The organism is Pseudoxanthomonas suwonensis, assembly GCF_000972865.1.
Lineage (GTDB): Bacteria > Pseudomonadota > Gammaproteobacteria > Xanthomonadales > Xanthomonadaceae > Pseudoxanthomonas > Pseudoxanthomonas suwonensis_B.
In genome coordinates this window covers 1537440-1651203 of the sequence record NZ_CP011144.1, presented here as the reverse complement: position 1 = coordinate 1651203, position 113764 = coordinate 1537440, and the positions used below count along the sequence as shown (strand labels likewise).

The 113764-nt window shown below is 71.1% G+C and carries 99 protein-coding genes (2 of these 99 only partly in view); 59 read left to right on the top strand and 40 right to left on the bottom strand.

Translation table 11 applies throughout. The features are described 5' to 3' along the window. Both putA and WQ53_RS06945 read right to left on the bottom strand, forming a co-directional pair. On the bottom strand, positions 1–736 hold the beginning of the coding sequence (gene putA, locus WQ53_RS06950) for a bifunctional proline dehydrogenase/L-glutamate gamma-semialdehyde dehydrogenase PutA (RefSeq protein WP_052631439.1). The gene continues 2477 nt to the left of window position 1, outside the view; the window shows 736 of its 3213 coding nt (coding positions 1–736); it begins with the start codon at positions 734–736; its stop codon lies beyond the left edge, outside the window. Positions 737–1154: 418 nt separating this feature from the next. Further along, on the bottom strand, positions 1155–1868 hold the full coding sequence (locus tag WQ53_RS06945) for an AraC family transcriptional regulator (RefSeq protein ID WP_052631437.1): 714 nt from the start codon (positions 1866–1868) through the stop codon (positions 1155–1157). Between the two features lie 314 nt (positions 1869–2182). Here WQ53_RS06945 and WQ53_RS06940 point away from each other — a divergent pair, with 314 nt between their 5' ends. The 6 genes from WQ53_RS06940 (at position 2183) to WQ53_RS06920 (ending at position 6979) form a co-directional block, all read left to right on the top strand. Next, on the top strand, positions 2183–2665 hold the full coding sequence (locus WQ53_RS06940) for a DUF2244 domain-containing protein (RefSeq protein ID WP_052631435.1): 483 nt from the start codon (positions 2183–2185) through the stop codon (positions 2663–2665). Positions 2666–2685: 20 nt separating this feature from the next. Continuing rightward, the gene (coxB, locus tag WQ53_RS06935; RefSeq protein ID WP_052631433.1) at positions 2686–3597 is read left to right on the top strand and encodes a cytochrome c oxidase subunit II; all 912 of its coding nucleotides are present in this window, start codon (positions 2686–2688) and stop codon (positions 3595–3597) included. A gap of 78 nt (positions 3598–3675) precedes the next feature. Then, positions 3676–5289 (top strand): cytochrome c oxidase subunit I, encoded by a 1614-nt coding sequence (ctaD, locus tag WQ53_RS06930; protein WP_052631431.1) that lies wholly within the window; start codon positions 3676–3678, stop codon positions 5287–5289. Positions 5290–5361: 72 nt separating this feature from the next. After that, positions 5362–5493 carry a hypothetical protein gene (locus tag WQ53_RS17325; RefSeq protein WP_269078962.1) on the top strand — a complete coding sequence of 44 codons (132 nt, stop codon included), beginning with the start codon at positions 5362–5364 and terminating at the stop codon, positions 5491–5493. Further along, positions 5490–6089, top strand: coding sequence for a cytochrome c oxidase assembly protein (locus WQ53_RS06925; protein WP_052631429.1), 600 nt, complete (start codon positions 5490–5492; stop codon positions 6087–6089). Before WQ53_RS17325 ends, WQ53_RS06925 begins: the two co-directional genes overlap by 4 nt. Before the next feature lie 20 nt (positions 6090–6109). Beyond that, positions 6110–6979, top strand: a complete 870-nt coding sequence (locus WQ53_RS06920) for a cytochrome c oxidase subunit 3 (RefSeq protein WP_052631427.1) — start codon at positions 6110–6112, stop codon at positions 6977–6979. A gap of 85 nt (positions 6980–7064) precedes the next feature. Here the strand turns inward: WQ53_RS06920 and WQ53_RS06915 are convergent, their stop codons facing one another. Beyond that, on the bottom strand, positions 7065–7283 hold the full coding sequence (locus tag WQ53_RS06915; RefSeq protein WP_052631425.1) for a twin transmembrane helix small protein: 219 nt from the start codon (positions 7281–7283) through the stop codon (positions 7065–7067). A 69-nt stretch (positions 7284–7352) separates the two neighbouring features. Between WQ53_RS06915 and WQ53_RS06910 the strand changes: the two genes are divergently transcribed. Genes WQ53_RS06910 through cyoE form a run of 4 tightly spaced genes read left to right on the top strand, consistent with a single transcriptional unit; the run spans position 7353 to position 10799 of the window. Next, positions 7353–8078 (top strand): SURF1 family protein, encoded by a 726-nt coding sequence (locus WQ53_RS06910; protein ID WP_052631423.1) that lies wholly within the window; start codon positions 7353–7355, stop codon positions 8076–8078. A gap of 51 nt (positions 8079–8129) precedes the next feature. Continuing rightward, on the top strand, positions 8130–8702 hold the full coding sequence (locus tag WQ53_RS06905; protein WP_052631422.1) for a hypothetical protein: 573 nt from the start codon (positions 8130–8132) through the stop codon (positions 8700–8702). Between the two features lie 13 nt (positions 8703–8715). Further along, positions 8716–9903 (top strand): COX15/CtaA family protein, encoded by a 1188-nt coding sequence (locus WQ53_RS06900; RefSeq protein ID WP_052631420.1) that lies wholly within the window; start codon positions 8716–8718, stop codon positions 9901–9903. Then, positions 9900–10799 carry a heme o synthase gene (cyoE, locus tag WQ53_RS06895; RefSeq protein ID WP_052631418.1) on the top strand — a complete coding sequence of 300 codons (900 nt, stop codon included), beginning with the start codon at positions 9900–9902 and terminating at the stop codon, positions 10797–10799. The genes WQ53_RS06900 and cyoE overlap by 4 nt, the downstream gene beginning before the upstream one ends. A 223-nt stretch (positions 10800–11022) precedes the next feature. Here cyoE and WQ53_RS06890 read toward each other — a convergent pair whose 3' ends face one another. From WQ53_RS06890 to rpsU, 12 genes are all read right to left on the bottom strand, one after another. Continuing rightward, a complete protein-coding gene (locus WQ53_RS06890) occupies positions 11023–11757 on the bottom strand; it encodes a TerC family protein (protein ID WP_052631416.1) in 735 nt (244 codons plus the stop codon). 87 nt (positions 11758–11844) lie between these two features. Continuing rightward, positions 11845–12099 carry a hypothetical protein gene (locus WQ53_RS06885; RefSeq protein WP_144409256.1) on the bottom strand — a complete coding sequence of 85 codons (255 nt, stop codon included), beginning with the start codon at positions 12097–12099 and terminating at the stop codon, positions 11845–11847. 228 nt (positions 12100–12327) lie between these two features. Further along, entirely contained in the window at positions 12328–14745 is a 2418-nt protein-coding gene (locus WQ53_RS06880; RefSeq protein WP_052631412.1) for a prolyl oligopeptidase family serine peptidase, read from the bottom strand. A gap of 41 nt (positions 14746–14786) precedes the next feature. Then, positions 14787–16508 (bottom strand): DNA primase, encoded by a 1722-nt coding sequence (gene dnaG / locus WQ53_RS06875; protein ID WP_052631410.1) that lies wholly within the window; start codon positions 16506–16508, stop codon positions 14787–14789. A gap of 750 nt (positions 16509–17258) precedes the next feature. After that, positions 17259–18194, bottom strand: coding sequence for a YihY/virulence factor BrkB family protein (locus WQ53_RS06870; protein WP_052631408.1), 936 nt, complete (start codon positions 18192–18194; stop codon positions 17259–17261). 201 nt (positions 18195–18395) lie between these two features. Next, entirely contained in the window at positions 18396–18887 is a 492-nt protein-coding gene (locus WQ53_RS06865) for a GNAT family N-acetyltransferase (RefSeq protein WP_052631406.1), read from the bottom strand. 230 nt (positions 18888–19117) lie between these two features. Continuing rightward, complete coding sequence (locus WQ53_RS06860) at positions 19118–20233, bottom strand: serine hydrolase (RefSeq protein WP_052631404.1); 1116 nt, start codon at positions 20231–20233, stop codon at positions 19118–19120. Continuing rightward, positions 20230–21426 (bottom strand): serine hydrolase, encoded by a 1197-nt coding sequence (locus tag WQ53_RS06855; RefSeq protein WP_236685919.1) that lies wholly within the window; start codon positions 21424–21426, stop codon positions 20230–20232. The genes WQ53_RS06860 and WQ53_RS06855 overlap by 4 nt, the downstream gene beginning before the upstream one ends. Beyond that, complete coding sequence (locus tag WQ53_RS06850) at positions 21423–22574, bottom strand: acyltransferase family protein (protein ID WP_052631401.1); 1152 nt, start codon at positions 22572–22574, stop codon at positions 21423–21425. Before WQ53_RS06850 ends, WQ53_RS06855 begins: the two co-directional genes overlap by 4 nt. After that, positions 22571–24016 (bottom strand): PQQ-dependent sugar dehydrogenase, encoded by a 1446-nt coding sequence (locus WQ53_RS06845; RefSeq protein ID WP_052631399.1) that lies wholly within the window; start codon positions 24014–24016, stop codon positions 22571–22573. Before WQ53_RS06845 ends, WQ53_RS06850 begins: the two co-directional genes overlap by 4 nt. A 511-nt stretch (positions 24017–24527) precedes the next feature. Further along, positions 24528–24974 (bottom strand): GatB/YqeY domain-containing protein, encoded by a 447-nt coding sequence (locus WQ53_RS06840; RefSeq protein WP_052631397.1) that lies wholly within the window; start codon positions 24972–24974, stop codon positions 24528–24530. A gap of 173 nt (positions 24975–25147) precedes the next feature. Beyond that, entirely contained in the window at positions 25148–25363 is a 216-nt protein-coding gene (gene rpsU / locus WQ53_RS06835; protein ID WP_052631395.1) for a 30S ribosomal protein S21, read from the bottom strand. Positions 25364–25483: 120 nt separating this feature from the next. On the opposite strand from rpsU, the gene tsaD reads away from it, so the two are divergent. From tsaD to folK, 6 genes are all read left to right on the top strand, one after another. Further along, positions 25484–26548 carry a tRNA (adenosine(37)-N6)-threonylcarbamoyltransferase complex transferase subunit TsaD gene (gene tsaD / locus WQ53_RS06830; RefSeq protein WP_052631393.1) on the top strand — a complete coding sequence of 355 codons (1065 nt, stop codon included), beginning with the start codon at positions 25484–25486 and terminating at the stop codon, positions 26546–26548. 220 nt (positions 26549–26768) lie between these two features. Then, a complete protein-coding gene (folB, locus tag WQ53_RS06825; protein ID WP_052631390.1) occupies positions 26769–27122 on the top strand; it encodes a dihydroneopterin aldolase in 354 nt (117 codons plus the stop codon). 143 nt (positions 27123–27265) lie between these two features. After that, positions 27266–28714, top strand: coding sequence for a circularly permuted type 2 ATP-grasp protein (locus tag WQ53_RS06820; protein ID WP_052631388.1), 1449 nt, complete (start codon positions 27266–27268; stop codon positions 28712–28714). Beyond that, positions 28714–29643: an alpha-E domain-containing protein gene (locus WQ53_RS06815; RefSeq protein WP_052631387.1), complete on the top strand. Its 930-nt coding sequence runs from the start codon at positions 28714–28716 to the stop codon at positions 29641–29643. The genes WQ53_RS06820 and WQ53_RS06815 overlap by 1 nt, the downstream gene beginning before the upstream one ends. Positions 29644–29728: 85 nt before the next feature. After that, positions 29729–30559, top strand: a complete 831-nt coding sequence (locus WQ53_RS06810; protein ID WP_052631385.1) for a 20S proteasome subunit A/B — start codon at positions 29729–29731, stop codon at positions 30557–30559. A gap of 11 nt (positions 30560–30570) precedes the next feature. After that, positions 30571–31089 carry a 2-amino-4-hydroxy-6-hydroxymethyldihydropteridine diphosphokinase gene (gene folK / locus WQ53_RS06805; RefSeq protein WP_052631383.1) on the top strand — a complete coding sequence of 173 codons (519 nt, stop codon included), beginning with the start codon at positions 30571–30573 and terminating at the stop codon, positions 31087–31089. A gap of 235 nt (positions 31090–31324) precedes the next feature. Here folK and WQ53_RS06800 read toward each other — a convergent pair whose 3' ends face one another. Then, a complete protein-coding gene (locus tag WQ53_RS06800) occupies positions 31325–32077 on the bottom strand; it encodes a pteridine reductase (protein ID WP_052633960.1) in 753 nt (250 codons plus the stop codon). A 50-nt stretch (positions 32078–32127) separates the two neighbouring features. Between WQ53_RS06800 and WQ53_RS06795 the strand changes: the two genes are divergently transcribed. Together WQ53_RS06795 and WQ53_RS06790 are read left to right on the top strand one after the other, a co-directional pair. Then, positions 32128–33312, top strand: coding sequence for a class I SAM-dependent methyltransferase (locus WQ53_RS06795; RefSeq protein ID WP_052631382.1), 1185 nt, complete (start codon positions 32128–32130; stop codon positions 33310–33312). Continuing rightward, entirely contained in the window at positions 33309–33701 is a 393-nt protein-coding gene (locus tag WQ53_RS06790) for a hypothetical protein (protein WP_052631380.1), read from the top strand. Before WQ53_RS06795 ends, WQ53_RS06790 begins: the two co-directional genes overlap by 4 nt. 706 nt (positions 33702–34407) lie before the next feature. On the opposite strand, the gene WQ53_RS06785 is transcribed toward WQ53_RS06790, so the two are convergent. The 3 genes from WQ53_RS06785 to WQ53_RS06775 all read right to left on the bottom strand — a co-directional run bounded on the left by WQ53_RS06785 (position 34408) and on the right by WQ53_RS06775 (position 40825). After that, on the bottom strand, positions 34408–36765 hold the full coding sequence (locus WQ53_RS06785; protein WP_052631378.1) for a family 20 glycosylhydrolase: 2358 nt from the start codon (positions 36763–36765) through the stop codon (positions 34408–34410). Between the two features lie 120 nt (positions 36766–36885). Beyond that, positions 36886–39708, bottom strand: coding sequence for a TonB-dependent receptor (locus WQ53_RS06780; protein WP_052631376.1), 2823 nt, complete (start codon positions 39706–39708; stop codon positions 36886–36888). Between the two features lie 139 nt (positions 39709–39847). Continuing rightward, complete coding sequence (locus WQ53_RS06775; RefSeq protein ID WP_236685918.1) at positions 39848–40825, bottom strand: glucokinase; 978 nt, start codon at positions 40823–40825, stop codon at positions 39848–39850. A gap of 453 nt (positions 40826–41278) precedes the next feature. On the opposite strand from WQ53_RS06775, the gene WQ53_RS06770 reads away from it, so the two are divergent. The 5 genes from WQ53_RS06770 to WQ53_RS06750 are packed head-to-tail and all read left to right on the top strand — an operon-like array spanning position 41279 to position 46984. Next, positions 41279–42565: a sugar MFS transporter gene (locus WQ53_RS06770; RefSeq protein ID WP_052631372.1), complete on the top strand. Its 1287-nt coding sequence runs from the start codon at positions 41279–41281 to the stop codon at positions 42563–42565. Positions 42566–42611: 46 nt separating this feature from the next. Continuing rightward, positions 42612–43682, top strand: a complete 1071-nt coding sequence (locus WQ53_RS06765; RefSeq protein WP_052631370.1) for a LacI family DNA-binding transcriptional regulator — start codon at positions 42612–42614, stop codon at positions 43680–43682. Positions 43683–43684: 2 nt separating this feature from the next. Next, positions 43685–44731, top strand: a complete 1047-nt coding sequence (locus WQ53_RS06760) for an SIS domain-containing protein (RefSeq protein WP_052631368.1) — start codon at positions 43685–43687, stop codon at positions 44729–44731. After that, entirely contained in the window at positions 44731–45885 is a 1155-nt protein-coding gene (nagA, locus tag WQ53_RS06755; protein ID WP_052631366.1) for an N-acetylglucosamine-6-phosphate deacetylase, read from the top strand. The genes WQ53_RS06760 and nagA overlap by 1 nt, the downstream gene beginning before the upstream one ends. A gap of 19 nt (positions 45886–45904) precedes the next feature. Next, positions 45905–46984 carry an acyltransferase family protein gene (locus WQ53_RS06750; RefSeq protein ID WP_052631364.1) on the top strand — a complete coding sequence of 360 codons (1080 nt, stop codon included), beginning with the start codon at positions 45905–45907 and terminating at the stop codon, positions 46982–46984. A gap of 552 nt (positions 46985–47536) precedes the next feature. On the opposite strand, the gene WQ53_RS06745 is transcribed toward WQ53_RS06750, so the two are convergent. From WQ53_RS06745 to WQ53_RS06730, 4 genes are read right to left on the bottom strand one after another with little or no spacing between them, the layout of a single operon-like run. Next, the gene (locus tag WQ53_RS06745) at positions 47537–48811 is read right to left on the bottom strand and encodes an RNA polymerase sigma factor (protein WP_052631362.1); all 1275 of its coding nucleotides are present in this window, start codon (positions 48809–48811) and stop codon (positions 47537–47539) included. Between the two features lie 49 nt (positions 48812–48860). Continuing rightward, complete coding sequence (locus WQ53_RS06740) at positions 48861–49271, bottom strand: VOC family protein (protein WP_052631360.1); 411 nt, start codon at positions 49269–49271, stop codon at positions 48861–48863. Between the two features lie 42 nt (positions 49272–49313). Then, positions 49314–49748: a VOC family protein gene (locus WQ53_RS06735; RefSeq protein WP_052631358.1), complete on the bottom strand. Its 435-nt coding sequence runs from the start codon at positions 49746–49748 to the stop codon at positions 49314–49316. 29 nt (positions 49749–49777) lie between these two features. After that, entirely contained in the window at positions 49778–50203 is a 426-nt protein-coding gene (locus WQ53_RS06730) for a YciI family protein (protein WP_052631356.1), read from the bottom strand. A 394-nt stretch (positions 50204–50597) separates the two neighbouring features. Between WQ53_RS06730 and WQ53_RS06725 the strand changes: the two genes are divergently transcribed. Then, positions 50598–50912, top strand: a complete 315-nt coding sequence (locus tag WQ53_RS06725; RefSeq protein ID WP_052631354.1) for a hypothetical protein — start codon at positions 50598–50600, stop codon at positions 50910–50912. A 9-nt stretch (positions 50913–50921) separates the two neighbouring features. On the opposite strand, the gene WQ53_RS06720 is transcribed toward WQ53_RS06725, so the two are convergent. Continuing rightward, positions 50922–52166 carry a multifunctional CCA addition/repair protein gene (locus tag WQ53_RS06720; protein ID WP_052631352.1) on the bottom strand — a complete coding sequence of 415 codons (1245 nt, stop codon included), beginning with the start codon at positions 52164–52166 and terminating at the stop codon, positions 50922–50924. A 288-nt stretch (positions 52167–52454) separates the two neighbouring features. Continuing rightward, positions 52455–54437: a transglycosylase SLT domain-containing protein gene (locus tag WQ53_RS06715; RefSeq protein ID WP_052631351.1), complete on the bottom strand. Its 1983-nt coding sequence runs from the start codon at positions 54435–54437 to the stop codon at positions 52455–52457. 215 nt (positions 54438–54652) lie between these two features. On the opposite strand from WQ53_RS06715, the gene WQ53_RS06710 reads away from it, so the two are divergent. Further along, positions 54653–55459 (top strand): sulfite exporter TauE/SafE family protein, encoded by an 807-nt coding sequence (locus WQ53_RS06710; RefSeq protein WP_236685917.1) that lies wholly within the window; start codon positions 54653–54655, stop codon positions 55457–55459. Positions 55460–55709: 250 nt separating this feature from the next. Here WQ53_RS06710 and WQ53_RS06705 read toward each other — a convergent pair whose 3' ends face one another. The 9 genes from WQ53_RS06705 to WQ53_RS06665 form a co-directional block, all read right to left on the bottom strand. Beyond that, entirely contained in the window at positions 55710–56405 is a 696-nt protein-coding gene (locus WQ53_RS06705; protein ID WP_158497818.1) for a DUF4124 domain-containing protein, read from the bottom strand. Between the two features lies 1 nt (position 56406). Next, positions 56407–57132, bottom strand: a complete 726-nt coding sequence (locus tag WQ53_RS06700) for a DUF4124 domain-containing protein (RefSeq protein ID WP_052631349.1) — start codon at positions 57130–57132, stop codon at positions 56407–56409. Positions 57133–57593: 461 nt separating this feature from the next. Further along, positions 57594–58157 (bottom strand): Sua5/YciO/YrdC/YwlC family protein, encoded by a 564-nt coding sequence (locus WQ53_RS06695; RefSeq protein ID WP_052631348.1) that lies wholly within the window; start codon positions 58155–58157, stop codon positions 57594–57596. 60 nt (positions 58158–58217) lie between these two features. Continuing rightward, on the bottom strand, positions 58218–60755 hold the full coding sequence (locus tag WQ53_RS06690; protein ID WP_052631347.1) for a DNA topoisomerase I: 2538 nt from the start codon (positions 60753–60755) through the stop codon (positions 58218–58220). A gap of 197 nt (positions 60756–60952) precedes the next feature. Then, complete coding sequence (locus tag WQ53_RS06685; protein ID WP_052631346.1) at positions 60953–61921, bottom strand: RDD family protein; 969 nt, start codon at positions 61919–61921, stop codon at positions 60953–60955. A gap of 44 nt (positions 61922–61965) precedes the next feature. Then, the gene (locus WQ53_RS06680) at positions 61966–62631 is read right to left on the bottom strand and encodes a GYF domain-containing protein (RefSeq protein ID WP_052631345.1); all 666 of its coding nucleotides are present in this window, start codon (positions 62629–62631) and stop codon (positions 61966–61968) included. A gap of 97 nt (positions 62632–62728) precedes the next feature. Beyond that, positions 62729–63202: a DUF494 family protein gene (locus WQ53_RS06675; protein WP_052631344.1), complete on the bottom strand. Its 474-nt coding sequence runs from the start codon at positions 63200–63202 to the stop codon at positions 62729–62731. Between the two features lie 77 nt (positions 63203–63279). Then, positions 63280–64392, bottom strand: coding sequence for a DNA-processing protein DprA (dprA, locus tag WQ53_RS06670; RefSeq protein ID WP_428992282.1), 1113 nt, complete (start codon positions 64390–64392; stop codon positions 63280–63282). An 83-nt stretch (positions 64393–64475) separates the two neighbouring features. Further along, positions 64476–65594 (bottom strand): LysM peptidoglycan-binding domain-containing protein, encoded by a 1119-nt coding sequence (locus tag WQ53_RS06665; protein ID WP_052631342.1) that lies wholly within the window; start codon positions 65592–65594, stop codon positions 64476–64478. Positions 65595–65725: 131 nt separating this feature from the next. Between WQ53_RS06665 and def the strand changes: the two genes are divergently transcribed. The 5 genes from def (at position 65726) to WQ53_RS06640 (ending at position 71626) form a co-directional block, all read left to right on the top strand. Further along, on the top strand, positions 65726–66238 hold the full coding sequence (def, locus tag WQ53_RS06660) for a peptide deformylase (RefSeq protein ID WP_052631341.1): 513 nt from the start codon (positions 65726–65728) through the stop codon (positions 66236–66238). A 31-nt stretch (positions 66239–66269) separates the two neighbouring features. Next, entirely contained in the window at positions 66270–67193 is a 924-nt protein-coding gene (gene fmt, locus WQ53_RS06655; protein ID WP_052631340.1) for a methionyl-tRNA formyltransferase, read from the top strand. Positions 67194–67196: 3 nt separating this feature from the next. After that, positions 67197–68561 carry a 16S rRNA (cytosine(967)-C(5))-methyltransferase RsmB gene (gene rsmB / locus WQ53_RS06650; protein ID WP_082112893.1) on the top strand — a complete coding sequence of 455 codons (1365 nt, stop codon included), beginning with the start codon at positions 67197–67199 and terminating at the stop codon, positions 68559–68561. Between the two features lie 23 nt (positions 68562–68584). Beyond that, a complete protein-coding gene (locus WQ53_RS06645) occupies positions 68585–70300 on the top strand; it encodes an ArnT family glycosyltransferase (protein ID WP_052631339.1) in 1716 nt (571 codons plus the stop codon). 81 nt (positions 70301–70381) lie between these two features. Next, positions 70382–71626 carry an O-antigen ligase family protein gene (locus tag WQ53_RS06640; protein ID WP_236685916.1) on the top strand — a complete coding sequence of 415 codons (1245 nt, stop codon included), beginning with the start codon at positions 70382–70384 and terminating at the stop codon, positions 71624–71626. Positions 71627–72534: 908 nt separating this feature from the next. Here the strand turns inward: WQ53_RS06640 and WQ53_RS06635 are convergent. Further along, positions 72535–74202, bottom strand: coding sequence for an MFS transporter (locus tag WQ53_RS06635; RefSeq protein ID WP_052631337.1), 1668 nt, complete (start codon positions 74200–74202; stop codon positions 72535–72537). A 14-nt stretch (positions 74203–74216) separates the two neighbouring features. After that, positions 74217–75623, bottom strand: a complete 1407-nt coding sequence (locus WQ53_RS06630) for a DcaP family trimeric outer membrane transporter (protein WP_052631336.1) — start codon at positions 75621–75623, stop codon at positions 74217–74219. A 307-nt stretch (positions 75624–75930) separates the two neighbouring features. Between WQ53_RS06630 and acs the strand changes: the two genes are divergently transcribed. The 7 genes from acs (at position 75931) to hemC (ending at position 84395) form a co-directional block, all read left to right on the top strand. Further along, positions 75931–77874: an acetate--CoA ligase gene (gene acs, locus WQ53_RS06625; RefSeq protein WP_052631335.1), complete on the top strand. Its 1944-nt coding sequence runs from the start codon at positions 75931–75933 to the stop codon at positions 77872–77874. A 12-nt stretch (positions 77875–77886) separates the two neighbouring features. Beyond that, positions 77887–78555, top strand: a complete 669-nt coding sequence (locus tag WQ53_RS06620; RefSeq protein WP_052631334.1) for a response regulator transcription factor — start codon at positions 77887–77889, stop codon at positions 78553–78555. Between the two features lie 222 nt (positions 78556–78777). After that, positions 78778–80694 carry a glucans biosynthesis glucosyltransferase MdoH gene (mdoH, locus tag WQ53_RS06615; RefSeq protein ID WP_052631333.1) on the top strand — a complete coding sequence of 639 codons (1917 nt, stop codon included), beginning with the start codon at positions 78778–78780 and terminating at the stop codon, positions 80692–80694. A gap of 35 nt (positions 80695–80729) precedes the next feature. After that, positions 80730–81395, top strand: coding sequence for an alpha/beta hydrolase (locus tag WQ53_RS06610; protein ID WP_052631332.1), 666 nt, complete (start codon positions 80730–80732; stop codon positions 81393–81395). A 33-nt stretch (positions 81396–81428) separates the two neighbouring features. After that, positions 81429–82445, top strand: a complete 1017-nt coding sequence (locus WQ53_RS06605) for a sensor histidine kinase (protein WP_052633957.1) — start codon at positions 81429–81431, stop codon at positions 82443–82445. A gap of 6 nt (positions 82446–82451) precedes the next feature. After that, positions 82452–83177, top strand: coding sequence for a LytR/AlgR family response regulator transcription factor (locus WQ53_RS06600; RefSeq protein WP_173427204.1), 726 nt, complete (start codon positions 82452–82454; stop codon positions 83175–83177). Positions 83178–83486: 309 nt separating this feature from the next. Next, a complete protein-coding gene (hemC, locus tag WQ53_RS06595) occupies positions 83487–84395 on the top strand; it encodes a hydroxymethylbilane synthase (RefSeq protein ID WP_052631331.1) in 909 nt (302 codons plus the stop codon). 704 nt (positions 84396–85099) lie between these two features. Here the strand turns inward: hemC and WQ53_RS17320 are convergent. Beyond that, positions 85100–85903, bottom strand: coding sequence for a hypothetical protein (locus WQ53_RS17320; protein WP_052631330.1), 804 nt, complete (start codon positions 85901–85903; stop codon positions 85100–85102). Positions 85904–86073: 170 nt separating this feature from the next. Between WQ53_RS17320 and WQ53_RS06585 the strand changes: the two genes are divergently transcribed. From WQ53_RS06585 to hslU, 11 genes are all read left to right on the top strand, one after another. Continuing rightward, the gene (locus tag WQ53_RS06585; RefSeq protein ID WP_052631329.1) at positions 86074–87042 is read left to right on the top strand and encodes a helix-turn-helix transcriptional regulator; all 969 of its coding nucleotides are present in this window, start codon (positions 86074–86076) and stop codon (positions 87040–87042) included. 516 nt (positions 87043–87558) lie between these two features. After that, entirely contained in the window at positions 87559–87891 is a 333-nt protein-coding gene (locus WQ53_RS06580) for a hypothetical protein (RefSeq protein ID WP_052631328.1), read from the top strand. A gap of 162 nt (positions 87892–88053) precedes the next feature. Beyond that, the gene (locus WQ53_RS06575; RefSeq protein ID WP_052631327.1) at positions 88054–90150 is read left to right on the top strand and encodes a prolyl oligopeptidase family serine peptidase; all 2097 of its coding nucleotides are present in this window, start codon (positions 88054–88056) and stop codon (positions 90148–90150) included. 83 nt (positions 90151–90233) lie between these two features. Beyond that, positions 90234–92474 carry a S9 family peptidase gene (locus WQ53_RS06570; protein WP_428992273.1) on the top strand — a complete coding sequence of 747 codons (2241 nt, stop codon included), beginning with the start codon at positions 90234–90236 and terminating at the stop codon, positions 92472–92474. Between the two features lie 265 nt (positions 92475–92739). Beyond that, complete coding sequence (locus WQ53_RS06565; protein WP_052631326.1) at positions 92740–93153, top strand: YbaN family protein; 414 nt, start codon at positions 92740–92742, stop codon at positions 93151–93153. A 266-nt stretch (positions 93154–93419) separates the two neighbouring features. Further along, a complete protein-coding gene (gene lptM / locus WQ53_RS06560; protein ID WP_052631325.1) occupies positions 93420–93635 on the top strand; it encodes an LPS translocon maturation chaperone LptM in 216 nt (71 codons plus the stop codon). After that, entirely contained in the window at positions 93628–94467 is an 840-nt protein-coding gene (gene dapF / locus WQ53_RS06555; protein WP_052631324.1) for a diaminopimelate epimerase, read from the top strand. The genes lptM and dapF overlap by 8 nt, the downstream gene beginning before the upstream one ends. Further along, positions 94464–95138: a DUF484 family protein gene (locus WQ53_RS06550; RefSeq protein WP_052631323.1), complete on the top strand. Its 675-nt coding sequence runs from the start codon at positions 94464–94466 to the stop codon at positions 95136–95138. The genes dapF and WQ53_RS06550 overlap by 4 nt, the downstream gene beginning before the upstream one ends. Positions 95139–95497: 359 nt before the next feature. Then, positions 95498–96385 carry a tyrosine recombinase XerC gene (gene xerC / locus WQ53_RS06545; protein ID WP_052631322.1) on the top strand — a complete coding sequence of 296 codons (888 nt, stop codon included), beginning with the start codon at positions 95498–95500 and terminating at the stop codon, positions 96383–96385. A 271-nt stretch (positions 96386–96656) separates the two neighbouring features. Then, positions 96657–97208 (top strand): ATP-dependent protease subunit HslV, encoded by a 552-nt coding sequence (hslV, locus tag WQ53_RS06540; protein WP_052631321.1) that lies wholly within the window; start codon positions 96657–96659, stop codon positions 97206–97208. Positions 97209–97289: 81 nt separating this feature from the next. Next, on the top strand, positions 97290–98654 hold the full coding sequence (gene hslU, locus WQ53_RS06535) for an ATP-dependent protease ATPase subunit HslU (RefSeq protein WP_052631320.1): 1365 nt from the start codon (positions 97290–97292) through the stop codon (positions 98652–98654). Positions 98655–98685: 31 nt separating this feature from the next. Here the strand turns inward: hslU and WQ53_RS06530 are convergent, their stop codons facing one another. Beyond that, complete coding sequence (locus tag WQ53_RS06530; protein WP_052631319.1) at positions 98686–99156, bottom strand: nucleoside deaminase; 471 nt, start codon at positions 99154–99156, stop codon at positions 98686–98688. Positions 99157–99244: 88 nt separating this feature from the next. Between WQ53_RS06530 and ubiE the strand changes: the two genes are divergently transcribed. From ubiE to WQ53_RS06510, 4 genes are all read left to right on the top strand, one after another. Beyond that, positions 99245–100006, top strand: coding sequence for a bifunctional demethylmenaquinone methyltransferase/2-methoxy-6-polyprenyl-1,4-benzoquinol methylase UbiE (gene ubiE / locus WQ53_RS06525; RefSeq protein WP_052631318.1), 762 nt, complete (start codon positions 99245–99247; stop codon positions 100004–100006). A gap of 332 nt (positions 100007–100338) precedes the next feature. Further along, complete coding sequence (locus tag WQ53_RS06520; RefSeq protein ID WP_052631317.1) at positions 100339–102309, top strand: M1 family metallopeptidase; 1971 nt, start codon at positions 100339–100341, stop codon at positions 102307–102309. A gap of 144 nt (positions 102310–102453) precedes the next feature. Continuing rightward, positions 102454–103194 (top strand): hypothetical protein, encoded by a 741-nt coding sequence (locus WQ53_RS06515; RefSeq protein WP_052633954.1) that lies wholly within the window; start codon positions 102454–102456, stop codon positions 103192–103194. 21 nt (positions 103195–103215) lie between these two features. Beyond that, positions 103216–103497, top strand: coding sequence for a hypothetical protein (locus WQ53_RS06510; RefSeq protein ID WP_236685915.1), 282 nt, complete (start codon positions 103216–103218; stop codon positions 103495–103497). Positions 103498–104484: 987 nt separating this feature from the next. On the opposite strand, the gene WQ53_RS06505 is transcribed toward WQ53_RS06510, so the two are convergent. Continuing rightward, positions 104485–106464: a tetratricopeptide repeat protein gene (locus WQ53_RS06505; RefSeq protein WP_052631316.1), complete on the bottom strand. Its 1980-nt coding sequence runs from the start codon at positions 106462–106464 to the stop codon at positions 104485–104487. Positions 106465–106702: 238 nt separating this feature from the next. Here WQ53_RS06505 and WQ53_RS06500 point away from each other — a divergent pair, with 238 nt between their 5' ends. The 3 genes from WQ53_RS06500 (at position 106703) to WQ53_RS16690 (ending at position 109017) form a co-directional block, all read left to right on the top strand. Then, entirely contained in the window at positions 106703–107413 is a 711-nt protein-coding gene (locus WQ53_RS06500; protein WP_052631315.1) for an outer membrane protein, read from the top strand. Positions 107414–107487: 74 nt separating this feature from the next. After that, positions 107488–107937: a hypothetical protein gene (locus tag WQ53_RS16695; RefSeq protein ID WP_144409254.1), complete on the top strand. Its 450-nt coding sequence runs from the start codon at positions 107488–107490 to the stop codon at positions 107935–107937. Between the two features lie 135 nt (positions 107938–108072). After that, positions 108073–109017: a hypothetical protein gene (locus WQ53_RS16690; RefSeq protein WP_144409253.1), complete on the top strand. Its 945-nt coding sequence runs from the start codon at positions 108073–108075 to the stop codon at positions 109015–109017. A 147-nt stretch (positions 109018–109164) separates the two neighbouring features. On the opposite strand, the gene WQ53_RS06495 is transcribed toward WQ53_RS16690, so the two are convergent. Beyond that, on the bottom strand, positions 109165–110097 hold the full coding sequence (locus tag WQ53_RS06495; protein WP_052631314.1) for a carbohydrate kinase family protein: 933 nt from the start codon (positions 110095–110097) through the stop codon (positions 109165–109167). A gap of 339 nt (positions 110098–110436) precedes the next feature. Here WQ53_RS06495 and WQ53_RS06490 point away from each other — a divergent pair, with 339 nt between their 5' ends. The 4 genes from WQ53_RS06490 to mrdA form a co-directional block, all read left to right on the top strand. Then, the gene (locus WQ53_RS06490) at positions 110437–111483 is read left to right on the top strand and encodes a rod shape-determining protein (RefSeq protein ID WP_052631313.1); all 1047 of its coding nucleotides are present in this window, start codon (positions 110437–110439) and stop codon (positions 111481–111483) included. A gap of 99 nt (positions 111484–111582) precedes the next feature. Further along, positions 111583–112644 carry a rod shape-determining protein MreC gene (gene mreC / locus WQ53_RS06485; protein ID WP_052631312.1) on the top strand — a complete coding sequence of 354 codons (1062 nt, stop codon included), beginning with the start codon at positions 111583–111585 and terminating at the stop codon, positions 112642–112644. Beyond that, positions 112641–113126, top strand: coding sequence for a rod shape-determining protein MreD (gene mreD / locus WQ53_RS06480; RefSeq protein ID WP_052631311.1), 486 nt, complete (start codon positions 112641–112643; stop codon positions 113124–113126). Before mreC ends, mreD begins: the two co-directional genes overlap by 4 nt. A 3-nt stretch (positions 113127–113129) precedes the next feature. Further along, positions 113130–113764: the 5' end (the start) of a penicillin-binding protein 2 gene (mrdA, locus tag WQ53_RS06475; RefSeq protein ID WP_082112891.1), read on the top strand. The gene runs 1516 nt beyond the window's last position; the window shows 635 of its 2151 coding nt (coding positions 1–635); its start codon is at positions 113130–113132; its stop codon lies beyond the right edge, outside the window.

Below are 113764 nucleotides of genomic sequence, written 5' to 3'. Positions count from 1 at the left end.
CGCGGTAGGCCTGCAGGTAGCGCTGCGCGTCCTTCATGGTCAGCGCGCCCTCGCCGAGCATGTCGAACGAATAGCGGTAGGCGGCGTTGTCGCCCTTCCTCGAGCGCGCCAGCGCTTCGGAAATCGTGCGGCCCATGACGAACTGGTGGCCCATGATCCGCATCGCCTGGCGCACCGCCAGCCGCACCACCGGCTCGCCGACCCGGCCGACCAGACGCTTGAACGCGCCGGGCACGTCGTGGCGGGTCAGGTCGTTGAGGTTGACCAGCCTGCCGGTGAGCATCAGGCCCCAGGTCGAGGCGTTGACCAGCACCGACTCGCTCTGGCCCAGGTGCTTCTCCCAGTCGGCCTCGCCGAGCTTGTCGCGGATCAGCTTGTCGGCCGTTTCCTGGTCGGGGATGCGCAGCAGCGCTTCGGCCACGCACATCAGCAGCACGCCCTCCTCGCTGCCGAGGTCGTACTGGCGCATGAAGGCCTCGATCGCGCCCTGGTCCTGGGCGCGGGCACGCACACGCCGCACCAGATCGGCGGCCAGGGCGTCGACCCGTGTCTGCGCGGCCGGGTCCAGGCGCGCCTGCTCCAGCAGTTCGCGCACGTGGCTGGCCTCGTCGCGCAGCCAGGCGGCGGTGATCGCCGCGCGCAGCGGCGAGGGGGCGGACGCGGGGGCGACTGCGACCGGGATCGGGCGGTCGGGCCGCGGGGCGTGGTCGGAACGGGGGGTGGGGTTGGCGGTCATGGCTCGGTCGGCAGGGGGTACGAGCGCCGGGGCGGCGGCAGCGGCCCGGGGGCGGATCGGACCGGAATGGACGGCGGCGCGGCAGGCGCGCCGAATCCACCATGATGGCGCCGCCGGCTGAAGCTGGCTTGACGGATTCCGGCGGCGCGGGCGCACGAGCCGGCACAAACGCGGCGGGCTGGGTGGCCCGCGCAGCGCCGGCCCGCATCCCACCCTCCGCCCTCCGCCTCCCGCACCGTCGTCCCGGCGAACGCCGGGACCCAGTGACTTCAAGGCTTTGCAGCTGCCATCACTGTCCTGCGAGGCTGGGCCCCGAAGCCAAAGACGCTGGATCCCGGCGTTCGCCGGGACGACGGGGACCTGGAGGCCGAACGCCCCAGGCATCTGTCGGACCCCGGCAGGGGACCGGGGCCGCGGCTCAGCCCTGCCGCAGCGCCCGGTACTCGCGCGGGGTCATCCCGGCCAGGGCGACGAAGCGGCGGGTGAAGGCGCTCTGGTCGCTGAAGCCGCAGGCCTGGGCGATGTCGGCGATGCTGCCGGGGCCGTGCAGGCGGTGCATCGCCGCCTGGATCCGGATCCGGGTCAGCAGCTGCAGCGGGGTCAGCTGGAACACCTTGTGGAAGGTGCGCTCGAGCTTGGACTCGGAAAAGCCGGTGATCGCCAGCAGGTCGTGGATGCGGACGTTGCCGGCGTAGTGCCGGTTCATGTGCACCAGCGCCTCGCGCAGCGACAGGTAGTCGGCCGCCACGCCCTCGCGGCTGGCCAGGTCGCGGGAGATGCCGATCAGGCCGGCCACCTGCCCGTCCACCTGCAGCGGCCGCTTGCAGGTCAGGCACCAGCCGGGCTCCTGGTCGGAGAACAGGTGCAGCTCCAGCAGGTTGTCGATCACCGCGCCCTCGAGCACCTGCCGGTCCTGCAGGCCGTAGGTGGCGCCCAGGCCGCTGGGGTACACCTCGCTGGCCCGCTTGCCGATGATCTCGCGCCGCGAGCGCAGGCCGAGCCGGCGCAGCATGGTCGCGTTGACGTGGGTGTAGCGGCCCTCGCGGTCCTTGATGAAGAACAGCACGTCCGGGATCGAGTCGAACAGGGCCTCGACCTCGGCGGCGTCGACGGAAAGGGAAGCTGGCTTCACGGCGGGTCCAGTGGGCGGGGTGGCCGGCCGGCATCCCGGGGCGGTTGCGGGTGGCGGACGGCGGCCATTCTAGTAGGGGTGGCTTCACGGCCGAGGCCTGCGTTCCGGAACAGACCCGCGTGCCTCGCCGGAAGTACCGGATGGGCCCTCCTTGCCGCGGTCGCACCCGGCTGGCGTGCGACCGCGATGGCTGCCCGGGGGCCCGCCACGGGCCCTTCCTGCGCCCCCGCGCAGGCCGGCTCGGGTTGCCGCTGGCAGCGCCCAGCGCGTACCATCTTCCGGTTTTCCGCAGGCGGCAAGCGGCGGTGGGCGTCATGATCGAGGTGGTTCCGTACAGGTCCGGCGATGCCGGTGCGCGGCTGCGGCTGCGCCCGCCGCGGGCCCTGACGGCCCGCCAGTTCAGGGCGCTGTTCGCCGCGCTGGCGGGGGCGATGTGGCTGGCGGCCGGCCTGGGCTGGCTGGCCGGCAACGTCTTCGCCCCGGCCTTCGCCCTGCTGCACAGCGCGGGGCTCGCGCTGGCGCTGCGCTGGCTGTGGCGCAGCGGGGAACGCGGCGAGGAGATCGCCATCGGTCCCGGGACGGTGGAAGTCCGTCGCGGGGCCGATGCCGTTTTCAGCGCCCATCCGCACTGGGTGCGGATGCGGGTGGAAGGGGACGACGGCAGGGTCACGCTGTCGTCCAGCGGCAGGCGGGTGGAGGTGGGCGCGTTCCTGGGCCCGGCCGAACGCTCGCAGCTGGCGCGGTGTTTGAAGCAATTCCTGGCGGCCGCAGCAACTGGCGATGGCCGCAACCGATGACGCAACCTAGGGTCTAGGCAATGATGCAAGCGAAGGGATGGTGGAAGCGGTGCATGGCGGCGGGCGCGCTCCTGGTGGCGCCGGCGCTGGCCTGGGCCCAGTCGGCGGACCCGCACCGCTGGCAGCTGAACATGGGGCGCGGAGTGACCGCGTCCTCGCAGAACGCTTATGAAGCGCACATGATCGTGCTGTGGGTGTGCGTGGTGATCGGCCTGATCGTGTTCGGCGCGATGGGCTACGCGATGTTCAAGTTCCGCCGCTCCAAGGGCGCGGTCGCGGCGCAGTTCAGCCACAACACCACCGCCGAGGTGATCTGGACGGTGGTCCCGGTGCTGATCCTGATCGCCATGGCCTGGCCGGCGACGGCCAAGCTGATCGCGATGTACGACACCCGCGACTCCGAGATGACCGTGAAGGTCACCGGCTACCAGTGGATGTGGAAGTACGAATACCTGGGCGAGGGCGTGTCCTTCACCAGCCGCCTGGACCGCGAGTCCGACCGCATCCGCCAGGCCGGCGAGCGGCCCAGCCACGAGGCCAACCCGCACTACCTGCTGGACGTGGACAACCGCCTGGTCCTGCCGGTGGACACCAAGGTCCGCTTCGTCATCACCGCCGACGACGTCATCCACGCCTGGTGGGTGCCGGCGCTGGGCTGGAAGCAGGACGCGATCCCGGGCCTGATCAACGAGGCCTGGACCGAGATCAAGGTGCCGGGCGTGTACCGCGGCCAGTGCGCCGAGCTGTGCGGCAAGGACCACGGCTTCATGCCGATCGTGGTCGAGGCGGTGTCCAAGGAGGAGTTCGCCCGCTGGCTGGCCGCGAAGAAGCCGGCGCCCGCCGCCGAGCCCGCGCCTGCCGACGAGGCCGCACCGGCCGACGAGACCCCCGCCGCTGACGCCGAGCCCACCGCCGGCGCCGCCCAGGGCTGATCCGGACGGGTCCGATACGATCCAGGCAACGGCCGCCACGCGGCCGCCACGCACACGCATTCCAGAGGTAGCAACGCCATGGCCCACTCCGCCGCCGAGCATCACGACGACCACCACGGCCACAAGCAGGGGTTCGTCGAGCGCTGGTTCTTCTCCACGAACCACAAGGACATCGGCACGCTGTACCTGCTGTTCTCCTTCGTGATGTTCATCATCGGCGCGGCGATGAGCGTGATCATCCGTACCGAGCTGGCGACCCCGGGCCTGCAGCACGTCAGCCCCGAGTTCTTCAATCAGATGACCACCATGCACGCGCTGGTGATGATCTTCGGCGGGGTGATGCCGGCGTTCGTCGGCCTGGCCAACTGGATGGTCCCGCTGCAGGTCGGCGCGCCGGACATGGCGCTGCCGCGCATGAACAACTGGTCCTTCTGGATCCTGCCGTTCGCCTTCACCCTGCTGCTGATGACCCTGTTCCTGCCGGGCGGCGCCCCGGCCGGCGGCTGGACCCTGTATCCGCCGTTGTCGCTGCAGGGTGGCTACAACGTGGCGTTCACCATCTTCGCCATCCACATGATGGGCGTCAGTTCGATCATGGGCGCGATCAACATCATCGCGACCATCCTCAACATGCGCGCCCCGGGCATCGACCTGCTGAAGATGCCGATCTTCTGCTGGACCTGGCTGATCACCGCGTTCCTGCTGATCGCGGTGATGCCGGTGCTGGCCGGCGCGGTGACCATGCTGCTGACCGACAAGTTCTTCGGCACCAGCTTCTTCAACGCCGCCGGTGGCGGCGACCCGGTGATGTTCCAGCACATCTTCTGGTTCTTCGGCCATCCCGAGGTCTACATCATGATCCTGCCCGCCTTCGGCGTGGTCAGCGAGATCATCCCGACCTTCAGCCGCAAGCCGCTGTTCGGCTACCAGGCGATGGTCTACGCGACCGCCTCGATCGCGTTCCTGTCGTTCATCGTCTGGGCCCACCACATGTTCACCGTGGGCATGCCGCTGGGCGGCGAGATCTACTTCATGTTCGCGACCATGCTGATCGCGGTGCCGACCGGCGTGAAGGTGTTCAACTGGGTCAGCACGATGTGGAAGGGCTCGCTGAGCTTCGAGTCGCCGATGCTGTGGTCGGTGGCGTTCGTGATCCTGTTCACCATCGGCGGCTTCTCCGGCCTGATGCTGGCGATCGTGCCGGCCGACTTCCAGTACCACGACACCTACTTCGTGGTCGCCCACTTCCACTACGTGCTGGTGACCGGCGCGGTGTTCGCGCTGATCGCCGCGGTGTACTACTGGTGGCCGAAGTGGACCGGGCGCATGTACAACGAGTTCTGGGCCAAGTTCCACTTCTGGTGGACCATGATCTTCGTCAACCTGCTGTTCTTCCCGCAGCACTTCCTCGGCCTGGCCGGCATGCCGCGCCGCATCCCGGACTACAACGTGGTGTTCGCCGACTGGAACCTGATCAGCTCGATCGGCGCGTTCGGCATGTTCGTCACCCCGTTCATGATGGCCGCGATCCTGTGGCACTCGCTGCGCCACGGCGCCAAGGCCGAGGCCCGCGCCTGGGAGTACGCGCGCGGCCTGGAGTGGACCGTGCCGTCGCCGGCGCCGCACCACACCTTCAGCACGCCGCCGGTGATCAAGGATGGTGATCTGGCGCATGGCGACATCACGCATTGATGCGAGTCCCTCGCAAGAACCGGCACATCCATGTGCCGGGATTCAAATAGAACCCTAGTCCCAGGAAGCAGCGTGACCGCACCGACCGACAACCAGGACAGCACGAAGCGCCGCAAGGGCGTGGTGCGGACGGCGCTGGTGCTGGGCGTGATCGCGCTGGGGATCTACCTGGCCTTCATCCTGTCGGGCGTGCTCAACGCATGAGCGAGGCACGGGCCCCGGCGAAGCGCGGTGCGGGCTGGCTGAAGCTGGTCGGGGTGGCGCTGGCTGCGTTCGCGTTCACCTTCTCGCTGGTGCCGCTGTACCGGATCGCCTGCGAGAAGGTGTTCGGGATCCGCCTTGAGGGCGGCACCGGCCAGGCCCGTGCGGGCGTGGTGGCGACCGCCGACGCGCGCAAGGCGCGCACCGTGACCGTGCAGTTCGACGGCGGCGTGAACTCGAAGCTGCCGTGGGCGTTCGAGCCCGAGCAGCTGACCATGCAGGTGGTCCCGGGCGAGCTGAACGAGGCGATGTACTTCGCCCGCAACGACGGCGACCGCGTCATCGTCGGCAGCGCCACGCCCTCGGTGGCGCCGGCGCGGGCCTCGGGCTACTTCACCAAGACCGAGTGCTTCTGCTTCACCGCCCAGACCCTGCAGCCGGGCGAGAAGCGCGACATGCCGGTGCGCTTCATCGTCGACCGGGACCTGCCGGCCGACGTCAAGACCATCACCCTGTCCTACACTTTCTTCAAGAACGAGGACCTGACCGCGCGACTGGGCGCGGCGCAGGCCGCCAACGCGCCGCATTCGGCGCCCTGACGAACACGGAAGCAGACGCCATGGCCCAACCGAACGCGGACCAATACTTCGTCCCGACCCACAGCAAGGCACCGATCCTGGCCTCGGTCGCGCTGTTCACGCTGATGATCGGCGTGGCCAGCTGGCTCAACGGCGCCGGTTGGGGCAAGTGGACGTTCTTCGTCGGCGTGGCGGCGATGATCGCGGTGCTGTTCTACTGGTTCAGCGCCGTGGTGCGCGAGTCGCTGGCCGGCCACTACAACCGCCAGGTCGACGTCTCGTTCCGTATGGGGATGATCTGGTTCATCTTCTCCGAGGTGATGTTCTTCGCCGCCTTCTTCGGCGCGCTGTTCTACGCCCGCTTCTTCGCCCTGCCGTGGCTGGGCGGCGAGGGCGACGGCGTGATGACCAACGCCCTGCTGTGGGACGGCTATACCGCCGCGTGGCCCACCGCCGGCCCCGGCCAGGTCGGTGGCCAGTTCCAGACCATCCCGGCCTGGGGCCTGCCGCTGGCCAACACCCTGATCCTGCTGACCTCGGGCGTGACCCTGACCATCGCCCACCACGCGCTCAAGGCGAATGCCAGGGGCCAGGTGCTGCTGTGGCTGGGGCTGACCGTGGTCCTGGGCCTGCTGTTCCTGTTCTTCCAGGCCGAGGAATACATCCACGCCTACCGCGATCTAAACCTGACCTTGGGTTCGGGCATCTACGGCTCGACCTTCTTCATGCTCACCGGCTTCCACGGCGCGCACGTGCTGCTGGGCACCATCATGCTGGCGGTGATGTGGGCGCGCGTGGCCAAGGGCCATTTCACCCCGGACAACCACTTCGCCTTCGAGGCGGCCGCGTGGTACTGGCACTTCGTCGACGTGGTGTGGCTGGCGCTGTTCCTGTTCGTCTACGTGCTGTAGGCGGGCGCGGGACCAGGACAACCACGACAGGGGCGCCTCCGGGCGTCCCTGCCGTTTCAGGGCCGGGAAAGGCGCGTCCGGACGCTCAGCCGCCGATGCCGTGCGGCTGGATCACCCCGGTCCAGATGCCGAGGATGACCAGCAGGATCAGCGCCACCGACAGGCCGATGCGGCGGGTGAGCGCGTTGACCGTGCGCTTGCTCTGGCCGCGGTCGACCAGCAGGTAGTACAGGGCCGAACCGAGGTTCCACAGGATGACCAGCAGGAACGCCACCACGACCAGGGTCTTGAGCGAATCGTTCACGGCGGTGGCCTCGGCGGTTGCGGGGATGCGGTGCCCGGCATTATCGCAGGCACGCAGGGAGATCGCGCGATGAGCGCGCGGCGCCTGCCGCTGTGGGCCGGCTGGATGCTGGCACTGGCGGTGGCCGCGCTGTGCGCGGGGCTGGGCCTGTGGCAGCTGCAGCGCATGCACGCCAAGCAGGACCGGGTCGACGCCGCGGCGCGGGTGCTGGACGCGCGCCGCGCGCAGCCGCTGGCGCTGGCCGCCGATGCGGCGCGCACGCGCGACTACGACTGGGCCGCCGGCGAGGGCCGCTTCCTGCCGCTGCCGGCGGTGCTGTTGGACAACCAGAACCGCGGCGGCCGCGCCGGCGTGCGCGCCTATCGCGTGTTCCAGCCCGCGGACGAAGGCGCCGCGCCGCTGCTGGTCGAACTGGGCTGGCTGCCGCTGCCCGGCGACCGCCGCCTCCCGGACGTGCCGGCGCCCGCGGCCACGCACGTGGCCGGCCTGCTGCTGCCGCCGCCGTCGCCCGGGCTGGTCGCGCCGGTGGCCACCGCGCAGGCCGACGGCACCGTGCTGGTGGTGGCGCTGCAGCCCACGGTGGTGGCCGAAGCGCTGCGCCTGCCGGCGCTGGCGCAGCGCGTGCTGCGGCTGGATCCGGACCTGCCGCTGGGCTATGCGCGCGACCTGGAACTGCTGCCGAACACGCTGCCGCCGGAGCGCCACCTCGGCTATGCGGTGCAGTGGTTCGCCCTGGCCGCCGCGGTGCTGGCGATCGCGCTGCTGCTCACGCTGCGCGGGCGGCGCCGGCGTTGATGCCGGCATGCGCGTGACGTCCACCATGCCGGCCGTGCGAAAATCCCGCCCATGACCACCCCTGCTCCCGATATCGCCCGCACCCGCCGCGGGCGGCTGATGCTGATCGCCCTGTTCGTCCTGTTCTTCGGCAGCGCCTTCGGCGCCGGCCTGCTGCGCCTGAGCGGCTGGATGCCGGCCGGGCTGCGCAACCACGGCGAGCTGCTGCAGCCGCCGGCCGACCTGCGCCAGTCGCGGCCGCTGCTCGCCGACGGCGGCGCCTACGACTGGAACCCGGCCGCGCGCACCTGGCGGATCGTGGTCGCGCCGCCGCCGGCCTGCGCGGCCGAGTGCGAGCGGCTGCTGGCCGACCTGGACAAGGTCTGGCAGCTGTTCGGGCACAACGCCGACAAGGTCGAGATCCTGTGGCTGGGCCCGTTGCCTGCCGGTGCGCCGGCATTGCCCGAACTGCGCCCGCTGCGCGACGACGCGGCGCTGCGCGCCGCGCTGCCGCGGGTCGACGATCCGGCCGGCGTGCCGCTGTACGTGGTCGATCCCAATGGCTTCGTGATCCTGCGCTATGCGCCCCACACCGACCCGGCCGGGATCCGCGCCGACGTCGCCCGGTTGCTGAAACTGAAGTGAGGTCCGTGCGCCGATGAACGCGATCGCCCGTCCCGCGCTGGCCCGCCATTTCCATCGCATCGCCTGGCTGGCAGTGGCGCTGACCACGGTCGTGGTGGTGTTCGGCGCGTTCGTGCGCCTGTCCGACGCCGGCCTGAGCTGCCCGGACTGGCCGACCTGCTACGGCCGCGCCGCCTGGCCGTCGGCGCCGCAGGACGCGGCCGCGCACGCGGCCAGCGAGATCCGTCCGTTCGAGACGCACAAGGCCTGGCGCGAGCAGGTCCACCGCCACCTGGCCGCGACCCTCGGCGTGCTGGTGCTGGTGCTGGCGCTGCTGGCCGCGCGCAAGCGGCGTTTCGGCACCGCGCAGATCGTCGGTGCCTCGCTGCTGGTGGCCGGGGCGATCCCGGCATACATGGGCGGGCACATCGGCCTGGCCTTCGCCCTGGCCGGCGCGGGCGAGGCGATCCTGCTGCTGGCCGCGCTGCGCTGGTCCAACGTCGACCTGGCGCGGGCCGCGGTGCTCACGCTGGCAGTGATCGTGTTCCAGGCACTGCTGGGCAAGTGGACGGTGACCCTGCTGCTCAAGCCGATCATCGTGATGGGCCACCTGCTCGGCGGCCTGGCCACGTTCTCGCTGCTGCTGTGGATGGCCTGGCGTGCGACCGATCTGCCGATCCGGCTGGCCGAGGCGCGCACGTTGCGCCGCTGGCTGATCGCCGGCCTGGTGGTGCTGGGCGTGCAGATCGCGCTCGGCGGCTGGACCAGCGCCAACTACGCCGCGCTGGCCTGCGGCGGCGGCGGCTGGACCACGGCCGAGCACCACTACCTCGATTTCCCGAAGTGCGTGGGCCAGTGGTGGCCGCCGGCGGACTTCCGCGAGGGCTTCGTGCTCTGGCGCGGCATCGGCGTGGACTACGAGGGCGGCGTGCTCGACGGCGCATCGCGCATCGCGATCCAGATGGCGCACCGGATCATGGCGGTGGTGGTGGTGCTGTACATGCTCTGGCTGGCGCTGCGCCTGTACCGCATGCCGGGCATGCGCGGCTGGGCCTCGGCGCTGGGCCTGCTGGTGCTCGCCCAGGCCGCCCTGGGCGTGCTCAACGTCAAGCTGGCGCTGCCGCTGGCGGTGGCGGTGCTGCACAACGCCGGCGCGCTGGCGCTGCTGTTCGTGCTGGTGACCCTGCTGGCGCGGCTCAGGGAACCCGAGCCGGTCGCATGACAGCCGCTGCCATCCCTACCTGGCGCCAGTACCTGGAGCTGACCAAGCCACGCGTGGTCGCGCTGCTGGTGTTCACCGCGCTGGTGGGCATGTTCCTGGCCGTGCCCGGGCTGCCGCCGGCGCGCGAGGCCGTGTTCGGTCTGATCGGCATCTGGCTGGCCTCGTCCTCGGCCGCGGCGATCAACCACCTGATCGACCAGCGCATCGACAAGCTCATGGCCCGCACCGCGCACCGGCCGCTGGCCACCGGCGCGCTGCGCCCGGCGCAGGTGCTGGTGTTCGCCGTCGCGCTGGGCGTGGCCTCGATGGCGATCCTGGTGCTGCTGGTGAACACGATCACCGCGGTGCTGACCTTCGCCTCGCTGATCGGCTACGCGGTGGTCTATACCGGCTGGCTCAAGCGCGCCACGCCGCAGAACATCGTGATCGGCGGCGTGGCCGGCGCCTCGCCGCCGCTGCTGGGCTGGGCCGCGGTCACCAACATGGACGGGCCGTGGGACTGGCAGCACGCGCTGCTGCTGGTGCTGATCATCTTCGTGTGGACGCCGCCGCACTTCTGGGCGCTGGCGATCTTCCGCCGCGACGACTACGCGCGCGCGCTGATCCCGATGCTGCCGGTGACCCACGGGGTCACCTACACCCGCTGGCAGATCCTGTTCTACACGGTGCTGCTGCTGCAGGTGAGCATCCTGCCGGTGGTGTTCGGCATGAGCGGCTTCTTCTACCTGGGCGGGGCGCTGGTGCTGGGCAGCGTGTTCCTCTGGTACGCCTGGCGCCTGCTGGATCCGCCGGACGAGTTCTTCGCCATGCGCGTGTTCAACTATTCGATCGTCTACCTGATGGCGCTGTTCGCGTTCCTGCTGGTCGACCACTGGCTGCCGCTGCTGTTGGGGTAACTGGGCCTTCTGGCCGGCGGACGGTTTTTGCAGGAGCCGGGTTCAGCCGGCGACACGCCACGCGGCACAGGCGACTGCCTCGTGGTTCCGACGCCCGTGTCGCCGGCTGAACCCGGCTCCTACACAAGGAGCGGGGGCGTTTGCTTCCCCGCACGTGGCATCCCGCGGTCTCCGCTGTGCCGCCACCCCGGCGCGAGGCCGGAGCGGCGGCACGGGCGTGGCCTCAGCCGGTCTTCGCATGGGCAGCCCGCTGTTCGCGCCGCCGGATCCACATGTTGATCGCCTCGACGAACACCGAGAACGCCATGGCGGTGTACACGTAGCCCTTCGGGATGTGCAGGCCGAAGCCGTCGGCGATCAGCACCAGGCCGATCATGATCAGGAAGCTCAGTGCCAGCACCTTGACCGTCGGGTGGCGCTCGACGAACTCGCCGATCGGTCCGGCGAAGGCCAGCATGAAGGCGATCGACACCAGGATCGCGGTGACCATCACCCAGCGCTCGTCGACCATGCCCACCGCGGTGATGATCGAGTCCAGCGAGAACACGATGTCCAGCAGCATGATCTGGGTGATCACCCCGCCGAAGGACGTGGCCACGCGCTTCAGGCTCGGCTCGCCGCCGACACCCTCGATCTTGTGGTGGATCTCGACCGTGGCCTTGGCGATCAGGAACAGGCCGCCGCCGATCAGGATCAGGTCGCGCCACGAGAAGACGTGGCCGAACAGCTCGAACAGCGGATAGGTCAGGCGGGTGATCCAGACGATCGCGAACAGCAGCATCAGGCGGGTGATCGCCGCACCGGCGATGCCCAGCCGGCGCGCCTTTTCGCGCTGTTCCGGCGGCAGGCGGCTGGCCAGGATCGAGATGAAGATGATGTTGTCGATGCCCAGGACCAGCTCCAGCGCGGTCAGGGTGGCCAGGGCGATCCAGATTTCGGGGGTGAGCAGGGCGTCCATGGGGGCTCGGTCTCGGGGCTGCGGCCGGAGGGTGCCAGCGTGCGGGTGCACGCGGCGTGGTGGGGGCGAACGGCAGGATACGTGGCGTCAGGAGCCAGGCAGGAAGCTGGCCTTGCGCGGCTTGTGGGAGCGGCAGTCGGAGTGGCCGTAACGGTCGCGGAAGGCGTGCCGGTCGTCGGCGCGGCCGGGGGCACGCGGCGCCATGGTCGGCTCGGCGCGGGCGATCGGGCGATCCCGTTCGTGGTCCGGGCGGATGCCGTGGCGCGGGAGGCGACAGCCGGTCTCGATGCCCTGGCGTCCGGTCATGGCCAGGGTCGCGGTCCTGCAGGCGGGGTGTTGCATGGGGGATTCCGGGAAGGTTCCAGGGGCCGCGGCGAACCTGCATCGGCTGCCGGTGGAAACCGGACGCACCTTCGCCGCGGGGCGGCGAAGGTCTTGCCCACAGGCCGGAGGCCTGCCGCTGTGCCGGGACCGGAGGTCCGTCATGACGACACCAGCGATGGGAGGGCTACTCCCCTTCGAGGCGCGATCCTAGCACGCCGGCCGTGGCTGCCCGGCGTGCCGCCGTACTCAGCGCGCCGTTTCAGCCTCCAGCCGCTCGACCACGACCGGCTCCCACGAAGTCAGCCCGGCCTGGCGTCCCAGCGCCAGCGCCTCTTCGTGCGAGGCGCCGCCCTGGGCGGCACCGAGCGCGAGCAGGGCGCCAACGCGGTTGCCCGAGCCGCAGTGCAGCAGCACGCCGTCGCCGTGCTGCTCGAGCAGCGCCTGCAGCGCCGTGGCATTGGCCGCGGTGATGTCGTCCTTGCCGGCGATCGGCAGGGCGACATAGGCCAGCCCCAGGCGCCGCGCCTCGGCGGCCTGGTCGAAGCCGCGGTCCTCGCCGGGGGTGCGCAGGTCGATGACCGTGCGCACGCCTTGTGCCTGCAGCCGCGCCAGGTCCTGCGCGCTGGGCTGGCCGCCGGTGTGCAGGCCGGCGCGCGGCTCGGCGAACGTCCTCGGCGCCGGATCCAGCAGGTGCCGCTGCCAGAACAGCATCGAGGCGGCGCTGAAGTAGTCGCTGTTGGCCTTCTTGCGGAAGCCGTGGCCCTCGTCGGCGAACTCCAGGTACCACATCGGCTGGCCATTGCCGCGCACCGCCTCCACGATCTGCACCGCCTCGGTCCACGGCACGCGCGGGTCGTTGCGGCCCTGGGCGACGAACAGCGGAGCGCGGATCCGGTCGGCGTGCCTGAGCGGGGCGATCTGCTCGAAGAATGCGGCCATCTCCGGGTCGCGCTCGTCGCCATACTCGGCGCGGCGCAGGTCGCGGCGGTAGCTCTCGGTGTTCTTCAGGAAGGTGCGGAAGTCGGAGATGCCGACCACGTCGATGCCCGCCTTGATGCGGTCGCTGTAGTGCATCAGCGAGGACAGCACCATGTAGCCGCCGTAGCTGCCGCCGTACACGCCCACCCGCGAGGCATCCAGCTCGGGCTGCTGCGCGATCCAGTCCAGCAGCGCGCCGATGTCCTTGACCGAGTCCTCGCGCTTGAAGCCGTTGTCGGCCTGCAGGTAGTCCTTGCCGTAGCCGGAGGAGCCGCGCACGTTCGGCACCAGCACCGCCACGCCCAGGTCGGCGAGCATGAACTGGATCGACGGGTTGAAGACCGGATGCGACTGCGCTTCCGGACCGCCGTGGATGTTGATCAGCACCGGATGCTTGCCGGAGGCGGCGGGCTTGGCCGGCCGGTAGTAGAACGCCGGGATCGTGCGCGGCTGGCCGTCGACCTGGTCGAAGGTGGGATAGCGGACCAGGGTCGGGGCGACGAAGGCCGAGGCGTCCAGGCCGCCGACCTCGCTCCTGGTCCAGCGGGTGAGCGCCTTGCCGGCCAGGTCGACCACGTACACGTCGCTGGGCGAGGTGGCGCTGTTGATGTCCAGCGCCAGGCGCTGGCCGTCGGGCGAGAAGTCGATGTTGCCGATCACGCCGACCGGCAGTTCGCGCAGCGCCGGCAGTGCCACCGGCTGCAGTCCGGGCAGGCGCAGCAGGTGCAGGCGCGAGATCCCGTCCTCGTTGGTCGTGTACGCCAGGTGGCGGCCGTCGCCGGCGATGCGCACCTCGTCCACGTCCCAGGGGATGTGCGCGCTGATCAGCTTCGGCGCGCCCGTGCCCGGGCCGTGGTGGCGCAGGGTGCGGAACTGCTGGACCTTGCCGGCGACGTCCTCGTCGGAGACGTAGAACACGCCCTTGCCGTCGGGTGCGTAGCGGAACTGGCCCAGCGCGGCCTTGCCGCCGTCAACCGGGAACATCGTCAGCTTGCCGCTGGCCAGGTCGAGTTCGCCCGGATAGGTCTCGTTGGCAGAGACGTAGCGGCCGACCAGCAGCCGCTGGCCGTCGTGCGAGAAGTCGCTCACGCCCCAGGTGCCGCCCTCGGTCAGCACCGCGCGCGACTGGCCGGTGCGGGTGTCGCGCACCCAGACGTCGCGGTCGGTGCCGTTGCGCGCGGTGCTCGAGTACGCGAGCAGGCCGCCGTCGCGGCTGATCACCACGCCGCCGTTCTGGCTGCGCTGGCCGTCGGTGAGCAGGACGGTGGCGCGGGTCGGTGCGTCGAACCAGTACAGCTGCGAGAACTCGTCGCCGCCGCGGTCCTTGGCGAAGACGAAGCCGTCGCGCCAGGTCTGCGGTGGCGCCGGGGTCAGCCCGGCCACCGGCTCGGGGTAGAAGGTCAGCTGTTCGCGCATGCCCAGCGGCATGCACACCCGGTGCGCCTGTGCGGTCTCGGCGAAGCGCGTGCTGACCAGCAGGCAGCCATCGCGGGTCCAGCCGGCGAGGCTGGCGCCGCGGGTGTTCTGGTAGCGGTCCAGGCGTTCGAGCAGTTCGGCCGGGACCTCGGGCACGTTCTCGGTGGTGCGGTTGCCGGCGACCTGGCGCTGGACCTTGCCGGTGTCGGCGGCGGGCGCCTGCACGGGCAGCAGCGCGAACAGGAGGACGGCGAGCAGTGGCTGTCGCATGGAGGGCTTCCCGGGGATGTTTTCCCGCAGGGTAAGCCGGCTCAGGCGCGTCCGACCAGTGCCTGCAGCAGCATCCGCATCTCGTACTTGTCGGTTTCGTCCAGGCCCTGCGCGCGCTGCTTCTGCTGCAGTTCGTCGATGCGCTGCTGCAGGGTCTGCCGCTCCAGCTGGGCGACCGCGTCGTGCAGTTCGTGCGCCCAGCTGGCGTCCTCGCCCGGCAACGCCTGCGCGGCGAGCCGGCGCAGCGCCTCGGCCTGTTCGTGCTCGGCGAAGTGTTCCAGCAGGGCGCCGGTGCTGATCTCGGGGCGTTGCTGCACCACGTCGAGGATCTCCAGCATCAGCGGCACGCCCGGCAGGCGCAGCTCGGCGAAGCGGTAGGGCCGTTCCAGCTGCAGGCCCAGCGCCGGCTGCTGCAGCAGCAGGGCGATCGCGCTGCGTACCAGGCTGCGCTTCTGCGCCGGCGCGGCGCCGCGCGCCGGCGGACGCGGCGTCGCGGCGGCCGGCTTGGCCGTGTCCACTCCGGTCTGGCGCTGCAGTTCCTGTCGCATCAGGTCGGCGAAGGCGCCGTCGGGCAGCTGCGCCAGCAGCGGCCGCGCGCGCTCGGCCAGCCGCGCGCGGCCGTCGAGGGTGCCGCGGTTGGTGTCGCGGCCGATCTCGTCGAAGAAGAACTGCGACAGCGGCGTGGCCTGGGCCAGGCGCGCGTCGAAGCCGGCCGCGCCTTCCTTGTGCACGATCGTGTCCGGGTCCTCGCCCTCGGGCAGGAACAGGAAGAAGGCCTGGCGGCCGTCCTTCATCCGCGGCAGCACCGATTCGACCGCGCGCCAGCCGGCGCGGCGGCCGGCGGCGTCGCCGTCGAAGCAGAAGTACACGTCCGGGGCGTTGCGGAACAGCAGTTCGGCGTGGTCGGCGGTGGTGGCGGTGCCGAGCGTGGCCACGGCCTGGGTGACGCCGTGCTGGAACAGGGCGACCACGTCCATGTAGCCCTCGACCACGATCAGCCGTTCCAGCTTCTGGTTGGCCTGGCGCGCCTGCCACAGGCCGTACAGTTCGCGGCCCTTGTGGAACAGCGGGGTCTCGGGCGAGTTGAGGTACTTGGGGCTGGCGTCCTTGTCGAGCACGCGGCCGCCGAAGGCGATCACCCGCCCGCGCCGGTCGTGGATCGGGAACATGACCCGGTCGCGGAACTTGTCGTAGACGTGGCCGCGGTCGTTCTTCGACAGCATGCCGGTGCGGTCTAGCAGCTTGAGCCGGCGCTCGTCGGTGCCCAGGGCGTCCTTGAGGGTGGAATAGCCGTCGGCGGCGTAGCCGATGGCGAAGCGGGCGCGGTTCTCGGCATCCACGCCGCGGCTGTCGAGGTAGTCGCGTGCGCGCTGGCTGTCGGCCAGCTGGCGCTGGAACAGCTTGGCCGCGGCCTCCAGCGCGGCGTACTGGTCGCGCAGGTCGCTGTCCTGGTTGTTCTGCCGGGTCTCCTTCGGCACCTCGATGCCGGCGCGGCGGGCCAGTTCCTCGACCGCGTCGAGGAACTCGAGGCGGTCGTAGTTCATCAGGAAGCTGATCGCGGTGCCGTGCGCGCCGCAGCCGAAGCAGTGGTAGAACTGCTTGGTCGGGGAGACGTAGAACGAGGGCGTGCGTTCGTCGTGGAACGGGCACGGCGCGGCGTACTCGCGCCCCTTGCGCTTGAGCGGCACCCGCGACCCGACCACCTCGACGATGTCGGAGCGCGCGAGCAGGTCGTCGATGAACGCGTCGGACAGGCGGGCCATCGCAATAGAATATCCATCCCGTAGGGAAACTGTTCCGGTTTCCGTGGGTCCTGCGGTCCTGGATCAAGAGCCAAGAGCCAAGAGCGCCGGAGGCGGTCGGCTTCGGGCGGAGCCGTGGCAGGCCGGGAGTATTGCGGTCGTCTCGGCGGCACATCCCTGTGCCGACTCGCCGACGCGGCCATCCATGGCCGCTACCGCAATACTCCCGGCCCGCCACGTCTTCGGGAGCTTTTGGGGGCGTGGCTTCGTTCACAGGCGATGAGCAGCGCACGGCTTTTGTAGGAGCGGGCATGACCGCGACCCGACGCCGTCGGCCCAGGCGACGCCCTCGTGGTTTCGACGCCCGTGTCGCCGACTGAAGTCAGCTCCTACAGAAAAGCGGCCGCGCTGTGGCTGTTGTAGGAGCCGGGTTCAGCCGGCGACACGACGCCGTCGGCCCAGGCGACGCCCTCGTGGTTCCGACGCCCGTGTCGCCAGCAAGCTGGGCTCCTACAGAAGGCAGTGCTGCCATGGGTTTCCCTTCCTTTCGTCCACAGGTGAAAGGAAGGGCCGGGGAGGCGGCTTTGCTGTTGTTCCTCCGATCGAAGCCACGCCCCCCAAAGCTCCCGAGGCCGTCGTGCCCAGGGGGCATGGCGCAAGCAGCACATGGATGTGCTGCGGTCGCGACTCGGAGGCAGGATGCCGCAGCGGAGCGATGCGCCATGCCCCCAGGGCACGACGGCCCCTTCCGAAGCCAGCGCCCCCAGCCAGTCAGCGTCTTTCGCTTTCCTCCGACGAAGCCGACCCTGACTCAGAAGGCGCCGGCACCCCCTCGAACCCCGCTTCCCGCAACCGTTGCCGCGAATGCGTGCGCTCGTCGATCACCGCGGTGATCAGCGCGCCGGCGAAGAACACCACCGCCGCGTAATACATCCACAGCAACAGCAGGACCAGTGCGCCCATCGAACCGTACGCGCTGCCGGGCGCGGCCTGGGCCAGGTACAGCCCGATCAGGTAGCGGCCCAGGGCGAACAGCACAGCGGTGATCGCCCCGCCCAGGAACGCCTGCCGCCACGCCACGCGCCGGTCCGGCAGGTAGTGGTAGAGGAAGGCGAAGGCCAGCGCGTACAGAAACAGGGTGGTCACGTAACCGATCGCCGGCAGCAGCGAGGGCAGGTGCGCGAACACCACCTGCAGCGCGGTGGTGGCGATCATCGACACGATCAGCAGGAAGCCCAGCGCCAGCACCACGCCCAGCGAGAACACCCGCTTGCGCAGCCAGGCGCGCAGGCCGCCCAACTGCTCGCCGTCGGTGCGGAAGATCAGGTTCAGCGCGCCCTGCAGCTGGGCGAAGACGATGGTGGAGCCGATGAACAGCAGCGCGGTGCTGAATATCCCGGCCAGGGAACCCACGTCGGGCTGCTCGTCGGCGTTGCGGATCACCGTATCGGCCACGGCGGCCGCCTCGGCGCCGGCCAGGTCGCCGATCTGCGCCACCAGCGACTGCTGCGCCGGCGGGTAGAGCGAGGCGGTGAGCCACAGCAGCAGTACCAGCAGCGGCGCCAGCGACAGCAGGGTGTAGAAGGACAGCGAGGCGGCCTGGGTCATCAGGTCGGCCTCGACGAAGCGCTTGACCAGGGCGGCCGGCAGGCTTTGTTGCAGGCGCTCCAGGTGTCGGCGCAGCTTGGCGGGTGATGGTCGGGGCATGCGGAGGCGACGGGCATGGGCGGGCGCGGCCAGCATCCCGTCCGCGATGTTGGCGAGGTGTGAGCGCCGGGTCGCAAAGCACTGGTTTTCTGCAGGAGCTGGCTTCAGCCGGCGACACGGGCGTCGGAACCATGAGGGCGTCGCCTGTACCTACGTGGCGTGTCGCCGGCTGAAGCCAGCTCCTACAGTGAAGCGGGGCAGTCAGCGGTTGGACAGGGCGCGCAGGGCGTCGCCGCTGAGCCGCTGCACGGTCCAGCCGTCCATCGGCACCGCGCCGAGGCGGCGGTAGAAGTCGATCGCCGGTGCGTTCCAGTCCAGCACCGACCATTCGAAGCGGCCGCAGCCGCGCTCGACTGCGAGCGCTGCCAGGTGGACCATCAGCCGCCGGCCGATGCCGCGGCCGCGGAACGCCGGACGCACGAACAGGTCCTCCAGGTACAGCCCGCGACGGCCGAGGAAGGTGGAAAAGCTGGTGAAGAACAGGGCGAAGCCGGCACCCTGTCCGTCCGTTTCGGCGATCACCACTTCGGCGGCCGGCGCGGGACCGAACAGGGCCTCGTCCAGCATCGCCACGTCGGCCACGGCTTCGTGCGCCAGGCGCTCGTACTCGGCCAGTTCGCCGATCAGGGCCAGGATCAGTGGCAGGTCGTCGCGGCGCGCGTGGCGCAGCACGATCGATTCGGGAAAGGACATCGGCGGCCTTCGACGGGAGCGGAGGTGGTGATTGTCACGCGTCCGCGCGTGGCGTGCCGCCTTGCCGCTTCGCCGCAACGACAGAAAGTGCGGCCATCGTTGACCCGAGTCCGCCCACGCGTGCGTCGGCCGCCTTCCCCGGGTTGCCACGCCGCACAGGTCCGCGACGGACGTACTCGTTGGCGGGGGCGTGCTCCGTTGCTCTGCCGTGTCCGTGCAGGCGAATCCGCTCAGCCGTTCGCGTCGGTCGCGGCCTGCGCCAGCGCCCGGCCCAGCGCCTGGAACGCCTGTTCGGCCTGCGCCAGTTCGCCGAAGTCTTCGGCGCAGGCGACCACCACGGTGGCGCCGTCGCGGCCGCGGTCCGGGTCGAGGATGCCGACGTTGCAGGCGCGCTGCTGCTGGGTACCGGTCTTCTGGGCGAAGTCGGCGTCGGCGGGCAGGCCGGCCTGGATGCGGCGGCCGCCGGTGCCGATCTCGCGCATGTGCCCGAGCAGCAGCGCGGTGGAGGACTCCGACAGCAGTTCGCCGGCGACCAGCCGCTCCAGCAGGCGGGCGAAGGCCGGCAGGGTCGCGGCGTTGCGGCCGCTGGCGTAGTAGTCGTCGAACACCGCCTGCAGCGAATCGGCCTTGAGCTGCGAGCGCGGCACGCCGAGCAGGGCGGCCAGCGCCTGCAGGCGCGGTTCGCCGGCCTCGGCCTGGCGCAGCTGCAGCAGCTGGCGGTTGTCCAGGTCCTTGACCCCGGGATGCAGCGCGCCGTAGGCGTCGTAGCGCACCTGCAGGATGGTGGTGACCGGGCCGAAGCCGTCGCCGACCCAGGCGGCGATGCGCCGGTTGAGCCGGTCCTCGCCGATCCGGCGGATCAGCATGTCGGTGGCGGTGCTGTCGCTGTCGCGCAGCGACTTCTCCAGCAACGTGGCGATGGTGAAGCGCTCGCCGGGCCGGTGCTGCAGCATGTCGCCGGCGCCGTCGACGAAGTCGCTCTCGGCCAGCACCCGTTCCTCGTCCAGCGACAGGTCGCCGGCGTCGACCGCCTCCAGCACCGCGATCGCCACCGGCACCTTGATGGTCGAGGACAGGTACCAGGCGCGGTCCTCGCCGCGGTCCAGGGTGCCGGCCTGGTCGCCGAAGCGCGAGACGTGCACGCCGAAGCGGCCGGGCATGCGCGTGTCGATCGCCGCCACCGCTTCGTCCAGCGGCGCGATCCAGGCGGCGGCCGCATCGGCGGGTGCGGCTTCGGCCTGTTCCTGCGCCTGCTGCTCCACCGGCGAGGCCGGGCGCTGGCCACAGCCTCCCAGCAGCAGCAACGCGGGCAGCAGCCAGGGCAGCGGGTGCGGAAGACGGATCATGGCGGGGTGGCGAGGATCGGAGAGACGGTGGGTTGCGGTGCGCTGTCCACGAATACCCCGGAGGCGGTGACGGCGGCGCCAATGTCGCGCAGCGCGCGCTCGCCAGCGGCGGTGCCGGTGCCGCGTACGCAGGCCGCGATCACCACCCGCGCCGGCGGACCGGTGCGGGTGGCCGCCGGCACGGTGGCAATGCCCAGGTCGCAGGTGCGCCGGTACTGGGTGCCGGTCTTGTGCGCGAAGCCGGCCCGGCGCGGCAGTCCGGCTACGATCCGCTGCTTGCCGGTCTGCACCCGCGCCATCAGGTCGAGCAGGTAGCGGGTGCCCTCGTCGCCGAGCGCCTGGCCCTCGGCCAGCGTGGCCAGCATGCGGCCGTAGTCGACCAGGGTGGCGCTGTTGAGGTGGGTGGCGTAGTAGGCCTCGAATGCGCTGGTCAGGTCCGGCTGCATGAACTCGTTCGGGGTCACCGCCAGCAGCTGCGCCAGGCGGTTCACCCGCGCCTGCCCGGCCGGGCTGCGCTGCAGCGCCAGCAGGTCCTGCGCGGTCAGCCGGCTGGCGCCGGGATGGAACTGGGCGTAGGCCAGCCGGCGCACGTCGCCCAGGGTGGTGATGCGCATGTGCGCGTCGATCAGGTCGGCCGCCACCGCGTTCACCCGCTCCAGCCCGACGCTGCGGATGAGCACGTCGCTGGCGGTGTTGTCGCTGAAGACGACCATCTGCTCGAGCAGGTAGGCCACCGTGAGCCGCGCGCCGGCCGGATGCCGGTTGGTGCCGCCGGCGCCGTCGACGAAATCGGTCTCGCGCAAGGCGATCCGCGTGTCCAGCGACAGCTCGCCGTCCTCGACCGCGCGCATCACCGCGATGGCCACCGGGATCTTCACCCCGGAGGCCAGGTACCACGGTTCGTCGGCGCGGTAGGCATAGGACTCCCGGCGCTCCAGGTGCAGCACGTAGACGCCGATGTCGCCACCGGCCAGGCCGGCGTCGATCGCCTGCAGCCGCCGTTCCAGGTCCAGCGACCACGCCGGCAGGCCCGGCGCGGTCACCAGCAGCCGTGGCAGCAGGTGTGGCGGCTGGGCCGTGGCCGCCGTGGCCGCTGCCGCTGTGGCGCAGGCCAGGAGCAGGACGGCGGCGCGGGCTGGCGCCGCGGCGCGTGACGGCATGGCGCCGCCGGCATGGCACGGTGTCGCGGTCATCCGCTCCGCCTGGCGCGCCGCAGCGCGTCGCCGGTCCGCTGCCACAGCCAGATCCACAGCGCCGTGGCCAGGATCAGCAGGCCCGACAGCGCCAGTGCGTACTCGTACGACACCGACTGGTAGTACCCGAGCACGTTGCGGAACAGCAGGAAGATCACCGACAGGTGCACGATGAACGCCATCAGCGCATCGCTGCCGACCACCGCGACCGGGCGCAGCAGCCGCGCCAGCAGCGGCCCGCCGGCCACGCACGCGGCCAGCAGCACCAGCGCGCCACCGACGCTGAACAGCGAGAACATCAGCCCGGGCGGGTGCTTGCCGTCGTTGCGGCCGATCTCCACCAGCACCGCGTGCAGCGCATCGCCCGCGCGCAGGGCGAACCAGGCCAGCAGCGCCAGGCCGGCCAGCGCGATCCCGCCGGCCAGCGCCAGGCGCAATCGCGGGTCGCCGTGCCAGCGCAGCAGCAGTTCGCCGACCAGCAGCCCGGCCAGCACCAGCGGCAGCCGCGCCAGCTGGCCCCAGGTGTAGAAGTCCGGATGTTCGACCAGCAGCGCCTGCAGTTGCGGCGCACGGAAATCGTGGTGGTTCAGCAGCCACCACGACAGCGCGATCACCGGCAGCGGGCTGAGCCAGCGCAGTAGCGCCGGCGTCCTGGCCCACAGCGGCAGCAGCCACGGGATCCAGAGCAGGGCGATGGCGTAGAAGCCGAGGATCTCGGCGAAGGACGGGAAGTCGCGGTAGAGCAGCGCGTCGATCACCACCTCGTGGCCGCGGTCCCACAGCTCGACCGCGGTCAGCACCTTGTACCAGAACAGCACCACCAGGCCGCGCCACAGCAGCCGGTTGCGCCGCCGCGGCCAGTCCGGGGTGCCGGTCCTGGGCACGAACGCCACCGCCAGGGCAATGCCGAACACGATGAAGAACAGCGAGGAGGAGAACTTGGTCAGCGCATGCACCGGCACCTGGCCCCAGTCGGGGAAGTCGGCGTAGGGCATCAGGCCGTTGGTGCCATGGGCGACGATCATCAGGCACACCGCGATCCCGCGGGCCAGGTCGATGGCCTCGATGCGGTCCTGCGCGGCCACCGGCACCGCGCGCGCGGTCGCGCCGGCGACCGGCGCGGTGGCGGTGCCGGCCGTGGCACTCATCGTGGGGCGCCGCCGGGTGCGGCACCGGTCGTGGCACCGGTTGCGGAGATCCGCCACACCGCGTTGCCGACATCATCGGCGACCAGCACCCCGCCGCGCGCATCGACCGCCACCCCGACCGGCCGGCCCTGCGCGTCGCCGTCGTCGTTGACGAAGCCGCCGAGCACGGTCTCGATCGGCCCGGATGGGCGCCCGCCGGCGAAGGGCACGAACACCACCGTGTAGCCGACCTTAGGCTGGCGGTTCCAGGAGCCGTGCAGGCCGACGAAGGCGCCGTTGGCGTAGCGCGCCGGCAGCGCGTCGCCACCGTGGAAGGCCAGGCCCAGCGGCGCCACGTGCGAGCCCAGGCCGTAGTCGGGCGCGATCGCCCGGGCCACCAGCGCCGGGTCCTGCGGTTCGACCCGGGTGTCCACGTGCTGGCCGAAGTAGCTGTATGGCCAGCCGTAGAACGCGCCCTCGCGGACCGAGGTCAGGTAGTCGGGCACCAGGTCGTTGCCGATCTCGTCGCGCTCGTTGACCACCGCCCACAGGCCGCGGTCGTGCGGGTTGATCGCCAGTGCGGTGGGGTTGCGCAGGCCGGAGGCGTAGTTGCGCACGGTGCGCGCGGCCGGGTCGATCTCCAGCACCGCGGCGCGGTCGACCTCCTCCTCCATGCCGTGCTCGGCGATGTTGCTGTTGGAACCGACGCCGACGTACAGCCTGCGGCCGTCGGCGCTGGCCGCCAGCGCCTTGGTCCAGTGGTGGTTGCGCCCGGCCGGCAGGTCCACGACCTTCTCCGGGGTGGCCGTGATCGAGGTCGCACCGGCGGTGTAGGGCACCTTGACCAGGGCGTCGGCGTTGGCGACGTAGAGCGTGTCGCCGACCAGGGCCATGCCGTAGGGCGAGGTCAGGCCGGTGAGGAACGCGTGGCGCTGCTCGGCCACGCCGTCGCCGTCGGCGTCGCGCAGCAGGGTGATGCGGTCGGCGCTGGGCACGCCGGCGCCGGCGCGCTTCTGCACCGCGTTCATGACGATCTGCCTGGGGCCGGGCCTGGTCTGCGTCTCGGGCCGGTTGGCTTCGGCCACCAGCACGTCGCCGTTGGGCAGGACCAGCAGCTGGCGCGGATGGTCCAGGCCGCGGGCGAAGGCGGTGACCGCGAACCCGGCGGCCGGGGTGGGTTGGCCGCCCTCCGGCCAGCCCACCGCCGGCGCGATCTCGACCACCGGCACGGTGGAGGGGTCGGGCTCGGGCAGCACCGGGTTGGGCCCGGTGCCGATTGGGTAGTCGGCGGGGGAGGTCGGCACCGCCGGATCGTCGGCCCGCTCCACCACGCCGCCGCTGCGCGCGATGTCGGTCACCGGTGGCTGGTTGCTGCTGATGCAGCCGGCGAGCACCAGCGTGGCCGTGGCCAGGGTGACGGCGGCCGCCAGGGACCGCCATCCGGGGACAGGACTCGCCGCCATGTCGGGGTCACTCCGCCGGGGGGAGGAGCCATTGCAGCAGCGCGGCCGTGACGGTCGGATCAGTGGCGTGTGGGCGGCGCGTGGGTGGCTTGAGCGCCTGGCAGGACCTGCCGGCCCGGGTCGTCGCCCCTTGCGGTGGCGGCATGGGTATCACGGGAGCGCGCTTCGGTAGTGACACGGACGTCGGAATCGTGAGGGTGTCGTCCCTGCCGACGGCGCCGCGTCGCCGGCTGAACCCGGCTCCTACAACAGCCATGGCGCGGCCGCTCTTCTTGCTCTTCATGTAGGAGCTGACTTCAGTCGGCGACACGGGCGTCGGGATCACGAGGGCGTCGCCTGTGCCAGCGTCGTCGTATCGCCGGCTGAACCCGGCTCCTACAACAGCCGCAGCGCGGCCGCTCTTCTGTAGGAGCTGACTTCAGTCGGCGACACGGGCGTCGGAAACACGAGGGTGTCGCCTGTGCCGACGGCGTCGCGTCGCCGGCTGAACCCGGCTCCTACAACGGCGGGCTCAGCCCGCCAGGCGGCGCTTCACCAGGGCCGAGACCTGGCCCATGTCGGCCTGGCCGGCCAGCTGCGGCTTGAGCACGCCCATCAGCTTGCCCATATCGGCCGGGCCGCTGGCGCCGGTCTGCGCGATCGCCGCGTCGATCGCCGCCAGGATCGACGCTTCGTCCAGCTTGGCCGGCAGGTAGCGTTCGATCACCACGATCTCGGCGCGCTCGATCGCGGCCAGGTCCTCGCGCGCGGCGGCCTCGTACTGGGTCACCGAGTCCTTGCGCTGCTTGACCATCTTGTCCATCACCGCCAGCACCGCAGCGTCGTCCAGCTCGATCCGCTCGTCCACCTCCCGCTGCTTGATCGCGGCGTTGATCAGCCGGATCACGCCCAGGCTGTCCTTGTCGCCGCCTTTCATGGCGGCCTTCATGTCGTCGGTCAGTCGCTGCTTCAGGCTCATGGCAACACCTATCGGGTCTGTCGGATGGGGTTCGCCGGCGGCGCCGGCCGGGTACGGTTTCGCGGGAAACACAAAAAGCCGGTCACGCGTGGGCGTGCCGGCTTTCGGTTGCCTCGTCTGCGGGGCAGGACGCCGCGCGCCTCAAGGGCGGCCACGCCTTGCCGGTCGCTACGTCAGTACAGGCGCTGGCGCTTGGTGACGTCGCGCGACATGCGGCGCACCTGGCGCTTCACCGCGGCGGCGGCCTTGCGCTTGCGCTCCTGGGTCGGCTTCTCGTAGAACTCGCGCTTGCGGGTCTCGGCCAGGACGCCGGCCTTCTCGCAGGTGCGCTTGAAGCGACGGAGCGCAAACTCGAACGGCTCGTTTTCGCGGACTTTGACGCTGGGCATGGAATCTCCGGGACACAAAATACCGGGTCGCGCCCGGTGAGCCGCGTATGATAGCCCTGTCCCGGGGGTGCTGCAACCGGGCCCTTTCCTTCCCGCATTCAGGCCCCCATTCCGACCTCCATGCGCGTCCTCGGCATCGAAACCTCTTGCGACGAAACCGGCGTGGCCGTCTACGACACCACGGCGGGCGGGTCGGCCGGCCTGCGCGCCCACGCCGTCTACAGCCAGATCGCCCTGCACGCCGAGTACGGCGGGGTGGTGCCGGAGCTGGCCAGCCGCGACCACGTGCGCAAGCTGCTGTCGCTGGTCCGCCAGACCCTGGCCGAGGCCGGGCTGACCACCGCCGACCTGGACGGGGTGGCGTACACCGCCGGTCCGGGCCTGGTCGGGGCGCTGCTGGTCGGCGCCGGCACCGCGCGGGCGCTGGCCTGGGCGCTGGACGTGCCGGCGATCGGGGTCCACCACATGGAGGGCCACCTGCTGGCCCCGCTGATCGAGGATGACCCGCCCGAACCCCCGTTCGTGGCCCTGCTGGTCTCCGGCGGCCATACCCAGCTGGTGGCGGTCGACGCGATCGGCCGCTACCGGATGCTCGGGGAGACCCTGGACGACGCCGCCGGCGAGGCCTTCGACAAGACCGCCAAGCTGATGGGCCTGCCGTATCCGGGCGGCCCGCAGCTGGCCGCGCTGGCCGAGCAGGGCACCCCGGGCGCGTACCGCTTCGCCCGGCCGATGACCGACCGGCCGGGGCTGGACTTCAGCTTCTCCGGCCTGAAGACCCAGGTGCTGCTGGCCTGGCAGCAGTCCGACCAGTCCCCGCAGACCCGCGCCGACATCGCCCGCGGCTTCGAGGACGCGGTGGTCGACACGCTGGCGATCAAGTGCGAGCGCGCGCTGGACGCGGCCGGCAGCGACACCCCGGCTTGCAACACACTCGTCGTGGCCGGTGGCGTGGGCGCCAACAAGCGCCTGCGCGCCCGCCTGCAGGCGATGTGCGTGCAGCGCGGCGGCCGCGCCTGCTTCCCGCGGCCGGCGCTGTGCACCGACAACGGCGCGATGATCGCCTTCGCCGGCGCGCTGCGCCTGCAGGCCGGGCAGCACGACGATGCGCAGGTGAAGGTGGTGGCGCGCTGGGACATGGCGGCGTTGCCGCCGGTGGCGGCAGGCATGGTGGAGCAGGAATGAGGAACGCGTAGCGCGCAGGCGTTACGATTCCCTTCCGTCGCTTCGGCAACCTCCAAACAGCCTGGTTCCGCTCGCATGCATGCGAAACGCTTCACCGCAGCCGCATGACGGGTCCCCCGGCGCCGCAGGTCCTTGCGGACTGAAGACACGGGATTCCCGCCTTCGCGGGAATGACGACTATTGGTTCATCTCCTTCATTTCCCGACATCCGCCAACTCCCATGGACAAAGTCTTCATCGAAGGCCTCGAGATCGACGCCCTGATCGGCATCTACGACTGGGAGCGACGGATCCGGCAGACGCTGCGCTTCGACCTGGAGCTGGCCTTCGACAACCGCGTGCCGGCGGCCAGCGACGACATCGCCGACACGCTCGACTACAAGGCGGTGAGCAAGCGCCTGATCGAGTTCGTCGGCCAGTCCGACTTCGGCCTGGTCGAGACCCTGGCCGAACGTTGCGCGGCGATCGTGCTCGAGGAATTCGGTGTGCGCTGGCTGCGGCTGAAGCTGAGCAAGCCCGGCGCGGTGCGCGGCGCCAGCGCGGTGGGCGTTGTCATCGAGCGTTCGCGCGACTGACCCCGTTTCCCGCGCCGTTCGCGCTGCGGACGCAAGCCCACTGTCCCGGGGCGGCCCGCCGCTGCTTGACGGCCACCGCGGCGCGGGTGCATGTTGCGGTGCATCACCGGCGTGGGGACGCCGGTTCCCGGCAGGCAGGTGCGATGGATTGGGCGAAGTACCGGACCCCGTCGTATGACGAGCTGATCGGCTCGGACGGCCGGCCGCGCCCCGCCGCACGCCATCTGGTCGAATACCTCTCCGGCCTGTCCGGCCGCGAACTGGCCGAGCGCCAGCTCGCCGCCGACGTGGCCGCGCGGGTCATGGGCATCACCTTCACCGTCTACAGCGACGGCCGCAACGTCGACCGCACGCTGCCGTTCGACCTGATCCCGCGCATCCTCCACCGCCGCGAGTGGCAGCGTACCGAGGCCGGGCTGAAGCAGCGCATGCGCGCGCTCAACCTGTTCATCGGCGACATCTACGGCGAACAGAGGATCGTCCGGGACAAGGTGTTCCCCGCTGCGCTGCTCAAGCAGTCGGTCAACTTCCGCGAGCAGTGCGTGGGCGTGCGCCCGCCGCTGGACGTATGGGCGCACATCTGCGGTTCGGACCTGGTCCGCGACGGCGACGGCACCCTGTACGTGCTGGAGGACAACCTGCGCATCCCCTCGGGCGTGTCCTACATGCTCGAGAACCGGATGGTGGCCAAGCGCGTGTTCCCGGAGCTGTTCGAGACCAGCGCGATCCTGCCGGTCGACGACTATCCCTCGCAGCTCTACGACACCCTGGCCGCGCTGTCGCCGCGCCCGGGCGACACCCCGACCATCGCCCTGCTCACCCCGGGCGTGTTCAACAGCGCCTACTTCGAGCACGCCTACCTGGCCCAGGCCATGGGCATCGAACTGGTGGAAGGCGGCGACCTGTTCGTGGCCGACGACGACTGCACCTACATGCGCACCGTGTACGGGCCGCAGCGGGTCGACGTGGTCTACCGCCGGGTGGACGACCTGTTCATCGACCCGGAGGTGTTCCACCCCGATTCGGTGCTCGGCGTGCCCGGGCTGATCCGCAGCTGGCGCGCCGGCAAGGTGGCGCTGGCCAACGCGCCCGGCGCCGGCGTGGCCGACGACAAGGTCGTGTTCGCGTACGTGCCGAAGATGATCCGCTACTACCTGGACGAGGAGCCGATCCTGCCCAACGTGCCCAGCTACCTGTGCCACAACGCGAAGGACCGCCGGTACGTGCTGGAGCACCTGGACGAGCTGGTGGTCAAGCCGGCCAACGAGTCCGGCGGCTACGGCATGCTGATCGGCCCGCGCGCCAGCAGGAAGGAACGGGAGAAGTTCCGCGCGCTGATCGTAGCCGACCCGCGCAACTACATGGCCCAGCCGACGCTGTCGCTGTCCACCGCGCCGATCGTGACGCCGGACGGCCCGTCGGCGCGGCACATCGACCTGCGCCCGTTCATCCTCTCGCGCGAGGACACCTACGTCACCACCGGCGGCCTGACCCGGGTGGCGATGACCGAAGGCTCGCTGGTGGTCAATTCCTCGCAGGGCGGCGGGGCCAAGGACACCTGGGTGGTCGACCTCGAAGAGGAGGCCGGCTGATGCTCTCGCGCGTCGCCGACCAGCTGTACTGGTTCAGCCGCTACCTGCGCCGCTCGGAGAACACCGCGCGCCTGGTCGGCGTGGGCAGCCTGCTGCAACTGGACCTGCCGCGCTCGGTGCGCTTCGCCTGGCGGCCGATGATCGCCACGGTCGGTGCCGAAGAATTGTTCCTGGATGTGCATCCGGATGCGGATGACGCCGACGTGCTCGACTTCCTGCTGCTGGATGCGCGCAACCCGTCCTCGCTGCGCGCCTCGGTGGATTCCGCGCGCGAGGTCCTGCGCGGCATCCGCGATGCGTTGCCGCAGGAGGTGTGGGAGGCGGTCAACGACCTGCACCTGTACATCGACGCCGACGGCGAGCGGGTGCTGACCCGCCGCTACCGGCTGGACTTCATCACCCGCATCACCGACGGCTGCCTGAAGGTCTCCGGCCTGCTCGCGGCCAACGTCAGCCGCGACATCGGCTTCCAGTTCCTGCGCCTGGGCACGGCGATCGAGCAGGCCGACATGACCACCCGCATCATCGATGCCGGCGCCTCGGGCCTGGTCAAGCCGCGCAACGAGGAGGACCGCGAGGCCTACCAGAACATGCAGTGGATGGCGGTGCTGCGCGCGCTGGCGGCCTACCAGATGTACCGCCGGCACGTGCGCCAGCGGGTCTCGGCCGCGCACGCGCTGCGCTTCCTGCTGCACAACGCCGAGTTCCCGCGCAGCGTGCAGTTCTGCCTGACCCGGGTGCAGCGGATCCTGCCGGCGATGCCGCCGCGGCCGGCGGTGGAGCGCGCGCTGACCCGCGCCACCGGCCTGGTGCGCCAGGCCGATCCGGCGCTGCTGGCGGCCGGCGATCCGGCACGGTTCATGGACGAGGCGCAGATCTACCTGGGCCGGCTGCATGCCGCCATCGCCGAAGGCTATTTCATGGGCTGAACATGCGCTGTTGCCGCCGTTGCGCGCGGCCGCCCCTGCACACGCTGCGTGTAGAATCCCATCGCACTGGAACCACGGCCCGGACATGACCTACTGCGTCGGCATCGAAGTGGACGAAGGCCTGGTCTTCGCCGCGGACACGCGCACCAACGCCTCGCTGGACGATGTGCGCGTGCACCGCAAGCTGCACGTGTTCGACTACCCGGGCGAGCGCGTGTTCGTGGTGATGAGTGCGGGCAACCTGGCCACCACCCAGCTGGCGGTCGCGCGGCTGCGGCGCGACGCGGAGGATCCGGACGCCACCCGCAGCCTGCGCACGTTCCGGCACCTGTTCGAGGTGGCCGAGTACGTGGGCGAGGTGCTGGTCGCCAGCCAGGTGCAGGCGTACGACAGCGGGCAGCACAGCGGGGTCAGCACCCAGGCCACGCTGATCCTCGGCGGCCAGATCGCCGGCGAGCGCCCGGGCCTGTACCTGGTCTATCCGCTGGGCAACTGCATCGCGGCCTCGCCGGAGACGCCGTACCTGCAGATCGGCGAGTCCAAGTACGGCAAGCCGATCCTGGACCGGATCATCCGCCCGGAAACCGCGCTGGAGGACGCCGCGCGCTGCGCGCTGGTGTCGCTGGACTCCACCATCCGCTCCAACCTGTCGGTCGGCCTGCCGATCGACCTGGCGCTGGTGCGCGCCGGCGACCTGCGGGTCAGCCAGCAGGTGCGGCTGGAAGGCGACACCGCGCTGTACGCCGACATCCACGAGAACTGGTCGCGCAAGCTGGAGAACGCGGTGCGCACGCTGCCGCGCTTCCCGTGGGAGCCGGCGCTGCCGGTCGCCGACGAAAGCGTCGCCCTGCCGCCGTTGCCGCCGCGCCGCGCGCCATCGCGGCCGGATCCGGGCGACCAGTCCGCGCAGCAGTAGCCGCCGCCTCCATGCAGGAACACGCAAGTGCCAGGCCGCCGGACGGCGCCGTCGACGTGCTGCTCAGCCTGGGCAGCAACATCGAGCCGCAGCGCCACCTGCGCGCGGCGCTGGACGAATTGCGTGCGGCGTTCGGCGAGGTGGTGGTGTCGCCGGCCTACCGCACCGCTGCGGTGGGCTTCGACGGTGCACCGTTCGTCAACGCTGCGGCCGTGATCCGTACCGCGCAGCCGCTGCCGGCGCTGGAGGTCTGGCTGCACGCGCTGGAGGACCGCCATGGCCGCGACCGCAGCGGGCCGCGCCTGTCCGACCGCACGCTGGACGTGGACGTGGTGTTCTACGGCGACGTGATCGTCCGCGACGGCGGGCGCGTGCGGGTGCCGCGGCCGGAGCTGAAGCACGCGTTCGTGCTCAAGCCGCTGGCCGACATCGCACCGGGATTCGTCGATCCGCTGGCCGGCCGCACCCTGGCCGAACTGTGGCACGCGCATCCGCAGCACGGCGAGACTTTCGAGATCGTGCCGTTGTAGGAGCCGGGCTTGCCCGCGACGTGACGCCGTCGGCCCAGGCGACGCCCTCGTGGTTCCGACGCCCGTGTCGCCGACTGAAGTCAGCTCCTACAGAAAAGCGGCCGCGCCGGTGCTGTTGTAGGAGCCGGGTTCAGCCGGCGACCCGACGCCGTCGGCCCCGGCGACGACTCATGGTCCCGACGCCCGTGCCGCCCCTGAGTGGGTTCCTGGAACGAGCCTTGGCCGAGTACGCCCCTCAGCGCTCCCGCCCACCGTCCACATGCAGCACCTGCCCGGTGACATAGCCGGCGTCGGCCGACAGCAGCCAGGCCACCGCCGCGGCGACGTCCTCCGGCGAACCGGCGCGGCCGAGCGCGGTGGCGACGAGGATGGCCTGCTGCGCGTCGGGCGCCTGGCCCTGCTCCGGCCACAGGATCGCGCCCGGCGCGACAGCATTCACCCGCACCTCTGGCGCCAGCTCCAGCGCCAGTGCGCGGGTCAGCGAGACCAGCGCCGCCTTGGCCGCCGAGTACGGCGCATGCTCGCGCAGCGGGCGATGGGCGTAGACGTCGGCGAGGTTGACGATCGCGCCGTGCGCCGCGCGCAGGTGCGGCGCGGCGGCCTGGGCCAGGAAGAACGGCGCGCGCGCGTTGACCGCGAACAGCTCGTCCCACTGCTGCGCGGTGACCGTGCCCAGCGGCGTGGGATGGAAGTTGGAGGCGTTGTTCACCAACGCATCGAGCCGGCCGAAACGGCCGACGGTCGCCGCGACCAGTTCCGGCAGCCGGTCGAACCCGCGCAGGTCGGCCTGCAGCACCTGCACGCTGCCCGGGCGCAGGGCATCCAGTTCGGCCGCCAGCGCCGCCATGTCCGCGCCCGAATGCAGGTGGTGCAGCGCCAGGTCGTGGCCGGCCGCGTGCAGGCGGCGGGCGATCGCCGCGCCGATCCGGCGGGCGGCGCCGGTGACCAGGGCGACGGGGCGTTGCCCGGCCGGACGATCCAGAGTCATGCGCATCCCCGCTCGGCTATTCTGGCCATTGTCCCCGGCATACGACCCCGATGCACGCCGATCTCCCACCTCCCGATCCGCTGGCCCTGGCGCACAGCGACGCGCTGGCCGCGCATGTCCGCGCCGAGATAGACGCGTCCGGCGGCGCGATCCCGTTCTCGCGCTTCATGGAGCTGTGCCTGTACGCGCCGGGGCTGGGCTACTACAGCGCCGGCAGCACCAAGTTCGGCGCCGCCGGCGATTTCGTCACCGCGCCCGAACAGGGCCGGCTGTTCGCCGCCACGGTCGCCGGCGTGCTCGCCATCGCCCTGCGTGCGCTGGGGCCGCAGACGCGCGTGCTGGAGGTCGGCGGCGGCAGCGGTGCGTTCGCCGAGGTCGCGCTCAAGCGCCTGCTGCAGCTGGATGCGCTGCCGGACCGTTACGCGATCCTGGAACCGAGCGCGGACCTGCGCGAACGCCAGCGCGAGCACCTGGCGCGCACCCTGACGCCGCCGGTGTTCGACCTGGTGGAGTGGCTGGACCGGCCGTTCGAGGACGACTGGGATGGCGTGCTGTTCGCCAACGAGGTGATCGACGCGCTGCCCACGCCGCGCTTCACCCTGCGCCAGGGGAGTGTGTTCGAGGAACACGTCGCGCTCGACGGCAACGGCGGTTTCATCCGCGTCGACCGGCCGGCCGATGCGCTGCTGGCCGCCGCCGTGCGCCATGTCGAGCATGCGCTCGGCACGCCGTTCGCCGACGGCTACCGTTCCGAGCTGCTGCCGCAGCTGCCGTACTGGCTGCAGGCGGTGGCCGGCGGGCTGCGCTCGGGCGCGATGCTGTTCGTCGACTACGGCTATCCGCGCCGCGAGTACTACCTGCCGCAGCGCGACGACGGCACCCTGCGCGCCTTCTACCGGCAGCGCATGCACGGCGACGTGCTGCGCTGGCCTGGCCTGCAGGACCTGACAGCGTCGGTGGACTTCACCGCGCTGGCCGAGGCCGGCACCGGCGCCGGTTTCGACCTGGCCGGCTACTGCAGCCAGGCCAGTTTCCTGCTCGGCAACGGCGTCGACCGTCTGCTGGCCGAGGCGGAGTCGCGTACCGACGACGCCGGCGCGGTGCGCCTGCGCGAGGAACTCAAGCGCCTGACCCTGCCGGCGCACATGGGCGAGCGCTTCCAGGCCATGGCGTTCGCGCGCGACATCGACCTGGGCGCAGCGTTCCTGCTGGGCGACCTGAGCTGGCGGTTGTGAGCCGCCTGCCGCTGGCGGGCGCTCTCAAGCCGTTGCGCCGGCCGCGGCTGTGGCTGGGCCTGTGGTGGCTGGCGGTACTGGCGGTGGTCGTGCTGAGCCTGACCCCGCCGCCGGCGATGGAGCTGCCGCGCCATGGCGACAAGCTCGAGCACCTGTTGGCCTATGCGCTGCTGGCGGCGGCAGCCGTGCAGCTGTTCCGGCCCGGGCGGCGATTGCTGGCGATCGGTGCGGGACTGGTGCTGATGGGCGTGGCGCTGGAGTTCGCGCAGGGTGCGCTCACCGCCACCCGCCAGGCGGATCCGGCGGATGCACTGGCGAATACCGTGGGCGTGGCGCTGGGCCTGCTGACCGCGCTCACGCCGTGGCGCGACGCCTTGTCGCGTTTGTAGGAGCCGGGTTCAGTTGGCGACTCGACGCCGTCGGCACAGGCGACGCCCTCGTGGTTCCGACGCCCGTGTCGCCGACTGAAGTCGGCTCCTACAGAAGAGTCGCCGTGCCATGGCTGTTGTAGGAGCCGGGTTCAGCCGGCGACCCGACGCCGTTGGCGCAGGCGACGCCTTCGTGCTTCCGACGCCCGTGTCGCCGACTGAAGTCAACTCCTACAAAAGAGCGGCCGCGCCGTAGCTGTTGTAGGAGCCGGGTTCAGCCGGCGACCCGACGCCGCCGGCCCAGGCGACGCCCTCGTGCTTCCGACGCCCGTGTCGCCGACTGAAGTCGGCTCCTACAGAAGAGCGGTCGGCCGCGGCTGTTGTAGGAGCCGGGTTCAGCCGGCGACCCGACGCCGTTGGCGCAGGCGACGCCTTCGTGGTTCCGACGCCCGTGTCGCCGACTGAAGTCAGCTCCTACAGAAGGGCGGATGCGCCGCCGCTGTTGTAGGAGCCGGGTTCAGCCGGCGACCCGACGCCGTTGGCGCAGGCGACGCCTTCGTGCTTCCGACACCCGTGTCGCCCACTAAGTGGGCTCCTGCATTGTCCCTCTTTCGTCGTCCCGGAGGATGCCGGGACGACCGGAGGTCGAGGAGAGACGGCGCAACCGCGCGACCGCAGGCAGAAAAGCGCGCACGGCGGGGAGTAGGGCCGCCGTGCGCGTGCCACGTCAACGCAACTGCAGCGTGGCCCGGTCCAGCACCCACATCTGCGGGCGGGTGTCGCCGGTGAAGCGCACGCACAGGTCGTGCCGGCCGGTCAGGTCCTGCGGCAGTTCGGCGACCAGTTCGACGAAGCCGTCCGGACCCAGCTTGGCCGGCAGCGGCACGCTGGCGATCCGTTCGCCGCCGCAGCCGCCGGCGTGGATATCCAGTTCGCCGTGTGCCGAGCGCGCCGGCTCGAAGCGACGCGCCGGCTCGTCGTGGGCGAGCTGGAAGTAGTACGGGATCCGCCCCGCGCGCACCTTCACCGCGGCCACGCCGCCCAGGTCCGCGCCATTCCACTGCCAGCACGGGTAGAAGATCGTGGTGTTGAAGATCGCGCGCTCGCCGTCGGCCGGGCCGTCGTCCTCCAATCGCAGCAGCAGGCGGCCGGCATCGGGGCAGGTGGCCAGTTGCTCGTCGGTGCGGGTCAGCAGCGCGGCCGCATCCCAGGCGTAGTCGCGCGCGGCGGCCAGCGGCTTGCCGTCGGCATCGAATGCGGTTGCGCGCAGCCGTGCCGGCAGGGTCACTTCCAGCGGTGATGCGTACAGCGCCGAGGCGGCCGTCGGCTCGCTGCCGTCGGTGGTGTAGCGCACCTCGTAGCCGAGCGGGTTGACCAGTGTCACCGTCGCGGTGCCGGCCGTGCGGTCGTCCTCGGCCACCGCGTCGACCTGGAACGGCGTCTGCGCGTAGTCCACGCCCCAGCTGCGGTAGCGCTCCAGCTGCGCCGGCAGGCGCCGCAGGAAATCCGCGTAGTCCTTGCGCTCGCGCGGCGTCCAGCCGGTCTCGGCGACCGCGGCCAGGCGCGGGAACACGTTGTGCTGCAGGCGATCGAAGGTGCGGGTGTGCTCGGTCCACATGTTGGCCTGCAGGCCGAGGATGTGCTGGCGCTTGTCCTCCTCCAGCACCGCCGGCACCGGTTCGAAGTTGTAGACCTGCTCCATCGGGATCGAGGCCGGGCGACCCGGCGGCTCCTCGGGCGACTTCGTCTGCAGGTAGTCCAGGTACAGGTCGCCGGACGGTGACATCACCACGTCGTGGCCCTCGCGCGCGGCCTTCAGCCCGCCCTCGATGCCGCGCCAGGACATCACCGTGGCCTCGGCCGGCAGTGGTCCCTCGAGGATCTCGTCCCAGCCGATCAGGCGCTTGCCGTGCGCGGCGAGGTACTTCTCCAGGCGCGCGACGATGTGGCTCTGCATCTCCATCTCGGTCTTCGCGCCGACCTCGCGCATGCGCTCCTGCACGCGGGCCGAAGCTTCCCACTGGTCCTTGACCGCTTCGTCGCCGCCGACGTGGAAGTAGGTGCCGGGGAACAGCGGGATCAGTTCGCCGATCACGTTCTCCAGGAACCGGATCGTGCTTTCATCGGCGCTGAACAGGTTCGGGAACACGCCCCATTCGCTGGACGGCGCCAGCGGCTGGCCGGTGGTGCCCAGCTCCGGATACGCTGCGATCGCGGCGGTGGCATGGCCGGGCTGGTTGATTTCCGGGACGATGGTGATGTGCCGCTGCGCCGCGTAGGCGACGATGTCGCGGACCTGCTCCTGGGTGTAGTAGCCGCAGTACGGGCGCGGCTTGCCGGTTGCCGGCTCGATGCCGCCGTCGCCGGCCGGGATCCGGCAGCCGCCGACCTCGGCCAGCTTCGGATACTGCTTGATCTCCACGCGCCAGCCCTGGTCGTCGGTCAGGTGCCAGTGCAGGGTGTTGAGCTTGTGCAGGGCCATCGCGTCGATGACCTGCTTGACCTGGTCCACGCTCCAGAAGTGGCGCGCCGAGTCGAGCATGAAGCCGCGCCAGGAAAAGCGCGGCGCGTCCTCGATGCGCACCGCCGGTAGCGACACCGCGCCGGCGTCGTCCACGTTGGCCAGCTGCAGCAAGGTCATCGCGCCGTAGAACAGGCCTGCCGCGTCGCCGGCGCTGACGGTTGCGCCTTGGGGCGTGACTTCCAGTAGGTAGGACTCGGCGCCGGTGCGCGCCGGGTCGATCGCGAAGCGGATCGCGCCGGCCGCATCGGTGCCGTCGGCGGCGAGTGCGGGTTCGACGCCGCGGCCCTTGCCCAGCAGCGCGGCGAACTGGCCTGCGACCGTGCGCGCGGCCTCGCCCTCGGCCAGCAGCGGCGTGCCGGCAGAGAGCGCGAAGCGGCCCTCGCCGGGCACGACGCTGGCGGGCAGCGGCACCAGCGCAAGCGCGGCGGACTGTTGCTGCGCGGCGGCGGTCGCTTGCGAGGCCGAGTCGGCGCCGCGGTCGCCGGAACAGGCGGCAAGCACGGTGGCCAGGCCGGTCGCGCACAGCAGGCGCGCGGGTCGGATGAAGCGTGGTCGGTTCATGTTCACTCCCTGGTGTTGCAGTAGTGCGTTGCCGGACGTGTTTCCCAAAATGGAACGGGCCTGGATCGCTCCAGGCCCGTCCCGCAACGGACAGCCTGCGCTGCCGCCATGTCGCCTGCGTCAGAACTGCGCGCGCAGCGAGAGCATCACGCGGCGGCCGGTGCGGTAGTCGCCGCGGACCAGCTTCTCGGTGTTGGCGATCCCCTTGACCTCCGCGTAGGTGTAGTAGTTGGAGTCGAGCAGGTTCATGCCGTCCAGGTTGATGCTCAGGAACTGGTTGACGCGGAAGCCGACGCTGGCGTCCAGCGAGTCGTAGTCGTCGGTGACCAGGTAGTTGCCGCGGTCGACCTGGGTGTAGTACTTCGAACGCCAGGCGTAGGTCACCCGCGCGCTCCAGCGGTCGTTCTCGTAGAACGGGCTGACGTTGACCTGGTTCTTGGAGCTGTACGGCAGCGGATCGCCGTTGTCGGCCTCGCCGTTGGCGTAGGTGTAGTTGGCGATCAGGCCCAGGCCATTGTCGAAGGTCTGCTGGAACGCCGCGGAGAAGCCCTTGACCGAGGCGGTGCCGGCATTGTCGGGACGGGAGATGGTGAAGACCGTGTCCGTGTTGGTCGACTGGTTGAAGTGGGTCTCCTCGCGCGTGGTGTACAGGATGTAGTTGTCCACGTCGCGGTAGAACACCGAGCCGGCCAGGATCGAGTTCTCGTTGAAGTACCACTCGGCCGAGAAGTCCAGGTTGGTGGATTCGTACGGGTCCAGGTCCGGGTTGCCGCCGCCGCCGGTCAGGGTCTGCGGGCCGAGCCACAGGAAGTTGGACATGTCGCCGTAGTTCGGCCGCGCGATCACCTTGGCCAGCGAGCCGCGGAGCACCACGTCGTCGCCCAGGTCGTAGGCCACGTTGAGGTTGGGCAGGAAGTTGCTGTACTTCTTCTTGACGCTGGTCTGCTCCCAGTCTGCCGGGGCCGCGCAGGAGGTGCCCAAGCACTGCCAGCCGATGCTGTCGGACTCGGTCTGGACGTAGCGGAAGCCGACGTTGCCGCGGAAGCCGTTCCAGCTGTAGTCGGCCTGGACGTAGGCGGCGCTGATGTCCTCGGTCACGGTCCAGGTGTTCTGGGCGAAGGAGCGGTCGTTGAAGGTGCCCGGCTCGGGCATGGTCTGCCACGGCGCCAGCCACTCGCCGCTGAGGATCCAGTCGGCCAGCGCCCAGCCGTCGATGGTGAAGCGCTCGGACAGGTCGCCGGTGCCGCTGAACCCGCTCAGGTAGTTGCCCGGAAGCGGACGCGGCGAGAACTGGGAGGCGGTGGCGTCGCCGTAGCCCTGGATGGCGGCCAGCGCCACGCCGGCCATCGACTGGCCGGTCTCGTGCTCGCGGCGCTTGGCGCCGAAGCGGACCTGGTAGATCGGCGCGTCGAACTCGACGCCGAAGTCGACCTGGCCGTACTTCTCTTCGTCGCGGGTGGGCTTGGTGACGATGTTGCCGCCCCAGCCCGCGGCCCAGTTGTCCGGGCCCGGCGGATCGGTGTGCCACGGGCTGGCGTAGCCGCCGTCGATCCGGAAGGCGCCCGGATCCAGGAACGGGTTGGTGCCCTCGAAGGTCAGGCCGCGGTTGCCGCTGATGTCGTAGCTGTAGTCGGACCAGTTCAGGAACTCGCCGAAGACCTGGCGGCCGGTGCCGCCGGTGGCCTTGGAACTGCCGGCATGGGCCGAGGCGAACCAGCGTTCGTCGCTCCAGGTCGCCTTCAGGTCGTAGGACTCGGTGTCGACCGTGGCCTGGCGGTTGATCAGGTCGTACACGACCAGTGCGTTGTCGAAGCTGGCCTTGGTGATGACGCCGCCCTCGACGGTCAGGTCGGTCAGCCGCATCAGGCTGTTCCAGGGATTGCCGTTGAAGGCGAACATCGAGTGGCTGATGTTGTCGAAGCCGGCCTTGACGTCGAGTGCGTTGAACTCGATGTCCAGCTGCTCGACGGGCTTGAACTGCAGCGCCACCGACAGCGTGTCGCGGTCGCGCTTCTGCTCGAAGTAATGCGCGCTGACGGAGTTCGGGCCGACCGCGTCCAGGTTGGCGAGCAGGGTGGTCGCGCAGGCGCCGGCGCAGGAGGGCGGGAGCGTGGGCTGGCTGCCGTCCGGGTTCGCCGGCACCGACCAGTCGGTCGGCCGGTTGTAGATCGAGCCGCCGCCGCCCTGGCCGTACGCGTAGTTGTGGCCGGTCACGGTGCCGTAGGACTCGATGCCGTCGCGGCGGATGCTTTCGTTGGCGCGCTGGGCGGCGATGATCACGCCGAAGTTGTCGGCGTCGTTCTTCCAGCCGAACAGCACCGATGCTTGCGGGTCGCCGCTCTCGATGCGGTCGTTGTACATGTAGCTGATCTGGCCGGAGACGGTGTACTTGCTGTCCAGGTCCAGCGGCTTGCGGGTGCTGACGATGACCGTGCCGCCGATCGAGCCTTCGTCGATGTGCGCCTCGGGCGACTTGTAGACCTCGACCTTGCCGACGATCTGCGGCGCCAGCAGCGAGTAGTTGAAGGTGCGGCCCGGCTGGTCGGCGATGTACCAGTCGGCCGAGGCGATGGTCTGGCCGTTGAGCAGGGTGCGGTTGAGTGCCGGGTCGGTGCCGAGGATCGAGACCTTCTCGCCCTGGCCGAAGGCCTGGTCGATGGTCACGCCGGGGATGATGCGGATCGCCTCGGCCACGTTGCTGGCCGGGAACTTGCCCACGTCCTCGGCGGTGACCGCGTCGATGATCGCATCGGCGTTGCGCTTGGTCTCCAGTGCGCGCTGCAGGCTGCCGCGGATGCCGATGACGGTGACGCCGTCCAGCTCGGTCGCCTGCTGCTGTTGGGTCTGGGCAACCGGCGCGGCGGCTTCCTGCGCATTGGCCTGCACGGCGAATCCCAGGCAGGTCACGATGGCGGCGGAAAGGACTGACTTGCGGTGCTTCATGATGTCTCTCCCATCATTGTTTTGAGTTCCACCGGAGATCCGCCTCCGGCGACGACTGCTTCATGTGCCACGGCGTGGAACGTCCCGTACGCACTACCCTCGCTTCATAAAAGCCTGGCTCTTCCTGACGCCGTGCTGCTCACTTCCCCGTAAAACCGGAACCCAGGTACCAGCTGGCGGCGCCGACCACACCCAGCTGTCCGTGTTCGACCAGGCGCACCGACACCCGCTCCAGCGCCTCGCGCATCGGTCCCTTGTTGAGGAACCGGGCGACGAAATCGCTGCGGACGAGGAACTCGCGGATGTGCGGCAGGATCCCGCCGGCCAGGTAGACGCCCTGCACGCCGTACAGCAGCGCCATGTCGCCGACCGTGCTGCCGAGCAGGCCGCAGAACGCTTCCAGGCTTTCGCGCGCCAGCGCGTCGCTGCCGTCCAGCGCCGCGGCGGTGACGTCGCCGGGCCTGGCGAAGACGGGCGCGACGCCACGTACGGCGCACAGTGCGTTGTAGAGGTTGATCAGGCCTGGCCCGGACAGCGCGTGCTCGACCGGGACGTGGCTGCGCTGCTCGAGCATCTGCCGCAGCAGCGCCATCTCCAGTTCGGTGCCGACCGACAGCGCGGCCTGCCCGGCCTCGGTGGCCAGCACCACCGGGCCGCTGCCGGTGGGGATCCACACCGCGGCGCCCAGGCCGGTGCCCGGGCCCAGTACCAGGATCGGGCCGGGCGCGATGCGCTCCGGACCGGCCAGCTGCAGCACCTCGCTGCCGCCCAAGTGGGCGACCGCATGGGCCACGGCCTCGAAATCGTTGACCAGGTGCACCGCGTCCAGGCCCAGGCTGTCGCGGATCTCGGCCGGCGACAGCCGCCAGGGCAGGTTGGCGGTGATCACGGTGCCGTCGGCCAGCGGGTAGCCGGCGCTGGCGATCACCGCCACCCGCGCCGCCGCGCCACGGGCATCGGCAAGACCGGCGATGAACTCCCTGAGGATGTCGGCCAGGCTGGCGTAGTCGGCGCAGCGGAACTTGCTGTACGCCAGCACCTGCAGCGGTGCGCCGGCATCGATGCCGGCCTGGACCAGGCCGATGCGGACATGGGTGCCGCCGACGTCGGCCGCCACGAACGGCTGCGACAGTCGGCCCGGCAGAGGTGTGGCATTTGCGGCTGCTGACACGCGGACTCCCCGTAGCTGGCGTGCGCCGGATTTCCCTGATCGGCGGCACCGGATGCGGCGGAGTGTGGAAGTGGTCTGACAACGATGTCAACACATTGTGACAAAAATTCCTGTGCGCCTGTCCGCTCGCACCAAAAGCGTGGCTTCGTCAGCGCTGTCATCCCGGATTACGCACATTCATGGTGCCTAATCAGGCACATACAGCGTATTCATCTTCCAGTGCAGGCCTCGATCCATGTTGCATGGCAGCAGCAGAAGTGCCGGGAAGCGGCCCGCCACGGTTGACAAGCCGGGCCCGGCGGCGGAAAGAATGTGACAACGTTGTTCCCGCTCGAGTCCTGCGCCGTGACCGGCGCCAAGAGAGCGACCGTCCATCCGCCCGGGGAGGCACCGCAGTCCATGTCCGCAACCACCACCGCGCCCGCGCGCGCCGGCCTGGCCACGTCCATCGCGATCGTTGGCGGCCTGTTCTTCATCCTGGGTTTCTTCACCTGGCTCAACGGTCCGCTGATCACGTTCGTGCAGCTGGCCTTCGACGTCAGTGAGATCTCGGCATTCCTGGTGCTGATGGTGTTCTACCTGTCGTACTTCTTCCTCGCCCTGCCGGCCTCGTGGATCCTGCGCCGCACCGGCATGAAGAAGGGCCTGGCGCTGAGCCTGGTGGTGATGGCGGTGGGCGCGCTGGCGTTCGGCCAGTTCGCCACCTGGCGCATCTTCGGCGGCGCGCTGGCCAGCCTGTTCGTGCTCGGCGGCGGCATGGCCCTGCTGCAGACCTCGGTCAACCCGTACATCTCGATCCTCGGCCCGATCGAGAGCGCGGCGCGGCGCATCGCGCTAATGGGCATCTGCAACAAGGTCGCCGGCATCCTCGCGCCGCTGCTGCTGGGCACGCTGGTGCTGCACGGCGTCGGCGACCTGGCCGCGGAAGCGGCCGCCGCCGATGCCGCCACCCGCGACGCGCTGCTGTCGGACTTCGCCGGCAGCATCCGCGGCTTCTACCTGGTGATGTCCACCCTGCTGCTGCTGGCCGCGGTCGCCATCCTGTTCTCGCCGCTGCCGGAAGTGCGCGCCGAGGAGGCCAACGCCATCCCGGCCGGCGCCGGCGGCGGCGACCGCCGCAGCATTTTCCAGTTCCCGCACCTGTGGCTGGGCGTGCTGTGCCTGTTCGTGTACGTGGGCGTGGAGGTGATGGCCGGCGACGCGATCGGCACCTACGGCCACGCCTTCGGCCTGCCGCTGGACCAGACCAAGTTCTTCACCTCCTTCACCCTGGCGGCGATGCTGCTGGGCTACTTGGTCGGCCTGGCGCTGATCCCGCGCTTCGTCTCCCAGGAGCGCTGGCTGAGCGTGTCGGCGGTGCTGGGCGTGTTGTTCTCGCTGGGCGCGCTGCTGACCGAGGGCTACGTGTCGGTGGGCTTCGTCGCCGCGCTGGGCTTCGCCAACGCGATGATGTGGCCGGCGATCTTCCCGCTGGCGATCCGCGGCCTGGGCAGCTTCACCCAGATGGGCTCGGCGCTGCTGGTGATGGGTATTGCAGGCGGCGCGATCATCCCGCAGGCGTTCGCGGTGCTGAAGCAGTACTACGACTTCCAGTGGGTGTTCGCCGCGCTGATGGTGCCCTGCTATCTGTACATCCTCTACTACGCCCTGCGCGGCCACCGCGCCGGGCTGCCGGCCGGGCGGTAATTGCCGCATCATGGACGGCGGACAGACTCCCAGGGCAACTGAAGGCATGCGCAGGCCGACCATCAAGGACGTCGCCGAGCGGGCGAAAGTCTCGCTCAAGACGGTGTCGCGGGTGATCAACAACGAGCCCTCGGTGATGCAGGCCACGCGTTCGCGCGTGCTGGCGGCCATCGCCGAGCTGGACTACGAACCGGACGCCACCGCGCGCAACCTGCGCAGCGGCACCCCGTTCGTGATCGGGCTGGTCTACGACAACCCCAACCCGTACCACATCATCGGCGTGCAGAACGGCGTGCTGGCCGCCTGCCGCGAGACCGGCTTCGGCCTGCAGATCCAGCCCTGCGACTCGACCTCGCCACTGCTGGCCGAGGAACTGGCCGAGTTCGTGCAGCGCTCGCGTCTGGCCGGGCTGGTGCTGACCGCGCCGATGTCCGAGCGCACCGACCTGGTGGCCGCGCTGGTCGCACGCGGGATCCGCGTGGTGCGGATCATTGCCGCCACCGAGGACCCGGGCGACGGCCCCTGCGTCTACATCGACGACCGTGACGCCGCCTACGAGGTCACCGAGCACCTGATCCAGCTCGGGCACCAGCGCATCGGTTTCCTCTGGGGCGGCGCCCAGCACCGCTCCTCCGGCGAGCGCTACGCCGGCTACGAGGCGGCGCTGAAGGACTACGGCATTACGCTCGACAAGCACCTGGTGGTGCCCGGCGACTACACCTTCGACGACGGCTTCCGCGGCGCGCGCCGCTTGCTGGCCTTGCGCGAGCCGCCCACGGCGATCTTCGGCTCCAACGACGAGATCGCCGCCGGCGTGCTGGCCGCGGCCAAGTCGGTCGGGCTCAACGTGCCCTACGACCTGTCGATCGCCGGGTTCGAGGACAGCCCGTTCTCGCGCCAGTCCTGGCCGGCGCTGACCACCGCCAAGCAGGCCACCGAGGACATCGCCCGCCACGCCGCGCGGCTGCTGATCGGCGGCCTGCGCCAGGACGCCTACGACGACCATCCGCTGGCCGTGACCAACCAGGGCTTCGTGCCGCAGCTGGTGGTGCGCGGCTCCACCGCGCCGGCGCCGCTGCAGTCGCGCCCGCGTCCTCCCACTTCCTCCGAAGCATGAACATGCCGCTCGCGCTGCCTGCCGGATTTCCCGCAGAAACAGAAACATTGATGTTCCAGGAAGCGGCGCAGACCGCCGACGTGGTGGCCGCCCAGTTCGCCCGCAACCGCGACACTGTCGCCGCGCTGGCCGCGCAACTGCGCGCGGCGCCGCCGCCGTTCGTGGCCACCTGCGCGCGCGGCAGTTCCGACCACGCCGCCACCTATGCCAAGTACCTGATCGAGACCCAGCTGGGAATAGTGACGGCCTCGCTGTCGCCCTCGATCGGCTCGGTCTACGAAGCGCCGCTGCGGCTGGAGGGCGCGCTGTTCATCGCCATCTCCCAGTCCGGCAAGAGCCCGGACCTGCTGCGCAATGCCGAGGCCGCCAAGGCCGCCGGCGCCCGCGTGGTGGCGCTGGTCAACGTCGAGGACTCGCCGCTGGCGCGGTTGGCCGACACGGTGATCGCGCTGGGCGCCGGCCCGGAGAAGAGCGTGGCGGCGACCAAGAGTTACCTGGCCTCGCTGGCCGCCATCGTCCAGCTGGTCGCGCACTGGAAGGACGATCCGGCGCTGCTGGCCGCGCTGGACACGCTGCCGCAGTCGCTGCGCGCGGCCTGGCAGCAGGACTGGTCGCCGCTCGCCGACGGCCTGGCCGAGGCGCGCAACCTGTTCGTGCTCGGCCGCGGCCTGGGCCTGGGCGCGGCGCAGGAGGCGGCGCTGAAGTTCAAGGAGACCTGCGGCCTGCACGCCGAGGCCTACAGTTCGGCCGAGGTCAAGCACGGGCCGATGGCGCTGGTCGGCGCCGGCTTCCCGGTGCTGGTGTTCGCCCAGCCGGACGAAACCGGCGCCGGCACCGTGGCCCTGGGCGAGGAATTCCGCGCGCGCGGCGCGCAGGTCTGGACCGCGGCCGGCAACGGCGAGCTGCCACTGGTCCCCGCGTCGCACGCGGCGCTGGCGCCGCTGTTGACCATCCAGAGCTTCTATCGCGCGATCAACGCGCTGGCCCTGCGCCGCGGCCACAACCCGGACCTGCCCCCGCATCTGAACAAGGTCACGGAGACGGTGTGATGGTTGCGCGCGTGCTGGTCAACGCCCGTGTGCTGGTGGACGACGGGTTCCGCGACGACCTGGCGGTGCTGCTCGACGACGCCGGCGGCATCGCCGCGCTGGTACCGGCGGGTCAGGCGCGGATGCAGGCCGGACAGGTGCACGACCTGGGCGGCGGCTGGCTGCTGCCGGGCTTCATCGACGCCCAGGTCAACGGCGGCGGCGGCGTGCTGTTCAACAACGACACCCGGGTCGAGGCGATCGCCGCGATCGGCCGCGCGCACCGGAAGTCCGGCACCACCGGCTTCCTGCCGACCCTGATCAGCGACGACGCCGAGGTGATGGCGCGCGCGGTGGCCGCCACCCGCGCGGCGATCACCGCCGGCGTGCCGGGCGTGCTCGGCGTGCACCTGGAAGGCCCGTACATCGCGCCGGCGCGCAAGGGCACCCACGACGCCGCCAAGTTCCGCGTGCCCGATGCGGCCGAGGCGGCGATGGCGACCTCGCTGGACAACGGCGTCACCCTGATCACCCTGGCGCCGGAGCAGGTGCCGCTGGAGACGATCCGGGCGATGGTCGCGCGCGGCGCGATCGTGGTCGCCGGCCATACCGCGGGCAGCTACGAGGAGATCCGCGCGGGGCTGGACGCGGGCCTGCGCGGCTTCACCCACCTGTTCAACGCGATGTCGCCGCTGCAGGGGCGCGAGCCGGGCGCGGTCGGCGCCGCGCTGGAGGACCGCGGCAGCTGGTGCGGGATCATCGTCGACGGCGTGCACGTGCATCCGGGAAGCCTGCGCGTGGCGCTGGCGGCCAAGCCGCGCGGCAAGCTGTTCCTGGTCACCGACGCGATGCCGATGGTCGGCTCGGACGATCCGGCGTTCGCGCTGTACGGCGAGGTGATCACCGCGGTGGACGGCGTGGTCCGCAACGCCGCCGGCGCACTGGCCGGCTCGGCGCTGGACATGGCCACCGCGGTGCGCAACTGCGTGGACCTGCTCGGCCTGCCGCTGGAGGAGGCGGCGCGGATGGCCGCGACCTATCCGGCCGAATTCCTCGGCCTGGGCAACCGGCTGGGCCGGATCGCTCCCGGGTACCAGGCCGACCTGGTGCTGCTGGACGAGGCGCTGCAGGTGCGTTCGACCTGGATCGCCGGCGCGCGCGAGGACGTGGCGTGACCGCAGCGGCGCGCGGCGCATGACGGCCGCGGCCAAGGCCCCGCGCTTCGCCTCGGTCGACGCGCTGCGCGGCCTGACCGTAGCCGCGATGCTGCTGGTCAACAACCCCGGCGACTGGGGCCACGTCTATCCGCCGCTGCTGCACGCCGACTGGCACGGCTGCACGCCGACCGACCTGGTCTTCCCGTTCTTCCTGTTCATCGTCGGCGTGTCGATCGCGCTGGGCGTGGTACCGCGCGCGGAAGCCGGCGCCGACCGCGGCGCGCTGATGCGCGTGGTGGCGGTGCGCGCGCTGCGCATCGTCGGGCTCGGGCTGCTGCTGCACCTGCTGGCGTGGTGGTGGCTGGAGATGCCGCACTTCCGCCCATGGGGCGTGCTGCAGCGGATCGGCCTGTGCTTCCTGGCCGCCGGCGCGGTGGCGCTGTGGCTGCGGCCGCGCGCGCAATGGGCACTGCTGGGCGCGCTGCTGCTGGGCTGGTGGGCGTTGCTGGCGTGGAGCGGCAGCCTGGCGCCGTGGGACAACCTCGCCAGCCGCGTCGACACCGCGCTGCTCGGACCATGGCTGTACCAGTACGACCCCACCACCGGCCGTGGCCACGATCCGGAAGGCCTGCCCAGCACGCTTGGCGCTCTGGCCACCACGCTGCTGGGCCTGCGCGCCGGCGACTGGCTGCGCCGCGGAGAACTGCGTGCGCTGTGGATCGCGGGCGTGGCCGCACTGTTGCTGGGCCTGCTGTGGTCGCAGTGGCTGCCTTGGAACAAGCACCTGTGGACCTCGTCCTACGTGCTGTGGACCGGCGGCTGGGCGCTGCTGGCGCTGGCCGCCGCGCACGTGCTGGTCGACCGCCGCGGCTGGCCGGCGCTGGGGCGCAGCTTCGGGGTCAACGCGATCGCCGCCTACGCCGGTTCGGCGGTGATGGTCTACCTGTTCGCCGCGCTGGGCTGGTGGGGCTGGCTCTACCAGGTCGCCTTCGCCGGCTGGATGACGCCGCGCTTCGGTCCCTACCTGCCGTCGCTGGCGTTCGCGCTGGCCTTCGTCGGGTTCTGGTGGGCGGTGGTGCGCTGGATGGACCGGCGCGGCTGGCATATCCGGATTTGACCTCGCCCGGCCAGGTCTTGTGGAAGGCGGGCATGGCTGGCGGCACGCGGGACTGGCTGGCCACCGCGTTCCGGCGCCCGGGTCGATCGCTGAAGCCGACTTCTGCAGAAAGGGGGATGGCGCCCCAGCGTCGCCTTGCCGTGGCTGGCGTTCCTCGTCTTCCGGGAACGCGCCGTGGATGCGCTCATGCACGTGCGGACCTGGCTGGAAGCGAACGCCAGCGCGGTGGTGGCGGTGATGCTGGGTGGCGCTGGCGGCCAGCGGTGTGGCCAAGCTGTAGGCGCCGGCGTGCCGCCGGCCCGGAGCCGTTGGCACAGGCGACGCCCTCGCGATCCCGACGCCCGTGTCGCCGACTGAAGTCAGCTCCTACAGAGGGCGGCCGCGCCGCGGCTGTTGTAGGAGCCGGGTTCAGCCGGCGACCCGACGCCGTCGGCACAGGCAACGCTGTCATGATCCCGACGCCCGTATCGCCCGCAAGTCGGCTTCCCGCAGGACGCTGTGCCGGCTACCTGGATGGCACGATCGGGCCGATCGCCGGCCTGTGCGAACGATTCACGCCACGCACTGCGCGGCACGGTCCAGCAGCAGCTTGCGTTCGCGCGCGTTGCCGGTCATCGCCGCGGCGCGTTCGAACTCCGTCTGCGCCTCGGCCCGGCGGCCCAGCTTGAACAGCAGGTCGCCGCGCACACTGGGCAGCAGGTGGTAGCCGGCCAGTTTCGGTTCCCCGCGCAATGCGTCCACGCGCTCCAGCGCCGCTTCAGGACCGAACGCCATCGACACCGCCACCGCACGGTTGAGCTCGACCACCGGCGAGGGCGACAGCTGCGCCAGCGCGTCGTACAGGGCGACGATGCGTACCCAGTCGGTGTCGCCGGCGGTCACCGCGCGCGCGTGGCAGGCGGCGATGGCGGCCTGCAGGGCGTAGGGCCCCAGCGCGCCCCCCAGCCGCTGCGCGCGCTCCAGCGCGGCCAGGCCACGGCCGATCAGCAGCCGGTCCCAGCGCGAACGATCCTGGTCCAGCAGCAGCACCGGTTCGCCGTCCGGACCGGTGCGCGCGTGCAGGCGCGAGGCCTGGATCTCCATCAGCGCCACCAGCCCGTGCACCTCCGCTTCCTGCGGCATCAGCCCGGCCAGCACCCGGCCCAGGCGCAGCGCCTCCTCGCACAGCGCCGGGCGCACCCAGTCGTCGCCGCTGCTGGCCGCGTAGCCCTCGTTGAACACCAGGTAGACCACCCCGAGCACCGCCGACAGCCGCTCGGGCAGTTCCTCGCGGCGCGGGATCTCGAACGGCACGTTGGCCTCGGCCAAAGTCCGCTTGGCGCGTACGATGCGCTGGGCCACGGTCGGCTCGCTGGCCAGGAACGCGCGCGCGATCTCGCCGGTCTCCAGGCCGCCGAGCAGGCGCAGGGTCAGCGCCACCCGCGATTCCGGCGGCAGCACCGGATGGCAGGCGATGAACATCAGCCGCAGCAGGTCGTCGCCGACCGGGTCGTCGAGCAGGTGGTCGTCGCGCCGCTCCGCCTCCTCCTGCAGCTGCTCCAGCTCGTAGGCGACCTGCACGTGCTTCTGCTCGCGCAGCTTGAGGTGGCGCAGCCGATCGATGGCGCGGTTGCGCGCGGTGGTCATCAGCCACGCCCCCGGGTTGTCGGGCACGCCGGTCTCCGGCCACTTCTCCAGCGCGGCGACCAGCGCGTCCTGGGCCAGTTCCTCGGCCAGGCCGACATCGCGGACGATGCGGACCAGGCCGGCGATGACGCGCGCCGACTCCATCCGCCAGACCGCGTCGATGGTGCGATGGATGTCCCTGCGGGCGGGGGGCTGGCTCATGCGCGGCGATCACACCACCGCCACGCGCAGGCGGCAAGTCCGATGGCCGTCATGCCTGCGACGGCACCGCGTCGGGATCCATGAAGAACGGCTCCCACTGGTGTCCATCGAGGTCGGCGACGCTCTGCTGGTACATGAAGCCGTAGTCGCGCGCCGGCTGGGTGACGGTGGCGCCGGCGGCCACCGCCTTGGCGACCAGCTCGTCGACCGCCTCGCGGCTGTCCAGCGAAATTGCCAGCAGCACTTCGGTCTGCCGGCTGGCGTCGCTGACGGACTTGGTGGTGAAGGTCTGGAAGAACGGCTCGACCAGCAGCATCACGAAGATGTTCTCGCCGACGATCATGCAGGTGGCGTTGTCGTCGGTGAACTGCGGATTGAAGCTGAAGCCCAGCGCGGTGAAGAACGCGACCGAGCGGTCGAGGTCCTTCACCGGGAGGTTGACGAAGATCTGCTTGGCCATGGGAGGTTCCAGTGCGTGGCGGAGAGGGGCGGGCAGGCCCGCTCAGTCCTCGGGGCAGGGATCGGAGCAGTTCACCATCCACGGCACCCCGTGGCGGTCGACCAGGCTGCCGTAGCGCTTGGCCCAGAAGGTCGGCTGCAACGGCATCTCGATCCGCTTCGCGCCGTCGGCCAGCGCGGCGAACACGCGTTCGGCTTCGGCGGTGTCGCCGGTCTGGAAGGAGATGTACGACCCGGTGATGCCTGCGTACGGGTGGTCCGGGGTGGCGTCGGTGCCCATCAGCAGGTGGCCGCCGATGTCGATGCAACCGTGCATGATCCGCTCCTTCACCGCCGCCGGCGGTTCCGGGCACTCCTCCGACGGCGGCATCTCGCCGAAGGTCATCATCGCCATGGCCTTGCCGCCGAGCAGCGCGGCATAGGACTCCAGCGCCTGGCGGCAGTCGCCGTCGAAACTGAGGTAGGTGTTCAGTGGCATGTGCGTTCCTCTTGGATGGCAGTGACCGGTCAGCCGCGCGCGGCGATTTCCTCGCGCAGGCGGCGTTCCTGCTCGCGCAGCTCGGGGGTGAATTCGGCGCCGAAATCCTCGGCCTCGAACACCGGCCGGATCTCGATCTCGCTGTCCTCCGGCATCGGGTTCGGGCAGCGCTTGGCCCACTCGATGGCTTCCTCCATCGAGCGCACCTGCCACAGCCAGAAGCCGGCGACCAGTTCCTTGGTCTCGGCGAACGGGCCGTCGACCACGCTGCGCTGCCTGCCTGAGAAGCGCACCCGCACGCCGCTGGCGCTCGGGTGCAGCCCTTCGCCGGCCAGCATCACCCCGGCCTTGACCAGTTCCTCGTTGAAGCGGCCCATGTCGGCCAGCAACTGTTCGCTCGGCATCGCGCCGGCCTCGGAGCTGGGCGAGGCCTTGACCATCACCATGACGCGCATCTTCGTTCTCCTCGTGGGCGACCGGCGCCCTGGGTGGGCGGTCCTTGCCAGTACGACGGGCGACCGGAGCGTGGATCGACACGATGGGCCGGGCGACGTTCAGCGGATGTCGTGGCCGAACGCGCGCGCTCGGGCCGAAGATCTCTGCCGCCTGACGGGGCGGTGATGCAGGCGCCAGGAACAGGCGATCATCGGTCCAGGTCTGCCGGCAAGGGACGCCCCCGAGGACGGTTCCCGGTCGTCGCGCAGGGCAGGAACATGAGCAAGCGTGGATTCGCCTTCGTGGTATCCCTGGCCTGGGGCGGCATTTGTCTCGCGGACGGCGATCCCGTCCGGTCCGCTAGCCCACATGGCTTCCTTGACCCCCGATCCTGGCTGCGCAACCATCCTTGCCATGGCGCAGGACGTGCCTGATGCCGCCGACGACAAGGGAATGCCGATGCCGCAGAAGGAATGGATCGCCAACGTGCACGGCCACGAGGTCCGCGTCGTCAACACGTGGACCGGTGGGACCCGCCTGTACATCGATGGCGACTGCCGCGACCGCAACCATGGCCTGTTCGCACCGACCTGGCGGCGCTGGCTGTCGGCGCGCGTGGTCCAGGGCGATCCGTCCAGCGACCTGGTCGAGGTGCACCTGGTGGCGCTGTTGCAGGTGAAGGCGCGGATCTTCGTTAACGGCAGCTTCGTCGCCGGCGACGCCGGATAGGCGTTCCGGTCAGTCGCGCTCGCCGGCGCGCAGCGTGCGCGCTCCGCCGATGGCGGCGATGCGCGCCTTGCGCAGCGCTTCGCCGACCTGCGGCCCACTGAGTTCCTCGCCGATGGCCAGGTCGCGTGCGTTCACCGCCAGTGCGGCGGCGTGCAGCCGGCGCAGTTCCGGACCCTGCGGATAGTCGGCGTCCTCGTTGCCCAGGCGGCCGCGCTTGTCGGCCTCGCAGGTGACAGCGATGCGGGCAACGCGCTCGGGCCGGCGGAAGGCGTCGCAGCGTTCCAGCAGCTCGTGCACGGTGGCGTCGCGCAGCTCGGCCAGGCGGTGCACGTTGAGGTGCTCGCGGCACACCGCCTCGGCCAGGCGGCGGTGTTCGAACGGGATCTTGAGCCGCTCGCACAGCGCCGCCAGCGGCTTCAGCCCGGCGCCCTCGTGGCCGATGTGTTTCGGCAGCACGTGTTCGGGCGTGAGCGCCTTGCCGAGGTCGTGGGTCAGCGCGGCGAAGCCGATCAGGTCGTCGCCGGGCGCCAGCCGCGCGGCCATGTCGGACACCAGTTGCTGGTGCACGCCGGTGTCGACTTCGGGGTGGTATTCGGCCCGTTGCGGCACGCCGTACAGCGCGTCGACCTCGGGCAGGATCGCGGCCAGCGCGCCGCAGGCGTGCAGGGTGGCCAGGAACGCCGACGGCCGTGGCGCGGCCAGGGCCTTGCGCAGTTCCTGCCAGACGCGTTCGGGCACCAGCGTGTCCAGCTCGCCGCTGGCCGTCATCTGCCGCATCAGCGCCATCGTTTCCGGCGCGACGCTGAAGCCAAGAGGCGCAAAGCGGGCCATGAAGCGGCCGGCGCGCAGCACCCGCAGCGGGTCCTCGGCGAAGGCCGGGCCGACGTGGCGCAGGATGCGCCGCTCGATGTCGTCCACGCCGCCGTAGGGGTCGACCAGGTTGCCGTGCGCGTCGCGGGCGATGGCGTTGATGGTGAAGTCGCGACGCTGCAGGTCCTCCTCCAGCGTCACCGACGGGTCGGCGTCGACCACGAAGCCGCGGTGGCCGCGGCTGCTCTTGCGCTCGGTGCGCGCCAGCGCGTGTTCCTCGCCGGTATCCGGGTGCAGGAACACGGGGAAGTCGCGGCCCACCGCCTTGAAGCCCGCGTCGAGCATCCGCTGCGGCGTGGCGCCGACCACGACCCAGTCGCGGTCGCCGGGCGGCAGGCCGAGCAGTTCATCGCGGACTGCGCCGCCGACGAGGTAGGTCTCCATGCGGCGCATCGTACCGTGCGGCATCCCGCACGTTGTCGCGCTCGCGTGACGCGGCGCTTGTTGCAGGGGCCGGGCTTGCCCGCGACGTGACGCCGTCGGCACAAGCGACTTCCCCGTGGTCCCGACGCCCGTGTCGCCGACTGAAGTCAGCTCCTACAGAAGGGCGGCTGCGTGGCGGCTGTTGTAGGAGCCGGGTTCGGCCGGCGACCCGACGCCATCGGCACAGGCGACTCCCTCGCGATCCCGACGCCCGTGTCGCCGGCCGAACCCGGCTCCTGCAGAAGCACATCAGGTGGCCGGCGGCGGGGCCGGGCAGGTGAAGCGCTTGCGCGCGCCCTCGGTGCGGCCGAGCAGGCGCTCGCTCACCGGCAGCGCGTCGCCGTTGAGCAGCCAGTCGTAGATCGCGCTGAAGGCCATCACCCGGGCGACGTAGTCGCGGGTCTCCTTGTAGCTGATCGTCTCGATCCACAGGTCCGGTTCGTGCGCCGGGCGCTGCGACAACCAGCGCCCGGTCGGCGTCGGCCCGGCGTTGTAGGCGGCGACCGCCTGGTAGGTCTGGCCGTACTTGTCTTCCATCTCGCGCAGGTAGGCGCTGCCCAGCGCGATGTTGGTGGAGGAGTCGTACAGGCTCTCGGCGCCGGCATAGGGCAGGCCGGTACGCTTGGCCACCGCCGCGGCGGTGCCGGGCAGCAGCTGCATCAGCCCGCGGGCGTTGGCCGGGGAGCGCGCGCGCGGGTTGAACACGCTCTCGGCGCGGATCTCGGCGGCGATCCAGGCCGGGTCGAGGTCGTGGCGCTTGGCCGCGGCGCGGATGTCGGCGTCGTGGTGCAGCGGGAAGCGCAGCTTGTACAGGCGCTGTTCGTCCGCCACCTTGCCCAGCGAGAACACCGCGCGGTCGAACCAGCCCTGTTCCTGCGCCAGCGCCACCGCGGTGCGGCGGCGGGGATCGTCGAAACGGGTCAATGCGTCGTTCCATTCGCGCACCGCCCAGCCCGGCTGGTCGATCCGGTACAGCGCCAGCGCGCGCACCAGCGCCGGGTCGCGCGCCACTTCGGCGCGCAGCGCCGGCGGGTCGGCCGGCTCCCATGGGCACAGCGCGTAGGGCAGCTTCAGCCGGTCGGCGGCGAGGAAGCCGTGGAAGGTCGGCGAAGTGGCGGCGGTACGGAACAGCGCCTGTGCCTCGGCGTCGCGCCCGGTCTTCTCCAGCATGCGACCCTCGAACCAGCGCCAGCGCGCGTCCTCGCGCTGCGCCGCCGGCATCCTGCGGATCGCGTCCAGCGCGGCCTTCCAGTCGCTGCGCGCCATCGCCTCGCGCGCGCGCCACTCGTGCAGGCGCTCGTCGTAGGCGGCGTCGGGCACCGCGGCCAAGCGCCGCGCCGACTCGGGCAGGTACGAGGCCACCGTCCACAGCGCGACCTGGTACTGGACCTTGCCGCGCTCGGACTCGTCCATGCCCAGCAGCGGGGCCAGCTGCGCCAGCTGGCGCTCGGCGCCATCGGGGTCGTTGCGGGCCAGCTTCGCCAGGCCGGCGGCGACGACCCGGCGGCTGCGCGCGTCGCGCGGCCACTGAGCGGCGCGCGCGTGCGGCGCCTGCACGAAGGCGGCGTAGTCCTGGGCCAGCGCCAGCTGGTCGGCGGGCAGCCCACGCGCTGCGCTGCGCATCACCCCCGGTTCGCCCTCGGCCACCGCCAGGTCGACGCGTTCCCAGCGCAGCGCGTCATCCAGGCCGCCGCGCGCGGCCAGGGTGGCGAAGGTCGCGTCGCAGGCGTCGGGCAGCGACTTGCCGCTGCGCCACAGCGCCTGCGCCTCGCCGTTCCAGGCCGCGTCGGCGCGGCCGAGCGCCTGCAGTGCGTTGAGCCGCGCGCAGCGCAGCGCCGGGTCGTCGCTGGGGCGCCAGTCGGCGAGGAAGTCGTTCCACTGCTGGCGCCGCGACAGCGAGGCCAGCCACAGCGGCCGCAGCGCATGGGCCGCGGCCTGGCCGTCGTGGCGTTGCAGGAAGTCGCGGACCTGGGCGGCGCCGGCGCTGTCCAGGTCGCGCGAGAGGCGGGCGAACTCCAGCCATGGCCAGCGCGGGTCGTTGCGCAGCGCCTCGGCCTGGCCGGGTGCGAGCCGGCCGGCCCTTGCCGCGGCGATCGCTGCCTGCATCGCCGCGTCGTTGGCCTGGCCGCTGTCCACCGCCTGCGCGGAGGCCAGGACCGGCAGGACCAGCAGCAGCGCCAGCATCGAGCGGTGCAGGCGGCGCAACGGCGGGATGGTGGACGGACGCGACATGCGGTCGAATATACCCAACGCGCCTGAACGGCCGTGACCTCGGGAAGGTTCGGACAACGCCCCGTCGTCCCGGCGAAAGCCGGGACCCAGCGCCTTCAAGCCTTCGAAGGCAAAGACACTGGGTCCCGGCTTTCGCCGGGACAACGGGCAAGCACCCTTCCCATGCGGCCGTGCGGCCGCGAGGCCACGGCCGGCGCCCTGATGGAGCCGCCGCCTTGTCGCCACTGATGTTCCTGCTGTTCCCGCTGCTCGGCGTCGTCGCCGGCATCCTCGCCGGCCTGCTCGGCATCGGCGGCGGCCTGGTCCTGGTCGCCGCGCTGGCCTGGTTGCTGCCGCTGTTCGGCGTGCCGCAGGAGGCGGCGATGCACGCGGCGCTGGCCAGCTCGCTGGCCAGCATCGTGCTGACCGCCGCGTCCTCGGCGCGCGCGCATGCCAAGCGTGGCAGCGTGCTGTGGCCGACGGTGGCGTGGATGGTGCCGGGCCTGCTGCTGGGCGGCTGGCTCGGCAGCGGGGTGGCGGTCGCGCTGGACGACGCGGTGCTGCGCTGGACCGTCGCCGGTTACTGCCTGGTCGCGGCCTGGCAGATCGGCTTCGGCCGCACCCGGGCACCGGCCGACGGCAGTGAGGTGGCGCCGCCACGCGGCTGGCCGATGAGCGTGGCCGGCGGCGGCATCGGCGCGCTGTCGGCGGTGGTCGGCATCGGCGGCGGCAGCATGACCGTGCCGCTGCTGGTGTGGCGCGGGATCAGGCCGGTGCGCGCGGTGGGTACTTCGAGCGCCTGCGGCGTGGCGATCGGCATTTCCAGCGCGCTGGGCTATGCGCTGCACGCGCCGGCCGGCGCGCTGCCGGCGCACGGGATCGGCTACGTGTACCTGCCGGCGGCGATCGGTGTGGCGCTGGCCTCGATCCTGGCCGCGCCGTGGGGCACGCGGCTGGCGCACCGGCTCAGCGGCGAGGCGCTGCGCAAGGTGTTCGCGCTGTTCCTGCTGCTGGTGGGCGTGAGCGTGCCGTGGTCGGGGTAGTACGGCATGGCACGCTGGTCCGGCTGGGAGCGCGCCGGTTGCCCTGTAGGAGCCGGGCTTGCTGGCGACACGAGCGTCCGAATCACGAGGGCGTCGCTTGTGCCGACGGCGTCGTGTCGCCGGCTGAACCCGGCTCCTACAACAGCTGCGCCGCGGCCGCTCTTCTGTAGGAGCTGACTTCAGTCGGCGACACGGGCGTCTGGATCACGAAGGCGTCGCCTGTGCATACCCGGTGTTGCGCGCAAGCCGCTCAGCCGCCGCAACTCCCGCTGACGATCTCCGCCAGCCGTTCGTATTCGCTGCGGCGGCGCTCGGCGTTGTCCGGGTGGGCGAAGCGCCAGCGCGATTCGGCTTCGCGCGCGTAGCGGCGCCAGGCATCGCAGGCGGCGCCGTCGGGCACGCGCGAGCAGCGGTCGCGCACCACCTCGCAGGCGCGGCCGGCGCCGCCGGCGGGATTGCCGTCCAGGCCGACCGTGCGCAGCGGCAGGCAGCGCGGTGGCACCTCCTGCTCCTCGGACAGATAGCTGTCGTCGTCGTAGGTGACGCAGCGGAACAGTGGCGGCGGGGGCGGCCGGTCGGGATCCGGTTCGGTCACCTGCGGCGATGGATCGCGCTGCAGGTTGGCGCTGTCGAGGATGCGCGGCTCCGGCCCGGTGCCGGTGGTGACGAACTCGCCGCGCGGCGTGGTCTGCCCGTTCTGCAGCGCCGGCATGCCTGGTGGCGGGGTGGCCGGGAATGCCGGTGGCATCGTCGCCGGCGCGTTGGACACGCCCTGCATCTGCTGGGTGCGCTGGGTGGTTCCGGCCGGGCAGGGCTGGTTCTGCACGGTGAGGTTGCCGTCGGCGTCGGTGCAGCGGTAGATCGTCACCTGCGCGGCCGCCGGCGCGACTGCCAGGCAACACCACAGGAGCAACGGCAGGAACGGCAATGGTGTCGGGCGCGCCATCTCAGGATCCGGGGCAGTCGGTGGCCATGCGTGCGTCGATCGCGCGCTGTTCGCGGTCCAGTTCGGCGCGTCCGCTGGGCATGGCGGCATGGTAGACGCGCAGGATCTCGAAACGGCGGTCGGACAGGCGCTGGCACACTTCCTGTTGCAGCAGGCGCACGCACGGGTCGTTGACCCAGGTGCCACCGGCGGGCACGACCACGCCGGGCGGCAGCGGGCGCGGGCCGGGTCCCGGGTGCGGCGGCCAGCGCCCGGCCGTGTCGGCGCCGTCTGCCGGTCGCGGCGAGGGCGGCACTGGCGGCCGTGGCGGCGGGCCCGGGCGCGGCGGCGACGGCCACACCGGAAACCCCACCGTCCACAACGGCACCCAGCGCGCGGTGCCCTGGCCCGTATCGCTGGTGTAGGTGCTGCCATCGGGTGCGGTGCATTCGTACACCGGCTGCGGCGCCTGCACGGTCACCACCCGCACCTCGCGGACCGGTGCGGTGGCAGGCGGCGGCGTGGGCGTGACCGTGGAGGCGGCGCGCGGCGGCGGGTCCTGCGGGCGCTGCATCTGCACCGTTTCCTGGCGCTCGCCGGCACGGCAGGGCGAGTCGCGCAGCGCCACCAGCTGGCCGCGGCTGTCCACGCAGCGGTAGATGGTCACGTTGGCCGGTTCGTCCGCAGCGGCTGGCCGTGCGGACAGTCCGGCGACCAACAGCAAGGCGAGCAGGGCATGGCGGCGCATCGTCTCGGGCCTCGGCACTGCAATGGATGAAGCAAACCACGTGGCCGACGATGCGCTGGCGTACCCGGCGCTCGCAGGCGCAGCGCATCGACGGGTGGCCGGCGCCGGTGGGCACGCGCATGGACGGCGTTTCGGCATGGCCGTTTCCGTGGCGGTCGCCCCCATCCTAGGGAAGGTGTGGATGATTGTCGTCGTTCCTGGACTTGCCGCAGACGCGTCCATTCACATGGGAGCGCTCTTCTCATGACCCGTGGCGCATCCTGGGCCCAGCCCGCTGGCGACCCGGGTGCCGGAATCATGAGGGCGTCGCCTGTGCCGGGGGGCGTCGCGTCGCGGGCAAGCCCGGCTCCTACAACGGCTGCGTTGGCTGTTCTGTAGGAGCGCAGCTTGCTGGCGACCGGGGCGCCGGAATCATGAGGGCATCGCCTGCACCGGGGGCGTCGTGCCCTGGCGCGCGTCGCTCAGCCGCGCAGCACGCTGCCGTCCAGCGCCAGGCGGATCGGCGTGGGCTGGGCCAGGCCGCCGGTCTCGCCGGCGACGATGCCGTCCACGGCCTGGTCCAGCACCGGGTCGAGTTCGGCGCGGGTGTAGGCCGGCGGCTCGCCGCCGCGGTTGGCGCTGGTCGAGACCAGCGCGCCGCCGAAGCCTTCGCACAGCGCCGCCACCACGGGATGGGCGCTGATGCGGATGGCGATGCTGTCGCGTCCGCCGGTGACCCAGTGCGGCGCGTCCGCCGCGGCCGGCATCACCCAGGTGTGCGGGCCCGGCCAGGACGCCAGCACCGTGGCCAGCCGCTCGGGTGGCAGCGCCGGCAGGTCCAGCCAGCGGCGCAGCGGGTCCAGGTGCGCGGCGACCAGGATCAGGCCCTTCTCGACCGGGCGCTGCTTCAGTTCCAGCAGGCGCAGCACGGCCGCCTCGTTGTCCGGGTCGCAGCCCAGGCCCCACACCGCCTCGGTCGGGTAGGCGAGCAGGCCGCCGCGCAGCAGCAGCGGGACGGCTTCATCGATGGCGAGGGTCCGGGCCATGCGGGCGATGGTAGGGGCAGGTTCGCCGACGCGGAATGAAGGGCCGCAGTGACGCCGTTCTCAGAACGGCGGGGCGTCGTCCGCGGCGGCGCGCGCGACCTTCTTCGCCGGCGCCTTCTTGGCGGCGGTCTTTCCGGCCGCCTTCTTCGTCGGCGTCTTCTTCGCTGCCGCCTTCTTGGCCGGGGCCTTCCTGGCTGGCGCCTTGGCTCCCTTTTGCGGGGTTTTCGCCGGCGCCGGTTCCTTGGCCGCGGCCTTCCTGGCGGCCGTCTTGGCTCCCTTCTGCGCGGTCTTGGCGCCGAAGCCGCGGCGGGCCGGCTTGCCGGTGTCGGCCAGCAGCTGCTGCACCTCGGCCAGGGTCAGCGAGGCCGGCTCGCGGTCCTTGGGGATCTTGCCGTTGAGCTTGCCGTCGCTGATGTACGGGCCGAAGCGGCCGTTGAGCACCTGGATGTCGCTGCCGGGGAACTCCTTGATCACCCGGTTGCGCGCGATCTCCTCCTTCTCCTCGACCAGGAACACGGCGCGGGCCAGGTCGATCTTGAACGGGTCGTCCTCCTTCTTCAGCGAGGCATAGGTGCCGCCGCGCTTGGCGAACGGGCCAAAGCGGCCGATCCCGACGCTGACCTGCTCGCCGTTGCTTTCGCCGAGCACGCGCGGCATGTCGAACAGCTTCAGCGCGTCTTCCAGGCTGATCGAATAGATGCTCTGGCCCGGCTGCAGCGAGGCGAACTTCGGCTTTTCCTCGTCCTCCACGGTGCCGATCTGCACCATCGGGCCGAAGCGGCCGATGCGCGCGCTGACCTCCTTGCCGCTCTTGGGATCGGTGCCCAGCGAGCGCGAGCTGCCGGCGTCGGTACGGTCCAGCGATTCCTTCTTGTCCTCGACCAGTTCCTTGAACGGGCCCCAGAACTTCTCCATCAGCGGCACCCACTCCTCCTCGCCGCGGGAGACCGCGTCCAGCTCGTCCTCGAGCTTGGCGGTGAAGTCGTAGTCCACGTAGCGGGCGAAGTGGCCGGACAGGAACTTGCTCACCGCGCGGCCCACGTCGGTCGGCTTGAACGCGCGGCCTTCCATCTCCGCGTACTTGCGGAACAGCAGGGTCTGGATGATCGAGGCGTAGGTCGACGGGCGGCCGATGCCGTATTCCTCCAGCGCCTTGACCAGCGCCGCCTCGGTGAAGCGCGGCGGCGGCTGGGTGAAGTGCTGGTCGGCGTGGATGCGGTCCAGCGGCACGCGCTCGCCAGGCTTGAGCAGCGGCAGCTTGCGGCCCTCGTCCTCGTCTTCGGCGGCCTTGCTGTCCTTGCCTTCCTCGTACACGGCCAGGAAGCCGGAGAACACGATCGTGGTACCGCTGGCGCGGAACGCGTGCTCGCTGCCCGCGGCCAGGTCGACCGACACGGTGTTGAGCGTGGCCGGCACCATCTGGCTGGCGACCGCGCGTTTCCACACCAGGTCGTAGAGCTTGCGCTCGTCGTCGGTGAGGAAGCGCGAGACCTGCGCCGGCGTGCGCAGCGCCGAGGTCGGGCGGACCGCCTCGTGTGCTTCCTGCGCGTTCTTGGACTTGGTCTGGTAGACGTTGGGCTTGTCCGGCACCGAGGCGGTGCCGTAGTCGCGCGCGATCACGTCGCGGATCTCGGCCAGCGCCTCCTGCGACAGGCTCACCGAGTCGGTACGCATGTAGCTGATCAGGCCGACCGTGCCCTCCTCGCCCAGGGTCACGCCCTCGTACAGCTTCTGCGCCACCTGCATGGTCTTGCGGGTGGTGAAGCCGAGCTTGCGCGAGGCTTCCTGCTGCAGGGTGGAGGTGGTGAACGGCGGCGCCGGGCGGCGCTTGCGTTCCTTGCTGGCCACGTCGGTGACATGCAGCGCGCCGGCGGCGGCCTGCTGGATGCGCAGGCGGGCGGCCTCGGCCGTCTCGCCGTCGGTGACGGTGAACTGCTCGAACTTCTTGCCGTCGAGCTTGACGAGCTTGGCGCCGAACGGCTGCGAGGCGTGCGCAAGTTCGGCGGCGATGGTCCAGTACTCGCGCGTCTCGAACGCCTCGATCTCCTCCTCGCGCTCGACGATCATGCGCAGCGCCGGCGACTGCACGCGGCCGGCCGACAGGCCCGGCTGCACCTTGCGCCACAGCACCGGCGACAGGTTGAAGCCGACCAGGTAGTCGAGCGCCCTTCGAGCTTGCTGGGCGTCGACCAGGTCGCCGGCGATCGGGCGCGGCTGGGTCATCGCTTCCTTGATCGCGCGCGGAGTGATCTCGGTGAACACCACCCGGTGCAGCGGCTTGTCCTTGAGCAGGCCCCGTTCCTTCAGGATCTCGGCGATGTGCCAGCTGATCGCCTCGCCCTCGCGGTCCGGGTCGGTCGCCAGCCAGATGTCGTCGGCGGCCTTGGCCGCGCGGGCGATCGCCTCCACGTGCTTCTCGTTCTTGTCGATCAGGTCGTAGCGCATGGCGAAGCCGCGCTCGGGATCGACTGCGCCCTCCTTCGGTACCAGGTCGCGGACGTGCCCATAGGAGGCCAGGACGGTGAAGTCCTTGCCGAGGTATTTGTTGATCGTCTTGGCCTTGGCCGGCGATTCGACGATGAGCAGGTGCTTGGGCATGGTGGCGGGATTCGGGTGTGGCGGCGGTCCTTCCGGGACCGGTTGCGGGCGGTGAGCGTCATGTGAAGAACGCCCCCGCCAGAGAAGCCGACGCCCGGGGGAGGTCCCCCGGGCGCGGTCGCTGTCCTTTTTATACGTGAATCACGCCGCGGCCGGCCGTGTCAAGCCGAACCGCCCAGGGTGACCCGGCCGGGCCGCTACTTCATCGACGAGGCCAACCCGATCATCGCCACGATCGCCACCAGGCCGATCGCGAACAGCAGGCCGAACAGCACCAGGATCACGATGGTGACCGTGCCCAGCCCGCGCTCCTGCCATTCCGGGCGGTCGGTGAAGGCCCACTTGTCCACCACCAGGGTGTCGCAGATCATGTCGTGCAGGGCCTGCTTGCGCTCGGTGAAGGCCACCATCAGGCCGGAGATCAGCACGCCGAGGCCGCAGGTGAGCACCACGAACAGCAGGTAGGCGACGTAGCGCAGGAAGGCGCGCCAGAAGCTCACCGGATCGCCGTTGCCGCGCACGACCTTGGCGCCGACCGCCATCTTGCCCAGGCTGGCCTGGGTGCCGGAGGAGTGCATCCAGGCGAAGTACAGCGCCGGCACGCCCAGGCTGATCGCGTAGTTGAGCAACAGGAAGGTGACGCTGGCGCCGGCCCCGGCCAGTTCGGACTGGGCCAGGGTCGACAGGCTGACGCCGAAGACCAGCATCAGCGGCACCAGCAGCGCATAGCTGAGGATGGCGGTGACGACGCTGTCTATCACGCTGGCGGCGAAGCGCCGCCACAGGCCGGCATGCACCACTTCGCCACCGTGGACCGGGACCGCTCCGGCATGGACGTCGAGCGGGGCCGCCGGGGCGGCGTAGGGGCTGTAGCCGGCGGCGGCCGCCGCCGGTGCGCCCGTGCCGTACGCATCCGCTGCGGCGGCCGGGTCGGCCGGCGCGGAGGCGGCCAGGACCGGCTCGACCCGGAAGTCCAGGGTTGCCGGCGCCTCGTCCAGGCCCAGTTCGGCGCGCAGCGAACCCAGCGGCTGCCAGGTCGGCAGGCCTTCGCGCCAGACCAGGGTCGCCGCGTCGATCTCGCCGTCGCGGAAACGCTGGACCAGGAGGTCGGCGGACTGGGGGCCGATCTGGCGGCGCTGGCGGTCGGCGTAGTACCACTCGGTCATGCGTGGAGCCCTCGCTTGATGTTGTTCCCGTGCCGTGCGCGGGCTCAGCCGCGGCAGGCGTGGGGAAGGTAACGGTCCTCCACGGCGGAGGAGCACAGCCAGGTATCCACCGCGGGGTTGTATTCCAGCCAGATCGCGTTTCCGTCCAGCGCCTCGTTGCCGGGTGCGTTGATCGTCGCCACCAGCCCGCACAGGGCGCTGGCCTCGAATTCGCCGAACTCGATCGACACCAAGTGCGCGCTGGCGTAGTGGGTGGCGCGCTCGAAACCCGGGTCGCCGTTGCGCGGACAGCGCCCGTGCGCGGCCATGAAATCGGCGACCGCCCCCTGGTGGACCCGGGCTTCGGCGATCGCGGCGGCGGCCCGCGAGCGCTGGGTGTAGTCGTTGTAGGCGGGCAGGGCGATGGCGGCGAGGATGCCGAGCACGGCCAGCATGAACACGCCGGCTACGGCGACCAGTGCTGCGATCGCGCAGCCGGACAGGCCGGACGGTGGCGGCCGCGGGGCCACCGGCGCGACCAGCGGCGGCGGCAGCGCGGGCAATCCCAGTTCGGACGCCAGTTCGTGCAACGGCCGCCAGCCGGGCAGGCCGTCGCGCCAGACCAGGGTCTGCGCGGCGATCGTCCCGTCCGTGGCCAGCGCATGCATTTCAGCGGCCTGCAGCGGGCCGTGCCGCTGCCCGTCGGCAGTGGCGTAGTACCAGTCGCTCATGGACTCCCCCGGAAGCGTGCGCCCACGTTAACCGATGGCCCGGATGCGCGGAAGCCGGCTTGCGCCGGCTTCCGTGGAAGGTCGGGCCACGCGCGGCTCAGTGCACCGGCTCGGGCTCCTCGCCGAACATCTGCGTTTCCATCCAGGCGTACGCGGCTTCGGCGCCGGGCTGGTTGAACAGCACCATCAGCACCACCCACTTGAGATCGTCCAGGTCCAGCTCGTCCTGGTCCAGGGCCATGGCCCGGTCCAGCACCAGTTCGCGCTGGTCGGCGTCGAGCACGCCGTGCTGCTCCAGGAACAGCAGGAAGCCGCGGCAGTCGACGTCGAGCTTGTCCAGCTCGGGGCCGTGGTAGACCCGCACAGGGCCGTCGACCCGCGCCTGGCCGCCGGCCGGCCGCTGCTGCGCCAGCCCGTCGAGCCAGTCGAAGGCCTTGCTGATTTCGCTGGGACTGAAGCCGGCCTCGATCAACCCCTCCTGCAGCGGGTCGCGGTCGCGGAGGGTGTCCGCATCGTCGCCGATGTAGTGTTCGAAGAGGTAGAGCAGGACGTCCAGTATGCTTTCTTTCATTGCCCTCGGCCTGCGCCCTTTGGGGGGCGCCGTGGGGTGGGGAACCACCGGCGTCGTGCCTCGGCAGGCCGCCCGTGTCAGGCGACCGCGCCGCCGCCGGTGGACCTGCGTGTGTAGCGGCCATGTTCGACCACCACCCGCCCGTCCAGTTCCATGGCCAGCAGCATGGAGGACACCGCAGCGGTCGTCAATCCGGTCCGCTCGACCAGTGCATCCATAGGGGTGGGGTCGTGGCCGAGGGCGTCCCACAATCTGTCGTGGTCGGGAGCGATTGCGCCGGACGCCGCCGGCAGGCCCGGCGGGGCCTGGCCGAGACCTCCGGACGGACCCGGTTCAGGCGCCAGCGACGCCGCCAGGCGGCCGGCCAGCGGGGCGATCCCGGCCAGCACCTCGGCGGGCTGCTCGACCAGCTGGGCGCCCTCGCGGATCAGGCGGTGGCAGCCGCGCGCCAGCGGGTGGTGGATCGAGCCCGGGAGGGCGAACACCTCGCGCCCGGCCTCGGCGGCCAGGCGGGCGGTGATCAGCGCCCCGGACCGGACCGCCGCCTCCACCACCAGGGTGCCCAGCGACAGCCCGGCGATGATCCGGTTGCGGCAGGGGAATTGGTGCGCCCGCGGCGGCGTGCCGGGCGGGTGTTCGCTGACCACCGCGCCGGTCGCGGCGATGCGCTCGCGCAGCCCGGCGTGCCGGCGTGGGTAGGGCACGTCCGGACCGGTGCCGAGCACCGCGACGGTGAGCCCGTCCGGCACCGCCAGCGCCGCCTCGTGCGCGGCTGCGTCGATGCCCGCGGCCAGGCCGCTGGCCACCGCCAGCCCGGCCCGGCACAGCGCCTGCGCGAACAGCCGGGCGTTGTCGCGCCCAGCGGCGCTGGCGCCGCGGCTGCCGACCACCGCCACCGCCGGCCGCCACAGCGCGTCCGGGTCGCCGTCGACGAACAGCGCCAGCGGCGGATCGGGCGCCTGCCGCAGCAGCGGCGGATAGCGCGGATCATCGCAGCCGAGCAGGTGGCGGCCGGGGCGCGCCAGCCAGGCCAGGGTGCGGTCGATCGCCGCGGCGGGCACCGCCACGGCCCGCGCCTGCAGCGCCGGGTCGCTGTCGCCGTCGCGCAGCAGCGCGTCGCGGGCCGCACGGCGGCGGCCAGCCAGTACCAGCCGCAAAAGCGGCAACGGGTCGTGGGCGGCGGGCGGGATCGCGGGCATCGCCGGATCCTGGGCCGGAAACGACGACGGCGCCCTAGGGCGCCGTCGCTGACCACTGTAGGAATTCGCCGGAGCTACTGCGCGTCCGGATGCCGCGCGTCGTAGCCGACCCGGACCGGCTTGACCGCGTCCATCACCAGCGCATAGCTGACCCGGTCGAAGGTGCGGAACACCATGGCGTGGGCGGCGTACTCGTCCGGCAGGGCGACGGTGTCGCCGCTGGCGGCGAAGCGGTCGTCCTGGCGCGAGGTGCTGCGGCCGGTGACCCGGTTGTTGACGTGGCGGCCCTGGCGCCAGAGCGAGACCACGGTGCCGTTGTCCACGCCGTCCAGGCGGCCGGCGGACAGGGCGACCACGTCGCGCGGGCCGGCGGCGCTGAACGAATCGGCTACCGCCAGCACGCGCACCTCGGCGGGCAGCGAGGCCGGCGGATGCGGGAAGAACTGCAGGTCGTACGGCTGCGCCTCGACCGGGACCACGCGGTCGCCGGCACGGACTTCGTGGCCGCTGTCCTCCAGCTGCAGGGTCGCCACCTGGACGTTGCCGCCCGGCGCGCGGGTGATGGTGCCGACGTTGACCTGAGCCAGCTCGAAGCCGAGGAACTCGTTGCGGCCGGTCGGCGGCACGTACTCGCGCCACAGGTTGCCGTCCAGCGCCAGCGGGCGGCCGTGCGGTTCCAGGTCCTGGAACGGGCGCGGCTGGGCGAAGCGCACGGTCGGGCGCAGCACCACGTAGCGCTGGCCGACCTGGACCCCGCCCAGGCCCTGCACGTAGGCGGCCTGGCCGAAGCTGCCGCGCAGGCGGTTGTCCTCGAAGCCGACCACGTAGGGCAGGTGCTCGAAGGCGTCGGCGACGCGCAGGTCCTTCAGGAACGGCTCGATCTCCGACAGCGGGACCGCGCCGATCGGGGCCTCCTGGCGCGGGCCCGGCTGCACCGCCACGCGGTCCAGGTAGGCCAGGCTCAGGACGTCGCCCGGGAAGATCAGGTGCGGGTTGGCGACCTGTGGATTGGCCTGCCAGATTTCCGGCCACAGCCAGGGCTTGCCGAGGAAGCGCCCGGCGATGTCCCAGAGGGTGTCGCCCCGGACCACCACGTAGGTGTCCGGATGGCTGCCGCGCGACTCGACGGCGGCGGCGTAGGTGGCGACGGTCAGCATCGCGACGGCAAAGACCGTCCGAAGGCGTGTGAGCATGGTTGCGATCCCGCCTGATTCCCCAACAGGTTCGCGGACTATAGTCCAGAATTCAGGCCGTTGCGCAAGCTTCCGCGTTAGAATTGCGACGGCCGGCCGGTTTGTCCCGGCCTTTCCCCTCGGAGTAGACCATGGCCCAGCTCCCCATCCTCGAGTTTCCCGACACGCGCCTGCGCACCAAGGCCGCGCCGGTCGACGCCGCGCGGCTGGCCAGCCCGGAGTTCCAGCGCCTGATCGACGACATGTTCGAGACCATGTACGCCGCGCCCGGCATCGGCCTGGCCGCGACCCAGGTCGACGCGCATCACCGTTTCATGGTCATCGACGTGAGCGAGGGCAAGGACCAGCCGCTGGTGTTCGTCAATCCGGAGATCGGCGCCCGCCAGGGCCAGCAGGTCTACCAGGAGGGCTGCCTGTCGATCCCCGGCGTCTTCGCCGACGTGACCCGCGCCGACACCGTCAGCGTCCGCTACCTGGACCGTGAGGGGCGCGAGCAGGAGCTGACCACCGACGGCCTGCTGGCGGTATGCATCCAGCACGAGATCGACCATCTCGACGGCAAGCTGTTCATCGACTACCTGTCGCCGCTCAAGCGCGAGATGGTGCGCAAGAAGCTGGCCAAGCAGCGCAAGCACGCGGCGTGAGCTGGAGCGGGATTCACCAGTCCCCGCACTCATGAGAATCGTCTTCGCCGGTACCCCGGACTTCGCGGTGCCCTCGCTGCGTGCCGCCGCGCGCACCGGCGAGGTGGTGGCCGTCTACACCCAGCCCGACCGCCCGGCCGGGCGCGGCCGTGGCCTGGCCGCCTCGCCGGTCAAGCAGGAGGCCGTCGCCCGCGGCATCCCGGTGCTGCAGCCGGAAACGCTGCGCGGCGCCGAGGCGCAGCGCGAACTGCGCGCGCTGGCCCCGGACCTGATGGTCGTGGTCGCCTACGGCCTGATCCTGCCCAGGGCGGTGCTGGCCATCCCCGCGCACGGCTGCTGGAACGTGCACGCCTCGCTGCTGCCGCGCTGGCGCGGCGCCGCGCCGATCCAGCGCGCGATCCAGGCCGGCGACGCCGAGACCGGCGTGTGCCTGATGCGGATGGAGGCCGGCCTGGACACCGGTCCGGTGCTGCTCGAGCAGGCCACCCCGATCGGGCCGGAGGAGACCGGCGGCCAGTTGCACGACCGCCTGGCGGAGATGGGCGCGCAGGTGCTGGCCGACGGCCTGGGCCTGCTGCGTGCCGGCCTGCTGCCGGTGCCGTGGCCACAGCCGGACGATGGCGTCACCTACGCGCACAAACTGGACAAGGCCGAGGCGCGGCTGGACTGGCAGCGGCCGGCGGCCGAGCTGGCGCGCACCGTGCGAGCGTTCAACCCCTGGCCGGTGGCCGAGGCCACGGTCGCCGGCGAGCGCCTGCGCATCCATGGCGCGATCGCGCTGGAGGCCGGGCACGGCGCCGAGCCCGGCACCCTGCTGGCCGCCGGGCGCGAGGGCATCGACATCGCCTGCGGCCAGGGCGTGCTGCGCCTGCGCGTGGTCCAGCGCGACGGCGGCCGCGCGATCACCGCGGCCGACTGGCTCAACGCGCGCCGCGACCTGGCACGGGCTGACTGACCGATGTCGCAGCCGCGTCCCCCCGCCGACCGGCCGATCCCGCCGCGGCCGCCCGGACCTGGGCGGCGCCCGCTGGCGCCCGGCGTGGAAGTGCGCGTGCTGGCCGCGCAGGTGCTCGATGCAGTGGTGCACCGCGGCCGGTCGCTGAAGTCGGAGCTGGCCGCGGCGCTGCCGCGCCTGCCCGACCCGCGCGACCGCGCGCTGCTGGAGGCGATCGCGTTCGCCGCGCTGCGCGGGCGCTACCGTTACGAACCGGCGCTGCGCGGCTGGATGCAGAAGCCGCCGGGCGCGCATGAAGGCCCATTGCTGGCGCTGCTGCTGGCCGGCTGTGCCCAGCTCGACGCGCTGCAGCTGCCGGCGCACGCGGCGCTGGACGCCACCGTCGAGGCGGCGCGCGCGCTGGGCCGGCCGCACCAGGCCGGGCTGGTCAACGCGCTGCTGCGCCGCGCCCAGCGCGAAGGTTTTCCACCGGCCGACCCGGCCGGCGCGTGGCCGTCCTGGCTGCGCGAGCGGATCGCGGCGGCCTGGCCGGCGCAGGCGCCGGCGGTGTTCGCCGCCAGCGCCCAGCCCGGGCCGCTGTGGCTGCGGGTCAACCGCGGCCGGATAGCGCGCGAGGACTACCGCGCACGGTTGGAGCAGGCCGGGCTCGCCGCGGAGACGGATCCGCGCTTGGCCGATGCGCTGCGCCTGGATGCGCCGGTGCCGGTGGCGGCGCTGCCGGGTTTCGACGAGGGCCTGGTCGCGGTGCAGGACGGTTCGGCGCAGCAGGCCGCCGATGCGCTGGCGCCGGAACCGGGCGCACGCGTGCTCGACGCCTGCGCCGCCCCCGGCGGCAAGGCCGCGCACCTGCTCGAGCGCGACCCGGCGCTGGAACTGCTGGCCCTGGACGTGGATCCGCGGCGCCTGCCGCGGGTGGAAGACAACCTGCGGCGCTCGGGCGTGCTGGAACGCGCGCAGGTCCGCGCCGCCGACGCGACGATGCCGGCGCTGTGGTGGGACGGCTTCACCTTCGACGCGATCCTGCTCGACGCGCCGTGCTCGGCCACCGGGGTGGTGCGGCGGCAGCCGGATATCCTGCTGCACCGGCGCGAGGACGACCTCGCCGCCCTGGTCCAGGCCCAGGCACGGCTGCTCGACGCGACCTGGGCGCTGCTGCGCCCCGGCGGCACGCTGCTGTACGCGACCTGCTCGATCCTGCCGGAGGAGAACGCGGAGCAGGTCGATGCGTTCCTGGCGCGCACGCCCGACGCGCGCGCCGTCGCGCTGCCAGAGGAGTTCGGCCATGCCGCCGGCGCCGGCCGCCAGCGCCTGCCCGGCGAGGACGGGATGGACGGATTCTTCTACGCGCGTCTACGAAAGGCCGACTGAGCGCCCGCTATCATCGGCGCCCTATGCCGACTCTAGACGCGCGCACCCGCGAGACCTGGCTGTTCTGGATCGTGGCGCTGCTCGTGCTGGGCGCGGGGCTGGGCCTGCGCGACCCGTGGCCGGCCGACGAGCCGCGCTTCGCCCTGGTCGCCAAGCAGATGGTGGAGAGCGGCAACTGGCTGTTCCCGCACCGCGGCAGCGAACTGTATTCCGACAAGCCGCCGATGCTGATGTGGCTGCAGGCCGCGTTCCATACGGTCTTCGGCAACTGGCGCGTGGCGTTCCTGCTGCCCTCGCTGCTGGCCGCGCTGGGCACGTTGTGGTGCGTGCAGGACCTGGGCCGGCGGCTGTGGACGCGGCGGGTCGGGCTGTATGCGGCCTGGGCGCTGCTGTTCGCGTTCCAGTTCACCTGGCAGGCGAAGAAGGCGCAGATCGACCCGTTGGTCACCTTCTTCATCACCCTGGCCAACTACGGCCTGCTGCGCCACCTGTTGCTCGGCCCGGACTGGCGCTGGTGGACGCTGGGCTGGTTCGCCGCCGGGCTGGGCACGATCACCAAGGGCGTGGGCGCGATCGCGCTGCTGATGCTGCTGCCGGCGGTGCTGGCTTCCTGGCGCGGCTGGCCGCGGGTGCGGGTGCACGTGCGCGATCCGCGCTTCTGGCTGGGGCCGCTGGCGTTCCTGGCCGCGGTGTCGGCGTGGCTGCTGCCGGTGGTGGCGGTGGCCCTGTCCAAGGACCTGCCCGAATACCGCGCCTACCTCGACGACATCCTGTTCCGGCAGACCGCCAAGCGTTATTCGCAGTCCTGGGACCACCACCAGCCGCCCTGGTATCACCTCGGGGTGATGCTGACGATGTGGATCCCGCCGGCGCTGGCGCTGCCGTGGGCGCTGCCGGCCTGGTGGCGGCGGCTGCGGCGCCGTGACGCGCGTTACCTGCTGCCACTGGCATGGTGGGCGCTGGTGGTGGTGTTCTTCTCGATCCCCGCCGGCAAGCGCGACGTGTACGTGATGCCGGCGCTGCCGATGATGTGCCTGGCGCTGGCGCCGCTGCTGCCGGGGCTGTTGCGCCGTCGCTGGGCGAGGGCGCTGCTGCTGGCGCTGGCGGCGGCGCTGGCGCTGCTGTTCCTGGCAGGTGGGCTGGTGCTGCTGGGCGGGAGCGGGTCGCTGGCGCTGCGGCTGGAGTTGCAGCGCGGGCTGGATCCGGCCGGGATCCGCGCCGGCGGCTGGATGCTGCTGGCGATCGGCACCTGGGGGCTGGGCTGCGTGCTGGCGTTCCGCCGCCGCACGGCGGCGGCGCTGTTCGGCACCCTGGCCGGGCTGTGGGTGGCCTTCGGCCTGGTCGGCCACCAGGTCCTCAACGACGCCAGTTCCGCGCGCGGGGTCATGACCGATGCCGGGCGCCGGATCGGGCCGGAGGCGGAACTGGGCCTGGTGGCCTGGAAGGAGCAGAACCTGCTGATGGCCGACCGCGCGGTGGCGGAATTCGGCTTCCAGGTGCCGTGGGACGAGCAACTGCGGCGCGCGGTGGCCTGGCAGGCGCAGGTGCCCGGGCGCTGGCTGCTGGTGCGGGAGCAGGCGCTGGAGGCCTGCATCGACCGGCAGCGGATCGAACTGGCCGGCATTTCCAACCGCCGCCGTTGGTGGCTGGTACCGCCCGGCGCAGTGGCCGGGGAGTGCGTGGCCACGGGCGAGGAACGGGCACGGGCCGAGGCCGTCCAGGAACACGATACCGACTAGGACGCTGCGCCGGCTCAGCGCGTGTTCCGGGAACGGGCCGGAACATGCGCCGCAGCCGGTGCGGGGGTGTGGATGGAAGACGTGCGATCCGACAATACGGGCGACTGGCGGCTGCGCTGGGCGCAGGCCTGCGCGGCGCTGGGCCTGTGGTGCCTGCCGGCGCTGACCCTGTCCATCCCCAAGGGACTGCTGCCCTTCGGCCTGCTGCTGTTGGCCTCGACCCTGCTGGTGCCGTTGCGCGTGGCCCGCGCCACCCGCCAGATCGGCTGGCCGTGGCTGCTGGTGGCGCTGGCCGGGATCGTGCCGTTGCTGGTGGCGCTGGTCTCGATCCGCCTGACCGGGTCCAGTGAGGGCATCGACGGCCGCGACCGCTGGCTGGTGCTGCCGTGGGCAATGGCCTGGGCCTGGGCCCTGGACCCGCCGCGGACGATGCTCTGGCGCGGCGCGCTGGCGGGACTGCTGGCCGCCGCCGCGTTGGCCCTGACCCAGGTGCTGGCCGGCGCGGTCCGCGCTGGCGGCTGGCTCAACGAGATCGTCTTCGCCGACGTAGTGCTGGTGCTGATGGTGCTGGCGGTGTTCTGCCGCCCGCCGCGCAGCTGGCACTGGTCGGTGATCGGACTGGCGCTGGGCGTGCTGGCGATCCTGCTCAGCGGCACCCGTGGCGCCTGGCCGGGGCTGCTGCTGATGCTGCTGGTGCTGGTGCTGGGCAGCGGCTGGCGCAGCCGGCGCAGCCGCGGCCTGGTGCTCGGCGCGATGGTGGCCGCCGGCATCGTGCTGCTGGCCTCGGTGCCGGCGCTGCACCAGCAGATGCGGCTGGCCGAACTGCGCCAGGACCTCGCGCGGCTGGACCGCGGCGACCACAACTCCTCCGCCGGCGCGCGCCTGGAGCGGCTGCGGGTGGCCGCCGGCGCGTTCGCCGACGCGCCCTGGACCGGGGTCGGATTCGGCGAGTTCGACCGGGCAATGCAGCGGCTGCCGGCCTGCCGCGGTGACGCCGGCAATCAGCCCGAGCGCTGCCACCTCGATCACGCGCACAACGACCTGGCCGAGTGGGCCGCGACCATGGGCATACCGGGCGTGGCCGCGCTGGCGATGCTCTACGGCATCCCGCTGTGGTTGTTCCTGCACCTGCGCCGCGGCGCGGCCACCGGGCGGCTGCGCGGCGCGGCCTCCGCCGGGGCGATGGTGGTGGCGATGTTCATGCTCGCCGGCCTGACCCAGTCGATCTTCGCCCACCAGACCACCACCAGCGTCTATGCCGCCGTCTGCGGCGTGCTGCTGGGCCTGGCGCTGCGCGAGGCCCACTGGCGCGATCGCAGCCGCTGAGCCGCCCGGCAGAAAGGGTCTTCTCCCAACTCCGGCGAAGGCCGCCCGGATCCTGAGTCAGCAGCAGGCGTCGTCGCGAACCACTGGCGTCGGTTTCGGCGGGCTGCCGTCGCTATGGCCTAGGAGCAAGAGCGCTGGCTTCGGCCGGGCCGCCGTCCTGCCGGGGTATGGCTTACCCCTCGGTCGGGCATCCTGCCCTCAACTCGGGGCCGTGGCACCTCCCTGTGCCACTTGCGCCATACCCCGGCAGGACGACGTCCTCGGGTGGCGTGGCGGTCGTGGCTTCCATGACCTGGCGAGAAAACACCGCGACCTGATGGTTCCGGGCTTCCTGTAGGAGCCCAGCTTGCTGGCGACCCGGGCATCGGAAATCCCAGGGCGTCGCCCGTGCCGAGGGCGTCGTGTCGCCGGCTGAACCCGGCTCCTACAACCGCCACGGCGCGGCCGCTCTTCTGTAGGAGCTGACTTCAGTCGGCGACACAGGCGTCGGAACCATGAGGGCGTCGCCTGTGCCGGCGGCATCGCGTCGCGGTCAAACCCGGCTCCTACAGAACGGCGCGGGCGACGCAACGACGACTGTTGCTTCTGGACGCCGGAACGGAACCACGACCCCGACGTCCCCGAAGACGTGGCAGTGCGGGTATGTTGCGGCAGCGGCCATGGATGGCCGCGTCGGCGAGTCGGCACACGGATGTGCCGTCGAGCCGACCGCAACACACCCGCACTGCCGCGGCTCAGCCCGAAGCCCACCACCCCCGGCGCTCTTGCGGTTGCAGTTGCAGTTGCAGTTGCCTCATGACCCGTCCCCCCTCAAACGGGCCAAGAACCAAAAGAAAGCGCCGGCTCCACGTGGGAGCCGGCGCCCGGGGGAGCCGGCGTGGCCGCCGGCCGGGGGAGGGAGGGGGGGGCTACTTGGTGATGTCCACGTTCTTGGTCTCGTGCAGGAACAGCGTGCCGATCACCAGGGTCATCACGGCGATGCCGATCGGGTACCACAGGCCGAAGTACAGGTTGCCGGTGCCCGCGACCAGGGCGAAGGAGATTGCCGGCAGGAACCCGCCGAACCAGCCGTTGCCGATGTGGTACGGCAGCGACATGGAGGTGTAGCGGATCCGGGTCGGGAACAGCTCCACCAGGTAGGCGGCGATCGGGCCATAGACCATGGTCACGTACAGCACCAGGATCCACAGCAGCAGGATCGTCATCGGGATGTTGATGCGGGCGGTGTCGGCCTTGGCCGGATAGCCGGCGGTGGCGAACGCCTCCTTCAGCGCGGCGGCGAACTCGCCCTGCCGGGTCTTGAGCGCGTCGCCGGCCAGGCCTTCGGCCTCGAACGAGTCGATGGCGGTGTTGTTCCCGAACCGGATCTGCGCGAGCGAGCCGGCCGGCGCCTTTTCCACGCTGTAGGGCACGCCGGCGCGGGTCAGCGCGGCGGTGGCCACGTCGCAGGAGCTGGTGAACTTGCGGATGCCCACAGGATCGAACTGGAAGCTGCAGGTGGCCGGATCGGCCACGACCACCGCCGGCGAGTTGCGGCTGGCCTCCTCCACGCCCGGGTTGGCGAAGTGGGTGATGCCCTTGAAGATCGGGAAGTAGGTCAACGCCGCCAGCAGGCAGCCGGCCATGATGATCTTCTTGCGCCCGATCTTGTCCGACAGCCAGCCGAAGAACAGGAAGAACGGCGTGGCCAGCAGCAGCGAGGCGGCGATCAGCAGGTAGGACACGGTCGGGTCGACCTTGAGCATGCTCTGCAGGTAGAACAGCGCGTAGAACTGGCCGGCGTACCAGACCACGGCCTGGCCGGCGGTGGCGCCAAACAGCACCAGCAGCATCAGCTTCATGTTGCCGCCCTTGAGCGAGTCGCGGAACGGCTGCTTGGAACCCTTGCCCTCGGCCTTCATCTGCTGGAACAGCGGCGACTCGCTCAGCTGCAGGCGGATCCACACCGAGATGCCCAGCAGCACGATCGAGCCCAGGAACGGGATGCGCCAGCCCCAGGCCTCGAACGCCTCGTCGCCCAGGGTCAGGCGGCAGGTCAGGATCACCGCCAGCGACAGGAACAGGCCCAGCGTGGCGGTGGTCTGGATGAAGCTGGTGTACAGGCCGCGCCTGCCCGGTGGCGCATGCTCGGCCACGTAGGTGGCCGCGCCGCCGTACTCGCCGCCCATCGCCAGGCCCTGGGCCAGGCGCAGCACGATCAGGATCACCGGCGCGGCGAAGCCGATCGTCGCGTAGTTGGGCAGGATGCCGACCAGGAAGGTGGAGATGCCCATGATCAGGATCGTGACCAGGAACGTGTACTTGCGACCGATGCGGTCACCGAGGCTGCCGAAGAAGGCCGCACCGAACGGGCGCACGAAGAAGCCGGCGGCGAAGGCCAGCAGGGCGAAGATCATGCCCGTGGTCTCGTTGACGCCGCTGAAGAACTGCCTGGCGATGATCACCGCCAGCGAACCGTACAGGTAGAAGTCGTACCACTCGAAGACCGTGCCCAGGCTCGAGGCGAAGATGACCTTCTTGTGGCCCTGGGTCAGCTCGCCCTTGGGCGCGGGTTGCGTGATGGTGGTGGCGCTCATGTGGATCCTCTCCCTCAGAAGCTGTATTTGACGGTCGTGTGGAAGCGCCTCAGGTCGCCGGCGCGGTCATCTTCCAGCGAGCGCTGGCCCCAGCCGATCTCCGCGCCGATGTCCAGCTTCGGGAACGGGGAATAGATCAGGTTGGCGTGGTAGGACTGCGAGCGCTCGGTCACGCCCCAGCCGATCAGGGCCGCGTCGTTGTCGAAATGCGCCGCCGAATACATCAGGTTGCTGCGCAGCTTCGGGCTGAACACGTGCCGCCAGGCGACGAATCCGCCATAGCCGGTCAGCGCCTCGATGTCGCCGCCGACATTAGTCTGGACGACGTCGCTGCCCAGGCCGAAGGCCATGTAGCGGCCGATGCCGCTGCCGGCATTGGCCATGTAGCGGATGTCGTCGCTGGCGCCGAGGTTGAACCTGCCCGAGACGCTGACCGCACCGCCGGAGTCGGTGTGCTCGCCGGACTTGAACTGGCGCAGCATCGCCGCGACCGAGAAGTGGCCCCAGTCGCCCTTGATGTTGTAGCGCCCGGTCAGGTCCGGCAGGTTGTTGTCGCCGGTGGTGGTGCGCGCGCCGGCGGCCGCCGCATAAGGCGCGTAGGCCTGCACGGTGGTGTTGGGGTTCTCCAGCGCGAACGACCACGGCCCGCTGGTGTAGCGCACCTGCGCCTGGCGCACGAAGATGGTGCCGTCGGTGACGCCGACGAAGTCCACCGCGTCGGGCAGGGCGGCCACGTCCTGGAAGTTGGACCAGGTCTGGCCGGCCAGCCACTTGTTCCAGCTCACGTAGGCCTGGCGCAGGGTCACCGCGTAGGTGTTGGTGGCGACCTCGTTGCCGGCCAGCGCGTTGCTGCCGCCGCCGAAGAAGTCCATCTCCACGAGGGCCTTGAACTTGTCGCCCGAGTCGGTCACGTGGTCGGCGCTGAGCCAGAAGCGCGAGAACTGGGCGTGGAGGTCGGTGTAGGGGTCGCCGCCGTCAGCGCCCGCGCCGCCCACCGGGATGGTGCCGGGCACGTAGAACAGGCGGCCGGACGAGCCGTCGGCGATGCGCCCGTCGCTGGTGTCGGTGACCATCGCGTCGAGCTTGACGAAACCGCCGTAGGAGAAGGTGGTGCCGGGGTTGGCCGCGGTCACGATGGTGGTCGCCTGGATTGGCTGCTTGCCGGCCGGCAGGGCAGGTGCTGGCGCCGCAGCCTGCGCCGACTGCACCAGGCCGACCTGCTCCTGGGTGGTGGCGATCTGCGACTGCTGTTGCTGCTGGGTCGTCAGCAGCAGCTGCACCTGGCGTTCCAGTTCCGCCACGCGCGCCTCGAGCGCCTGCTCGCGTGCGGTCTGCGCGAACGCCGCGCCCGGCGCCACCAGCGCGACCAGCAGCGCCGCGGCCAGCGGGCGGCGCACCAGTCTGGATGGATGCTTGCTCATTTGCCCCTCTCTCCCTCGTGAGTGGTGACGGTCGTTGCGTACGGCGATCGGCCGCGCTGCGCCCGCGGTCGTTGCCCGCAGACTGCGCATGGCGGGTACGGAGCGCCTATTCGCCATTGGTCGAAGCCGGGCCCGGCGGCGGTGGCGAAGCCCGCCGTTGCGTGGTCGTTTCCGCGTCCGGCCACGCCGGGTTCGACCAAGGTCTTAGCCCGGCTGTTGCAATGCGTCACGATCCTTGGGTCACACTGTCGGTCCGGCCAGTGCGCGACGCGCAGCGGCCAGCAGGCATCTTGAGGAGGGAGTAGCGATGTCCGACCTGTACCCCGTCAAGCCGGAATTCGCCGCGCGCGCGCGCATCGGCAAGGACGACTACCAGCGCCTGTACCGCGAGTCGGTCGAGGACCCGGACGGCTTCTGGCGCAGGGCCGCCGGGCGCCTGGACTGGTTCCGCGAGCCCACCCGGGTCAAGGATGTCAGCTACGCGCTGGACGATTTCCGCATCCGCTGGTTCGCCGACGGCGAGATCAACGCCAGCGTCAACTGCCTGGACCGGCAGCTGGCCACGCGCGGCGAAAAGACCGCGCTGCTGTTCGAGCCGGACGACCCGGACCAGCCGGCGCAGAAGGTCAGCTACCGCGAGTTGTACGAGCGCGTGTGCCGGCTCGGCAACGCGCTGCGCAACCTGGGCGTGGTCAAGGGCGACCGGGTCACCATCTACCTGCCGATGATCCCCGACGCGGTGGTGGCGATGCTGGCCTGCGCGCGCATCGGCGCGATCCACTCGGTGGTGTTCGGCGGCTTCGCGCCGAACTCGATCGCCGACCGCGTGTCCGACTGCGGCAGCAAGCTGGTGATCACCGCCGACGAGGGCCTGCGCGGGTCCAAGAAGATCCCGCTCAAGGCCAATGTCGATGCGGCGCTGAAGCTGCCCGGCACCAACACGGTGGAAACGGTGCTGGTGGTGCGCCACACCGGCGGCGCGGTGGCCATGCAGGCCCCGCGCGACCGCTGGTTCCACGACGTGGTCGACGGCCAGCCGGCCGAATGCGAGCCGGAGCGGATGAACGCCGAGGATCCGCTGTTCATCCTCTACACCTCCGGTTCCACCGGCAAGCCCAAGGGCGTGCTGCATACCACCGGCGGCTACCTGCTGTACGCGTCCTACACCCACGAGGCGGTGTTCGACCTGCGCGAGGACGACGTCTACTGGTGCACCGCCGACGTGGGCTGGGTCACCGGCCACAGCTACATCGTCTACGGGCCGCTGGCCAACGGCGCCACCTCGCTGGTGTTCGAGGGCGTGCCCAACTACCCCAGCGTGTCGCGCTTCTGGGAGGTGATCGACAAGCACCAGGTCACCATCTTCTACACCGCCCCGACCGCGATCCGCGCGCTGATGCGCGAGGGCGAGGAGCCGGTGCGCAAGGCCTCGCGCAGCAGCCTGCGCCTGCTCGGCAGCGTCGGCGAGCCGATCAACCCGGAGGCCTGGCGCTGGTACTACGACGTGGTCGGTGACGGCCGCAGTCCGATCGTGGACACCTGGTGGCAGACCGAAACCGGCGGCATCCTCATCTCGCCGCTGCCGGGCGCCACCGACCTCAAGCCCGGCTCGGCCACGCTGCCGTTCTTCGGCGTGCGGCCGGCGCTGGTCGACGCCGGCGGCGAGCTGCTGGAGGGTGCCGCCGAGGGCAACCTGGTGCTGCTCGATTCCTGGCCGGGGCAGATGCGCACGGTCTACGGCGACCACCAGCGCTTCATCGACACCTACTTCCGCGCCTACCCGGGCACCTACTTCACCGGCGACGGCTGCCGCCGCGACGCCGATGGCTACTACTGGATCACCGGCCGCGTCGACGACGTGATCAACGTCTCCGGCCACCGCATCGGCACCGCCGAGGTGGAGAGCGCGCTGGTGGCGCACCCGAAGGTGGCCGAGGCGGCGGTGGTCGGTTTCCCGCACGACATCAAGGGCCAGGGCATCTACGCCTACGTCACCCTCAAGGCCGGCGAAGCTTCGAGCGACGAGCTGCTCAAGGAACTGGTGGCCTGGGTGCGCAAGGAGATCGGCCCCATTGCGACTCCCGACCATCTGCAGTGGGCGCCGGGCCTGCCCAAGACCCGCTCGGGCAAGATCATGCGCCGGATCCTGCGCAAGATCGCCGAGAACGCGCCGGACCAGCTGGGCGACACCTCCACGCTGGCCGATCCGTCGGTGGTGGAGTCGCTGGTCAACGAGCGCAAGGTCAGGTAAGAGCAGGAGCACATGTCCACCATCCTGATCGCCGACGACCATCCGCTGTTCCGCGAGGCTTTGCGCGGCGCGGTGCAGCGGATCCTGCCCGGCGCGAGCCTGCACGAGGCCGACAGCGTCGACGCGCTGTACGGCCTGGTCGAGGCGCATCCGGACGCCGACCTGTTGCTGATGGACCTGAACATGCCCGGCGCGCACGGCTTCAGCGCGCTGGTGCACCTGCGCGCGTTGCATCCGCAGTTGCCAGTGGTGGTGGTGTCGGCGCGCGAGGAACCCAGCGTGATGCGTCGCGCGCTGGACCATGGCGCCCTGGGCTTCATTCCCAAGTCGGCCGATTCGGACACGATCGGCACCGCGGTCGGACAGGTACTCGACGGCGAACGCTGGGCGCCGGCGGCCGCCGCCGCCGCGCCGGCGATGGACCGCGACGAGCAGGCCGTGGCCCAGCGCCTGCGCGAACTGACCCCGCAGCAGTTCCGCGTATTGCAGATGCTCGGCGAGGGCCGGCTCAACAAGCAGATCGCCTGGGATCTGGGCGTGTCCGAGGCGACCATCAAGGCGCACGTGACCGCCGTGCTGCGCAAGCTGGGCGTCAACAACCGCACCCAGGCCGTGCTGATGGCCGGGCGCCTGGCGGTGGATCCGGACGGGGTCGTGCCGCCGCCGGAAGAAGCCGACTGAGCATGCCGCGCGCATCACGCGTGCCATTCACCTGAAAGCGGTTACGGCATAAACCGGCGCGGAACGGCGTGTTCACGCGCCTGTGGCATGGCGGGTGATGCACTGCACAATAACCGACCCGCGACCGGTGCCGCTGCCAGGGGGCACGGCGGTCGCGACCCCGGAGAGCGCGTGCGTGGTCCCAGCTTCCGATCCTTCCCCAAGTACCAGCCGGGTGCGGCGATGACCGCACCGGTCGCGGCCGCCGCGCCTGCCGCCACGGGGCCGTCCTGGCTTCCGGCGGCGGAGTCGCCGCTGCCGATGCCGGGCCAGTCGCTGCGCGAGGGCCGGCTGGCGCCTGCGCGCCCGGCTACTTCGCCGTCCGGCATCGGCGGGCGCCGCCTGCTGGTGGTGGGCGGCACCGCCGCGCTGACCGCGCTGGCCACGATGGGCATGCTGCAGGTGCTGCGCGTCGGCGGCCTGAGCGTGCTCGACGGGGTGCTGCTGGTGCTGTTCGTGGCGCTGTTCGCCTGGATCGCCCTGTCCGCGGTCAGCGCCGCCGCCGGCTTCGTGCTGACCCTTGTTGCCGGCCGCGGCAACGCGCTGGGCATCGACCGCGACGGCCCGCTGCCGGTGCTGCGCTCGCGCACCGCGCTGCTGATGCCGACCTACCACGAGGACCCGGCGCGGATCCTGGCCGGCCTGCAGGCGGTGTACGAGTCGGTGGCCGCCACCGGCCAGCTCGAGGCCTTCGACTTCTTCGTGCTCAGCGACAGTCGCCGCGAGGAGGTGGCCGCGGCCGAGGTCGAGCAGTTCCGCGCGCTGCTGCAACGCACCGGCGGCCACGGCCGCCTGTTCTACCGGCGCCGCGGCGACAACAACGGGCGCAAGGCCGGCAACATCGCCGACTGGGTGCAGCGTTACGGCGGCGCCTACCCGCAGATGCTGATCCTGGACGCCGACAGCGTGATGAGCGGCGCCACCCTGGTGCGGCTGGCCGCGGCGGTGGAGCACAACCCGGGCGTGGGCCTGGTGCAGACCCTGCCGCGGGTGGTCAACGGCCAGACCCTGTTCGCGCGCATGCAGCAGTTCGGCGGCCACGTGTACGGTCCGGTGATCGCGCGCGGTGTGACCTGGTGGCATGGCAGCGAGGGCAACTACTGGGGCCACAACGCGATGCTGCGCACCCGTGCCTTCGCCGCCCACGCCGGCCTTCCGGAACTGCCCGGGCGCAAGCCGTTCGGCGGCCACGTGCTCAGCCACGACTTCGTCGAGGCGGCGCTGATGCGCCGCGGCGGCTGGGCCATCCACCTGGTCCCGGACCTGGACGGCAGCTACGAGGAAGGCCCGCCCTCGCTGACCGACCTGCTGGTGCGCGACCGTCGCTGGTGCCAGGGCAACCTGCAGCACGGCAAGGTGGTCGGCAGCGCGGGACTGCACTGGGTCAGCCGCACGCACATGCTGGTCGGCATCGGCCACTATTTCACCGCACCGATGTGGGCGATGCTGATGCTGGTCGGCCTGGCGATCCCGCTGTACCGCGCCGACTTGGTCTGGGACGGCTTCCAGCTGCCCGGCTTCTCGCCGCTGCGCTACTGGGCCGCGCGCGACGCCGAGCGGGTGGCCTGGCTGTTCGCCGCGACCATGGGCGTGCTGTTCGCGCCGAAGGTGTTCGGCTACGTGGCCACCCTGGTCGACGCGGACGCGCGGCGCGGTGCCGGCGGCGCCGGGCGCGCCCTGGCCGGCGTGCTGATCGAGAGCCTGCTGGCTGCGCTGATGGCGCCGATCGTGATGTACCGGCAGTCGCGCGGCGTGGCCGAGGTGCTGGCCGGCCGCGACTCGGGCTGGGAAGCGCAGCGCCGCGACGATGGCAGCGTGCCGTTCTCCAGCCTGGTGCGCAGCTATGCGGGCCTGAGCCTGTTCGGCGCGTTCATGGGCGCGCTGGCCTGGGCGGTGTCGCCGGGCCTGGCGCTGTGGATGTCGCCGGTGATGGCGGGCATGGTGCTGGCGATCCCGACCGTGTGGCTGACCTCGGCGCGTACGCCGGGCCGCTGGCTGCGCCGGCGCCGGATCCTGTGCATCCCCGAGGAACTGGAGCCGCTGCCGGTGCTGCGCCGGGCCGCGGAGCTGCGCGCGGAGGCCGCACGGCCGCAGGCATAATGCCGGCTGTTCCCGGGGAAGGAAGAAGCCAGACCATGCTGCTGGAATGCGTCGAGCAGGAGACCGGCCCGGCGCCGGCGTGGACGGTGCTGTGGCTGCACGGCCTGGGCGCCGACGGCAATGACTTCGCCCCGATCGTGCCCGAACTGGTGCGCCGGCACTGGCCGGCGCTGCGCTTCGTGTTTCCGCATGCGCCGGTGCGCCCGGTGACGATCAACGGCGGCATGCGCATGCGCGCCTGGTACGACATCGTCGGCATGGACTTCGCCACCCGCGCCGAGGCCGAGGGCGTCGAGGAATCGGTGCGGCAGGTCGAGGCGCTGCTCGCGCGCGAGGCCGAGCGCGGCACCCCGCCGTCGCGCATCCTGCTGGCGGGCTTCTCGCAGGGCGGGGCGATCGCGCTGGCTGCGGGCCTGCGCCGGCGCGAGCCGCTGGCCGGCCTGGTCGCGCTGTCGACCTACCTGCCCGGCGGTGCGGCGGTGGCCGCGCAGCGCCATCCCAACGCCGTCGCCCAGCCGGTGTTCTTCGCCCATGGCGACAGCGACCCGGTGATCCCGGTGCAGTACGGCCAGGCCAGCGCGCAGATGCTCGAACGCGTGGGCTTCGAGGTCGAATGGCACCGCTACCCGATGGCGCACCAGGTCTGCGCGCAGGAGATCGCCGACCTGGGCGACTGGCTGGACCGGCGGCTGGCGGCCTGACCGGTGCGCGACCCGCGCCGCCAAGCGCCCTGGCTGCCGGACCTGTGCCGGCTGCCGCGGCTGGCGGCGCTGCTGGGCCTGGCCGAGCTGGTGGTGGTGGTGCTGGTGCTGGCGCCCGACGACGCGCGCACCTGGACGCTGGCGCGCTTCCTGTCCGCCAGCGGCCTGGCGCTGTGGCTGGCGCTGGCGGTAGCGGTGCTGCTGTGCAAGCTGCGCGCGCCGATCTCGCGGCTGCCGCAGCGGGTCGGCGCGGCGGCGGCGGTGGCGCTGGCGGCGTTGGTCGCCTTCGTCGGCGCCGGGGTGATCCACGCGCTTTACAGCGCCCTGGGTGCCGAGCCGCTGGGCGTGGACTTCGGGCGCTTTGCCGGCGGCAGCGCGGCGGTGGCCGCGCTGATCGTGGCGCTGGCGCTGCGCCACTTCTACGTCAGCGACCGCTGGGCCGTGCAGATCGAGGCCAACGCCCGTGCCGAGGCCGACGCACTGCAGGCGCGGATCCGGCCCCACTTCCTGTTCAACAGCATGAACCTGATCGCAAGCCTGCTGCGCCGCGACCCGGCGGTGGCCGAGCGCGCGGTGCTGGACCTGTCGGACCTGTTCCGCGCCGCACTGGGCGCCGGCGAGGGCGAATCGACCCTGGCCGCCGAGTGCGAGCTGGCCGCGCAATACCTGTCGATCGAGCAGCTGCGCCTGGGCGAGCGCCTGCGGGTGGAGTGGGACAAGCGCGAACCGCTGCCGTGGGAGTTGCCGTTGCCGCGCCTGGTGCTGCAGCCGCTGGTGGAGAACGCGGTGCTGCATGGCATCTCGCGCCTGCCGGAGGGCGGCACCGTGTCGATCGCGCTGTGGAGCGACGCGGCCGGCCTGCACGTGCGCGTGCGCAACCCGGCGCCGGCGCCGCAGGACCCGTCGCTGGCGTCGTTGCACCGCGGCGCCGGCCACGCCCAGCGCAGCATCGCCCACCGCCTGGCCTGGCGCTTCGGTCCGCAGGCGCGGGTGACGGCCGGCTGGGCCGACGGCTACTATGCCTGCGAGGTCATGCTGCCACTTGCCTGATGCCTAATGCCTAGCCTGAAGCTGGTGATCGCCGACGACGAGCCGCTGGCGCGCGAGCGCCTGCGGATGCTGCTCGCCGACGAGGCCGCGGTGGAGGTGGTGGCCGAGGCCGGCGACGGCCAGCAGGTGCTCGACGCCTGCGCCGCGCACCAGCCGCACGTGGTGCTGCTGGACATCGCCATGCCCGGCATCGACGGCCTGGAGACCGCGCGCCTGCTGGCCGAGGCCAGCCCGTCGACCGCGGTGGTGTTCTGCACCGCCTACGACGCGCACGCGCTGTCCGCGTTCGAGGCCGCCGCGCTCGACTACCTGGTCAAGCCGGTGCGCCCGGAACGGCTGGCCGCCGCGCTGGAACGCGTGCGCACCTTCCTGGCCGGGCGGCCGGCGACCGGCAACGGCAAGCGCACCCACCTGTGCGCGCGCCTGCGCGGCAGCTTGCGGCTGATCCCGCTGGAGGAGGTGCGCTACCTGCAGGCCGAGGAGAAGTACGTGGTCGTGCACCACGCCCGCGGCGAGGACCTGATCGAGGAATCGCTCAAGTCGCTGGAGGACGAGTTCGCCGACCGCTTCGTCCGCATCCACCGCAACTGCCTGGTCGCGCGCCAGGAACTGGTCGAGCTGCGCCGCGGCGCCGACGGCCACGTCCAGGCGGTGCTGCGCAGCGGCGGCGCGCCGCTGGAGGTCAGCCGCCGCTGCGTGCCGCAGCTGCGGCAGACGCTGCGGCACCTGTAGGTTCTTGACGGGTTCGATACGGTCGGCGGCACCGGCACGGCAGAACAGCAACAGCGACAGCGTTTGGGCTCATCGGCTTCGGAGGGAGCCGTGGCAGGCCGGGTGTGTTGCGGTGGCTCGCGGCACGTCCCTGTGCCGAACTCGCCACGCGGCCATCCATGGCCGCTGCCGCAACACACCCGGCCTGCCACGCCTTCGGGAGCTTCCAGGTCGTGGCTCCGTTCGCCTTGGGGACGCCAGACCCCCAGGGCACGGCGGACCCCTTCCGAAGCCGACGCTTCTGCCCCACCGATCCCGGATAATGCGCGCATGGACAGCCTGCGCATCGCCACCCGCAAGAGCCCGCTCGCCCTGTGGCAGAGCGAACACGTCGCCGCGCGCCTGCGCGCGGCCCATCCCGGGCTGGAGGTGGTGCTGGTGCCGATGAGCACCCGCGGCGACGAGCAGCTGGACCGTTCGCTGGCGGCGATCGGCGGCAAGGGCCTCTTCTTGAAGGAACTTGAACTGGCCATGCAGCGCGGCGAGGCCGATTGCGCGGTGCATTCGCTCAAGGACGTACCGATGGAGCTGGAGCCGGGCTTCGAACTGCCGGCGGTGCTCGAGCGCGCCGATCCGGCCGATGCCTTCGTCAGCAACGCCTTCAACGGCATCGCCTCGTTGCCGCAGGGCGCGGTGGTCGGCACCTCCTCGCTGCGCCGGCAGGCGCAGCTGCGCGCGCGGCGGCCGGACCTGCAGCTGCGCGACCTGCGCGGCAACGTCAACACGCGCCTGGCCAAGCTCGACGCCGGCGAGTACGACGCCATAGTCCTGGCGTGCGCCGGGCTGCAGCGGCTGGGACTGGACGCGCGCATCCGTGCCCGGCTGGCGCCGCCGGAATGGCTGCCGGCGCCGGCGCAGGCGGTGGTCGCGGTGGAGACGCGAGCCGGCGACGCGCGCATCCGGGCGCTGGTTTCGGTGCTGGAACACGCGCCCACGCGCATCCGGATCGAGGCCGAGCGCGCGCTCAACCTCGCCCTGCACGGCAGCTGCCACGTGCCGGTGGCCGCCTACGCGGAACTGGACGGCGCGCGCCTGCGGCTGCGCGCCTGGGTCGGCTCGGCCAGCGACGGCAGCGGCGTGCAGGCGCAGGGCGAGGGCGATGCCGGCCAGCCGCAGGCGCTGGGCCGGGCGGTGGCCGGCGACCTGCTCGCGCGCGGCGCGGCGCGCTTCCTGGACTGATCGGGACGCCGATCGGGCATCGCGCAGCGCCGTCCTTCGGCCCCGCCATGCAGTCCTGCATGCTGGCGACGCGGGCGCGTCGACCACGAGGGCGCCGCCCGTGCCGACGGCGTCGTGTCGCCGGCTGAACTCGGCTCCTACAACCGCTGCGGCGCGGCCGCTCTTCTGTAGGAGCCGAGTTCAGTCGGCGACACGGGCGTCGGAATCACGAGGACGTCGCCTGGGCCGATGGCGTCGTGTCGCCGGCTGAACTCGGCTCCTACAACCGCTGCGGCGCGGCCGCTCTTCTGTAGGAGCTGACTTCAGTCGGCGACACGGGCGTCGGAATCACGAGGGCGTCGCCTGTGCCGACGGCGTCGTGTCGCCGGCTGAACCCGGCTCCTACAGCAGCCGCAGCGCGGCCGCTCTTCTGTAGGAGCTGACTTCAGTCGGCGACACGGGCGTCGGAATCACGAGGGCGTCGCCTGGGCCGATGGCGTCGTGTCGCCGGCTGAACCCGGCTCCTACAACCGCCGCGGCGCGGTGCTCTTCTGTAGGAGCTGACTTCAGTCGGCGACACGGGCGTCGATACCACGAGGACGTCGCCCGTGCCGACAGCGTCAGGTCGCGGGCAAGCCCGGCTCCTACGAAAAGCGCGAAGCACGAGTTGGTCGGTCGGGCGCGCGCGCATCGCGGTCCGCCGACATCGCCGTGCTCGCCGCGGCTCAGCGCGACTCCAGGCGCTCCACCAGCGTGCCGGCCAGCACCGACAGCGCCACCAGGGGCCACAGCGCGCGCGCCCAGTCCGGCTGCAGGTACAGCAGCGCGGCCAGCAACAGCGGCAGCGCCGCCAGCAGCAACAGCGCCAGCCAGCGTCCGCGCCGCTGCGCCCACGGCCGCAGGCCGCCCTGTCCTTGCCACGCAGCCGCCAGCAGCCCGGCCGTCACCGCCACCAGCAGCACCAGCGACGGCACCGGGCCGGCGGCCAGGATCGGCCCCGGCCAGCGCAGCGCGATCAGCGCGAACAGCAGTGTCGCGCCACCCAGCAGCGCCAGCGCCAGCCGGGCCGGAAGCCGCATGCCGGCCTGTCCGGTTTCGAGCAGCACCAGCGCGGCGATCGTGGCCAGCGCGCCACTGCAGGCGAGCACCGCCAGCAGCGCCTGCGCGGTCGGATCCGGTTGCGTACGCAGCTGCAACAGCGCCAGGGCGATGCCGCTGGCGAGCACCACGATCCATGCCACCGCGCCACGCAGCCACCAGCGGCCGGGTACCGCGGGACGTGGCCACAGCAGGCCCAGTCCGGCCGCGGCCAGCAGCACGCCCAGGCCCAGGCCCCAGAGCTGCAGATCGACCAGATAGCGCGTCGTGCCGGTGCCGCGGGCCAGCAACGCGCCGCTGAGCGCCAGCCACAGCACCAGCCCGCAACCGGCGCCGGCCAGCGCCGACAGGCCGGCGCGCAGGACCGTCGGCGCCGGCGGTGCCGCCTCCGCAATGGCCGGACCACGTCCACCGCCAAGACTGGATTCCATGCGTTTCCCCCAATGGGCGGCCGGGCCGCCGTGCGTCGCCAAATTCGTCCCCTGCCCGCCGGATTCTGCCATCGCCGCCGGCGCCGGTCCGGGGCGCCGGTCGGCAATCCGGCCACGCCGGTCGCGCGGCCGGCCACCACCGCACGCCACATCACGCCATAATCCGGGGCATGGACCGCTACGAACGCATCAACGCGCTGCACCGCATCCTCAAGGCCGCGCGCTACCCGGTCACGGTGCCGCGGCTGCAGGAAGAGCTGGGTTGCTCGCGCGCCACCGTCTACCGCGACCTGGCGTTCCTGCGCGACGCGCTGATGGCCCCGGTCGAGGGCGACGGCGAGGCCGGCTTCCGCTACGCCGCCGCCGAGAGCGATCGCTTCGAGCTGCCCGGGCTGTGGCTCAGTTCCGAGGAACTGTACGCGCTGCTGGCCTCGCAGCAGTTGCTGCGCCGCACCGGCGGCGGCGTGCTGTCGACCGTACTGGCGCCGTTGCAGCAGCGGATCGAGGGGTTGCTCGCCGCCCAGGCCGGGGTCAGCCAGTGGCCGGTCGAGCGGGTGCGGGTGATCGCGCACCGCGGCCGCCGGCTGGACGAGGCCAGCTTCCGCACCGTCGCCTCGGCGGTGCTCGAGCGCCGCCGGCTGGCGTTCGAATACCGCGCCCGCTCCACCAACGAGACCACCCGCCGCCAGGTCTCGCCGCAACGGATCACCCACTACCGCGACAACTGGTATCTCGACGCCTGGGACCACGAGCGCGAGGCGCTGCGCAGCTTCGCCGTGGACCGGATCAGCCAGGCGCGGCAACTGGAGGAAACCGCGCGCGACCTGGAGGAAGAGGTGCTGGACCAGCACCTGGCTTCCAGCTACGGCATCTTCTCCGGCGAGCCCAAGGGCTGGGCGACGATCGTGTTCAGCGCCAAGGTCGCGCGCTGGGTTGCCGACGAGCACTGGCATTCCAAGCAGCAGGGACGGTTCCTGGCCGACGGCCGCTATGAGCTGAAGCTGCCCTACAGCGTGTCGCGCGAGCTGCTGATGGACGTGCTGCACTACGGTGCCGACGCCGAGATCCTCGAGCCGGCGATGCTGCGCGAGCAGGCCAAGTCACTGCTGTCGCTGGCGCTGTCGCAATACGACCGCTGAGGCGCTGCTGCTTCCGGCAATGGCGCCTGCCGGGCGGCGGCGGCCTTCGGCGGGCGCCGGAAGGTTTCATTCCCGCCCGGCGACAGTGGCTCCTGCCCGGGCTGAGCCGGCGCCTTGCCGTTTGTAGGAGCTGACTTCAGTCGGCGACACGGGCGTCGGAACCATGAGTACGTCGCCTGTGCCCAAAGCGTCGTGTCGCCGACTGAAGTCAGCTCCTACAAACGGCAAACGGCAAACGGCAAACGGCAAACGGCAAACGGCAAACGGCAAACGGCAAACGGCAAACGGCAAACGGCAAACGGCAAACGGCAAACGGCAAACGGCAAACGGCAAACGGCAAACGGCGGAAGGTGAAGGGCCGTCCTGGTTCCTGCATCGATCGAGTCCATGACCCGCATCCGGGGCGGTCGTCCGCCTCCGGGGCCAAGGCCTGCACTTCGCACTCCAGTTGCCACGTCGCAGCCCCTGAGATGCCCCCCGCGCACCCTGCGGCTCCCAACCGAAGGAGCCGCCGCCATGCCGACCTGGTCGCCCACGCCCGCCGTCTTCGCCCTCCACCTGGCCGGGACCCGGCCCGATCCGCGGCTCGAGGCGCTGCTGCGGCGCTGGCTGGCTCTCGGCCTGCTGGCGGTGGCCCTGGTTCCGGCGCTGCGCGGTTCCAGTCCGTGGCTGGGCTGGTGGCCGCTGTGGCTGGTGGCCATGCCGGCCGTGGCCTGGTGGGCCCTGCATCGCTTCCCGCTGCGGCTGCCGGGGCGCCTGGCCGCGGTCGGATCCCGCCGCCGGCGCCGGGGTGGCCAGGCGCGGCGGCGGCCCGTGCAGTCAGCGTCCGCCGATCGGCGGGCGGCCTGAGCATCGGTGGCAGAACCCGCCGCCAAGGGCGGCCAGCCGGCAGTCGCCCCAACAGCCCGGCGGCGGCCCGGCAGCGGGCTGGCCTGACCATCGGCACGGGGGATTGAAGTCCGGCCTGTGCTAGCGTCCGCGGTCCATTCGACCGGATCCCGGAGTCGCTTGATGTCCCGTTTTGCCCAGGCCTGCCTTGTCGCCGGCCTCATCGCCGCCGGTGCGGCCCATGCCCAGGAGCCCGCCGTGGCCGACGACCCCTACCAGTGGCTGGAGGACGTGACCGGCGACAAGGCGCTGGACTGGGTCCGCGCCCAGAACGCGAAGACCGATGCCGCGCTGGCGTCCACCCCGGCCTTCAAGGCCATGGAGGCGGGTATCCGCGAGGTGCTGGACTCCGACGCCAAGATCCCCGGCGTGCAGAAGATCGGCGACTGGTACTACAACTTCTGGAAGGACAGGAACCACGAGCGCGGCATCTGGCGCCGGACCACGCTGGAGGAATACCGCAAGCCGAACCCGGCCTGGGAAACCATCATCGACCTGGACGCGCTGAACAAGGCCGAGGGCGAGAACTGGGTCTGGCATGGCGCCGACTGCCTGCGCCCGGACTACACCCGCTGCCTGGTCGCGCTGTCGCGCGGCGGCGCCGACGCCAATGTCACCCGCGAGTTCGACCTGGCGGGCAAGTCCTGGGTCGAGGGCGGCTTCTTCCGTCCCGAGGCCAAGGGCGGGCTGCAGTGGATCGACCGGGACACGGTCTACGTCTACACCGACTTCGGTCCCGGCACGATGACCGAGTCCGGCTACCCGCGGGTGGCCAAGCGCTGGAAGCGCGGCACCCCGCTGGAATCGGCCAAGGTGGTGTACGAGGGCAAGCCCGACGACATGTACATCGCCGCCTACCACGACGATACGCCCGGCTTCGCGCGCGATTTCGTCAGCCGCACGCTGGCCTTCTACAACGACGAGCTGTACCTGATCGGCGCCGGCGACAAGCTGGCCAAGGTCGACGCGCCCAACTCGGCCAACAAGGGCGTCAAGCGCGAGTGGCTGACCCTGGAGCTGCGCGAGCCATGGACCGTGGGCGGCAGGACCTACGCGGCCGGCTCGCTGCTGGCGGCGAAGTTCGACGACTTCATGGCCGGCAAGCGCGAGTTCGACGTGCTGTTCGAGCCGACCGACAGCACCTCGCTGGCCAGCTTCGCCTGGACCAGGAACCACCTGGTGCTGAACGTGCTGGACGACGTCAAGAACCGGCTCAGCGTGCTGACCCCGACCGCGCAGGGCTGGAAGCGCAGCGAATTCACCGGCGCGCCGACGTTCGGCACGCTGGGCGTGTCGGCGGTGGACAACGACGAGTCCGACGCGGTGTGGCTGACCGCCACCGACTACCTGACTCCGACCACGCTGTCGCTGGCGCAGATCGGCCAGCAGCCCGAGCAGCTGAAGGCGATGCCGTCGTTCTTCGACGGCTCCGACGACGTGATCGAGCAGCACTTCGCCACCAGCAAGGACGGCACCCGCGTGCCGTACTTCCTAGTGCGGCCGAAGGGCCTGAAGTTCGACGGCGCCAACCCGACCCTGCTGTACGGCTATGGCGGCTTCGAGATCGCGCTGACTCCGGGTTACTCCGGCGGCCTGGGCCGCTCGTGGATCGACCGCGGCGGTGTCTATGCGGTGGCCAACATCCGCGGCGGTGGCGAGTATGGCCCGCGCTGGCACCAGGCCGCGCTGAAGGGCAACCGGCACAAGGCCTACGAGGACTTCGCCGCGGTCGCCCAGGACCTGATCGCGCGCGGCATCACCTCGCCGCAGCACCTGGGCGTGCAGGGCGGCAGCAACGGCGGCCTGCTCACCGGCAACATGCTCACCCAGTACCCGGAGCTGCTCGGTGCGGTGGTGGTGCAGGTGCCGCTGCTGGACATGAAGCGCTACAACAAGCTGCTGGCCGGCGCCTCGTGGATGGCCGAGTACGGCAATCCGGATACCGCCGACTGGGAGTTCATCCAGGGCTTCTCGCCGTACCACCTGTTCGATCCGGCCAGGGACTACCCGCCGGTGATCTTCACCACCTCCACCCGCGACGACCGCGTCCACCCGGGCCACGCGCGCAAGATGGCGGCGAAGATGATCGAGGCCGGCAAGGACGTGACCTACTACGAGAACATCGAAGGCGGCCACGGCGGCGCGGCCAACAACGCCCAGGCCGCGCACATGTCGGCGCTGGCCTACAGCTTCCTGTGGGAGCGCTTGAGCAAGAAGTGAGTCCCGGACCCCTGCCCCGCGAAAGCGGGGCAGGGCATTTCCGGCCCCTACCGGCATTGCATCCCGCCATCCAGGCCCCATCCATGAAACCGATCCCCCTCCTGTTCGCAGGTTCCCTGCTGATGACCACCCTGTCCGCCTGCAATTCCGGCCATGACGCCCCGGCCAACGCCCAGCACCGCGCCGAGCCCCGTGCCGTCGCCGCCGCGGCCACGCCGCCCGATGCCGAACTGCGTCCGCACGCGGTCACCGCGCCGCACGGCGCCGAACGCGACGACGGGTACTACTGGCTGCGCGACGACAAGCGCGAGAACCCGGACGTGCTGGCCTACCTCCAGGCCGAGAACGCCTACGCCGACTCGGTGCTGGCCCCGCTCAAGGGCGTCCAGGACAGGCTGTACGACGAGATCGTCGGGCGCATCAAGCAGGACGACAGCAGCGTGCCGTACCGCGAGCGCGGCTGGTGGTACTACTCGCGCTTCGAGTCGGGCAAGGACTATCCCATCCATGCGCGCCGCCAGGACGGCGACGGCGTTGACGCGCTGTCGATCCAGCAGGCCAACGACGCCGGCGATTTCGCCGGGGAGCAGGTGCTGCTCGACGTCAACCGGCTGGCCGAGGGCAAGGACTACTACCAGGTCGGCGCCTGGGAGGTGAGCCAGGACAACCGCCTGCTCGCCTACGCTGAGGACCTCAACGGCCGCCGCCAGTACACCGTCCGCTTCATTGACCTGGAAACCGGCCAGACGCTGCCCGACGCGGTCGCGGGCGTGTCGCCGAACCTGGTCTGGGCCGACGACAACAAGACCCTGTTCTACGTCGAGAACGACCCGGACACGCTGCTGACCAAGCGCGTGAAGAAGCATGTGCTGGGCACCCCCGCCGGCGCCGACGCGCAGGTCTACGAGGAGCAGGACGACAGCTTCTACATGGGCGTGGGCCGTACCCGCGACGACCGCTTCATCTGCATCGTCGTGGACAGCACCGTGTCCAACGAAATGCGCTGCGCGCCGGCGGCCGACCCGCGCGAGTTCACCGTGCTGGCCCCGCGCGAGCGCGACGTGGAATACGACGCCGACCACCTCGGCGACCGCTGGGTGATCCGCACCAATGCCGATGGCGCCACCAACTTCAAGCTGGTCACCGCGCCGACCGGCTCGACCTCGCGCGCGGACTGGCAGGACCTGGTCGCGCACGACGAAGCGGTATTCATCGAGGACTTCGCCCTGTTCGACGGCTTCCTGGCGGTGTCCGAGCGCTCCGACGCGCTCGAGCGGATCCGCCTGCGCAAGTTCGACGACAGCGGGGCCGACGGCAGCGAGGAATACGTGAAGGCCGACGAGCCGGCGTACTCGATGGGCCTGTCGGCCAACCCGGAAAGCGACAGCGACTGGCTGCGCTACGGCTACACCTCGCTGACCACGCCGGCCACCACCTACGAGCTCAACGTCAAGACCGGCGAGCGCCGCCAGCTCAAGCAGCAGCCGGTGCCGGGCTACGACCCGTCGCAGTACGTCACCGAGCGCGTCTGGGCACCGGCGCGCGACGGCAGCACCCGGATCCCGGTGACCCTGGTCTACCGCAAGGGCTTCCAGAAGGACGGCACCGCGCCGCTGCTGCAGTACGGGTATGGCAGCTACGGCATGTCGATGGACCCGGGCTTCAGCGCGACCAGCGTCAGCCTGCTCGACCGCGGCGTGGTCTACGCCATCGCCCACATCCGCGGCGGCCAGGAAATGGGCCGCAAGTGGTACGAGGACGGCAAGCTGCTCAACAAGGTCAACACCTTCACCGACTTCATCGACGTCACCGATTTCCTGGTGAAGGAAGGCTATGCGGCGCCGGACCGGGTGGCGGCCTACGGCGGCAGCGCCGGCGGCCTGCTGGTGGGCGCGGTGGCGAACATGGCGCCGGAGAAGTACGACGTGATCCTGTCACAGGTGCCGTTCGTCGACGTGGCCACGACCATGCTCGACCCGAGCATCCCGCTGACCACCAACGAGTACGACGAGTGGGGCAACCCGGAGCAGAAGGAGTTCTACGACTACATCGTCCGCTACTCGCCGTACGACAACCTCGAGGCCAAGGCCTACCCGGCGATGTTCGTCGGCACCGGCCTGTGGGATTCGCAGGTGCAGTACTGGGAGCCGGCCAAGTACATCGCGCGCCTGCGCGACCTCAACACCGGCGAGCGTCCGGTGGTGTTCCGCACCAACATGGAGGCCGGTCACGGCGGCAAGTCGGGACGTTTCCGCCGCTTCCGCGAACAGGCCGAGATGTACGCCTTCATGCTCGACCAGCTGGGCGTGGCCGACACACCCTGATGCCGGCGTCGCCCGTGCCGCCGGCACGGGCGATGGCCCCGTGATTCCAACGCCCGTGTCGTGGTAGGAGCCGATTCATCGGCGACCCGACGCTGTCGACACAACCGACCAAGGCAAGACCCGAGCGTTTCGCCTGCGTCGCGCGCGGCGGCGCGTTCCTCACCCCTGGCAGGCATGTCGCCTCATGGCGTGGTTCCGCGCCCGTGTCGCCAGCAAGCCGGGCTGCTGCGGAAGAACCAAGCCCGGGCGCCTATGATGTGCGCCGATGAACGAGCGCCGACGCTTCCGCTGGGCATGGTGGCTGCTGGCCTACGCCAGCCTGGGCGTGGGCATCGTCGGCATCTTCGTGCCGGGGCTGCCGACCACGGTATTCGTGATCATCGCGGCCTGGGCCGCGGCGCGTGGATCCAAGCGCCTGGAACAGCGGCTGCTGGCGCACCCGACCTTCGGCCCGATGATCCTGGCCTGGCGCGAGCACCGTGCGGTGCCGCGGCGGGCGAAATGGGCGGCGACCTGGACCATGCTGGCCTGCGCGGTGCTGTTGCTGCTGGTGATGGTCGCAGTGCCTTCGCACCGGGCCTGGATGGTGTTCCTGCCGATCGGCTGCATGACCGTGGTCGGCACCTGGTTGTGGCTGCGCCCCGAACCACCCCCGGCCGGCCCGGACTCGCCTTTGTAGGAGCCGGGTTTGCCCGCGACGTGACGCCGTCGGCACAGGCGACGGCCTCATGATCCCGACGCCCGTGTCGCCGACTGAAGTCAGCTCCTACAGGAGAGTGGCCGCGCCGGTGCTGTTGTAGGAGCCGGGTTCAGCCGGCGACCCGACGCCGTCGGCCCAGGCGACGCCCCCGCGTTTCCGACGCCCGTGTCGCCAGCAAGCTGTGCTCCTACAAAGGCGGGCGCCGCATACGGCGCCTTGCCATCGCCTCGCTATACTTCGGGCGCATGAACACCAAGACAGTTCTCTCCGCCGCTGCCGTCGCGCTGGCGCTGGCCGCCTGCGGCAACAAGGGTCCGCTGGTGATGCCGCAGGAGCCGGTACCCGCCGAGCAGGAGGTGCCGGTGCCGCCCCCGGCCGCCGAGCCGGCCACGGATCCCGCCCTGCAGGACCCGACCGACGCGGACGCGGCGGACGATCCGGGCGCCGACGCGGATGGCTGAGCCATTGCGCTTCAGCAAGATGCACGGCGCCGGCAACGACTTCGTCGTCATCGACCTGCGCGACGGTGCACCGCCACCCGATGCCGCGCTGGCGGCGCGGCTGGCCGACCGCCACACCGGCGTGGGCTGCGACCAGATCCTGACCATCGAGCCGCCGCGCAGTCCCGGCGCGGTGGCCGCCTACGGCATCTGGAACGCCGACGGCAGCGCCTCGGGCCAGTGCGGCAACGGCGCGCGCTGCGTGGCGGCATGGCTGGTGCGCGACGGCACCGCCGCCGGCCCACGCTTCACCGTGGACAGCCCGGTGGCGGCGCACGAGGTGGAGAACCTGGGCGGCGACCGCTACGCCATCGCCATGGGCGTGCCGCGCTTCGCTCCGGCCGACGTGCCGCTGGCCGGCTTCGCCGCGGAGCAGGCCGAATACGCGCTGGACCTGAACGGCACCCGCGTGGCGTTCGGCGCGGTCTCGATGGGCAACCCGCACGTGGTGATCGAAGTCGCCGACGCGGTCGCCGCCGATGTGGCCCGGCTCGGACCGGAGCTGCAGCGTTCAGCCGCCTTCCCGCAGTCCTGCAACGTCGGCTTCGCCCAGGTGCTGGCGCCGGACCGCATCCGCCTGCGCGTGTACGAGCGCGGCGTCGGCGAGACCCTGGCCTGCGGCAGCGGCGCCTGCGCGGCGGTGGCTTCGCTGGTGCGGCGCGGGCGCCTGGCGCGCGAGGCCACCGTGTCGCTGCCCGGCGGCGACCTGCACATCCGCTGGCCGGCCGATGATGCGCAGGTCATCATGGCCGGACCGGCGGCGTTCGTATTCGAAGGGGAATGGCAGGCATGAGCGAGACACAGGACAAGCTGGGCGCGCACGAGGTCGCGGCGTGGCTGCGCCGGCACCCGGGCTTCCTCAAGCAGTTCCCGGACCTGGCCCTGAGCCTGGTGGTGCCGCGCGACGACGGCCGCACCGCCTCGCTGGCCAGCTACCAGCTGGAAGTGCTGCGCGACAAGAACCGCGAGTTATCGCGGCGGCTGGCCGAACTGTCGGCCAACGCCCAGGACAACGAGCGGCTGGCGGTGCGCACCCACCAGTTGACCCTGTCGCTGATGCGCCAGGACAACTACGCCGACACCCTGCGCGCGATGGCCGCCTCGCTGGCCGAGGACTTCAACGGCGACCTGGTGCGGATCGTCTCGTTCCGCCCGGTGGCCGGGATGGAGGACGCCGAGTGGCTGCAGGTGCGCGGCGAAGGCGAGCCGGAGCTGGCCCCGTTCCGCGACGCGCTGCGCGACGGCGAGCCGCTGTGCGGGCGCCTGCAGGCGGAGAAGAACGCGATCCTGTACGGCCTGCGCCAGGAGGACGTGCAGTCCAGCGCGCTGTTGGCGCTGACTGGCGTGGGCCTGGTCGCGGTCGGCAGCCACGACCCCAACCGCTTCTACCCGGGCATGGGCACGCTGTTCCTGCGGATGATGGGCGAGTCCCTGGTGGTGGCGCTGGAGCGGTTCGGCGACTGACCGCGCGGCGGCGATCCTTGCGGTCGCCGGGGAGCCGCATCCGCATGGCTCGGCCTGCATACCGTCTGCAGGAGCCCAGCTTGCTGGCGACACGGGCGTCGGGACCATGAGGGCGTCGCTTGTGCCGACGGCGTCGGGTCGCCGGCTGAACCCGGCTCCTACAACAGCTGCGGCGCGACCGCTCTCTGTAGGAGCCGACTTCAGTCGGCGACACGGGCGTCGGGATCACGAGGGCGTCGCCCGTGCCGGCGTCGTCGCGTCGCGGGCATACAGAAGGACGAGCGGTGCAAGGCAGGCACGTTCGCGCCCACCGCGGTTTGCGCGCATCATGCGCGCATGCGCGGCGGCTCCCTTCCCGGATGAACGGCATCGACGATTTCCTCGATCACCTGCGCGTGGAACGGGCAATGTCGGCGCATACGCTCGATGCCTACCGCCGCGACCTCGACGCGCTGGCCGGCTGGGCGCAGGCACACGGCGCCGGTGAACCGGCGGGTCTGGACAGTGCCCACCTGCGCGAGTTCGTCGCCACCGAACACCGCCGCGGGCTGTCGCCCAAGAGCCTGCAGCGGCGCCTGTCGGCCTGCCGCAGCTACTACGCCTGGCTGCTGAAGAACGGCGCGATCCCCGCCAGTCCCGCCGCCGGCCTGCGCGCGCCCAAGGCGCCGCGCCGGCTGCCGCAGGTGCTGGACGTGGACGAAGCGGTGCGCCTGGTCGAGGTGCCGACCGACGCGCCGCTGGGCCTGCGCGACCGCGCGCTGCTGGAACTGTTCTATTCCTCCGGCCTGCGCCTGAGCGAGCTGTGCGCGCTGCGCTGGAGCGACCTGCAACTGGATGTCGGCCTGGTCACGGTGCTGGGCAAGGGCGCCAAGCAGCGCAGCGTGCCGGTCGGCTCGCATGCGCGGCGCGCGCTGGAGGAATGGCGCGCCTCCACCGGCGCCGGGGCCGACGCCTTCGTCTTTCCCGGCCGTGGCGCCGGGCCGATCAGCCAGCGCGCGGTGCAGATCCGCATCCGCCAGCTGGCCGCACGCCAGGGCCTGTTCAAGCACGTGCACCCGCACATGCTGCGGCACAGCTTCGCCAGCCACGTGCTGGAATCCTCCGGCGACCTGCGCGGCGTGCAGGAACTGCTCGGCCACGCCGACATCGCCACCACCCAGATCTACACCCACCTCGACTTCCAGCACCTGGCCAAGGTCTACGACGCGGCGCATCCGCGCGCCAAGCGGAAGAAGGCGGGCGCGTAACGGGCATCGCGACCGCTCGTCGGGCGCGATGCGAAACGGGAAACAGAAAAAGGAAACCAGGACGGGAGCGTCGCCCCTCAGGCCCCGTCGTCCCGGCGTAGGCCGGGACCCAGCGCCTTTGCTTCTGCACCCACGCGGACAAGTCACTGGATCCCGGCCTACGCCGGGACGACGGGGATGGGGAGGTATGACCGGCCGATGCCATGCCCTGCCGGGCTTGATCGCCCGCCGGACCGCCCCCAAGTCACCGGGACAGCTTCCCGGAGGCCGCATGGACCCCAGCCAGAACCCCCACGTGTTCCACGCCACCACCATCATTTCCGTGCGCCGTGACGGCAAGGTCGCCGTGGCCGGCGACGGCCAGGTCACCCTCGGCCACACGGTGATGAAGGGCAATGCGCGCAAGGTGCGCCGCCTGGGCCGCGACGGCCAGGTGCTGGCGGGCTTCGCCGGCGCGGCTGCCGACGCCTTTACCCTGTTCGAACTGTTCGAGGCCAAGCTCGAAAAGCACGGCCAGCTGCAGCGCGCCGCGGTGGAACTGGCCAAGGACTGGCGCACCGATCGCCGCTACGGAAAGCTCGAGGCGCTGCTGGCGGTGGCCGACCAGGACACTTCGCTGATCATCAGCGGCACCGGCGACGTGATCGAGCCGGAGGACGGGCTCATCGCCATCGGCTCCGGCGGCAGCTACGCGCTGTCGGCCGCGCGCGCGCTGCTGGCGCACACCGCGCTGGACGCGAAGTCCATCGCGGTCGAAGCGCTGAACATCGCCGGCGACATCTGCATCTACACCAACCGCAACGTGGTGGTCGAGGAACTGTAGGAGCGGCGCGAGCCGCGATCTCCGTTTCCGCCCCCGTTCCGTCTGTCGCGGCCCACGCCGCTCCCTACAGAAACGAATCCCATGCCCGACACCAACACCACCATGACCCCGCGCGAGATCGTGCAGGAACTGGACCGCCACATCATCGGCCAGCAGTCGGCCAAGCGCGCGGTGGCTATCGCCCTGCGCAACCGCTGGCGGCGCATGCAGCTCGAGCCGGAGCTGCGCAACGAGGTCATGCCCAAGAACATCCTGATGATCGGCCCCACCGGCGTGGGCAAGACCGAGATCGCGCGGCGGCTGGCGACGCTGGCCAACGCCCCGTTCGTCAAGGTCGAGGCCACCCGTTTCACCGAGGTCGGCTACGTCGGCAAGGACGTGGAGCAGATCGTGCGCGACCTGGCCGACACCGCGGTGAAGATGTACCGCGAGCAGGCCAAGACCCGGGTGCGCCTGCAGGCCGAGGAGCGCGCCGAGGACCGCATCCTCGATGCGCTGTTGCCGCGGCGTGCGCCGGCGATGGGTTTCGATCCGGAGGCGCGTGCCGAAGTGCAGGTCTCCGGCCCCGAGGACTCCACCCGCGCCAAGTTCCGCAGGATGCTGCGTGCCGGCGAACTGGACGAGCGCGAAATCGAGCTGGAGCTGGCGGCCAATGCCGGCGTGGACATCATGACCCCGCCGGGCATGGAGGAGATGGGCCAGCAGCTGCGGCAGATGTTCGCCAACCTCGGCGGCGGCAAGTCGCAGAAGCGCACGGTGACGATCAAGGCCGCGCGCCCGCACCTGATCGAGGAAGAGGCGGGCAGGCTGGTCAACGAGGACGAGATCCGCGCCCAGGCGGTCGAGGCCTGCGAGCAGCACGGCATCGTCTTCATCGACGAGATCGACAAGGTCGCCAAGCGCGGCGAGAACGTCGGCGGCGGCGATGTCAGCCGCGAGGGCGTGCAGCGCGACCTGCTGCCGCTGGTCGAGGGCTCCAACGTCTCCACCAAGTACGGCACGGTCAAGACCGACCACATCCTGTTCATTGCCAGCGGCGCGTTCCACCTGGCCAAGCCGTCCGACCTGATCCCGGAACTGCAGGGCCGCTTCCCGATCCGGGTCGAGCTGTCGGCGCTGAGCAAGGACGATTTCGTCCGCATCCTCACCGAGCCCAGGGCCGCGCTGACCCGCCAGTACGTGGAACTGATGGCCACCGAAGGGGTGAAGCTGGCGTTCACCGCCGACGCCGTCGACCGCCTCGCCGAGATCGCCGCGCAGGTCAACGAGCGCCAGGAGAACATCGGCGCGCGCCGCCTGCACACCGTGCTCGAGCGCCTGCTCGACACGCTCAGCTACGAGGCACCCGACCGCGACGGCCAGGCGGTCACTGTCGACCGTGGCTACGTCGATGCGCACCTGGGCGAACTGGTGCAGGACCCGGACCTGAGCCGCTACATCCTCTGACCCGCGTCGCCGCGGGACGGCGCGGCGGCGCTCAATGGCCGCCGCAGTCGTCGTCCTCGCCGATGTCCTCGTGCCACACCTCCGGATGGGCGGCGATCCAGTTGCCCAGCATGGCGATGCATTCCGGGTCGGCCAGGTCGACCACGTCCACACCATGCTCTCGCAGCCAGTCGTGGCCGCCGTGGAAATTGACCGATTCGCCCATCACTACGGTGCCGATGCCGAACTGGCGCACCAGGCCGCTGCAGTACCAGCACGGCGACAGGGTGGTGACCATGATCGTGTCGCGGTAGGAGCGCTGGCGGCCGGCCTTGCGGAAGGCGTCGGTCTCGCCGTGCACCGACGGGTCGCCTTCCTGGATGCGACGGTTGTGGCCGCTGCCGAGCAGGGTGCCGTCGCGGGCGAACAGCGCCGCGCCGATCGGGATGCCGCCCTCGGCCAGGCCCTGGCGGGCTTCGGCGACGGCGACGGCGAGCATGGCGCGGTAGTCGGGCGTGGTCATGGCGGCACAGGCGGAACGGGCCGCCAGTCTGCCGCGTCGAGCGGCCCGTTGCACCCGTGTGGTCGGCGTCCGGTGCCATAATCGGCGCATGAACGAATCCCCCTACGAGCGCGGCACCACCCATTTCGGCTTCAGGGACGTGCCGGCCGGCGAGAAGCAGAAGCTGGTCGGCGAGGTCTTCACTTCGGTCGCGGGCAAGTACGACCTGATGAACGACCTGATGAGCCTGGGCATCCATCGGGTGTGGAAGCGCTACTTCGTCGCCACCTGCCAGGCCAAGCCGGGTGACCGCGTGCTCGACCTGGCCGGCGGCACCGGCGACATCGCCGCGCTGCTCAAGCCGCGCGTGGGCGAGGCCGGCTCTATCGTTCTTGGCGACATCAACGCCGGCATGCTCTCGGTCGGCCGCGACCGGCTGACCGACCGCGGCCTGGTCGCCGGGCTGGAGTACGTGCAGTGCAACGCCGAGAAGCTGCCGTTCCCGGACGCCAGCTTCGACCTGGTGACCATGGCCTTCGGCCTGCGCAACGTCACCGACAAGGACGCGGCGCTGCGCGAGATCGCGCGGGTGCTGCGGGTGGGTGGGCAGGCGCGCGTGCTGGAGTTCTCGGAAGTGCGCGCGGACTGGTTCAAGCCGCTGTACGACTTCCATTCGTTCAAGGTGCTGCCGAAGCTGGGCCAGCTGTTCGCCGGCGACGCCGGCAGCTACCAGTACCTGGCCGAGAGCATCCGCCAGCATCCGCCGCAGGAGCAGTTGCAGGCGATGATGGAAGCGGCGGGGCTGTCGCGCTGCGGCTACGTCAACCTCAGCGGCGGCATCGTCGCGGTGCATACCGGCTACAGGGTCTGAAGTGCCGCGCGACGCGCGGTCGGTCCTGTCCTTGGAGCCCAGCTTGCTGGCGACACGGGCGTCGGGACCACGAGGGAGTCGCCTGGGCCGACGGCGTCGGGTCGCCGGCTGAACCCGGCTCCTGCAACAGCACCGGTGCGGCCGCTCTTCTGTAGGAGCTGACTTCAGTCGGCGACACGGGCGTCGGGACCATGAGGATGTCGCCTGTGTCGACGGCGTCGCGCAAGCCCGGCTCCTGCAGAAAGTGCGACGCGGGTCGGGCAGGGCGTCAACGGCCGGACAGGGCGTGCAAGGTAAACTGCCCGCTTCCCCGATCCAGGCTCCATGTCCGCATGCGCTTTCCCCTCCTGTTCTCCCTTGCCATGATCGCCGCCACCAGCGGCTGCTCCGGCGACAAGGCCGGTCCGGCCGACGCCCAGCCCGCCGCCAAGCCCGCCAGGGAAGCCCCCGCTTCCGCGCGCCGCCACGACGAAAGCTCCTACGCCGAGCCCGGCAAGGTCCGGATCACCGACCTGGCCCTGGACCTGAACCTGGACTTCGACCAGAAGCAGCTGGCCGGCACCGCCACCTACACCTTGGACTGGACCGATCCCAAGGCCACCGCGCTGGTGCTCGACACCCGCGAGCTGACCATCCGGCAGGTCGACGGCGAGGCCGACGGCGCCTGGGCACCGCTGCCGTTCACGCTGGCTGACGCCGATCCGGTGTTCGGCAGCAAGCTGACCATCGAGGCGCCGCAGCGCAACCCGCGCATCCGCGTCAGCTACCACACCGCGCCGACCGCCTCGGGCCTGCAGTGGCTGGAGCCGTCGATGACCGAGGGCAAGGAGTTGCCCTTCATGTTCAGCCAGTCGCAGGCGATCCACGCGCGCAGCTGGGTGCCGCTGCAGGACACCCCGAGCGTGCGCTTCACCTACAGCGCCAGGGTCAACACCCGGCCCGACGTGATGGTGCTGATGAGCGCCGACAACGACCCGGCCGCGGTGCGTGACGGCGAGTACGTGTTCTCGATGCCGCAGCCGATCCCGTCGTACCTGCTGGCGATCGCCGCCGGCGACCTGGTGTTCAAGCCGATCTCCGCGCGCAGCGGCGTGTGGGCCGAGCCGGCGATGGTCGAGCGCGCCACCGCCGAGTTCGCCGATACCGAGCAGATGATCGCCGCCACCGAGAAGCTGTATGGCCCGTACCGCTGGGAGCGTTACGACATGCTGGTGCTGCCGCCGTCGTTCCCGTTCGGCGGCATGGAGAACCCGCGCCTGAGCTTCATCACCCCGACCGTCATCGTCGGCGACAAGTCGCTGGTCTCGCTGATTGCCCATGAACTGGCGCACAGCTGGTCCGGCAACCTGGTGACCAACGCCACCTGGAAGGACATCTGGCTCAACGAAGGCTTCACCACCTACGTGCAGGGCCGCATCACCGAGGCGCTGTACGGCGAGGAGATGGCCGAGATGGAGCGCCAGATCGACCAGGCCGGGCTGAAGAAGGACCTGGCCGGCATGAGCCCGGCCGACCAGGCCTTGGCCCTGCCGCCGCTGGCCGAGCGTGACCCGGACGAGGCGCTGAGCGAGGTGGCCTACGTCAAGGGCGCCTGGTTCCTGCAGTTCCTGGAGCAGCGCTTCGGCCGCGAGGTGTTCGATCCGTTCCTGCGCGGCTGGTTCGACGACCACGCCTTCCAGAGCGCAGACACCGACCAGTTCGTCGCGTACCTGAAGCAGAACCTGCTGCCGAAGAATCCCAACGCGGTGCTCCCGGAAGAACTGGATGCCTGGCTCAACCAGCCGGGCATCCCGGCATTCGCCCCCCCGGCCAGGTCGCGCATGTTCTCCAACGTCGACACCGCGCGCATCGCCTGGCGCGGCAGCGCCCAGCTGCCCAACCCGCAGATCACCGTCGACTGGGGCACCCAGGCCTGGGTGCACTTCCTGGAAGGCATGGGCAACACGCTCAAGCCGGAACAGCTGGCCCAGCTCGACGCTGCCTACGGATTCAGCGGCACGCCGAATGGCGAGATCGCCATGCGCTGGTACCCGCTGGCGCTGCGCAGCGGCTACCTGGAGGCGCGCCCGGCAGCGGGCGAGTTCATCGAGCGCGTCGGCCGGCGCAAGCTGATCCTGCCGATCTACGAGGAACTGGCGAAGACGCCGGACGGCCTGGCCTTCGCCCGCGAGGCATTCGAGCGCGCCCGTCCGGGCTACCACCCGATCACCACCGCCTCGGTCGAGGCGGTGCTGGCCAGGGCCGGTGCTGTCTTGCCGGGCCGGGCCGCTGCTGAAACTCCGGAACAGTCCGGGCAACCGTAGCAACGCTTATTGCAATGCCGTCGTTCCCGCGCAGGCGGGAACCCGGTGACTTTAGCCAGCGAAGCTTGAAGTCACTGGATCCCCGCCTCCGCGGGGATGACGGGAATCGAACTGCATCGCGACCTTCCGTACAGGAGCACGGCCATGACCCCGACCACGTCCCGCTTGGCTCGTGCCATGCTGCTGGCGGCCGCCGCGCTCGCCGCCACCGCCTGCACCGACCGCGAGGCCCAGCGCCAGGCGCAGCTGGCGGCCGAGGCACAGGCGAAGGAGCAGGCCGCCGCGCAGCTGCAGCGTGAGTACGACGCGGCGGTGGCCGCCAACAACTGGGAACTGGCCCGCGTACACGGCGCCGCGCTGCTGGCGCAGTACCCCGGCACGCCGGCCGCGGCGGAGGTCGAGCCCGCGCTGGCCGAGGTCGCCGCCCGGGCCGAGGCCGCGCGCGAGCAGCGCCGGCTGGCCGCGCTTTGGAACTACGCGCGGGTGGCTGCCGGCAAGGGCGAGCAGCGTACGGCGGCGATCCTCAGCGCCGAGCCGGTCGATACCGGCGGCAGCGCGCCGGCCACGGTGCAGCTGGTGATCCGCGACCATCCCGAGTGGAAGCGCAGCGCCTACCTGGTGCTGCAGGGCGGGGACTTCAATTGCTACGGCGGCTGCAAGGTCCGGGTGACGTTCGACGACGCGGCGCCGAAGTCGATGTCCGCGTGGCGGCCGAAGACCGACGAGGCCATCGCCATGTTCATCGAAGACTACCGCGGCCTGTGGAGGCAGATGCGCCAGGCGCAGCGGTTGCAGGTCGAGTTCCCGGTGAAGGCCGGCGGCACCCGCACCGCCACGTTCGAGGTCGGTGGCCTGGACGGCAGCCAGATGCCGGGCTGGGATTGAGCCGCGCCGCGGCGAGCCGTCGTGAACATCGACTACCTGATCGTGGCCGCGGTCACCGTGCCGGCGCTCGCCCTGCACGTGGTGCTGTACCTGCTGGTCCGGCGCTGGATGGACCGCGACCTGGCGCTGTCGCTGGCCGGCGAGGATTCCGGCAAGCGGGCGTGGATGCTGGAGCGGCTGGCCCAGTCCAGGCGCGAGCGGGTACGGCGTCGGGACCTGCCGGCCTGGCTGGAACGGGAAGCGGCCGGCTATCGGGCCGATGCGGAAACGGCGGGCCGCACCGCTTCCCTGTCGCCGTCTTGATCGACACGGGCGTCGGAATCACGAGGGCGTCGCCTGTGCCGGCGTCGTCGTGTCGCCGGCTGAACCCGGCTCCTGCAACAGCCGCGGCGCGGCCGCTCTCTGTAGGAGCTGACTTCAGTCGGCGACACGGGCGTCGGAACCATGAGGGCGTCGCCTGTGCCGGCGGCGCCGCGTCGCCGGCTGAACCCGGCTCCTACAACAGCTGCGTCGTGGTCGCTCTCTGTAGGAGCTGACTTCAGTCGGCGACACGGGTGTCGGGACCATGAGGGCGTCGCCTGTGCCGACGGCGTCGCGTCGCCGGCTGAACCAGGCTCCTACAACAGCTGCGTCGTGGCCGCTCTCTGTAGGAGCTGACTTCAGTCGGCGACACGGGCGTCGGGACCATGAGGGCGTCGCCTGTGCCGGCGGCGTCGTGTCGCCGGCTGAACCCGGCTCCTACAACAGCTGCGTCGTGGTCGCTCTCTGTAGGAGCTGACTTCAGTCGGCGACGCGGGCGTCGGAACCATGAGGGCGTCGCCTGTGCCGACGGCGTCGTGTCGCCGGCTGAACCCGGCTCCTGCAACAGCCGCGGCGCGGCCGCTCTTCTGTAGGAGCTGACTTCAGTCGGCGACACGGGCGTCGGAACCATGAGGGCGTCGCCTGTGCCGGCGGCGCCGCGTCGCCGGCTGAACCCGGCTCCTACAACAGCTGCGTCGCGACCGCTCTCTGTAGGAGCCGACTTCAGTCGGCGACACGGGCGTCGGAACCATGAGGGCGTCGCCTGTGCCGGCGGCGCCGCGTCGCCGGCTGAACCCGGCTCCTACAACAGCTGCGTCGTGGTCGCTCTCTGTAGGAGCTGACTTCAGTCGGCGACACGGGCGTCGGAACCACGAGGGCGTCGCCTGTGCCGACGGCGCCCGGTCGCCGGCCGAACCCGGCTCCTGCAGCGAATGACCGGACTGCCGCCTGGACGGCCCGTCGAAATGCAGCGGACCGCGCCGGAGGCATTCACCAGCCCACCGCATGCTCGGCATACAGCCCCATGCGCTCCGACAGCGCGATGAAGCGCGGTTCCTGGCGCAGCGGGTTCCAGCCCGAGTCGACGCGCAGGAAGGTCAGTCCCAGGTCGCGTTCCCTGTAGGCCTGTTCCAGCAGGTCCAGCGCGCGTTCGTGCCGGCCCAGCGCCACCTCCACCGCCGCCAGGCGCGACGGCCGCACGTAGCTGGTGGCCGCGCGCTGCTCGAGTTCGCGCAGGATCGCCTCGGCACGGTCGCGCTGCCCGGCCTTCGCATGGGCGCTGGCCAGCGCGCTCAGCGCCACGGCATTGCGACCCGAGTGCTCGGTGGCGCGGGTCAGGCTGGCGATGGCGGCCTCGAAATCGCCGCGCTGCATTTCCATGCCGCCCAGGTGCAGCAACGCGATCCAGAAGTCCGGCGCCAGCTGCAAGGTGTGGTCGAGCTGGTGCCGGGCCTGGTCGGCGCGCCCGGCCGCGGCCATGAACTGGCCGTACAGGGCGTTGTTCAGCGGCGACATCGGATCGAGCCGCCGCGCCAGTTCCATCTGCTCCAGGGCGCGCTCGCCCTCGCCGAGGTTGCTGAGCAGGTGCGCATAGGCGCGCCGCGCGTCGACGGAGCTGGGGTTGAGCGCGATGGCGCGCTGCAGTGCCTGTTCGGCACCGGCCCAGTCCCAGTCGAACCAGAACCGCTTGAAGCCGATCTCGGCGTGCGCCTCGACCAGGTTTGGATCCAGCGCCAGCGCATGCTCGATCGCCGCCTCGGCGAGCGGGAAACTCTGCGCGGGCGGGTTCTCGCCGATGATGGCCAGCGTGCGCCAGGCGAAGGCCTGGCCGGCCCAGGCGCGCGCGCACAGCGGGTCGCGTTCCAGGATCTGGCGGAACATGGCGATCGCGCGGTGCAGGCGCTCGGGCGTCGGCGCGTGCAGCAGGTGGCGCGCGCCCAGGTACTGCCGGTAGAGCGCGGCGTCGCCGCCGTCGCAGGGACTGCGGTGCGCCAGCGACGGCGCGGGCAGCTTCAGCGCCAGTGCCTGCGAGACGGCGCCGGCAATGTCATCCTGCAGGCCGAATACCGCACCGGCGTCGGCGTCGAAGGTGTCGCTCCAGGCCACGGTGCCCTGCGGCATCGACAGCAGGCGCACGTTGACCCGGACCCGGTCCTGGCGGGCCTGGACGGTGCCGTCGACCACGTAGTCGGCCTGCAGCGCCTGCGCGACCCGCAGCGGATCGGGGTTCTGCATGGCCAGCCGCTGCGCCGATCCGAGCGCGTGCACGCGGATCGCGTCGGAGGCGGACAGCTGCGCGATCAGGGTCTCGGCCATGCCCTGTTCCAGCAGCTCGTCGCGCGCGCCGGGAGCCAGCGTGCGGAACGGCAGCACCGCCAGCGCGGGCATCGGCCGGGCGTCCGGCAGCGACTGCGCCGGCGGATGCGGCCACCACACCGCGGTGGCCAGCAGGGCCAGCACCGTGGCCAGCACGGCCAGCACCGGGATCCGGCGCGGGCGCCGCGGGGTCCCGGCGTCCGCCGCAGGCCCAGGCGCCGCGGGATCCGCTGCACCGGCCTGCGCCGTCCCGGCCGCCGGCGTGTCGACGTCCGCTGCACGGTCCGCCGGCGGAAGCGGACGTCCGTCCTCGAGGAGGCGATAGCCGACCCGGGGAATGTTCTCGAGCTGGAACGACCCGCCGCCCAGATCGGCGGCCAGGTGGCGGATCCGCGAGGTCACCCGGTGGATGGCGCCTTCGCCGACCACGCGGCCGTCCCAGCAGCGGGCGATCAGTTCATCGCGGGTGACGATCCGGCCGCGGGCCTCGGCCAGGGCGACCAGCACCTGCATCACCCGCGGTTCCAGGGTCTCGCTGCGGTCGCCGCACACCGCCTGCAGCAGCGGCGGATCGACCTGGACCGCGCCGAGGCGGAACGCGGGGACGCGGGCCAGCACGACCGGTTCGGCGGACGCGTCGGACGGCTTCGCCATCGATGGCTCCCCGGCTTCCGTGGTTTCCCTGGGCGGCAGACGGTATCACCGACGATGCGACGGTGCCATGCGGCCGGCGGGAGGCTGCGGCGTCGCCCGGCGCCGCCGATGCCCGACATGTCAGCCAACCATCAGTGATCCATCAGGTCGGGCGTGTTTCCGCGCCGCGCCCGCGCGCCAAGGATCGGCGTGGTGGATGCGCACGTTGCGCGTCCCGACCTGCCAAGGAGACGAAACGATGAACGCTTACCTGGAATCCGGTGTCCGCGCGATCGCGCTGGGCGGACTGGCGATGCTGGCGGCCGGTGCCGCGCAGGCGCAGGAGCGGACGGACGGCTGGTACGTGGAGGGCGCGCTGACCTGGTCGATGCCCAAGGATTCGGCCGGCACCGTGGCCAACGCCGCGTTCCCGGGTGTGCCGCCCACCACCCTGCACCTGGTCAACAGCGTCGACGACGGCTGGGGCGGGCTGCTGGCCTTCGGCTACCGGTCCGGGCGGTTCCGGGTGGAGGCCGAGGTCGGCACCACCCGCAACGACGGCGACAGCTACACGACGGTCTCGCCGGTCCAGGTCACCCGCCCGCAGGAAGGCCGGTTCGACGTCACCCGCTACATGGTCAACACCCACCTGGACCTGGCCGACAACCGCTGGAACCCGCACCTCGGTTTCGGCGCCGGCTGGGCCGACGTCACCCTCTACGCCTTCGGCCGCCCGGCCCCCGCGCCGCCGACCGTGCCGCCGATGAAGATGATCGACGGTGACGACACGGTGCTGGCCTACCAGCTCATCGCCGGCATCGCCTACGACTTCAACCCGAAGCTGGCGCTGACCGTGCGCTACCGCTGGTTCGAGGCCGCCGACGCCGAGACCGTGGACATGCGCGGCGAGCGGATCAGCCGGGAGACCTCCGGCCACAACCTCGACGTCGGCCTGCGCTACCGCTTCTGACGGCGCATAGCCAGTAGCGGTTGAACGCACCGATCCGGATAGATGGATCACAACACAACTGCAAGGAGATAGAAATGAATACCGATGTCCGCCTGGATGATGGTCCCGACAAGAGTTGGGTATCTATCGATGCCAGTGCACTGAAAGTAAACGGTGCCGATCTACATCTTGACTCCAAGCAGCGTCGTGGAGGCGCGAAAGGAAGCCATCGCAGGGCACTGGTGCATGCCAATGGTGATCGCTTGGTTGTGAACTTTAATGGGGATTACACGGGTGGAGTCAGCATTCGCAACGCCCGAATTAACCTCGCTACCCTTCAGCAAAGCCGGCAGCTGCCGAAAGACGGAACGATTGGCGATCTAATCGTCACTGATAGTCGTACTGTGATCGAGGGGAAGCATCTGGGTATGCAAGTCACGCTATGGCTTTGTATCGGTCCTTCATCGGCAGCGACCGTTTCAGGAAAGTCCGGATCATATTGGGTCCCCATCTCTCACGGAAAAGCAGTGGAAGGAACCATTTGATCCATTCGCCACCGGAATCACTCTTGGCGCCCTCACTCGGCAATGCCGGTTGACTTGGACTCTATGCTTACAGCAAGCAAGCGAAAGGAGTCTTCCAGTCGATTGCATAGTGCCAACAGATGCGAGAAGAAATCCATGACAGCACTATCCATCAGAAGCTTGGCCCCGTTGGTTGTAAGCCAGGGATTGCAAGGCCAAGCCAACGTCCATGGCGTTGACAGCGCACGCGCGCTGTTGGCTTCAGTCGTGGCTAGAGAGTGTCATCGCAAACACTATAACGAGTTCGGCCTGCTCGGGGCGGCAAGTGGCCCGATAGCCCCCACCGAATACGGATATTTCCTTACTACGGATCTCGGTGGGATCGAAGTGCGTGAATTTAAGGCCACGCCGAAGGTGGCGTTCAGAATTATCGTTCAGTTCGTTGGGCTTGAGATAGTTGAAACAAATGAAACATATGACGAGCCCTACATGGTTATGTCGGTGGTGACGCTGGCGCCAGAATTCGGTGATGACGAGAACGCCGACAAGCTCGTTGCTTCGCAGTTTATTAAGGTCCCTGGGGAGGATCACAAAAGAGGTTATGTCTTTGCAGACACAAGGACGGTATGGAAGAACGGGATGCTGATTGGTGGAACAGGGATCAAAGTCGCTATATTCGCGTATGAGGAGGACTCGGGGGATCCCGATAAGGTCGCGAAAGAAATAGAGGGATATCTGCGGGAGAAGGCAAAGCAAATAAGCCAGGCAATTGGAAATGCGCTTGATGCCGGCACGGAGTCGGCTGGAATTCTAGGGTCTCCCGAGTTCCAGCTCTTCATCGAGGTGCTTTCCTTCGGGATCGCTTCCCTAGTTGAGGATGATGCGGTTGGCTATAGTAGTTGCGAGATTAACGTCAGTGATCTTAAGAAGCTCGCAGCACTATCCCAGGAAGAGTTTGTCGCCAAGCTCAAGACCGGACCGAAGGGAATCAAGTACAACTACACTTTGGACGTAAAGGGGGATGGTGCTTATCGAATCTACTTTCGCGTCTCAGCTGCGGAGGTTCCGTATCAGGATCCGCCGATTCCTGTGACCCCGTGAACGGATTACGCGCCGACGAATACTCGGGAAAGCTAGCCTGATGTTTGCTGCGCGGGAGAAGTGCCCGTTTGGCTCATGAGCCCGTGAGGGGGTATATGCTCTTGCTTCTAGCGCAGGATCCATTGCTTTACCGTAAGCTTCTGGTCGCTACAGCGAATACCCGAACTGCTGCTTGAACTGCTCGTTGAACCCGTCGAAGTCGAAGCGCTGGTTCTGGGTGCCCGGGTGTTCCACCTTCAGGGCACCCATCAGGTTGCCCATGCGGCCGATGGTCAGCCAGTCGTAGCCGCGCTGGATGCCGAAGATCAGGCCGGCGCGGAAGGCGTCGCCGCAGCCGGTCGGGTCGGTGACCCGGCGCTCGTGCGCCGGCGGGATGTCGTAGGTCTTTTCCGGGGTGTGCACCAGCGCGCCCTTCGGGCCCTGGGTGGCGATGTAGGCCTTCACCCGCGACACGATTTCCTTCTCGGTCCAGCCGGTGCGCTCCTGCAGCAGGTTGGACTCGTAGTCGTTGACCGTGACGTAGTCGGCCAGCTCGATGAAGTCGCGCAGCTCCTGGCCGTTGAACAGCGGCATCGCCTGGCCGGGGTCGAAGATGAACGGGATCCCGGCCTCGGCGAACTCCTTCGCGTTCTGCAGCATGCCCTCGCGCCCGTCCGGGCTGACGATGCCGAAGCCGACGCCGGCCACGTCCTTCACGTGGTTCTCGTAGCTGCGCATCATCGCACCCGGGTGGAAGGCGGTGATCTGGTTGTTGTCGTGGTCGGTGGTGATGAACGCCTGCGGGGTGAACAGCTCGTCGATCACCTTGACCTGGTCCAGGCGGATGCCCTGCTGCTCGAAGTGCTCGCGGTACGGGCCGAAGTCCTGGCCGACGGTGGCCATCGGGACGGGTTCCCCGCCCAGCAGCTTGAGGTTGTAGGCGATGTTGCCGGCGCAGCCGCCGAACTCGCGGCGCATCCGCGGCACCAGGAACGACACGTTCAGGATGTGGACCTTGTCCGGCAGGATGTGGTTCTTGAACTGGTCCGGGAACACCATGATGGTGTCGTAGGCGAGGGAACCACAGATCAGGGTGGACATCGTCTGGCTGCTCGGGAGGCCCGCTGGCGGGCGAGGATTGCGGGCGGCGGGCACACGGAACACGGCGCGCCCCCGGCGCCGCGGCGCAAAGGTTACCGGCTGCGTCCGGGCGCGGCCAGCCCGGGCGGCGCGGCCGGTTCCCGTCCGGGGCATGAAGACCGCGGCGAAAGCCACGGTTTTGCCGTGGGATTTCCTTGCCCGCGCCCGGCCCCGTTGCTAGGCTAGCCGGCCTCGCTTTCTGCCCAAAATTTCGCCAGCGGCGCCACCCCCGGGCGCCGGCTCGCCGGGCCGTCTCCGCCACCCCGTCCCCCGCCAGACCCCCCAGGACCGCCTCCCCCGATGTTCAAGAAGCTCCGCGGCATGTTCTCCAACGACCTGTCCATCGACCTGGGCACGGCCAACACCCTGATCTACGTGCGCGGGCAGGGCATCGTGCTGAACGAGCCGTCGGTGGTGGCGGTGCGCCAGGACCGGGCGATCGGCGGCACCCGCTCGGTGGCGGCGGTGGGCGCGGAGGCCAAGCAGATGCTCGGCCGCACCCCGGGCAATATCACCACCATCCGGCCGATGAAGGACGGCGTGATCGCCGACTTCACCTACACCGAGGCCATGCTCAAGCACTTCATCAAGAAGGTGCACAAGTCGCGCTTCCTGCGCCCGAGCCCGCGCGTGCTGGTGTGCGTGCCGGCCGGCTCGACCCAGGTCGAGCGCCGCGCGATCAAGGAGTCGGCCGAGGAGGCTGGCGCCCGCGACGTCTACCTGATCGAGGAACCGATGGCCGCGGCGATCGGCGCCGGCATGCCCGTGTCCGAGGCGCGCGGCTCGATGGTGATCGACATCGGCGGCGGCACCACCGAGGTGGCGGTGATCTCGCTCAACGGCATCGTCTACTCGGCCTCGGTGCGCATCGGCGGCGACCGCTTCGACGAGGCGATCACCAACTACGTGCGCCGCAACCACGGCATGCTGATCGGCGAGGCCACCGCCGAGCGGATCAAGGTCGAGCTGGGCTGCGCCTACCCGCAGACGGTGGTCCACGAGATGGAGATCTCCGGCCGCAACCTCGCCGAGGGCGTGCCGAAGATGATCAAGATCAACTCCAACGAGGTGCTCGAGGCGCTGCACGAGCCGCTGGCCGGCATCGTCTCCGCCGTGCGCCTGGCGCTGGAGCAGACCCCGCCGGAGCTGTGCGCCGACGTGGCCGAGCGCGGCATCGTCCTGACCGGCGGCGGCGCCCTGCTGCGCGACCTGGACAAGCTGATCGGCGAGGAGACCGGCCTGCACGTGCAGGTCGCCGACGACCCGCTGACCTGCGTGGCCCGCGGCGGCGGCCGCGCGCTGGAGCTGGTCGACATGCACGGCAACGAGTTCTTCGCGCCGGACTGAGCGCAGGCCCGGCCGGCGCCGCCGCGGCGCGGCGCCGGGCGCACGCCCGTTCCAGCCGCCATACTGCCCTTCCCGTCGCCGCGCCCCTGACCGCCTTCCGTGTCGTCCTTTTCCGGACCTCCCGCCGCCGCCCGACCCGGTGACACCGCCGGCACGCTGCGGCTGCTGGCCTACCTCGCGCTGGCCATCACCCTGCTGGTGCTCGACCACCGCGGCGGCTGGCTGCGCCAGGTGCGCGTCCAGGCCAGCCTGCTGGCGCAGCCGGTGTGGGCGCTGGCCGGCCTGCCGGGGCGGCTCGGCGGCGGCCTGCGCGATTCGCTGGCTTCGCGCGAACTGCTGCTGGAGGAGAACCGGCAGCTGCGCAACGACCTGCTGCTGGCCAACGCGCGCCTGACCCGGCTGCGCAACGCCGCCATCGACAACGCCCAGTTGCGCGACCTGCTTGGCGTGGCCGAGCGCAGCGGCCTGGACGTGCAGCTGGTGCCGATCCTGGACATCGACCTGGCGCGGTCGCGGCAGCGGCTGGTGCTGGCCGCCGGCAGCCGCGAGGGCGTGCAGCTGGGCCAGGCGGTGATCGACGCCGGCGGCCTGCTCGGCCAGGTGGTCGAGGTCACCCCGCTGCACGCCACCGTGCTGCTGCTGACCGACCCGGACCACGCGGTGCCGGTGATGATCTCGCGCAATGGCGTGCGCCTGATCGCCTACGGCGGCGGCGACCGGCTGGAACTGCGCGACGTGCCGCTCAACCGCGACGTGCAGGTCGGCGACGTGCTGGTCACCTCCGGCCTGGGCGGGCGCTTCCCGCCCGGTTTCCCGGTGGCCACGATCACCGCGCTGCGCACGGACGAGAGCCAGGCCTTCCTGGTCGGCGAGCTGGCCCCGGCCGCGCAGCTGGACCGCGGCCGCGACGTGCTGCTGCTGCGTCCCGGCTCGCCGCTGCCGCCCGGTACGGCCGATCCGGCCACGGACGTACCGCCGGCAGGCGCCGCGGCCGACGCCGCGCCATCGCCGACCGCAGCGGGCGGCAGCGCGACCGCCGCGCCGCGCCGCGGCACCTCGCCCGCGTCCACGCCGTCGTCGACGCCTGCCCAGGCGCCAGCCGACGCTTCGCCGCGCACCCCGCCGTCGTCGACCCCGCCACGCCCGGAGACGCCGCGATGAGCCGCCTGCGCGATGGCGGCTGGATCCTGCCGGCGAGCCTGTTCGTGGCCCTGCTGTTGGGCCTGCTGCCGCTGCCGGAGCCGCTGCAGCCGCTGCGTCCCTACTGGCTGGCGCTGGTGCTGGCGTACTGGGTGATCGAGGCGCCTTCGCGCGCCGGCCTGGGCCTGGCGTTCTGCGTCGGCCTGGCCGCCGACCTCGTTTACGGCGGCCTGCTCGGCGAGCAGGCGCTGCGGCTGGTGATCATGGCCTTCATCCTGCAGCGCTTCCGCGCGCGGCTGCGCTTCTTCCCGCTGTCGCAGCAGGCGCTGGCGATCGGCGCGCTGCTGCTCAACGACCGCATCGTCGACGCCGCCATCCACCTGGCGCTGGGCCAGCCGACCCTGCCCTGGCACTACTGGTGGGCGCCGCTGCTGGGCATGCTGCTGTGGCCGCCGCTGTTCCTGCTGCTGGACGCGCTGCGCCTGGGGCGCCGCGGCGACTGATCGATGAACAGCCGTCGCCCGCTTAAGAACCCGCACGCGGAAGCCGAGCAGTTCCGCCGCCGCGCCGTGCTCGGCTTCATCGCCGTGGCGCTGGCACTGCTGGGCCTGGGCGCGTGGTACTTCAAGCTGCAGGTGCTCGAGCACGCCGACTACGCCACCCGCTCGGAGGCCAACCGGATCCGGCCAAAGCCCGTCGTGCCGGCGCGCGGCATGATCTACGACCGCCACGGCCGGCTGCTGGCCGAGAACCTGCCGGCGTTCCGCCTCGACGTCACCCCCGACAAGGCCGGCGACCTGGACAGGCTGCTGGCCGAACTGGGCCAGGTGATCGCGCTGAGCGAGGACGAGATCGCGCACTTCCGCAAGGAGCGCAAGGCCGGCCGCAGCTTCCTGCCGATCACCCTGAAGCTGCGCCTGAGCGACGAGGAGATGGCCGCCTTCGCGGTCAACCGCTGGCGCTTCCCCGGGGTGGAGCTGCAGCCCTACCTGACCCGGCACTATCCCTACGGCGACCTGCTCGCGCACGTGGTCGGCTACGTCGGCCGCATCGACGAGGACGACCTGGCCAAGCTCGGCGAGGGCGGGGCGGCGCTCAGCCACATCGGCAAGACCGGGGTGGAGCGCGCCTACGAGGAAGT

Coding starts and splice junctions, on each gene's coding strand:
- WQ53_RS16690 (WP_144409253.1), top strand. CDS start 108,073: ATGACAGCACTATCCATCAGAAGCTTGGCCCCGTTGGTTGTAAGCCAG.
- WQ53_RS06820 (WP_052631388.1), top strand. CDS start 27,266: ATGGATTGGGCGAAGTACCGGACCCCGTCGTATGACGAGCTGATCGGC.
- lptM (WP_052631325.1), top strand. CDS start 93,420: ATGAACACCAAGACAGTTCTCTCCGCCGCTGCCGTCGCGCTGGCGCTG.
- WQ53_RS06610 (WP_052631332.1), top strand. CDS start 80,730: ATGCTGCTGGAATGCGTCGAGCAGGAGACCGGCCCGGCGCCGGCGTGG.
- WQ53_RS06530 (WP_052631319.1), bottom strand. CDS start 99,156: ATGACCACGCCCGACTACCGCGCCATGCTCGCCGTCGCCGTCGCCGAA.
- WQ53_RS06910 (WP_052631423.1), top strand. CDS start 7,353: ATGAGCGCGCGGCGCCTGCCGCTGTGGGCCGGCTGGATGCTGGCACTG.
- ctaD (WP_052631431.1), top strand. CDS start 3,676: ATGGCCCACTCCGCCGCCGAGCATCACGACGACCACCACGGCCACAAG.
- WQ53_RS06900 (WP_052631420.1), top strand. CDS start 8,716: ATGAACGCGATCGCCCGTCCCGCGCTGGCCCGCCATTTCCATCGCATC.
- WQ53_RS06720 (WP_052631352.1), bottom strand. CDS start 52,166: ATGGAGACCTACCTCGTCGGCGGCGCAGTCCGCGATGAACTGCTCGGC.
- cyoE (WP_052631418.1), top strand. CDS start 9,900: ATGACAGCCGCTGCCATCCCTACCTGGCGCCAGTACCTGGAGCTGACC.
- WQ53_RS06795 (WP_052631382.1), top strand. CDS start 32,128: ATGCACGCCGATCTCCCACCTCCCGATCCGCTGGCCCTGGCGCACAGC.
- WQ53_RS16695 (WP_144409254.1), top strand. CDS start 107,488: ATGAATACCGATGTCCGCCTGGATGATGGTCCCGACAAGAGTTGGGTA.
- WQ53_RS06855 (WP_236685919.1), bottom strand. CDS start 21,426: ATGACCGCGACACCGTGCCATGCCGGCGGCGCCATGCCGTCACGCGCC.
- nagA (WP_052631366.1), top strand. CDS start 44,731: ATGGTTGCGCGCGTGCTGGTCAACGCCCGTGTGCTGGTGGACGACGGG.
- dapF (WP_052631324.1), top strand. CDS start 93,628: ATGGCTGAGCCATTGCGCTTCAGCAAGATGCACGGCGCCGGCAACGAC.
- WQ53_RS06880 (WP_052631412.1), bottom strand. CDS start 14,745: ATGCGACAGCCACTGCTCGCCGTCCTCCTGTTCGCGCTGCTGCCCGTG.
- WQ53_RS06565 (WP_052631326.1), top strand. CDS start 92,740: ATGAACGAGCGCCGACGCTTCCGCTGGGCATGGTGGCTGCTGGCCTAC.
- WQ53_RS06515 (WP_052633954.1), top strand. CDS start 102,454: ATGACCCCGACCACGTCCCGCTTGGCTCGTGCCATGCTGCTGGCGGCC.
- WQ53_RS06840 (WP_052631397.1), bottom strand. CDS start 24,974: ATGAGCCTGAAGCAGCGACTGACCGACGACATGAAGGCCGCCATGAAA.
- rpsU (WP_052631395.1), bottom strand. CDS start 25,363: ATGCCCAGCGTCAAAGTCCGCGAAAACGAGCCGTTCGAGTTTGCGCTC.
- WQ53_RS06745 (WP_052631362.1), bottom strand. CDS start 48,811: ATGAGCCAGCCCCCCGCCCGCAGGGACATCCATCGCACCATCGACGCG.
- coxB (WP_052631433.1), top strand. CDS start 2,686: ATGATGCAAGCGAAGGGATGGTGGAAGCGGTGCATGGCGGCGGGCGCG.
- WQ53_RS06675 (WP_052631344.1), bottom strand. CDS start 63,202: ATGAAAGAAAGCATACTGGACGTCCTGCTCTACCTCTTCGAACACTAC.
- WQ53_RS06890 (WP_052631416.1), bottom strand. CDS start 11,757: ATGGACGCCCTGCTCACCCCCGAAATCTGGATCGCCCTGGCCACCCTG.
- WQ53_RS06845 (WP_052631399.1), bottom strand. CDS start 24,016: ATGGCGGCGAGTCCTGTCCCCGGATGGCGGTCCCTGGCGGCCGCCGTC.
- WQ53_RS06700 (WP_052631349.1), bottom strand. CDS start 57,132: ATGCGCCGCCATGCCCTGCTCGCCTTGCTGTTGGTCGCCGGACTGTCC.
- WQ53_RS06765 (WP_052631370.1), top strand. CDS start 42,612: ATGCGCAGGCCGACCATCAAGGACGTCGCCGAGCGGGCGAAAGTCTCG.
- WQ53_RS06600 (WP_173427204.1), top strand. CDS start 82,452: ATGCCTAGCCTGAAGCTGGTGATCGCCGACGACGAGCCGCTGGCGCGC.
- def (WP_052631341.1), top strand. CDS start 65,726: ATGGCCCAGCTCCCCATCCTCGAGTTTCCCGACACGCGCCTGCGCACC.
- WQ53_RS06645 (WP_052631339.1), top strand. CDS start 68,585: ATGCCGACTCTAGACGCGCGCACCCGCGAGACCTGGCTGTTCTGGATC.
- hslU (WP_052631320.1), top strand. CDS start 97,290: ATGCCCGACACCAACACCACCATGACCCCGCGCGAGATCGTGCAGGAA.
- hemC (WP_052631331.1), top strand. CDS start 83,487: ATGGACAGCCTGCGCATCGCCACCCGCAAGAGCCCGCTCGCCCTGTGG.
- WQ53_RS06885 (WP_144409256.1), bottom strand. CDS start 12,099: ATGCAACACCCCGCCTGCAGGACCGCGACCCTGGCCATGACCGGACGC.
- folK (WP_052631383.1), top strand. CDS start 30,571: ATGCAGGAACACGCAAGTGCCAGGCCGCCGGACGGCGCCGTCGACGTG.
- WQ53_RS06735 (WP_052631358.1), bottom strand. CDS start 49,748: ATGCCACTGAACACCTACCTCAGTTTCGACGGCGACTGCCGCCAGGCG.
- rsmB (WP_082112893.1), top strand. CDS start 67,197: ATGTCGCAGCCGCGTCCCCCCGCCGACCGGCCGATCCCGCCGCGGCCG.
- WQ53_RS06800 (WP_052633960.1), bottom strand. CDS start 32,077: ATGACTCTGGATCGTCCGGCCGGGCAACGCCCCGTCGCCCTGGTCACC.
- WQ53_RS06770 (WP_052631372.1), top strand. CDS start 41,279: ATGTCCGCAACCACCACCGCGCCCGCGCGCGCCGGCCTGGCCACGTCC.
- WQ53_RS06500 (WP_052631315.1), top strand. CDS start 106,703: ATGAACGCTTACCTGGAATCCGGTGTCCGCGCGATCGCGCTGGGCGGA.
- WQ53_RS06760 (WP_052631368.1), top strand. CDS start 43,685: ATGCCGCTCGCGCTGCCTGCCGGATTTCCCGCAGAAACAGAAACATTG.
- WQ53_RS06905 (WP_052631422.1), top strand. CDS start 8,130: ATGACCACCCCTGCTCCCGATATCGCCCGCACCCGCCGCGGGCGGCTG.
- WQ53_RS06925 (WP_052631429.1), top strand. CDS start 5,490: ATGAGCGAGGCACGGGCCCCGGCGAAGCGCGGTGCGGGCTGGCTGAAG.
- WQ53_RS06495 (WP_052631314.1), bottom strand. CDS start 110,097: ATGTCCACCCTGATCTGTGGTTCCCTCGCCTACGACACCATCATGGTG.
- WQ53_RS06865 (WP_052631406.1), bottom strand. CDS start 18,887: ATGTCCTTTCCCGAATCGATCGTGCTGCGCCACGCGCGCCGCGACGAC.
- folB (WP_052631390.1), top strand. CDS start 26,769: ATGGACAAAGTCTTCATCGAAGGCCTCGAGATCGACGCCCTGATCGGC.
- WQ53_RS06630 (WP_052631336.1), bottom strand. CDS start 75,623: ATGAGCAAGCATCCATCCAGACTGGTGCGCCGCCCGCTGGCCGCGGCG.
- WQ53_RS06685 (WP_052631346.1), bottom strand. CDS start 61,921: ATGACCGAGTGGTACTACGCCGACCGCCAGCGCCGCCAGATCGGCCCC.
- WQ53_RS06725 (WP_052631354.1), top strand. CDS start 50,598: ATGGCGCAGGACGTGCCTGATGCCGCCGACGACAAGGGAATGCCGATG.
- WQ53_RS06520 (WP_052631317.1), top strand. CDS start 100,339: ATGCGCTTTCCCCTCCTGTTCTCCCTTGCCATGATCGCCGCCACCAGC.
- WQ53_RS17320 (WP_052631330.1), bottom strand. CDS start 85,903: ATGGAATCCAGTCTTGGCGGTGGACGTGGTCCGGCCATTGCGGAGGCG.
- WQ53_RS06730 (WP_052631356.1), bottom strand. CDS start 50,203: ATGCGCGTCATGGTGATGGTCAAGGCCTCGCCCAGCTCCGAGGCCGGC.
- ubiE (WP_052631318.1), top strand. CDS start 99,245: ATGAACGAATCCCCCTACGAGCGCGGCACCACCCATTTCGGCTTCAGG.
- WQ53_RS06570 (WP_428992273.1), top strand. CDS start 90,234: ATGAAACCGATCCCCCTCCTGTTCGCAGGTTCCCTGCTGATGACCACC.
- WQ53_RS06920 (WP_052631427.1), top strand. CDS start 6,110: ATGGCCCAACCGAACGCGGACCAATACTTCGTCCCGACCCACAGCAAG.
- fmt (WP_052631340.1), top strand. CDS start 66,270: ATGAGAATCGTCTTCGCCGGTACCCCGGACTTCGCGGTGCCCTCGCTG.
- WQ53_RS06575 (WP_052631327.1), top strand. CDS start 88,054: ATGTCCCGTTTTGCCCAGGCCTGCCTTGTCGCCGGCCTCATCGCCGCC.
- WQ53_RS06750 (WP_052631364.1), top strand. CDS start 45,905: ATGACGGCCGCGGCCAAGGCCCCGCGCTTCGCCTCGGTCGACGCGCTG.
- WQ53_RS06870 (WP_052631408.1), bottom strand. CDS start 18,194: ATGCCCCGACCATCACCCGCCAAGCTGCGCCGACACCTGGAGCGCCTG.
- WQ53_RS06740 (WP_052631360.1), bottom strand. CDS start 49,271: ATGGCCAAGCAGATCTTCGTCAACCTCCCGGTGAAGGACCTCGACCGC.
- WQ53_RS06505 (WP_052631316.1), bottom strand. CDS start 106,464: ATGGCGAAGCCGTCCGACGCGTCCGCCGAACCGGTCGTGCTGGCCCGC.
- WQ53_RS06715 (WP_052631351.1), bottom strand. CDS start 54,437: ATGTCGCGTCCGTCCACCATCCCGCCGTTGCGCCGCCTGCACCGCTCG.
- WQ53_RS06785 (WP_052631378.1), bottom strand. CDS start 36,765: ATGAACCGACCACGCTTCATCCGACCCGCGCGCCTGCTGTGCGCGACC.
- WQ53_RS06695 (WP_052631348.1), bottom strand. CDS start 58,157: ATGGCCCGGACCCTCGCCATCGATGAAGCCGTCCCGCTGCTGCTGCGC.
- acs (WP_052631335.1), top strand. CDS start 75,931: ATGTCCGACCTGTACCCCGTCAAGCCGGAATTCGCCGCGCGCGCGCGC.
- hslV (WP_052631321.1), top strand. CDS start 96,657: ATGGACCCCAGCCAGAACCCCCACGTGTTCCACGCCACCACCATCATT.
- xerC (WP_052631322.1), top strand. CDS start 95,498: ATGAACGGCATCGACGATTTCCTCGATCACCTGCGCGTGGAACGGGCA.
- WQ53_RS06585 (WP_052631329.1), top strand. CDS start 86,074: ATGGACCGCTACGAACGCATCAACGCGCTGCACCGCATCCTCAAGGCC.
- WQ53_RS06705 (WP_158497818.1), bottom strand. CDS start 56,405: ATGGCGCGCCCGACACCATTGCCGTTCCTGCCGTTGCTCCTGTGGTGT.
- WQ53_RS06680 (WP_052631345.1), bottom strand. CDS start 62,631: ATGAGCGACTGGTACTACGCCACTGCCGACGGGCAGCGGCACGGCCCG.
- WQ53_RS06550 (WP_052631323.1), top strand. CDS start 94,464: ATGAGCGAGACACAGGACAAGCTGGGCGCGCACGAGGTCGCGGCGTGG.
- WQ53_RS06810 (WP_052631385.1), top strand. CDS start 29,729: ATGACCTACTGCGTCGGCATCGAAGTGGACGAAGGCCTGGTCTTCGCC.
- WQ53_RS06580 (WP_052631328.1), top strand. CDS start 87,559: ATGCCGACCTGGTCGCCCACGCCCGCCGTCTTCGCCCTCCACCTGGCC.
- dnaG (WP_052631410.1), bottom strand. CDS start 16,508: ATGGCCCGCCTGTCCGACGCGTTCATCGACGACCTGCTCGCGCGCTCC.
- WQ53_RS06665 (WP_052631342.1), bottom strand. CDS start 65,594: ATGCTCACACGCCTTCGGACGGTCTTTGCCGTCGCGATGCTGACCGTC.
- WQ53_RS06620 (WP_052631334.1), top strand. CDS start 77,887: ATGTCCACCATCCTGATCGCCGACGACCATCCGCTGTTCCGCGAGGCT.
- tsaD (WP_052631393.1), top strand. CDS start 25,484: ATGCGCGTCCTCGGCATCGAAACCTCTTGCGACGAAACCGGCGTGGCC.
- mdoH (WP_052631333.1), top strand. CDS start 78,778: ATGACCGCACCGGTCGCGGCCGCCGCGCCTGCCGCCACGGGGCCGTCC.
- WQ53_RS06860 (WP_052631404.1), bottom strand. CDS start 20,233: ATGATCCGTCTTCCGCACCCGCTGCCCTGGCTGCTGCCCGCGTTGCTG.
- WQ53_RS06780 (WP_052631376.1), bottom strand. CDS start 39,708: ATGAAGCACCGCAAGTCAGTCCTTTCCGCCGCCATCGTGACCTGCCTG.
- WQ53_RS06815 (WP_052631387.1), top strand. CDS start 28,714: ATGCTCTCGCGCGTCGCCGACCAGCTGTACTGGTTCAGCCGCTACCTG.
- mreD (WP_052631311.1), top strand. CDS start 112,641: ATGAGCCGCCTGCGCGATGGCGGCTGGATCCTGCCGGCGAGCCTGTTC.
- WQ53_RS06490 (WP_052631313.1), top strand. CDS start 110,437: ATGTTCAAGAAGCTCCGCGGCATGTTCTCCAACGACCTGTCCATCGAC.
- WQ53_RS06635 (WP_052631337.1), bottom strand. CDS start 74,202: ATGAGCGCCACCACCATCACGCAACCCGCGCCCAAGGGCGAGCTGACC.
- WQ53_RS06940 (WP_052631435.1), top strand. CDS start 2,183: ATGATCGAGGTGGTTCCGTACAGGTCCGGCGATGCCGGTGCGCGGCTG.
- WQ53_RS06850 (WP_052631401.1), bottom strand. CDS start 22,574: ATGAGTGCCACGGCCGGCACCGCCACCGCGCCGGTCGCCGGCGCGACC.
- WQ53_RS06690 (WP_052631347.1), bottom strand. CDS start 60,755: ATGCCCAAGCACCTGCTCATCGTCGAATCGCCGGCCAAGGCCAAGACG.